The sequence below is a fragment of the Allofrancisella heilbronnii genome, from assembly GCF_000710735.2.
Classification (GTDB): Bacteria; Pseudomonadota; Gammaproteobacteria; order Francisellales; family Francisellaceae; genus Francisella; species Francisella frigidaquae.
Genome location: NZ_CP144673.1, coordinates 692,056 through 807,398, shown reverse-complemented (window position 1 = coordinate 807,398; position 115,343 = coordinate 692,056). Strand labels below are relative to the sequence as shown.

Below are 115,343 nucleotides of genomic sequence, written 5' to 3'. Positions count from 1 at the left end.
TAACTATTATTTCTAAATCTCCTGCTTGATTAAGTAAAATAAACTTAAGTTGTCCATTACTGTTTTTTTTATCAACCAGCATAGCATCTAGATACTCGTTTTTGTTTATATTTTTAGGAAATTCTATAGATATACCAAAACTGCTTATAAAACCTTTAGCTGCTTTAGCTTTTTGACAATCAATCATACCTAGATAATGTGAGAAATCTATAGCTTGTGCCATACCAACGCCAACTGCTTCACCGTGTTTTAAGCCTTGATAATTTTGACATTTTTCTATTGCATGACCAAAAGTATGACCAAAGTTTAGTATCGCTCTAGCTCCAGTTAATTCTTTTTCATCCTCAGCAACTACTTGAGCTTTTATTTGGCAACTCTTCTTTAGCATTTCTATAAGAGTCACCGTATCTTTTTGTAGTATTTTTTGTCTGTTAGTTTCTAACCAACTATAAAACTCTCTAGAAATAAAACCATATTTTACAACCTCAGCCATCCCTGAAATATATTCGCGTTCAGGTAAAGTTTTATAAAACTCTATCGAGGTATAAACTACTTTAGGTTGATAGAAAGCTCCTATCATGTTTTTACCCAATGGATGATTTATCGCAGTTTTACCTCCTACGGATGAATCAACTTGAGATAGTAAAGTAGTTGGAATTTGTAAAAAATCTACTCCTCTTTGATATATAGCTGCTGCAAAGCCTGTGATATCTCCTACCACACCTCCTCCTAATGCTATAAGAACTGTAGATGCTCGAGTAAATTTATACGTCAGTAGCGAACTTAAAATTTTATCTAAACTTTGCTGAGATTTATACTGCTCTCCATCCTCTAAAATACAAATTTTAATTTCCGTTGCTATAGTTTTTATGTCATCTAATAAAACATCAAGGTATAATTTCTGGAGCGTTGTATTTGTAACTACCAGGACTTGTTTATTAGTTATAAAAGAATGAATATTAGAAAAATCTAGCAAAGAATCTATTAGTATATTGTAACTATCACTAGATGTAGGATTTACTTGTAATTTATCAATCACAATATTGATTCTTCTACCAAAAATGTAGATATTTTGTTAACTATATTTTTAACTGTTGCACCATTTGTTTCAACTACAACGTCAGCTATACTTCTATATAACGGCTCTCTTTCTTCCATAAGCTTTTCTAAAACTGGCTTTTTATCATCTACTCTTAAAAGAGGTCTTTTAGTGTCTTTAGCTGTTCTTTCTAACTGTTGCTCTATAGTTGCTTCAAGGTAAACCACCTTTCCACGAGATGATAATAATGATCTAGTATCAGGGTCTAAAATAGCACCTCCACCTGTAGCTAAAACAATATTTTGCTTTTCTGATAAAATTTCTGCTATAACGTCTCTTTCACGATTACGAAAACCATCTTCACCTTCTAGATCAAATATCCAGTTGATATCTACTCCACACTTTCTTTCTATAGTTTCATCAGAATCAATAAACTCTAATTTTAATTCTTTTGCTAATTGTTTACCTATAGTAGATTTACCAGCACCGACTGGACCTATTAAGAATATATTTTTTGTTCTTATCATTTTTGACTCAAAATTATAAGTTAATTATACACTGTGATAGTTAGTACTAATCACCCCTTTAAATAATAAATTATAGGTAAATAAGATACCTAAAGCTTTTGTTTTTTTCAACCATTATCTTTACTATTAGCTTTATTATTAGCTTTATTATTATCTTTCTATTTTTGTTTCTAATATTTTTGGTGTTATAAAGATCAGAAGTTCTTTATCCTCATTCATTATCCTCGTGTAGCTAAATAAATACCCAAGATACGGAATATCCCCCAAAAGAGGTATTTTAGTACGAGTTTCTTCTTGCTTAGTTTCATAAATCCCCCCTATAACTATAGTTTGTCCATCTTTAGTCATGACCTTTGTGGTTATCTCCCTTGTAGCAATACTAGGCGGTAATGGAGTATCTCCTGAAGATCCTCCTGAATTAGGGATTACCGAGTTTTTTGTCACTAGAATTTCTAAAATAAGGTTGCCATCTGGTGCTATTTGTGGAGTTACTTGTAACTCTAAGACAGCCTCCTGAAATGCAATAGAAGCAGCACCTGAAGCTGTTGATTGATTATATGGCACCTGCTCACCTTGCTTAATAAATGCTGTTTCATTATTGGCAACTATCAAATGAGGAGAAGCCACTTGATTTAATAAAGCTTCAGTCTCTAATGCTTGAATCTCTATATTTAGTTTCATACCGCCAAAAATAGTGTATGCAAGTTCAGCAGTTGCTCCTAAAGCATTCTCTGGCATTTTGAAAGTATCTAAACCTATATTAACCACCTTACCAGTAGCATCAGTAAGACCATAGTTAAATCCAAGTTCTAATGATGTATTCCTATTAACTTCCACTATCCTTGACTCAATTAAAACCTGGTCGTTTGGAATATCTATCTCGTTAACAACTTTCTTAATCTGAGGAATTTTCTCTTCAGTATCAGTTACTATCAAAGTATTAGTACGTACGTCAGAGGTAATACTACCACGTGGTGACATAATACCACCATTTTGTTTAGCCATAGATGTTACAACTGTCTGAGCAGCTTGAGCTGTAGTATAGTTTAAAGGTATAAACTCAGTTACTAAAGTAGCATTATTCTCTAACGATCGTTTAGTTTGTAATTCAAGCTGCTCTTGAGCTGCTATCTCTGAAGCAGTAGCAACGTACAAGATGCTATCCATCTTTTTAGTAGCCAAACCTTTACTAACTAAAACTATGTTCATCACTTCGTTCCAAGGCACACTTTTTAAATCAATAGAGATATTTCCTCTTACACTACTACTTACTACAAGGTTTAAACCAGCAAATTCAGATAATACTTGAAGAACAGTTTGCACTGGAGCATCTTGAAATGAAAGTGATATAGACTCATTTATGTTAAAATTCTCAATTCTACTTTTACGTCTATCTATTTTAAAAGTAAAGTTATTACCTTCTTTAAAATCAGTAAGAGCTATTCTATCAAGCGAGTGAATTATAAAAACTACATCATTATTTTCATTACGTATCTTTATGATATCAACTATGGTATTAAAAACTCTTGTATCAATATTACTAACCCACTTATCAGAAATAGAAGTATTTTTAAAAGTTACTGTAAGAGTATACCCATCTCTAGAAAGCTCAGTTTTATAATCAGAGAAATTTCCCACATTCTCCTCAAAATCGACATTAAAAACTGCGCCTCCATTTAAACTTCTATGAAACTCAAGGTCTTTAATGTGGTGTCTAGTTAATGTTTGTTTACTTTCTTCTCTACCAACAATTTTTACATCATCTTCACTAGCTTTCACTGCTGCAGTTACTGTATCCTTTTTAGCAATATCAGTATCAGCAAATGCCGTACTAAATCCTACAACACTTACTAGTGTAATTAATAACGTCAGTAGCTTCTTTTTACCCAAAAACATCCTCTAACCTTAATTAAATTAATGTATAACTATTTGTGTTTTTTTCCAAACTCTATTTTGCATATCTTGATACCATTGGCTTATTAAAACACCTTCTTTTGTAATATCCTCAACCTCTCCGTAATCCGGACCTATTAGCTCACCTTTTTTGATGTATATAGGTTTTGCAGGTTCTCTAGTATTTTCAACCACACCCCATATGTTTTTATCTTGATAAACCATACCTTTAAAAGAAAAGGTATTTATAGGGTAAGTTTGTAGTTTTGTTTTTTTAGCGTTCATTACCTTCTCTAATTCTGGAGGCATGATTATAGGTTTTGGTCTAGCAACTTTTGATTCTTGTTGTGGTAAGGGTTCTCTTTTTTCAAAAGGAAGATAATGATTCATACTAAATATATTACGTATTTTAGATAACCTTTCGAAAGTTAAAATATCACCCTTATATTCAGGAACTTTAAGTTTCTCTGTGCTTTTAGTAGTTTGTATTTTATTTATTATCAAATTATCAATTTCTTTTGTTTTAGCGGCATAGTTAGCAAAAGCTATACCATACCCTTCCCCGATAAAAACTAAAATAAGCAAAAACCTTAACACGTAGATTTTAAAGTTAAAACACATGTGGTCTAAGCCCCCACTCCTTGACGAGAGTAAGTTTGTAGATTTAACTCTACAACTAGATTTTCATCAGCCTCTCTTTTAATAGCCATATTAGTGATTATAGCTATATCTTTCATATCAATCAAAGCTATAAACAACTTTATTAACTCTGGAAAACTACAACTTAATTTTGCTCTAAAGTTTATAGCGTATAAATCTAAATATTTATTTTTCTCTACTCCAGCTGGTGATAAATCAATAATTGTGACACCTGAACTACTTATAGCTTCGTTCAAAGATGATAAAAATATAGGCACAGAATGACTTTCTGGTATACTAAACTTTGTTTCACGGTTGCTTTGCTCTAAGATCTCAACCTGTTCTTTTAATTTTTCTAAATCTTTTTGTTTCTTTATTAATAAAGGAATTTGTTCCTTCATATAATTTATATGATTTTCAACAGAAGCATTATTTGTAAGCACTGGACTAACAAAAATACCATAGAAAATTAATGAAAATAACACTAATAAAACTAGCATTGCTACTAGTCTAAACTTTAAAGGAACATAAATAGCTTTGTTGATATATCTATTAGATAGGAGAGATTGTAACTTATCTATCATTTTACATAATCTCCTCTAAACGCATTCTCTTCACCAAATTTGAATTGTAAAGAGAAACTTCTTTGACCATTTTTTTCAGGACCAAGGCTTTTTAACTCAACTTTTTTTATTTTGAATTCAACCTCTAAGTTTTTCATAAACACAGAAAGTAGCTTCAGGTCTTTAGTCTCACCATTAAGCACGATCTCATCCTCAGACGCAATATAAGTTATACCTGAAACATCAAGCTTGTCTGTTATAGCTCTAGATATTTTTTCTATACCAAGTAGCATATAAAACTGACTTGCTTTAATATTTGCCAGGTTATCAACCACATCAATCAATTTATCACGTTGCTTTTTAATCTCTTGGTACTGTAAAGAATTTTTATTAAGCTCTGTAATTTTAGTTTGAATATACTGCTCAAGTCTCATATCTTCTCTACTTGACCAAGATAAGACGATAGATAAACTAAACATTGCAAAAAAAGCAACTAAAGCGGTAAATCCTATATCAATAGCGATATACGTTAGCTGCAATTTTTTATGACGATCTTGAATAAAATTTAATGGTTTCATCACAATGCCTCCATCATAGCTATTGCTACAGGCATTACATATCGATAAGGAGCTTTAATATCTACCTTGTAGTTTTGCTTTTGAATATTTACAAATGGATCTAAAATACGACAATCTTTTGTTGAAAGTTCTTTTATTAACGCAAAAATCTCTTCAAAATTTGCTTTAATCCCATAAATATATATAGCATTATCTTGAGATGAAAAATCAGAAAAATCTAAAGACATGAAATCTATAAATCTTAATAATAATTGAATAGCCTCATCGACATAAGTAGCATCTGTAATCTTAGTGTCAAATATTTTCACAGCTTCATAATTTCTAAGTTCACCACTAGGAGAAAAACTGTATATACATAATTTATCAGTGTATAGACCAAATAAAATACTATTAGTAGCATGTTGTGAAATTTCCGACAAAAACAGTTTCTGCACAAAGTTGCTAATAACGATATTATCAAGAGCGCATACAGAAACAGTTTTCTTAGATTTTTTAGCAATGTTATATAAACGCCCTGTAATCTTAGTATCTGCAATGTAATAAATAGTTATTATTCCTTTTTCCTCTAATTCATCATAAAAATCAAAAGCGATATCTGAGTAACTTTCTGGAAATTTCTTTTTTAAGAAATGTTCTTTTAGGTAAAATTCAACACCTTCTTTTATAATTATTTCAGAGTTTTTTTTATCACATACTATTTCTTCTTTTGATATATCTATGTCTTTATAGGTAACAAAACCCAATCTAGTAAAAAAACCAAGTTTATTTTCTAAAATAATATTGCTAATTACATTTCCTATGTAATCACAAATGAGTTCCCCCTCGAAATACGCTTGCTCAGAAAATATATCACTACTGCAACAAACTAACGAATACTCTTGGTTTTTTTTATCAAGCTTAACCGCTGCTAAGGAATTAAAGTCATACTCTATACCCAAAACAGTTTTTTGCGCTTTTTTTCTTTTTTTTTCAAGTAACAGTGATAGCATCTAAAATAGGCCTATTTTTTCCTTAACAAATTACCTAGCAGATTACATAATACATTAATTCTAGATATATTATTGTAATTATTTTATAATTAAAACCAAATTATGTAAACTATACTTTTAAAAGGTTATAAATAAATGCAAATAATTCTCTTAGGAGCTCCAGGAGCCGGTAAAGGTACTCAAGCAAAAATTATTGAGCAAAAGTATAATATCGCACACATTTCAACCGGTGATATGATTAGAGAAACTATAAAGTCAGGTAGTGAAACTGGTAATCAATTAAAAAAAATTTTAGACTCTGGACAGTTAGTATCCGATGAATTTATTATTAAGATAGTTAAGGATAGAATTTCAAAAAAAGATTGTGAAAATGGTTTTTTACTTGATGGTGTACCCAGAACTATTATACAAGCTGAACAATTAGATAAACTAGGTGTCAACATCGATTTTATAATCGAAATAGATGTTGACGATAAGTTACTAGTAGAAAGAATAACAGGTCGTAGAATTCATCCTGCTTCCGGTAGAGCTTATCATGTAAAATTTAACCCTTCCAAAGTTGAAGGTAAAGACGATGTAACAGGTGAAGACTTAATTATCCGTTCTGATGATAATGAAACAACAGTCAAAGAAAGACTTTCTGTATATCGTGAGCAAACATCCAAATTAGTAGAATTTTATAAAAACTTTAAGTCAAATAACACAAAAACACCGGAGTATATAAAAATCAACGGTGATCAACTAGTTGAGAAAGTATCTCAAGATATTTTTAATGCATTAGGTTGGATTAGTTCATAACTTCTCATATATCTAAACTGATACATTCCAAAATTAACTCAACGAAAGAAATATATTCCATATTAGAGTGGTAGCTAAGACCAATCTGGCAGCTACGATTGAAGCTTACGCCTATATCGCAACCTTTTATTTGGTCTGCTAATGAACTTAAGCTATTTGCATTTAACTCTGGGGTAGTAAAACCCTTATCGCCAGCAAAACCACAACAGTAAATTCTTTCTGGCAGTATAACTTCATTACAGCACAGCTTTAAAAGGTTGGTGTATTTTTCATCGAGATTTTGTTTTCTGGTTGAACAATCAATATGAAGAGCTATCTTATTAAACTTTTTGGTAAGTTTTGTAGTATTAATATTTTCTATAATAAAGCTATTTATATCAGTTAAAGCTATATTTTGTTGTTTTGCAAAACTAGCACAAGAGCTATTATCAATCACAACATAATCATATTGGTTCAAGTTTTGGCTACTAAGTAATTCTTGGGATTTATGTTGCTGAGCATAATTAGCTTTTGAATTATACATCTGACCACAACATATATCCTGAAGATCTTCTGGATAATGGACATCAAAACCTAGCTTTTCTAAGACTAATTGATTAGGATATTTAGAATATTTTTTATTACTAGCAAATATTTTATTAGGACATGATGGTATTAGTAATACCCTATTGTCATTATTGGTTACTGAGTTCTTAAAATGTACATCTTGAACTTTAGGCATAGTTTCTAAATATACCGGTATAGATTTAAAGTGATTATGTAAAATCTTAGTTACCTTTTGCAAATTTGTCTTTCCAATAATATTTCCAGCTAGGTTAGCTAATTTAACTTTTCGCTTAGCTTTATTAATTTCTTGAGAGTGATTAACTAACTTATTTACCAGCTTTTTCTGTTTTAAAATAAAAGCTCCTGTATCTATGTCAACGGGGCATCTAGTTTTACATAAACTTGTAGTTGCACATGTTTTTACACCATAATATTCAAAATCTTTTTGCCACTTTTGTTTATCACCATCTGGTAAAGTAGGTATTTTTCGTATAACAGCATTGCGTTGACGAGGAGTAAGGCTTAAATTACGTGAGGGGCATACTGGTTCGCAAAACCCACATTCCATACACTTATCTATTTCACTTCCAATTACATTAAGCTTTTTGAGGTTTTGAATATGTAAGTTTTTATTATGTGTTAACTTAACGTCAGGATTTAAAATGTTTTTAGGATCAAATAACTTTTTTATTTGCCACATGATATTCCAACACTTTTCTCCCCATTCTACTATTGCAAAAGGCGAAATATTTCTTCCACTGCCATGCTCAGCTTTTAGTGAACCATTAAAACCTTTAGTTACTATATCTGCTAACTCATGCATAAATTTGTCATATACCAATACTTCTTCATTATTATGAAAATCTGGTGTTATAACAAAATGTATGTTTCCTGCTAACACATGCCCAAAAATAGCGGCATTAACATAACGATACTTGTCAAAAAGCTTTCTTATCTGAGCTATAAGACTTGGTAAATCTAAAATATTTACAGCTATATCTTCTATAATAATACTAGAACCTGATGGTCTTAACCCAGCTATGGTCGGTACTATCCCATTGCGTATTTTCCATAGAATTTGTGCTTTAGCTTCATCTTTGATAAACCCAACTTGATGAATTATATTTGTTTTTTCTATGTAACTATTTATGAGTTTAAGCTTATCATCTAAATCTTTTGAGTTTGACTCTGCAAGCTCAATCATAATAGCAGCTATTTGAAAATCTTCTAAAGAAATTAAAAAAGGCTTTAGCTCAGCATTATTAACGACAGATTTGAGAGATGCGTAATCTAGCAATTCAACTGAAGATAAATTAAAAGCCTCAATTTGAGTTGTAAGTTTAACTAAGTCATCTAATTTACCATATACTAAATTTAAAGCTTTATACTTATAGTCTGGTACCGTATTTAAAGTTACATTACTAACAAACCCCAGTGTACCCTCTGAACCTACTATTAACCTCTCTACTACTTTAATTGGGTCTTTAAAATCTAAAAAGGCATTTAAGCTATAGCCGCTTGTGTTTTTAATTGAAAATTTCTTTTTTATGAAGTTTGTTAACTCATCATCTTGTAATATTTGAGTTTGAATCCTTGAAATCGTATTCAAAAAGCTTTTTTTAGTTTGCTTAAAATCTTCTATACTCTGATAGTCTGAAGTGTCTAAAATACTACCATCATTAAAAATAACTCGCATGGAATCTAGTGTTGCATAAGAATTCTTAGCTGTACCACAACACATGCCACTTGAGTTGTTGGCTATAATCCCACCAATTTTAGCTGTATTTATAGAGCCTGGATCTGGTCCAATTTTACGCTCATGTATTTTCAAATATTTATTAACTTCGCCACCGATGATACCTGGCTGTAGTTTTATTCTTTTACCATTCTCATAAATCTTATAGTCTAACCAAGAATCTGAAGCTAAGATTACTAAAATTTGATCTGTAACAGCCTGGCCAGATAAACTAGTACCTGCTGTTCTAAAAGTTAATTTTATATCATACTCATTTGCTAATTTAAGGATTTTTTGAACTTCTTGTTCCAGCTTAACCACTAAAACTAGCTTTGGAACCATTCTATAAAGACTAGCATCAGTTGAATAAGCATATCTTAACAATTCATTTTCAACAATTTGTTGTTTACTTAGGATTCCTAATAATTCTAACTTAAATTTTTCTAACACAACAAATCCACATACCACAAATCATATAAAAGTCTACTATATTATATATTTTCATTTTATTTTATTACATCAAAATGATTTTACTTTTGATTATATTTCAAAAGTTGTTTATGATGTTGTAATAATTAAAACTACATTGATATTATTAATATATGACTTTACTTGAAAAAATTTCTCGAACTGGTTATTGGAGTGATTTTTATATATATCCCATTACTACTATCTTTTTTTTAGTATTAAGCTTTAGATACTTCAAGGGTAATTTATTGTGGATACTTGCTTTTGTTTTGTTGGGAATTTTTATTTGGACTTTTATAGAATACATAGTTCATAGATTCTTATTTCATCATTTTTCATTTATCAAGGAATTACATGCTGTACATCATCAAAATCCTATAGATTTAGTAGGTAACCCAACGTATATTTCGTTACCAATCTACACTATTACACTGTTTTTACCTTTATATTTAGTATTTGGTTTAGGTATAGCAAGTGCAATTTATAGCGGGGCTTTACTAGGAGCTTTGTTTTACTTCTTCATACATCATAGTGCCCACCATATAAAAGCAAAAAAAGGCTCTATTCTATTTCTATACAAAAAACATCATGCTTTACATCATCATTATGAAAATACAAATTTTGCTGTAACCTTTCCATTATGGGATAGGATATTTAAAACAAAAAAATGATTCCTTTGTATCACAAATTTTCTAAAATAATTTTCTTAGCAAACAACCTAATATGATTTTTATCTTTAAAATTACTTTTATGTAGCCACATTTTAAGTGTCCTATTTGAACCCTCTTGGAAGATATAAAGATAAATCCAACCATTTATAATTATATATTTTTTTATTCTCCAAAAGTCACTTTCTTGATTATCTATAATTACTTTAAAGTACTTCTCATTTTCTTTAGGCAAAACAATTGCCTCTAGGACTGGTAAACTAAATAAACACTCATAAAAAATAGATAATATTATTAAAGCAAAACCAATATACAATAAATAGCTATTTCTAAAGTAAACTCCTATTACAAAGCTACTAAGCACAACTGTTAAAATATAAAATAATTTTCGGTATTTACGTGATTTATTTAGATAAATAACTTTTTGCATAGAGAAAATTTATATCAAATCGTATCCTAATGATTTTAACGCCCTATCATCATCAGACCAACCACTTTTAACTTTAACCCATATTTTTAAGTTGGCCTGCATACCTATCAGATGCTCAATATCTTTACGCGCATCTATGCCTATTTTTTTAAGTTTAGAGCCTTTTGCACCAATAACTATACCTTTTTGGCTGTCTCTTTCAACGAGGATACTCGCATAAATATCTGCGATATTTTTTTGTTCATCAATTTTATAGCTATCAATCTCTACAGCTATTTGGTATGGCACCTCACTACCTATAGTACGCATAATTTTTTCACGAATTATTTCTGAAACTAAAAACTTAATGCTTCTATCTGTAATTTGGTCATCACCATAAAAGAAATATTCAGATTCAGGAAGTAGCTTTTCTATTCTTGACTCAAGCTCATTAATATTATGCCCTTGCTTAGCTGAGACATAAATAACATCATAAAAAGTAAATTTGTCTTTAATAGACTCAATAAACACACTAGCTTCAAGTGATTTTTTCTTATCAACTTTGTTTACCACTAAAAATATTGGGATTTCTGAATTTTTAATTTTAGCTACTACATTATCCTCTAATTCTGTCCACTTACCCATCTCAACTATAAATAAAATCACATCAACATCCTTTATCATTGTTGTTGCTGCTTTATTCATAAATTTATTGATTGCTTTAGGCTCTTTAGTATGGATACCTGGAGTATCCACATAAACGAATTGAGTATCCTCAACTGTCTTTACTCCTATAATTTGGTGTCTTGTAGTTTGAGGTTTACGAGATGTTATACTAACTTTATACTTAAGAATATTATTTAACAGTGTTGACTTACCAACGTTTGGTCGACCTATTATAGAAATATAACCACATTTTTTCATAGTTTAAGTTTTAGATTGTAAGAGTATAATAATATTAAGATTGTAACACACTAGTTAACTCTCTCTGAAAAAGTTTTTTAATCTTAAATTGCCCACATTCTAAACCGAAGTGCGACACATATTTAATTCTTTTTCAAACACCTGGTTTGGTGTTAGCCATTGATGTCGTTTTCTTGGTCTATTATTAATTACCTTGCCATAACTTCACTCATGAAAAGATAGCCACTTCTTAGATGGATAGCCTGGAACTTCTTTGGTTAATATAGGAACCATAAACCCTGAAGAAATTTCTGAAAGTTTTTTCATAATATTTCTAGCGTTGTCAACATTATAATGCTTAGTACCTGAGACTGTATCTAACAAATGTATATAGTATGGAATTACTTTAGCTTTTATCAGTTTTGTACTTAAAGCATAAAGCACATCAGCATCATCATTTATATCTTTTAGCAGCGTACTTTGATTTAAAATAATTATGCCAAGTTTATGTATTTCACTTAAAACTCTAGTAACATTATCATCTATTTCATTAGGATGATTTACATGTATAACTAGTATCGTATCTAAGCTATGCTTTGAAAGAATTTCTAATAACTTAGTAGTTATCCTCTCTGGTAGCACCACAGGTATCCTTGAATGAATTCTAATCCTTTTGATATGGGCTATTTGCTGTATATTCTTTAAGAAAAATTCTAAGATTTCATCATTATTTAATAAAGGATCTCCACCACTTAGGATAACCTCTTCAATACTTTTATCATTTGTTATGTAGTCAAAAGTTTTCAACCAATCTTTTCTACCTGGAATATTATCTTTATAATTAAATTCTTTACGAAAACAGTATCTACAATGCACAGCACAGCTTGTTTGAGCAACCAATAAAACTCTACCGTGATATTTATGTAATAAGCCAGTAACTTTATTATAATTTTTTTCTTCTAATGGATCACTAGTATAGTTTTCAGCTATCACTTCCTCATCTACGATTGGTAATACTTGTTTTAATAGAGGATCATTAATATTACCTTTTTGCATTCTATTAGCAAAAGATCTAGGGACAATCATCTTAAACTTCTTTGTAATTTCTGATGAAATCCTAGCTTCTTTACTATCTATCTTCAAGAACTCTAATAATTCTAAAGGTGAATAAAAAGATTCTTTAAGTGCTTTTTTCCAATCATTAGTAAACATATATTTGTATTTGATTTTACAGAGTTGCTAGCAAACTTTATTCAAAACATCCGCCAATTTTCTCATATAGTATTAAATTGTCAATTTTTAACTAAAAAACAAGGTTCTCCATAAAGAAACAATAGATGATATAAAACATTGACTTATCGTAAAATTATAGCTATCTTAAATAAATATAAATGCTATTTTTGAAAGATGATTCTAAAATGATTAAATACAGATATAAAATAACTAGCTTTACAATCCTAATCGTATTGATAACAACCGGGGCATTCGTATATATAAAACATACAGCTAATAACCAATATCAAACACTTCCTAACAATAATGGATCTAATTTAACTGACACATCTTGGGTTAAAAATAAATACTTAAATATAGCATATGCTGCGGTATCTGATGCCCAGAAACTAGACATTTACTTACCTAACGATAAAAAATTTCCTAAACCATATCCAGTTATAATAGCTATACATGGTGGAGCATTCTTAGGTGGAGATAAGGCTGACTACCAACTAAAACCCATACTTGAAGGTATAAAATATGGCTATGCTGTAGTAGCCATTAATTACCGCCTATCAGGGGAGACAACATTCCCTGCAGCGATCCAAGATGTAAAAGCAGCTATAAGATTTATCAAAGCAAATGCTACTAAGTATAATCTAAACCCAAATGCTATAGCTGTTTGGGGCGATTCCGCTGGTGCAAATTTGGCTGCTCTTGCTGCAACCTCAGGAAATAAAATAACTCAACTAGACGATTTAAGTTTAGGTAATAAAAAGTACTCAGCAAACGTACAAGCTTGTGTTGATTGGTTTGGGCCTACGGATTTTAGCAAAATGGATGATCAGTTTAACCAATCAGGTTTAGGCAAAGCTAATCATTCCCAAGATGACTCTCCTGAAAGTTTATATATTGGTAGTAATGTTGGTAATAGTCCTGAAAAAACCAAGTTATCTAACCCAGAGACGTATATAAGTAAAGAAACCCCACCATTTCTTATAGAACATGGCGGTATTGATAATATGGTACCTACCCAACAAAGTATAAATTTCTATAATAAATTAGTTAAAGTGATTGGAAAAGACAAAGTTGAATTAGTGATTATTGAGGGTGCCAAGCATGGTGGTGAAAAATTCGAAACTAAAGATAATTTAGAGCTTGTATTTAACTTTCTTGATAGAATTCTTAAATAAGAAAAACTCTAATGAAAGTCACTTTTAGTAACTTTGAAGTATTTATTTTTTAGACCTGATCGTATTTTGTAAAGCTTTACGTATAACCTCTGAAACATCACTAGTATCTACTAGGGAACTTCTGACCATTTTTTCAGCATCCTTTTGTTTATATCCCAATGCTAATAAAGCATCTACAGCTTCATTAAATATAGAATTAGAAATAACTGTCGTGCTATTTTGAGCTGTTGGATTTTTTGATAGCTCAGTAGAGTTTTTAGTACCAGACTGACCATAAATTTCATTAGCTAATTTAAGTAATTTATCATATATTTCAACAACTAATCTTTCTGCTGTTTTTTTGCCAATCCCAGGCACAGTTGTTAATAAACCATAATCTTTATTTTCTATACAATGAAGTAACGTTTTACAATCCATACCAGAAAGTATTGCGATAGCGGTTCTGGCACCTATACCACTAACTTTTATTAATTCTTGAAAAACTTTTTTATCAACTTTAGTTTTAAAGCCATAAAGCTGTTGTACATCTTCTCTGACAACAAAATGTGTATACAAGCTTATCTCACTATTAGTCTCACCAAGAGTGTAAAAAGTAGTCATAGGTACGAAAACCTCATATCCAATACCGTTTACATCTACCAATAACGCGGTAGGATCTTTTTCTAGAAGAGTACCTCTTATAAAACTTATCATAATAATTTATTTTTGGTATTTTACTTTTAAGGATAAAGCTTATTTGATAATAATCAAGAAAACTTTATGTCTTTATCTCCGTAAATTTAGCTGTGAATAACTGGTATAAATTGTTGCTTTGATAAATATAGCTAACTATACCAAAAAGTAGTACGTCATTCCATCAGGCAGTCACTGAATGAAATCGAAGTGGTTGACCATGGAATTGTTTGTAATAATTTGTATTTTATATATAGGATCGGCAAAGACTATTTAAAAGTCTATTTATTCCAGTAGCTAGAAGATGTTGCCGGCCAGTTATCTTTATCAAACCCAGGAGCTTGCTCTAATTCTTCTTTTGATTTGTTGAGTTTAAACTGCGAATTTGCTGTATCAACTTCAAAAGTAGTCATCGGGATAGCAAATAGTTTATCTCCCATTCCAAGCAACCCTCCAAACGATACAACTACGTAAGCTACTTTACCTGAGCTAGGGTTAATCATAATTTCTTTTACTTTCCCTAAGTCTTCTCCTTTATAGTTGACTACCTTTTCACCTATTAGGGTACTTGCTGGTAAAGCTAAATTTGATATAGCTTGTTTATTTTTAACCGCAACTTTTGATACTACGGTGTCGCTGTTTTCATTTGAATAACCTAAACCTATACCACCAGCTAACAATATGGTTGTTATAATTAATTGTGTTTTTTTCATCGTAGACTCTCCTAATATTTTTTTTATTTTTATAGTATTACCTCTACTTAATCTTTGCTTTTGATACTTTCCCATATTATCTCCTCCTTTTTGTTTGTAGTCTCTTTAAATTAACATATAAGATTGCTTATATGAACTTTTATACAGCAGGTTTTCAACGTTAGCTATTTAAAAACTTTAATCTTTTGGCTTTCAAGACGGTAGATCACCACGTGAAGCACGAGGGTAACCAGTTATGTAATATTTAATAAGCTTTTAGTGTTAATGACATTTATTTAATTCTTTTTTGAGCCACTCGACTTGCTCCAACTATTTTGGCTAAGGATTTGCTACTATGGTAATGACATATAGCTATAGCTAAAGCATCTGCTGCATCTTCTGGTGGCTTTTTACTTAACCCTAATAAAGACTGTACCATATGTTGAACTTGGGACTTTGCTGCAGCTCCTGTTCCAACTACTGCTTGTTTTATTTGCTTAGCTGAATATTCACTAACGCCTAAGCCATTTATGGCTAAAGTACACATAGCGACACCTCTTGCCTGCCCTAACTTTAAAGCACCTGTTGGGTTCTGAAACATAAAAATCTGCTCAATAGCAGATTCTGTTGGAACGTATGTGTTTATAACTTCTGTGATACCATCTGCAATTTGTTTGAGTCTATTTGCTGTAGTTATTTCTGTAATGCGTATACACCCACTAGCAACATAATATAGTTTATTATCTTGAGCCTTAATAACCCCAAAACCCGTAATTCTTGAACCTGGATCTATACCTAAAATTACCATTTAGCTCCTAGACTTATTAAGAATGTAATATCTATCAAATATGGTTAACCAAGTTGTTCCATTAACTCTTGAGTAAAATTAGCGTTAGAGTATACATTTTGTACATCATCAAGGTCTTCTAATTTATCAATTAGATTCATAACCTTTTCTGCTATTTCCGAATCTAACTCGACTTTAGTTTCTGCATCGAAGGTAACTTCAGCACTATCTGGATTAAAACCTTTTTTTATAAGTGTTTCTTGCACATCAGAAAAATCTTGAGGGGCTGTTATTACATCTATACTACCATCTTCATGGTTAATTACATCATTAGCCCCTACTTCCAAGGCTAGTTCCATTAGAGTATCTTCATCTACTCCACTTGCAAATGAAATAATACCCTTCTTAGTAAACATATATGCCACTGAGCCATCTGTCCCAAGGTTTCCACCGCTTTTAGTAAAGGCATGGCGAACTTCTCCAACTGTACGATTACGATTATCTGTCATACAGTCTACCATAATAGCCACACCATTTGGTCCATAACCTTCATAGCGTACCTCTTCTACGTTGGCTCCTTCTTCACCACCAGCACCTTTTGTAATAGCTCTTTCTATAGTATCTTTACTCATATTATTAGAAAGTGCTGTAGCAATAGCGGCTCTTAGTCTTGGGTTAGCATCTTTATCTCCACCACCTAACCTAGCTGCTACTGTTATTTCTCTAATCAATTTAGTAAAAATTTTACCTCGTTTTGCATCTTCTTTTGCTTTTTTATGCTTGATATTAGCCCATTTACTATGACCTGCCATCTTTTATATCCTTAAATATAACTAACTACTTTTTCAACTAATTTTTCTATACCTTGTGATGCTTCTAAAATATTTTTAGCACACATATACGCTGGGGTAGAAACTACTTTTACTCCCTCATCAACACAAATATCTGTAGCATCCATCATTACAATTTCAGCACCCTTTTTCTCTAAAATTGCTGCTGTATTTTCATCGTTACCGACTGTTACCTTTGTGCCTTCTGGATAAACTAAAGGTATCATTAAAGGAGAAATACAAATATAACCAGCTGGCTTATCTGCAAGATAAAAAGCTCTTGCAAACTTTAGCACTTCTTCGTTCATTTGATAACTATCATCACCAACAAATGCAAAATCCATAATATTTTTAGCCGCACCAAAGCCACCTGGAAATATTACAGCATCATAGTTATCACTATCTGCTTCTGCAAGATCTATAACATTACCCCTAGTAATACGTGCTGACTCTTCTAATATATTTCTAGGAGAAGCTTTTGTATCGACAGATTGGTTTAAATGGTTTACTATATGCTTTTGATTTTCATTTAAAGCAACTCCCTGCCATTCTACACCTTGCTTTTCTAATGCTAGTATAGTTAGTATAGCTTCATGTATTTCTGTGCCATCAAGATGCCCGCAACCTGAAAATACTATTGCTACTTTTGCCATTTTTTCACCTTTTGTTTTGATTTTATTTTATAAATCTAAATTATTTTTCTTAAAAATTCTATCTGCTCTATAGCTAGAACGAACCATCGGACCAGATGCTACTTCTAAAAATCCTTTTGCTAAACCTACTTTACGGTACTCATCAAATTGTGCTGGCGTTACAAACCTTTGTACGCTTAAATGATGCTTAGTTGGTTGCATGTATTGACCTAATGTCAAAACATCAACTCCTACACTTCTAGCGTCATCCATAGTTTTATAGATTTCTTCTTCTGTTTCACCTAGACCCACCATGATACTAGTTTTAGTTAAAACGTCAGGGGATTTTTGCTTCACATACTTTAAAAAATTAAGAGTCTGCCAATACCCCGCTCTTGGGTCACGTACAGGATGAGTCAAACGCTCTACAGTTTCGATATTTTGTGCGATTACATCAACTTGCGTTCCTAAGATTTTATCTATACTTTGTTCTATACCACCAAAATCTGGTGTTAAAGCCTCGACTTTAATCTCAGCGTTAAGTTGTTTTATTGCTGTAATTGTACTAGCATAGTGCGCAGCTCCACCATCTTCTAAATCATCACGATCTACTGATGTCAAAACCACATATTCTAGATTCATAAGCCTTACACTTTCAGCTGCATTTTTAGGCTCATCTTTATCCAGCCAGCCTTTTGGATTTCCTGTGTCAACCGAACAAAACTTACATGCTCTAGTGCAAACACTCCCCATTAGCATGATGGTTGCTGTACCGTGAGACCAACACTCATTAATATTCGGACATTTCGCTTCTTCACAAACTGTGGAAAGCTTATACTTTTTTGTTATAGATTTAACTTTAAGATATTCACTTGAATCTTGTTTTTTAACCTTCAACCATTCAGGTTTGCGAATATGTACAGAATTTTCTTTTTTATTTCTAATACCATCTTTAACTGCATGAAAACCTTGCTCTGTAGTATATTTACCACCACTTTCAACCTTTACTTTTAAATTAGAAATTTCTCGCATAAATATATAACACTTAGATGTAAATTTAATAAGCTAGCCACTATTATAAGGAATAACCTAAATTTTATAAATACATCTAGTCAGATTTTACTTTAAAATAGTTGTTTTAAACCTTTAGAATGCTTTAGACAAGTACTTACTATCAGATCAGGTTTGAACTACTACACCTATAACTAGTAGGCTATACAGTTTCACAAAACTTGTAATGAAAGGGCTCAGGCTCCTCTTATCATCTATTGCTTTCATGCACTTTTCTATGTCTTTTCAAATCACTTGCTTTAGCATATCTTTTGTTACAGCCCGCAAAGTCACACACATATGGTTTTTCCTCTGTATGTCGTCTTTTTTTATGGGTTTCCAACTCTACTTTTGTAAGAAATTTTTTATCACAGTCTTCAAAGTCACACACATATGGTTTTTCCACTGTATGTCTTTTTTTATGGATTTCCAACTCTACTTTTGTAAGAAATTTTTTATCACAGCCTTCAAAGTCACACACATATAGTTTCTCCTCTGTATGTCTTTTTTTATGGGTTTCCAACTCTAATTTTGTAAGAAATTTTTTATCACAGTCTTCAAAGTCACACACATATGGTTTCTCCCCTGTATGTCTTTTTTTATGTCTTTTCAAATTACTTGATTTAGTAAAACTTTTACCACATCCTTCAAGGTCACACACATATGGTTTTTCCTTAGCATGTATTCGTTTATGGACTTTCAAATCACTTGCTCTAGCAAATCTTTTGTTACAGTTTGCAAGGTCACACACATATGGTTTTTCCCCTGTATGTGTTCGTATATGTGTTTTCAAAATATTTGCTCTAGCAAATCTTTTGTTACATCCTTCAGAGTCACATACATATGGTTTTTCCCCTGTATGTCTCCGCTGATGTTCTTTCAAATTCCCTGAATGAATGGCTTCATGATTACAGCCTGGGAAATCACATTTATATACTTTTTTTGTAGACATTTGCTCTTGCTTATTAAGACTATTTTTATTATTAACTACTCTTTCCACAGCAAAAATTTGCTTACTACTGTTTCTTTTTTGACTTAGTATATTATCAGAAGCTACTTGAGATAAATTTTGAGTGTGTCTAATGGGTTCACTAGTTTTAAAATTAGTTTGTTTGACAATATTTATAGGTGTGGCGCTAATAGTCTTATTATTCACTATTTTTTCCAACTCAGAAGTCGATATAGAAGCTTTTCTTTTCTTGATTTTATTAGAATTTTTGTTATCAGTTACTTCACAATCTTGGCACCATGAATTAATAAAATTAGTTACATAATCTTTAGTTTCATGGTTATTATCACACCTAATAGTAATCTCTGCAGTATAACTATCAATTTTATCTCCACCAGCTATTACTGCACTATTATTGTGACTTTTAATAAGGTTTTGGATTTCATTTTTAGCATTATGAGTATAAATTTCATCATGTAATCGCGCAAAACTAAATTTATCAAAAAAAGTATCGTTACTTTTAGGGCTCAATGGATTATTAACCATATCTGAACCTACGCTAGGGTGTCTAACATACTCAAAACTCTGATCATTATGAAAATTTTTATGCTCATCAAAAAAAACTCTATTTTGTGGGCTTAGTGGCTTGCCTGGACTATTTGAACCTATACTCAAACATCTAGTATTTGTATTTATTTTATCTCTTATAGTTTCATTGGTATTTGAATGCTGAGATTCTAAAAAAGAAGCTCTATTTGCTAAAATATAAGGGCTTTGGGTTTGTTTTTTGTAAAGTATGATATATGGTTGAGGGTTTTCGTCCCTTTTCATTTTATAATTATCAACTATACTATTTATATCTTTATAAGCTGTTTTAGTTACTTTAGTGTCATCATATATAACAAAATTATCTTGGCAAGTATTACGAGATACTGCTATATAATGACCCCTATTGATTTTTTGGCCAATATGTACAATACAAGCAATAGGTTTGTAACATAGCCCTTGGATTTCTATATCGTTAATATAAATGTTCCCTGTACGTTTATTTCCGAAATTATCAAATAATACCAAATGTACAAATATATAGTCTTGACTCATAAAGTCATAATATTCTTCGCTTATTGCATTTTGCTTAGTACCGCCACAAATTCGGCTAGAACATTGGTATTTATTTTCTCCTTTTAAACCTTCTATTGAGGGATTATTTTCAGTAATAATTTTATCAGAAATTACTAAATGGGGTTGATTACAATTAACTCCTATAAAAGTTTGGCGCTCATCTATCATGCTTTTCCCACCACAATTGGAGCATGTTATTCTCCTTTTATGTATTACACTCGGCTTATCTAGTACAGTTATATTTAAAAATTTTATTATAAACTCTTGTGCATCTTCTTGGGTATTCTTGAAAATAGGAGTATCCAGTGCACTATTTGCTACATTTTGTTGTTTAAAACAATCTAATAGTCTAACTATATCTATAGAAGTTTTTTGACCGCTAATTAACTGAGTCATTATTTCATTAATTACTTTAAAAAGATTAGTAGAAAGAATATAATTCTTATATTGCTGTTGAATAGCACCGTTTTCAGATAATCTTTGTGAAATTGCAAATGCTCTTTGATTTATATCGCTTATATCTGTTAGTTGGCGTAAGATAGGTTCCATACATGAGAGTAATTGTAAACTTGCATTAATATAGCAATTAACACCAAGATTATCTATACCTGCTCTTATACTTGCTTGTTGTTTAGCATAAAGTTGTGGTGCAGTACCTGGTTTATTAATAGATAAGCTAGGTTTTTTAGTAGTGAAATTATTTATTTGATTTTGAGCATTTAAGTTTAATGAATCAATTGACATATGCGAGTCTATACTTGAGCGTCTAATATGCTTAAAATTTGTATTATTATAAAACCTATTATTTTCACCAGATAAACTTCTATTTTGAGGACTTAATGGATTATCTGATATTTCTGCATCTATATTAAAAACTCTAAGATCTTTAAAACTTTTATAAGAATCATCATGTCTCTCAAATATGCTGTTGTTTTTCAATCTTAATTCACTATCTATACTAGATCGCCTAGAATCCTTAAAACTCAAGCTCTTATAACTATTATTCTCACCAAATAAACCTTTACTTTTTGAACTTATATTTGGACTGGGTAAATTGATTGGAGTGTATGAATTTAAACCAGAATTTCTAGAATTAGAATTTAAACTCATAGTAGCTCTTATAGATTCATTTGGGTTTAAATACAGCTGCGGTTTTAAAAAAGGAGTTTTGCTTGCTAAGTTACGTGTTTGAGCTTGTTGTTTACTATAAGGTGTTGGTGTAATACTTGGTTTATAAGTATCAAAGATAGGCGTTTGTAATTTTTGCGAATATAAACCAGTTTTTATTTCATCATCATTTGTCGCTAAAAGATGTATGAGATTTTCATCAACCTCTCCAGTATAATATGCTTTTTTATATAGATTTGTTCCGCCGGTGTTATTAGGAAATTTACGCATTATTCGCCCAAGTATTTGCTCACCTTTTGAGCCATACAAATCTCCTAACTTAATAATATACCCTAAATTAGGATCATCAAAACCTATCGTTAAGCTTCTATAGGTTATCAATACGGCATTATCTTGTTTGTTTTTAAAGTTTTCTAATTTATAAATATTCAGATTATCAGTATCATCTATATACTTTTTATTATATTTTTTACTATATATATAATTAATACTTACGTTTTGAAAACACTCTTGTAGATATGAGGTTAACAACTGTAAGCCGTGTTTTGCTGAGTTTGCCTTTTTAAAACTTTGAGGGATTGTTCTTATAAGCTCTTCTAATCTCCTTTGTCCACTCACATAAATTATCCCTTTAAGCGGTTTATTTTCTAGAATTTTGGATTTGATTTGATCAATAGTACAAGCTATTTTATAACTTCTTACTCTCCTTATCACATCAAGTTTAAATGCATTGCTATAGTCTAATTTATACGTGTAATTACTGCTAAATTCTGATCCAGACATTAGTAACTTATCGCTAGAGTTAGGTAATTTATTTAGTAACTCAAACGGAGCGGTTATCCAGGCTTCGTCAAAAATAAAACTAACGTTATTTAAGCTTTCGCTACCTACAGAATCAAATAAATTTATAAAACTAGAATAACTAACAATATATATTCTTTTTTCCCTTGAATGTTGCGGTTCTCTCATCCTCTCAGCAAAATATGCCAATGTAAGACACCTATTGTAACTTGTAGCAATCTTAAGGACAGGAAACTTATACTTAACATCCAAGTTGGGTCGAGGTATATTCTCTAAGATTTCTCTTTTAAAAAATGTAAACATTTGATCTACTAATGACAAAAAAGGTTCTATAATAATTACATCTTTGCCTTTAATATAGTCATTAAGCGCTTTATAAAAAATCACATACGTTTTACCAGTTCCAGTTGGCAAAAAAACTCTTTTAGTATTTTCTCGTGAAAATCCTATTTGTTTTATGGCTTCTTTTTGATAATCCCTGTAATTATTCGTAACATATGAATTAAGTGTATAACTATCTATAGCCGTAGCTAACTTAGAAATATTCTCTTCAGGTATATGATTTTGTAACATGAAAAGTTTTAAATAAGGTATATTTATCTTACATCTTGGATAACGTTTAATAATAGTTTCTTGGAGAGCCATTATGATAGAATCTTCTACATCACTTGCGCCTCGACTTACTGTTAAATATTCTTCAACCCCTTTTAGATCCAAGGATAAGGCGGATTTTCTATATCTAAAAACTTTGATATTGTCTATATCTATATCTATATCTATATCTATATCTATATCTATATAACCATTTTCATAATTATAAGCTGGATTTTGTTTATATAAAACTTCTAACGCTATTAATGTATATGCTGAATCAGCAGCATAATTATAATATTTTACCGGTATTAATTCCCAAAGGTTATCTTTTACATAACTAAGGAGCTTGTTAAAGATATAAGAACTATTATAGTAAATAATAGCTGTTATACCACTACGTGTTTTTTGTTTATATTCTTCCTGCCCAATTAAGCCAACAATATGACCATTACTGGTTACCATTTGTTTAGTATATTGATACAGTGATGACCAATCATGGACATATTCATTGGCACTTGCAACTATATTTATACTACCTTCTATAATAAGAAAGTCATCTATGCTCTGAGAATAGGCATAATGCCAAGCAACATATTTTTTTATTACTATATACCTGGCTAAGTCATGGCCTTTATCGTCACACTTTAATTTGATAAAACTTATATTATCTTGTAATCCTGTTATTTGATTATTATTGACTAATATTTTTTTATATTCAGCAGATGTACATATGACTATTATTTGAATGTCATTATTGCATATGTAAGGAAGCTTGATATTTTCAATATCGATGCTTATTACAAATATTACTGGCTTTCCCTTTAAATCGATATTTGCTTCTTTTGAAAGTATATAATAACTTAAATCTAATGAGTTTCCTGGAAACGTTATTTCGGGCGTAAAAAGTGCGCTTTTTATAAATACAGAACAATCAGAGTTTGACAAATCAAACAAAGGTAAAATATTTACTTCATTACTTTGCTTTTTGAATACACTACGTGAATCCGCTTTCGCACCTACAAGCATTTTATAGTGAATCCCAGTTTTATCAACAAATTCTCTTATACTTAAGAATTGTTTTCTCTTCGCTAAAAAATCCTTACTGTATTGAATGTGCATTCTACAAAGCTGCATAACCCTAACTTTGTCACAATATAACTTGTGAAGTTTTATTTGTACCTCATTAACATTAGATCTCAAATGGGGCTTATTTGCACATTTTTTACAATTATAATTCTCACCACTCATAAGGAGTTTTACAGGTTTAATGGAGAAATAACCACATAGTTTACACATACAGTAAATAATACTCTCATAAGTATCTATAAAACCAACAAAAGCAAGATTATGTTGTTGGTATTTAGACATTAGACCTTTATGTAGAGTTTTATTGCTATAATATAACCCAAAGTAGTCTGGGCTTGCTTTAAATTTATCTGCAAGTAGGGCATCAATTTGCTCTCCATAAACCTTCTCGAACAGTCCTTCATATTGCTTGCATATTTTTTTACATTGTTTGCATATTAAGTGAGAACTCTTATATCCTAATCCTAAAATATTTCTCTCTTTAACTAGCTCAAATGTTTGTTCTATATCATGAAAATTGCATTTAATAATAACCTTAATATGGGTATAGCTATTATTAGATAAAACTTCCACGTTATAGTTATAGTAATTAGTATATGCATAATGCTCTAAAGCGTATTTGAGTTTAACAAATGAATCATACGTGCCATCATATGTACGAGCTATATGATTGAGTGTAAAGCAATGAATATTTTGAAGTGACAGCATAAGTTATATTTCTATAAGTTAATGTTTATTTTAAAACAATAATAATAAATTTATTACACATAATAACATAATTATTGTTTAATTTATAACTTGTTATTAAATTAAAGAAATTTTATTATCTTGCTTTTGCTTACCCTGTTAAGAATATCGTGGTGCTTTGGTGAGTTGGCAGGTGCATACATTAGACCTCTTTCGAAACTATAATATAAAGTTTATACTGGGTTTCAGAGAAAGCTAATATTATGGTTTTGTATTGAAATACGCACAAGAGAAGTTTTTATCAGAGGAACAATTCAGAAGATTAACAGGAGTCAAGCGAAGTACGTTTATAAAAATGAAAAAGATACTCAAAATGACTGCTTAAATTTAAAAGTCCGTAACTCCAGTTAAAAGCTCTTTGAAAACCTTATCCTATATAGCTTTTATTCTCGAACCTAGATTATTTTTAATAGTAGCAGTTTTTTATTGATACAGTTTTTATGAAAAAATACTAATAAAATACCCGTATAAAGTTTTAGTAAAAAGGATGATTTATGAGTATTGAAAAACAAGCAAATTTAGAAAAAGCTGGTTTTATAGCAACAATAAGAGGTAAAAAATCTCTATACTTTTGTAAGCAGGATGCAAATGTATTGGCCATAGAATTTGATTACTATTATCTTTTTGTACACAGAAATTGGTTAAATGAATTTTTAAAAAATCCTGAACATAAATTTGACGTTTTTCTCAGCGCTTATGGACAGCCTAATGGAAAAACTATAACTATAAATATAAATTATCAAACTATATCCAGCTATACTCGACACAAAACGTCATCCTCAGGCGAATCGATAGCTGGATATTTGAATGGAGAATACAAACCGTTTGCTATAACATCAGGCAAATTTCCTTTAAACTCTCCTTTAGCAGAATTTTCAGATTATACTTTAAAAAAATATGAATATACTCATGAATATTTTCAGGAACTTATCTTAGAGTTGGGTAAAGGTAGTTCACATCAAGGAGTTATGATAGTCAGAAATCGTAGTATGGGAAATGGATCCTTAAGTGGAGCTATGAACATTTTATTAAAAGAACATGAGTTCAATGTACCTTCATGGCACTTATTGTTTTGTCTTGATAATAAGATTACAGATCATACTTACGTCAAACAAGGACATAACAATTATAACAATACAACTATAACTACAAATACTAATATAGAAAAAGAAGCTTTAATTAAACCTCATCAAATGAATGCTTCTTTATTTGGCAAAAGCTATGAAGCGTTCTCTCAATTTGGAGATTTGTTACAAGATCATATTATAGAACTTAAGGATCTTAAACACATAAAGGATTTAGGAGTCTCTGCACATGCTGTTGGAATGTATAAAAACCCTGCTGAAAATGATAAACTCTATTTTGTTAAACGATTTAACATTCACGACTCACCTAAATATGACGAAGCTATAGCAGATGCTATAGCAGAGATTATATATTGTAAAATTTGGAGATACTTTATTGGCAACCGTGCTAGTAAGTCAATGTTGGTTATAAATAACAACCGTATAGAGGGAATTGCATCGGAAGGGTTGAATGAATTCACAGAATTTGGCAAAATTGATGTAAAGGATAGGTTTCAATATCCTGGTTTAGCAACTATTTTATTTTATTCATATATATTATGTGAAGAAGATCTCCACATATATAATTATGGTGTATCTAAACAGTGTTTAACTAATAATGATAATAAAATCCCTGTTTATTGTAAGATTGATCACGATTATATTATAAGTCATCTTAATGATCTGGCAGATTCCATTAAGAAACCCTTGGACCCAAGAATATATTGCTTTACTGATATAAACAAAAGAATCTCTTTGTTTAAAGAGCTTATATCAAGCATGCGGTTTACCCCAGGAAAATCAGACTTAACACTAGTTTTTGGACATAGTATCCGTCAAATCTTTAAACCAAATGCTAAAGTAACAGCTACTACAAACGATATCCAAAAAGCATTTGAAGAAGCTATTTCTTTAAATCGTCATTTTCAGGAAGAAATTAACATTTGTTTTAACAACTTTACATATAAAATAAAAAATCAAAAAGTTGGTGAGTACTTCAATTCATTAAAAAATTTATTGAACAACTTTAATGATTTACAAAGTATATCCATTCAGCGTAAGCATATAGATAAATCATTGAAATTATTAAACTTACTTACCCAACGGTTTCAATGTCACACAATGGAATTACTGAGAATTCCTCAAAAATAAAAAAATCTACCTTGGGCCATAGGAAGCCGATGAACAGAGAATTATGGATTCTGTCACAAATTGTTAAATTTATATGTAAAAGTCTAAATCAGATATGACAGTTACCTGTTTTAGACAAGCCTTTATTATCAGATTAAATTTAAGCTTTTACAAACCCAATATTTTTAAAAATTTTTCTATAAACTCTATACGTTGTTCAGCTGTTTTAGTTGTTTTTGTTATCAATAAATCTTGATCTTTACTTAATCGAAAATCCATGGGACTAGACTGAATAATTTTTATTAACTTCTGTAGCTCAAACTTAGTAGAATCAGAAAATACTATTTTACCAGAACTAGCAAACATTTTGATTTGAGCTATACCTAAATCAATAGCATCTAATTTCAAATGCGCAACTTTAAGTAAATATAAAACCTCTAACGGTAACTTACCAAAACGGTCTATCAACTCTATTTTTATATTTATCAGCTGCTTATGATCAGCTTTAGATATACGTTTGTATATATTTAAACGGGTGTTAACATCATTTACATAATAATCAGGTATCAAAAGTGGGATATTTAACTCAATATCACAAGTGGTTGAATTTACTATCTCCTGTATATCAAGTTTTTTACCAGCTTTTAAATTATTTATAGTTTTATCAAGTAACTCCATATACAGATTTAGACCTATACCGTCAATATTACCACTTTGCTCTTTCCCAAGAATTTCACCGGCTCCACGAATTTCTAAATCATGATTTGCAAGTGTGAAACCTCCGCCTAATGATTCTGTGCTACTAATAGCCTCTAATCTTTTAGTAGCATCTTTTGTAATAGCTAGCTCATTTGGAATAAGTAAATAAGCATATGCTTGATGATGAGAACGCCCTACTCTTCCACGTAGCTGATGAAGCTGAGCAAGACCTAAATTATTTGCGTTTTCAATAATTAGAGTATTTGCATTTGAAATATCAATTCCCGTTTCAATAATAGTTGTGCACAGTAAAATATGGTATCTATTATGCTTAAAATCAAACATAACTTTTTGGATTTCTTTTTCACTCATTTGACCGTGTGCAATAGCTATTTTCAAGCGTGGGAAAATTTCTTGTAAAAACTCTTTTTTCTTTTGAATAGTTTCTACTTTATTATATAAATAAAATACTTGACCGCCCCGAATAGTTTCACGAGTTACAGCCTCACGAATTATACTGGTATCATATTCTTTAACAAATGTTTTTACTGACAGACGTTTAGCTGGGGGTGAGGCAATAATAGACAAATCACGCAAAGCTGAAAACGCCATACTCAAACTACGTGGAATAGGAGTAGCAGACATTGTTAAAATATCTATCTCTGCCTTTAATGATTTAAGTTTTTCTTTTTGAGCTACACCAAAACGGTGTTCCTCATCAATTATTAATAAACCTAAATTATTAAAATCGATTTTTGCAGAAATTAGTTTATGCGTACCTATGACAATATCAACTCTACCACTTTTAAGATCTTCAAAAAGCTTTTCTTGTGCTTTTGAAGTTTTAGATCGAGTAATCACTTCTATATTTACAGCTGTTCTGGCAAATCTATCTTTAAAACTATTATAGTGCTGTTGAGCTAATATAGTTGTAGGAACTAAGATAGCTACTTGCTTTTGATTTTGTACCGCTAAAAATGCTGCTCGCATAGCAATTTCTGTTTTACCAAAACCTACATCACCACAAATTAATCTATCCATGGGTTTACTAGAAATCATATCTTTAAAAACATCACTAATAGCTCTTAGCTGATCAGGGGTTTCTTCAAAAGGAAAATCTGCACAAAATTTTAAGTACTCTTTTTCATCTAACGAATTACTAAAACCCTGTCGCATTTCTCTCTTTGCATAAATCTCTAGCAAGTCCGCTGCTACATCGATAATTTTTCTAATAGTTTTTTCTTTCTGCTTTTTCCATTTATCCGATCCAAGCCTACTAAGAGCTATACTTTCAGTCACAGAAGAATTATAAATACTTATTAAGTTTAGTGATGTAATAGGGACATAAATTTTGGCATCAGCGGCATATCTTAATAAAATAAACTCATCTTTTTTGCCATTTAACTCAACGATTTCCAACCCCTCATATCTACCAATTCCATGGTCTATATGTACCACATGCATCCCAGGTTTTAGGTCCGTAAGGTCTTTAAGATCTGTCGTGTCATACTCGTTTTGTTGGAAGTTTTTTGATACAGTTTTTGTATGTTCAGGAAATAAATCTGCCTCTGTAATTAATACTAGCTGATCATCTAATATTATGCCTTCTTCAAAAGGTGAAACTATAAGAAAATATTGAGCTTGAGATGCTAAAGCTTGCTCAAAACTATCACAAACTTGTATATTTAAATCTATTTTAGTTAGATGCTCTAAAAGTATCTCTGCACGACCATTTGAATCTGTTGAAAAAATCACTTTCTCAAAATTATTTTTTGAAAGTAGATCTAATAAATGCTTAAAAGGATTAGAAAGCTTATAGTTTGCTGAAATTCCAGCTAGTGTTTTTAAATTTATTTTCTTTGATTTTGATATCGATTCTGATAACCACTTTATAGTTTTGTATTTTTCTATGAAATTAATAAATTCATTTTGTGAATAAAAAAGCTCTTCGTAATGTAATACAGGACGGCTTACATCAAATTTTAGCTCACTATACCTAAGTTTAACATCACTAAAAAAAGCTTCTATACTATTAGGAACGTTTCCATATAAATGTATATTTGTAGTCTTTGGTAAATAATCAAATAAACTGAATAACTTTTTATAAAATAATGGTAAATAAAACTCTACCCCGCTAAAGTATTCTTGATTTTGTATAAAACCTGCTATATCTGAATTAAGTGCAGTTCTTGAACAAAGATGTTCTAATTTATCAAAGGCTAGATTTGTTGTATTATCAGTATAAACAAACTCATGTGATGGCATTATATCAATGTGGTTCACATCTTTTTTTGAGCGTTGTGAGTCAATATCTAACTCTTTAATACTATCGACTTCATTGTCAAATAAATCTATTCTATAAGCTACTTTTGAACCTATTGGATAAATATCAATGATACTACCACGGATACTAAATTCGCCTTTAGCAAAAACATTATTAACTAGTGTATATCCAGCCTCAATAAATTGAGATTTACGTTTTGTAGTATCAAAAATGTCTCCTGCTTTTAAAATAAAACTATGCTCTTGTATAAAATCTACTGGAGCCAGCTTTCTAAGGGCATTCTCAATGCTTGTGACTAAAACTATATTTTTTGAGCTCTCATTCGCTAGCTTATAAAGGATTTTTTGACGTTGTGATATGATATCAACCGAAGCAGAAAATCTATCATAAGCTAAAATCTCTAAGCTTGGGAAAAACAAAACTTCTATATTAGAAGTTTTAGATAAGTATTTTAACTCTTTATAAAACCTATATGCTTGTTGTGGTTCTTCTGTAATTATAAGGTTAAAATCATCATTTCTTTTAATATATTCTTTGAGTAAAATACTAAACGATGCACCATAAACATTGGAAATTACATTATCTTTTGGAGTTACATGATTTAAAAGCATTTATAAAAATTTAGGAAATCAAAAGTTATAGCAGATGATAATATAAATTATTCTTTATCGCCAGCTGCAATCCCGAAAATTTGTAATAGAGTAACGAAAATATTGAATAAAGAAACATATATATTAACAGTTGCTAAAACATAATTATTCTCTTCACCTCTAACTATAGAGTTAGTTTGCCATAAGATAAAACCACCTGAGATAAATGCAAAAACTAGCGAAATCACAAACGCTAAGGCAGGTAACTGTAAGAAAATATTAATAACTAAAGCAACCAAAGCAACTATAGCACCAACAGCACAGAATGAACCTACCCTATTATAATTTCTAGAAGGGTTCATCGCTAAAGCAGATAGACCTAAAAATATTAGGCCAGTAGTACCAAATGCCATCATTATTAATTCAGCACCATTTTTAAACATAGTGATATACGCGTTTAATATAGGACCTAATGAGTACCCTAATAATCCCGTTAGAGCAAAAGTTAACACTATTCCCATAGGTGAATTTTTAGTAGCATTTATACCAAATAATAATCCTATGTATACCACTATCATAATTATAGGGTTCATAAAACCAGCATTAGTTTGCATAGCAATAAATGCAGTCAAAGCACTAAATAATAAAGTCATAGATAGTAGTAAATAAGTATTTCTCAGTACTTTATTTGCTCTTAAAGCTGACTCTTGTGTTAATGAGTCAATAACTCTAGTATTATTAAAATCGTTCATTTCTTCTCCTTAGAAGTTTTCTGAAATTATACATCATTTATTATAACATAGGTGTTATATACTTTGTTCTAAAATGTGAATTCATAGCTATTTTTCAAGTATTTTCTAGATATTAATAGAAATATCATACAAAAAAGATACAAACACCAATGATGAATATATTAAGTATAATAAAGTTGTCGTTATAGTTTCATTTTTACCACCTGCTAATATTTTTCCTAAAGAAAAATAAATAGGAACTATAAATATATTAAGAATAATAGACAATGTTATAGATATGATAAACATCATATTGCTCACTAGATTATTATCAATAAATACTGCTATTGCTAATATAAAAACTTTTGTTACTTCTAAGTAAAGCATCACTTTTATCAATTTAGAGTTTATTATTGACTCTATTTTTAAGCTTATAATCTTAAATTGCCAAGCGATATAAACAGCTATACAAAGACCATAATTAAACATAAGGAATATAAATGTACTAATTACTGAATTAATATATTTTGGATCTATACTATTATGGTCATACTTAAGAAAAGTAAGATAAATCATTTTATTTAAAACTATAAGTACTAAACTAAAATACACATATTTAAGAAGCTCTAAGCCAGTTTCTTTATTATTAGTCACAGTCAACACATGTAAATAGACTAAAGAAACGGGTAACACGATAAGATTAAGGCTGCTAAAGATTTTTAGATTAAGAAGTAAGTAAAACAATATTACTGAAAAAACAAAAAATATAATAAAAACACCATAAAAACTTATATCGACTCTTTCTGTTTGACTAGTTAAAGACGTGTTAAGCTTATAGCTATTTTTTAAGAAAAAAATTAGCAAGAATATAATAGTAAAAAGATAAAACAATTTAAATGAATACGCATCTTTAAGAACAATAAAGCAAATAAAAACACCTATAGCTATTCCCAACAAAGCACTCGAGTATACTCCAATAAAACCATATAAGCGACGGGAATCGGTCTTTAGGTAAAAAGAGCTTAAATTAAAAAGTAAATTAACTATAACGACAGAAACTCCTGTCCATAAAGCTGCTAAGCTAAAAAGATAGGTATTTTTTATAAAAGACAAAATAATAGCAATGATTACAAATTGTAAGCCATGAATTATCGATTTCGTTGAACCAAAAAAATAGTTACTTATACACCCAAAAACACCAGCAAAAAACATTACAAAAATATGGTCATTTCGGTTATAAAAGAAGTTAATATCGCCATAATGAGTTAAAAGTGTTACAAAAGGAGCTATACACAAGCATAGACAAAAAATCATTATTGCAATGATATGTAAACCCACTGGTTGCTTAAAATCAACGTTAGTTTTTGGAACGCTTCTACCTATAATTTTTTTCATTACTTACTCTTTATTTTCTACTCAGGCTTTATTTTTTTAGTAATAACTGATTTAATTTATCTAGATAAACTTTGTCCTCTGGAAGAGCATTGTATTTTTGTGATTTCCACATCTCTTCAGCTAGATAGTCTATCATAATATGCTGGACTTTATGCTCATCGAAATTATATTTAGCTAGTAACTTTGTATATATACTTGCTATACCTGCTGGACGATTAGTTTGAATTTGCTCAATAACAGCAAGATGTAAGCTAATATGTAAGAAAGGATTTATTTGCCCCATTTCAGGAGAATAATCTTTATCAATATTGTTTATATTTATTTGGTTATGATATTCTGGGTGTAGCTCTATGATCCTAGATATTTGCTCTTCTATAGCAGTTAAAGGCTGTCTATCTTGAAACTTTTGCCAACTATCTATAAAAAGTTTACGCAATTGATCTCTATCTTGGGAAAGAATCATACAAATTTTTCCTTATCTTTAAACTCACAATATTGATAAATTATACAATTTCTACATTTGGGTTTTTGAGCTGTACAAATGTATCTACCATGCAAAATTATCCAGTGGTGAGCATCTTTTAAATACTCTTTTGGAATTACCCTTAAAAGCTTTTTTTCAACCTCATTAACGTTTTTTCCCTTCGCTAAAGGAATACGATTAGCAAGTCTAAATATATGAGTATCCACAGCCATTGTTGGCTTACCAAAAGCTGTATTAAGTACTACATTAGCAGTCTTTCTGCCAACGCCTGCTAAAGAAATTAAATCATCAAAATTATCAGGTACTTCGCTATTAAACTTTTCTATTAAATCTTTACACGTCGCTATGACATTTTTTGCTTTTGTTTTATATAGCCCAATTGATTTTATATACTCAGCTAGTTTTTGTTCACCTAAAGCATATATTTGCTTAGGAGTATTAGCAACTTTGTATAAAACAGCTGTAGCTTTATTTACACTTATATCAGTTGCTTGTGCTGAGAGTATCACAGCTATTAGCAACTCAAAATTAGAAGTATATTCTAGCTCTGTAGTTGGAGTTGGGTCATTCTGTTTCCAAGTTTCAAAAATATTTATGCGCTTTTCTTTATTCATCAGCAGTAGAGACTTTTTTCTTATTTCTAAATTTCGCCAAAGAAGCTGCTATATATGCTTTTTTATCTATTTCTTGTGCTGTAGCTATATTTTTATAAATTTCTCGTTGTTTAGCTTTTGTTTGCTTAACTCGTTGCTTGTGAAATTCATACCTTTCACGATAATGATTTTTTTGTTGTATATATTCTTCTTCAGGTAGATTTTGAGGTTGTTTACTCTCTATAAGGTCAACCAAAGAAATACAATCCATAGGACAAGGTTCGATACAAAGCTCACAACCTGTACATTCTGACTCAATAATTGTATGCATAAGCTTTTTGGCACCAACTATAGCATCTACAGGACATGCCAATATACATTTTGTACAACCAATGCACATACTTTCATCTATCTTTGCTATAGCACGAGGCTTTACTATTTCTAAGCTTTCATCTAAAGGAATTTGTGGTTTACCCAAGAGTTTTGATAGTTCTTTTAGAGTTTTTTCCCCGCCTGTTATACATTTATTATATTTTTCGCCATTTGTAATGGCCTTAGCATAACTATAACAATCTTGGTAAGTACATTTCTGACATTGAGTTTGAGGTAAAATTTTATCTATACTTTCAATCGATACTATCATATTTAGTACAACTCTATATTTGTTTTATTTTCAACAGACTGGATATATTTTTTGATATTATTAGGGATTTCTAGCAAATCTTTTGCCATAGTTAAAATATAAAATATTGGAAAAATATTTATATCATCCCATGAAAACTTATCACCATTTATAAACGGGGTATTTATGTATGGGTCTATTTCTAAAAGAATCCTATTTATTTCATTGATAGAATCTTTAGGTGGATTTCTTAGGAAAACATCCATACCATCAATATACTGTGATTTTTTATTTATAAAATACTCTTTTGCGCTTTGAGTGGGGAAATCACACTCATTTTTAGGGTGATACGGTATCCTAGGGTAAACAACTCTACGATAATGCGGTGCTAACTCTGCTATTAAACCTTTTACAATAAGACTTATACTTGAGTTGGCTATTTCAAAAGATTGAATTTCTGCGATGTATTTGCATATCTCATCACTTTCTTTTAAAAACGTACCATCATTTTTTTCTAAAAAAGGTACTTGTTTAAAGCCAATTCTATCTATATGAGCTTTTTCATCATCATTTGCTAAGAATTCTAGCTGATAGTCTAATCCACTTAAGTCAGCAACTAGCCTAACTTTGATACAATAAGGACAATGGTTATATATGTATATATTCGCGTTTTTACTCTTATTCATAGATTAACAACATAAGCTATGTATTTATTTCTTAGGAACTATTATAGCATAAATTACTTTGTCGTACCGTGGCTTGACTATGGAATCTATCGTTAATTCTACTTTAAGGCCATAGCTTCAGCGACACGTGTGCTGAAACCTTCTGTATAACTAGGACATACTACAATATATAGATTCCTAATAACACTCAAATGCTTTTTTGAAAGCTATAAAATTAACAAATTAACGTTCTAAAGAACCACTAAGATTACCTTGTTTATTAAAAGCAGCTGCGATAATAACTACAAGAGCCAAAAACATAATCCCTTTACCATACGCCATCATAGAATCAAATAACGAATTAATAAAAAATGTTACAACTAGTAATATAGAAATGTTAAATGATAGTTTAATTCCAGTATTTTCTTCCCTTTGAAGAAGAAAAAATGCAAAAGTACTTACCCAAAAAACACACCAAAAAATAGCTCCAATAACCCCCATTTTTCCTAAACTATTAAAAAAATCGCTATGAAAGTGCTGATAGTCCATCGCAAGAAGTGATGCTTGATTTTTTTTCATAAGATCTTCTTTTATTGTATTTGCTTGCTCTATATTACACCCAACAAAAGGATGCTGTTTAGCACATATAAGTGATGCCCTATATAATTGAAGCCTTATTCCTGTAGAAGTTGAAAGAACTTGATTCTTTTCTGAAATTTCAATACTATGAAACATCTCTGAAAATCTTTCTACATAAGAAGAATTCTTAAACCCTGTAAACAAAATCCCCACTATAAATACACTACTAGTTACAAATAAAATAGTTTTCTTCCAACTTAAAAGAAAAAAAGGTATACAAAATATTGCAATTAACAGGCATATAATAGCCCCTTTACTTGCCATATATAAACATGCTACAGACATTACAACAAAAACGAAAAACATTAAAGTTGATAATAAGTATTTTTTGTTTTCTAAAAACAAAATCATGAAGTAAAAACAACAGGCCGCCTCTGTTGAAGAGAAAAGACCTGAGTAAATAGTATTATAATGTGTTGGATCAAACCTTACTGCGCCAATATGAACGGCCATGAACACTTCAATTAATGTAATTATAGCACCTATCAAAGTGCAAATTAGAAAAAGACCCTTTTGCAAAGTAATATAATTCAACGACATAATTAGAATAAACGGAATAAAAAAAACTAAAGGTATAGCCATTAACCGACCATCTAAATGAATAAGTGCCATAAATAAACTATATATTGGTAAAAGCAGTAGTAAAAAGATAAACCGTCTATTTTCTTTAAAAAGCTTATTACACTCTTTTACGTTCTTTATATAGAAAAAAATATTTAGTGATATCAAGCTTACAGCAAGAATTTCTATAGTTTTTAAAGGCGTTAATAAAAAAATCAAACCAAAAGCTAATAAATAATTAGTACACCTTGAATAAAAATTTACATTCATGATATATCTGGTATAAATTTAGACTGAATTAACAGTTATTATACTTAAATATTTATTGTATGCATAACCCTTTTTACTAAAAAAGTGATCTATCTCAGTATACAATGATTTGCAATAGCTTTGACTTAATCTGACATTGTGTATAAAATAAGATGTCAAATTAAGGAAGAATAAAATGAATGCATCTCAAAAGATAATCAAACCCAAATTAGGTCTGTTAGAATTAGCAAAACAATTAGGTAATGTCAAGCAAGCTTGTAAAGTGATGGGTTACTCAAGAGACAGCTACTATCGCTTTAAAGAGTTATACGATAATGGTGGAGAATTAGCTTTACAAGAAATATCCCGTAAGAAGCCATTAGAGAAAAATAGAGTTGAGGCACATATTGAGCAAGCAGTAGTTAATATGGCTTATGAATATCCGGCGTATGGACAACATAGAGTATCAAATGAATTAGCAAAGCAAGGAATATTAGTCTCAGGAAGTGGAGTTAGATCTATTTGGCTTAGACATGACTTAGAGAATTTTAAGAAGCGATTAACAGCACTAGAGACCAAAGTAGCTCAAGATGGCTTTATACTTACAGAAGCTCAATTACAAGCTTTAGAAAAAGAAAAAGCTAAAAAGGTTGCTACTGGTGAGATTGAAACGCATCATCCAGGTTACTTAGGATCTCAAGATAGCTATGTAGGGTATATAAAAGGTATAGGTAAGATATATCAACAGACATTTGTAGATACGTATACTAGAGTAGGATTTGCTAAGTTATATACAGAAAAAAATGCAATAGTAGCTGCTGATATGCTTAATGATAAGGTATTACCATTCTTTGAGGAACATGGAATAGATCTATTAAGAGTATTAACAGATAGAGGCACGGAATATTGTGGAAAGCTGGAGAATCATTCCTACCAGATGTACTTAAGCATAGAAGACATTGACCATACTAAAACAAAAGCTAACTCCCCTCAAACTAATGGTATCTGTGAAAGATTTCATAAAACTATGAAAAATGAATGTTATGAGACAATGTTTAGAAAAAAGGTTTATTCAACGATTGAGGAGATTCAGCAAGATGTTGATATATGGCTGGATTATTACAATAACGATAGACCACATTCTGGTAAGCACTGTTATGGAAAAACGCCTATGAAAACTTTTATTGACTCAAAACCTTTGGCAAAAGAGAAAAATTTAGGTAATATGTTTGATAAATCTGACACTAGTTTAGAAATAAATTCAGTCTCAAATTAATTGGTGACTGTCAGATCAAGTTTGAGCTACTACAAATGATTTTTATAATTTAATCTCAAATACTTTCGTGAGCATTTTCAGACATAAGGTATGACATAACTCTTTCATATTTATATTAGCTATAATTCCAGGACAATTCTAAGTCCCACAAAAAGTAGCTTTTACAATTTCATCTTCGTTAGGCTCTAACATATAGCTTTGATATTTTTTATCAAATTTGTATGGATCTTTTAGAGCCTTGTTTAAATTATAAAAATCTCCTAAATCACCACTTTCTGCTGATTTAATGGCTTTTTCAACTTGGTGATTACGTGGTATAACAAAAGGATTAATTTGTTTCATATCAGAAGTATCCACTTTTTGAGACCTAGAAACCCATTTATCTAACCAGTTAGCTAAAGCTTGCTTTCTTAAAATTTCAAAGTTTTGGTAAGATAAGTTATAAAATGTATTTGTATAGTCAAGGTTATTCTTATACATTTCTATCAACAGTTCTGAAATTAAACTTTCATCTTCGTTTTGGTAACTAGCCAGACCAAGCTTTGATAAAAACATCTTTTGCCACTTAGTTTTATAAATTTCAGAGTATTTTGCAAGCGCTTCTTCAACTAGGCTTATAGCTTCTTTTTCATCTTCAGATATCAAAACTAACAAGCTTTCCGCAAGTCTTACAATGTTCCATCCACCAATAGAAGCTTGGTTTGCAAATGCATAGCGCCGATTTCTATCAATAGAACTAAAAACAGTTTCTGGATCATATTTATCCATAAATGCACATGGTCCATAGTCTATTGTTTCACCTGAAATAGTCATATTATCAGTATTCATAACGCCATGAATAAACCCTACTCTCTCCCATTCAGTAATTAAGCTAGTTTGCTTATTTATTACATAATTTAACAAGCTTAAAGCCTTATTTTCGCCATAAGGAATATTATGCCTTTTTATAGTATAATCTAGTAAACTTTGACTATAATTCTTACCAAGCATTGCTGCGTATTGAAATGTCCCTACTCTTATATGGCTGCTAGCTACCCTTACAGCTATAGCACCTTGTTCAACTGATTGTCTTTGAACATTTTCACCTGTGGTTATTACCGCTAATATTCTGCTGGTTGGTATATTCAAATTATGCATAGCCTCACTGACTATATATTCTCTAAGCATTGGTCCTAAGACTGCTTTTCCATCACCTCCACGTGAAAATTTAGTAAGTCCAGCCCCCTTTAAATGGATGTCTACTACTGTACCATCTGGCTTTTTATATTCCCCAATAAGTATTGCTCGACCATCGCCAAGCATTGTGAAATGCCCAAATTGATGTCCAGCGTATGCTTGGGCTATTGAGTTTTCACTTTGGTAGCCTAGCAGAAAATTTAACAGCTCTGGTTCATCTAGTTGCTCTAACTTTAAACCAAGCTCTTTCGCTAATATGTTATTAAAAACTAATAGCTTTGCTTTTGGATATTTATAAACCGGTTGTTTAGAATAAAATTCTGCTGGTAAACTCAAATAACTATATTCTAACTGAATTAACATAATTTATAGAAATGTTTACTAATTTAGTAACATTTTAACAAAAGATAGCCAATAAAATAGCTTTTAGCTAAAATAATAATATAGACATGTTTTGGAAACTAATAAATGGAGTATCTTAGGTTAGCTATAGTTGATTCAGAAAATTACAATAATTTTGCTGGCGTAGCAGAAAGCAATTTTGATAGAGTGATAGTTTTCACTAATAGCCAAGAACTTGAATCTAATTTTAAAAAAACTCAAATTTACAGCAACTTTGAACTTGTTCCCATTATCTACGGTGAAGGAAATAAGGATAATATGGATGGCTATATTTGTGCTAAAGTTGGAGAATATGTGGAAAGATACCGTAACTATCGTACTTACCTTAGTATTACTATATTTAGCAATGATAAAATATTTAAAGGTATCGCTGCTTACTACACTCGTAAAGGGTTTAACATAGCAACAGCTGCACCAAATGGTTGCGTTACAGGCACCAGTAATACAGACCCAAAAGTTAGAATAAAAAATTTTCTAATGTGCTCAGAAGAGGTAAAAAGCCAAAGCTTTAAAAAAGGTTTTAGTGAAACCGCTAAAGATGCGTTTTATCGATTAATTAGTAAAAAATTAGATAAAGATATCCCTAAAGAAATTACAGATACATTTATTGATAGAAAAGCTGTGTTTTTTTCTAACCATTCACGTAAAATAGCCATTGATGAAGCGAAATTATAGTAGCTACCGGATAAAATTAAAGAGAGTAAATTTATGCAAAGAGTTAGCACTTCTTTTTTTAATCAAGATGCACTCGCTTTAGCACCTGATTTATTAGGAAAAGTCATTTGTAGATACTATAATGATCACTGGCTTTATGCTCAAATTATTGAAGCTGAAGCATATGAATTAACAGATAAAGGAAGTCATGCCTCTTTAGGCTTTACACTTAAACGTAAAGCCTTATTTATGCCAGCTGGAACAATCTACATGTATTACTCTCGCGGTAAAGATTCTTTAAATATTTCAGCTAATGGAGAAGGTTGCGCTGTTTTAATTAAATCAGCTATTCCCTACGGAGACCTTTCCGATAATCAAATGCTTGAGGTTATGCACCAACTTAACCCACTTCCAAATGGAGAAAAACGTTCAACTCATAGACTAATGTCGGGACAAACTCTACTTTGTCGTGCTTTAAATTTAAAAGTTCCTGACTGGGATCAACAACAGTTCTCACAACAGTTTTTTATAGCCGATACAGGTTATCAACCCCAAAAAATTATCCAAACGACACGTCTAGGCATTCCAAAGGGACGTGATGAACATTTACCATACCGTTTTATTGATGCTGACCATGTAAAATCATGTACAAAAAATCCACTAACAAGTCGTATTCCTATTGACTATAAAATTTTAAAGCCTGAATAATCTTTTCTCTCTGCACACAATAAAAGAATTTCCAAACTCTTTAGCTGTAATATACTATATACAAACTTTATATTTGAATAGGAATCTAAAACTACTATAAACCTAAATCATAAAACCATCACTATAGTTAATCTTCATATCTTTATAGATATACACTTCTTATAATGCTAAAATACGATCATATTTATTTTACACAGTTTTGAATAAAAGTTATGGAATACAGAAAATATATTTGCATTGTTTGTGGTTTTATCTACGATGAGGCTGAAGGTTGGCCAGAAGATGGTATTAAGCCAGGTACTAAATGGGAAGACATACCAGAAGACTGGGAATGTCCTGATTGTGGTGTAACAAAAGAAGAGTTTGAGCTTTTAGAAGAATAATACTTTCATTACTAATGCCATCTCTCTTCCAAGAAGTTACTTTTAATGATAAACACTTTATCATTATGAGAGATGATTTAAGCCACCCTATTTTCTCAGGGAATAAAGCTAGAAAATTAGCTTATATTTTAAAAAATCCACAAAAATACTCGCATGTCAAATCTATCGTTTCATTTGGTGGTAATCAGTCTAACTTTATGCTTGCATTATCACAACTAGCCAAGCTTAATAATTGGCAGTTTCATTACTGGATCAAGCCTCTACCAAAGTTTCTAAAGCAAAATCAAAATGGCAACCTTAAACTAGCTCTAAATAATGGTATGCAACTTTTTGAAACCCAACAACACTCCTTAAATCTAGAAAATATAAAACTAGAATATACAAATCCCAAAGATATTTGTTTTTTTGATCAAGGTGGTAGGAACCCTAATGCTGAAATAGGTATAGCAGAATGTGCTAACGAAATAGCAAAATATTGTAAAGAAAATAATTTTCAAGATTATAGTGTAATAGTAGCATCAGGCACAGGCACCACATCCTTATATTTGGAAAAATACCTACCTAATAAAGTTTATACTGTAGCTTGTGTTGGTGATGAAGATTATTTGAAAAAACAATTTTTTATGGTTGACCCCAAACAACCACCTCCTGCTGTGCTTGTAAAAAACTTCAAATCCACATTTGGTCAACTAGACATAAATAACTATAAATTATATGCGGAGCTACTAAAGCAAACCAACATCGAATTTGACTTATTATATGATCCTATCACATGGAAAGTATTATTAAAAAACTACGATCAATTGCCAAAACCTATAATATATATTCATTGTGGTGGCACGTCAGGTAATATTACTATGCTTAACAGATATAACAGACTAGTAGCTAATTAGTATTTGGCTTTTTAACTTTTTTGGCCACCCCTAAAATGGCTATTAAAAAAACTCTACTATATGGTATTATCCTTAACATTAATTACTAACATTTAAACTTATCGGTATGAAATTTTATTTTAAAAGAATCATAGCTATAACAATACTACCTTTAGCTTTGATTTCTCAATCAATCGCATGTACTGCTGTTACTCTTGTTGATGCAAAGCAGCATGTAGTCTCAGGACGAACTATGGAGTGGGGTTTAGACTGGGACTGGAGAGTTATTTATATCCCTAAAAACACTGAGCAATCCCTAGCAGCACCAGCTGATCTAGTATTACCCATACAAACTTATAAATCTAAATACTCCATTTTAGGTACTGGCATTAAAAATGATCATCAAACCATACTTATAGATGGCCAAAATGATCAAGGTCTTAGCGTTAGTGCTAATTATTTACCAAATTTTACTCAGTATCAAAAAGTTAGCAAAAATGATAATAAATATGTGTCTATTATCGAATTTACTACTTTTATCCTAAGTGAATTTGCAAATATTAATCAAGTAAGACAAGCTTTAAAAGAATATAAAGTATGGTCAGATAGCACAACTATGGTTGATGGTATATCTCCAGAATTACATTTTCTTATTACAGATAAGCAGGGAGAAGGTCTAGTTGTAGAATATGTAAATGGAGATGTAAAGCTTTATGATGTAAATTCTAACGTCAAAGTAATGACAAATGCTCCTACTTACGATTGGCATCTTATTAACCTAAAAAATTATTTAAACTTGAGTAATAAAACTATAGTTAAAGTAAAGATTAGTGATTTCGTTGAAGATAACAAAAACAAACAAAAAACTATTCAAGATATAAATGGATTAGGTGAAGGAAATGGCTTTTTAGGATTACCTGGAGACTATTCTCCGCCGTCTAGATTTGTTAAGGTTGCTATACTAGCGTACTATTCTAACAATGAAAGCCCTGCTCTAGAAAGCTTGGTAACGAAAATAGCTCATATATTACATAATGTTGATATTGCAAAAGGCACTGTTGTCGAGAAAATTAGTGACCAAACGATGTATGATCATACTGCTTATACTGTCATCAAAGATTTAGATAAAAATTTACTTTATTTGTCATCATATTCAAATCCAGCTAGTTCAGTAATGATAGATCTAAATAAGCTAGATAAAAATAATACGAAAGCATTTGATACTATAATTAAGGATATTAAAATTCCAAACACTGATATTACAGACAATTTCCTACAATCCAATATCTTAAAAGACTATTAACTTAATATCGCAATAAATCTGTATTCAAGGCAGAAAACACCTCTACAAATTGGTTAAACTGTTTCACATAAGTTTCCATAGTATGTTATCATCGTAGCGTAGTAGTACATAGTGCAATTTTAAACTTTGGAGAAACTCGTGCAATATAACTATGACATAATTATTATTGGTAGTGGCCCTGGAGGTGAAGGTGCAGCCATGAAAGCTACTAGAAATGGTAAAAAAGTAGCAATTATCGAAGGTGATGCGCTTGGTGGAGGCTGTACACACTGGGGAACAATTCCTAGTAAAACACTTAGGCAAATTGCCAGAGAAATTGGCATGAATGGACAAAAAGGTAACTATGATTTTCCAAAAATGTTAGAGGGCGCTTACCAAATAGCAGACCTTCAAACAGAGATCAAAAAAAATAGATTTATAAGCCATGAGATAGATATATACTATGGTTTTGCAAGTTTTAAAGATAATCATACTATAAGAATATCTAGAAAAAATGGCTCTACTGAAATAATTACAGCTGAAAATTTTATATTAGCTACTGGATCAAGACCATACCACCCTTCAGATATTGATTTTTCTCATCCAAGAATATTAGATAGCGATAAAATTCTTACCTTGCAAGATAAAAACATTAAATCAATTTCTATTTATGGTGCTGGTGTTATTGGTTGTGAATATGCTTCTATTTTGAGAGCCTTAGACATACATATTAACCTTATCAATACTAGAGACAAACTGATGTCTTTTTTAGATGATGAAATTGTTGAAAACCTCACTAACCACTTTTGTATAAATCAACATATCCATTTAATTAATAATGAAACATATAAATCAATACAAGCAAATGATGATTATGTAACTATTACTCTACAATCAGGAAGGATCATAGAGTCTGACTATGTGTTATTTGCTCTTGGTCGCTCTGGAAATATTGAAGGTTTAAACTTAGATAAAATAGGAGTTCAAATTAATCCAAGCAGAGGACAAATAACTGTAGATGATAGCTATCAAACATCTGTACCAAATATATATGCTGTAGGTGATGTTATAGGACCTCCGTCTTTAGCTTCAGCTGCTTTTAACCAAGGTAGATTTGCAGCAACTCATATTATAGATGGCTCATGTAATGATAAACTAGTAGAGGATATACCTACTGGTATATATACTAGACCAGAAATTAGCTCTATTGGCAAAACAGAACAGGAACTAATAGCTGAAGGTGTCCCATATGAAGTAGGTAGATCTTATTTTAAAGAGTTAGCTAGAGCACAAATATCAAAAAATAAAACTGGTATGCTTAAAATTTTATTTAACCCTGATAGCGGTGCTATACTTGGTATACACTGTTTCGGCCATAGAGCATCAGAAATTATTCATATTGGGCAAGCGATCAAAGCTATGCCAGCTGAACACAATACCATAAGATATTTCTTAAACACTACTTTTAACTATCCTACTATGGCCGAAGCTTATCGTATAGCTGCTATTGATGGTGTTAACAAAGCGAAATTAAAAAAAATAGCTGCAGAGAAAGCAAAAACCGCAAAAAATAATTAACCTCTATATTTTCAAGATTGTAAACTATAATATATAATCATCTTTATTTAAAGTTTTACTAACTACCTTAAATTAAATGTTTGATACATATGTAGTACTCTTTTTTACTTTTCTATTTGGTGCTGCCATAGGCAGTTTTTTAAATGTTCTAGCTTTTAGACTTCCAGAAATGATAGAGCAGCAAGATGAAAAAACTGCTAAAGAAATACTAAATATAATTGATAACAAAGCTGTTGATATAGATATAAAGCAACAAGAAAATATCCTACGACCCTCAAAATGTCCCAAATGTTCTAACAAATTAAAATATAGACATAACATACCTATATTAGGCTGGTTTTTGCTAAAAGGAAAATGCTATTTTTGTAAAGTCAAAATATCCATTCAATATCCTTTAGTTGAATTAGTAACAGCTATTAGTTTTTGTATCATAATTTATTTATATGGAGTAAGCTGGCAAGCTTTTGCACTTATTTTACTTTTTTGTTTTTTTATTCCTCTTTTTATAATCGACTTAAAACACTATATATTACCTGACGAACTAACTCTTCCTCTTATTTGGATAGGACTAATTATAAATAGTTATGAGGTATTTACCAGCTTAAATAGCGCAGTATGGGGTGCTATTTTAGGGTATTTATCATTGTGGAGCATATATTGGATATATAAAAGTTTTACTGCAAAAGAAGGCTTTGGCTACGGTGATTTTAAGCTTTTGGCTGCTATCGGTGCATGGTTTGGTTATCAGATGTTAATTTATGCTATCTTTGCTAGCTGCATAATTGGCTTAATAATAGCTGGCTTAATAAATTTATTTGGACGTAGAACAAATGTTATTGCCTTTGGTCCTTCTATAATTTTAGCTAGCATTTTTTATCTAGCTACTAAAGATAATCTTTATATATGGTATAATCACGTTATGCTAATTCAATCTCCACTATGAGATGTCAAAGAGAAATTTCATTATCCTAATATTAATAGTAGTAATATTAGTGTTGCTTTTATACATTTTTAGTACTTTTAGAATAAATACAAGTGTCTCAAGTAATAAACAAGGCTTATTTATTGTTCAACAAGCATTCCCACAATATAAGATCATAAAAACTTTCGATACAGGAATAAACTTACAAGGATATGTTCTTGAGGATAAAAAAGACCCTAAAAAGCGTACGATCACATTTACAAGCAATGATGGTAGCGTAATAGTAAATGGTGAGCTTCTAGCTTGGGATAGAAACGAAAATACACTGACTAATCTTAACCAAATTTATATAAGTTACTTTACTTCAGATGATACTGCAAACAAACTTTATTTGGAAATAAAGAAAAACGCTTCTTATATTCAACAAGGAAGTGATACTGCTCCTCATAAATTTTACGCCATTATAGATCCTAGTTGTAGCCATTGTAATACTCTCTTTGATGCTGCTCAACCAGCTATAAAAAAAGGGTTATTAGCTGTACGTTGGATACCAGTTGGTGCATTAAACAACAGCACAAATATCGTTAATAGTTTTTTTAACTCAGAAAATCCATTGAAAGCTCTTTTGCAATTCTATCAAGATAAAAAATATGACAAGAAACTCAGTGAAACTAATCAAAAAACCTCTGGTAACCTTAAGTTATCTAAACTCATAAGTGGTTTTCCAACTATTATTTACAAAACTTCTCAAGGGGCTCTTAAAATTTCTGGTGGCAATAAACTCCCACTTACCAATGCTACTGTAGCTAAAAAAGAAAATGTTAAAAAACTTAATGAGTTTTTACTTTTAACATCTGATCAATTTTAATAAAACGTAGTAACTAAAACTATACGTAAAATTTGAAATATAAAAACAATGACCAAAATTAAAATGATAGTTGGCCTAGGAAATATAGGCAAAGAATACGAAGATACCCGCCATAACGTTGGAGAGTGGTTTATCGCTAAAATTGCTCAAGATAAACAAGAAAGTTTTAGTGTAAATTCAAAACTTAACTCAAATATTGCTAAAGTAAATATTGCTTATAATAATGTAATTCTAGTATTCCCTACTACTTACATGAATAACAGTGGTTTAGCTGTTAGCAAAGTAGCTAATTTTTATAAAATAAAACCAGAAGAAATACTAGTTGCTCACGATGAGTTAGATATTGATTGTGGCCAAATTCGTCTTAAAAAAGGTGGTGGCCATGGAGGACATAATGGTCTTAGAAGTATTCATCAACATTTAGGTACAAATGAGTACCTGCGTTTAAGAATTGGTATAGGTCATCCTGGTCATAAAAATAAGGTTTCAAACTACGTGCTATCAAAACCATCTATAGAGCAAAAAAAGCAAATAGACATTAGCATTGATAATGCGATATGTTTTTTAGATGATATAATAAACTATCAATTAGAGCCTGTAATGCAAAGGCTACATACAAAGTAATTTTATTAAGGAATTTTTATGGGATTTAAATGTGGTATAGTTGGTCTACCTAATGTTGGTAAATCTACCCTTTTTAATGCACTTACAGAAGCTGGAATTCAAGCTGAGAACTACCCTTTTTGCACTATTGACCCAAATGTTGGGATTGTGTCTGTTCCTGATCAAAGGTTAAATGAGTTAGCTAAAATTGTTAATCCTGAAAGAATACTTCCAACTACTATGGAATTTGTTGATATAGCAGGATTAGTAGCAGGTGCTAGTAAAGGTGAAGGACTAGGTAATAAGTTTTTAGCTAATATTCGCGAAACAGATGCTATAGCTCATGTAGTTAGATGCTTTGAGGATGACAATGTAATTCATGTTAGTGGTAAAGTTGATCCTATAGATGATATCAACACCATCAATATAGAACTTATTTTAGCTGATATTGAATCTTGTGATAAAGCTGTTCAAAGGTTTGCTAAAATGAAAAAATCTGGTGATAAAGAAGCTCTAGCAAAAGCTGATTTTTATACTAAACTTAAAGAGCATTTAGAATCTGAAAAACCAGCTAGAACTTTTGAAATGACTGAAGATGAAATTAAATGGCTTAAACAAACTCCCCTACTAACAAGTAAACCTGTATTATATATTGCAAATGTTGATGAAAATGGTTTTGAAAATAATCCTCTTTTGGATAAAGTTATTGAGTATGCAAAAGCAGAAAACTCAAACGTAGTGCCAGTTTGTGCAGCTATGGAACAAGAAATAACTCTACTAGAACCAGAAGAAAAATTAGAATTTTTAGCTGATATGGGACTGACTGAAACTGGTCTTGATAGAGTTATTAAGGCTGGTTATTCTTTACTTAATTTACAGACTTATCTTACAGCTGGTGTCAAAGAAGTTAGAGCATGGACTATACCAGTTGGGGCAACAGCTCCTCAAGCAGCTGGAGTAATCCATACAGATTTTGAGCGTGGCTTTATTCGTGCTGAAGTTATAGCTTATGATGATTATATAAAATATAACGGTGAAAAAGGCGCCAAAGAAGCAGGTAAAGCTCGTCTAGAAGGAAAAGACTATATCATGAAAGACGGTGATGTGGTTAATTTTAGGTTTAATGTTTAACCAAAAATATCCCCATCTCTCTCAACAATAGCCTTTGCATTTTTAGTAATTTTTTCAAGTGACCAATCCCACCAAGCAAGTTTCAGTAACTTTTTAATAGTTTGCTCATCGAAGCGTTTACGTATTAGTTTAGCAGGGTTACCTCCCACAATTGAATAAGGCTCAACGTCTCTTGTAACAACTGATCCCGATGCAACTATAGCTCCATCCCCTATCTTAACACCTGGCATAATTAAAGCATCATAACCAATCCAGACATCATTACCTATAACAGTATCACCTTTACTAATTGAGCTAAGAGGTATATCTTTCCAACTATTCCCAAACGCAGCAAATGGAAAAGTAGAGAAACCTTTTATAGCATGGTTAGCTCCATTCATTATAAAACGAACATTTGCTGCAATTTGGCAAAACTTTCCTATAATTAACTTATCACCTATAAAATTAAAATGATACAAAACATTTTTATTAAAATTATTTACATCTTCCGGATCATCGTAGTAAGTATAATCACCAACAATAATATTAGGATTATCCACAATGTTCTTTAGGAAACAAAGACGCTTTACATTTTCTATAGGAAATTTAATATTAGCATCAACCATTTATTACCTCTTTAGATTCATATCTACAAAACTGTTAGCTTTATAGATACTATTTTATTATCTCTAATTTCTGTGATTTCCAACAGAACGTTATTGTCTTTTATAGAACATGGTCCTGATGGTAAATTCTCAATCTCCTCAATTATTAAACCAGAAAGGGTTTTAGCATCCTCACTTTCAAACTGAATACCAATATGGCGATTTATTTCCCTAAGTGTAGCGCTACCTCCAATTAAGTAACTACCATCATCAAGCTTACGAATATTATTATGGATATCAAACCTATCAGAAAACTCTCCTACTATTTCCTCCATAATATCTTCTATTGTAACCACCCCTGTAACATCTCCATACTCATCGACAACCACAGCAAAACGCTTCCCTTTTTTTTGGAAATTGATAAGTTGCGTCTGTAAAGATACAGTTTCTGGGATAAAATATGGTTGCTGGGCAATTTTACGCAACTTAGACTTGTTAATACTAGACTTAGATAGTATTAGCAAATTAATTATTTCTTTAAATCTAATGACACCTATTACATTATTTATGCCATTTTCACATACAATAATATTTGCTGATTTCATTTTAGAAATACGAGCAAGTATTTTTTCTGTAGGATTATTTAAGTCTATATACTCTATTTTATTAAAATGAGTCATTACCTCTTGAATCAAAATTTTATCAAGCTCAAGGACACCTAAAAGCATATTTTTATTTTTAGACCCTAGCTTTGCATTTGACTCATGAACAACGGTATGTATTTCGTCTTTATTTAAAGATTCATTATTTACTGATTCTATTTTAATACCAAATATCTTAAGCGCTACCCTAGATATTATCCCTAAAATTATAACTATAGGATATAAAATCAACATAATCAGTTTTAAAGGCAATGAAAATGGAAATGCTAGCTTCTGTGGATATACTGCTGCAAATGATTTTGGTATGATTTCTCCAAATATTAAAATAATCATAGTAACAGCTATAGTAGATACCATAAGACCTAAACTACCAAAATGAGTTTCTGAATATGACGAAATAACTGCTCCTGCAAAGATGTTTGCAAAAGTATTACCTATAAGTATAGTAATTAAAAGTTTTTCTGGTTTAGCTACTAATGATAAACTGCGCTTTGCAGCTTTATTATTTTTCTTAGCCAAATGCTTTAATTTATATTTATTAAGAGCCATCATGCACGTTTCTGAACTTGAGAAAAATGCCGATATGCCTACAAGGGAAAATAAAATTACTATTACGGTGTAAGTATCCATTATCTACTGAATGATTATAAAAACAAACTTGAAAGTAATTCTAACATATACAAGTTGCTAGGTAAAAATATATGATTTTATTTGCTAGATTGTATTTTCAAGATTAGCTAAGAAGTTAAAGCTAATAAATATAATAATTATTTATAAAAAATTTATATATTAAATTTAACAAAAATATATTATATTATTATAGTTGCTCATTAAGTGTTTTAGTTTAAAAAAACCTATGTATGTATAATTTAAATTTTAAAAAAAAAACGGTTACAAAAACTGTTATTAGCAATAATTTTAACCCTACCAACGTTAGGATACTGCGGATTTATAGATTGGATAAGTAACTATACAGAAGTTACAAATGAGATAGAGCAACGCCTTGAGCAAAAATATTATGGTGAGAAATTTGAAGTTTGGGATGTAAGTTACTCAAGCAATTTGGATGAATATAATTTTAAGTATAAGTTAGAAGACAGCGACGATGCTACTTATATAGGGTCGTATTCCCCTAAAGGAGATAGATTAGTAGCAAATGAATATATGTGGGAAAAAATCTCTAAAGAATGGAGATCAATATTTGAGCAATATGTTAAAGGAGCCAGTAATAATTATTTTTTAATTGGCGGTATTGCTACACAATACCATAAAAATTTCAAAAAATATAAAATCGGTTATAGAAGTAAAGCATTAGACGATTTATTTAGTGAAAGTTTAACAGCTCAAGAGTGGATTGATAAAGATCATAGTGTTATTGCTGGGAGTATATCCATATTTATAGAAATACCAAGAACAGCAGAAGGGATATACAAAACCTTGCAGATGGCTGAAAAAATACACACAAAGCTTAGATCCTTTGACTTGTCTAGCTATAAGTTAGAAATAATAACTTATGACTTACCTAACAAATTTGACATAGATAAATATTTTAATGAAGTTAAAGATAATTTTGTAACTTTAGTTGATTGGTGGTTTGAACCAGGAATTCAGAAATATGCATGGGGATATTTATATTTAGATTCATGTCAAAAGGTTGATACTTTTGAAGAGTCTTGTGATGGTTATAAGGAAAACAATACAAATAATGATAACTTAGCACTAATAAAAAATCATACACCTGAAAATAGAACGCTTAGCTTAAATTATTTAGCCAAAAAATTTCGTTTAATAGATTGGTTCGGCGCACCTAATAAATGTGATCCTATATTTGGATGTTCAGGTATATGGCTTGCAAAACTAAGAGCTAATAAATCATTAAAATCTAGTCAACATTATCCAACACTAGTAAAACTAATAAATGAGGAAGAATATAACTACAAACAACTAGGTAATTAGGCCTATAAATTATAAAAAAGTTTTTAAGAAAGATGATCTAGATGGATGTTTTAATTTTCTAAGAGCTTTTGCTTCGATTTGTCTAATACGCTCTCTGGTTACGTTGAATTGCTTACCTACTTCTTCTAAAGTATGGTCAGTATTCATACCTATACCAAAACGCATCATCAAAACTTTAGCTTCTCTTTCAGTTAACCCTGTCTCTATCAATTCTTTAATTGCTTCTCTTAGGTTTTCTAAATTTGCTGACTCTATTGGAGAATAGTTATTTTTATCTTCAATAAAATCACCTACTGTAGAATCTTCATCATCACCAATTGGGCTTTCCATTGAAATAGGCGTATGCGAAATATTAAGAATTTTCTTAAGCTTTTCTTTAGTCATATTTGGCGTATGTTCGATAATCTCCTCTTCTGTAGCTTCACGACCTTTTTCTTGCATAATCTGGCGCTTAACTCTATTTACCTTATTAATAGTCTCTATCATATGCACTGGCACACGAATAGTTCTAGCTTGGTCCGCAATAGAGCGTGTAATAGCTTGACGGATCCACCAAGTAGCATAAGTTGAAAATTTAAAACCTTTACGATAATCAAACTTATCTACAGCTTTCATCAAACCAATATTACCTTCTTGGATAATGTCTAAGAAATGTAAACCTCTATTTGTATATTTTTTAGCTTCAGAAACAACTAACCTTAAGTTTGCTTCTATCATTTCTTTCTTAGCTTGCGTGATTTTAGCTTCACTTTTTGAGATCTCTAAATTGACTTTTTTAAGCTCTTCAATATCCATCATCATTAAATTTTGGAATTGGTTTATCTGCTTAGTAAGTGTTTCTATCTCACGAATAACATTTTCAGTAAACTTATATTTTTTAGTAATGGGCGCAAGCCAGTCTATTTTGCCTATTTTGTATACTTTTAGGAATTCTTGTCGAGGAGTTTTGGCTCTCTCAACACTTAACCTTAAAATTTTTCTTTCCAATTCTCTAACTTTTACAAATGGTAATCTGATATAATCTACCAATTTTTGTAAATGTGATGTTGATAACCTTAAGTTATCAAATTCTTTAACTATTACTGTATAGAGCTTTTTGTTTGGATTTTCTTGATATTGCTCATACAGTTTCTCAAGGTTTATAAAAAATTCATATGCCCTTTGAGTATCTATTTTTTCCTCGTGATCGCTTTCAGCTAATTTCTCCTCAACATCTTGCTCATCACTAAAACCAGCCATTATTTCATTAAATCTAATATACTTAGTTACAGGTTCCTCTTCTATTTCCTGAGAAGCCATGTATTCAGCAGCCTTCTCTTCTAGCTCACGAAATCTTTCAATATATGTTTTAACAACTACTGGATAACTCAAAATAGTACTAAAAACTTCTGTTGTACCTTCCTCAATCCTTATTGCAATTTCTGTCTCACCTTTTTTATCTAAAAGGTCTACTATACCCATTTCTCGCATATACATACGGATAGGATCAGAAGTTTTTCCTTTCAAATCATCAAGGTTTGCTTCACTTACTTTACGTTCATCCTCTTCTTCTAACTCGGGAGTTCTATCGTAAACATCAATTCCAGCATCTACTAATATTGCCTCTATCTCTTCATACTTTTTAGGATCATCCGAAACATCACCGGGCAAAGCATCTAAAATATCAGCTCTCGTTAAGTAACCCCTTTCTTTACCATCGATGATTAAATCTTTTAGATCTGAGAGCAAATCTTCTTTTGTCATTTAACACTCCAATAGAATTTTATTTTTTATATTTATCATTTAATATTTAAACTAAACACCTAATTTTGCTACTAAATATTTACGTTCCATCTCTTGGATTTCTGTCCGAAGTGGCAACGATGCTAAATATTTAAGTTGCTGCTTTACGCTTAGATTCTCAACTCGTTTTAACATATCTACTATTTGCTTTTGGTAATCAGCTTCTTTTGCATGTTTTTTAAGTGTATTTTCAATACCATAACTCAAAATTTCAAAAAAATACTCTCGACACCCTGGATAGTCTTCCGCTAATAGTTGTATAAGTATAATAGCTTCAACTTCATTAGATGTGTCCTCTTTGAGAATTTTCAAGCTCTTTGCTAAAATATCTAGGTTTTGCGAGGCTGAAAATATCTCAAAAACAGTATTTTTTTGCAACTCTTTAAAATCTTCTATATTTACAAAAATTTCTGCCAATAATATCTGTTCTAAAAGCAAACTTTTGGAGATCTTTAGTTGCTTATTATAGCGCTTTACAGCTAAATTTTGACCTATAGTACTGTCTATTCTCTTGCGTATTTTTAAAATCTTCTTTACTTGATCTATTTTTATATTTACCTTATCAGATATTGTAGCTATTATGCTTTCTGAATAGATATTTTCCTCTACTTCAGTTAAAAATGCTTTTAAATTTTCTAACACTTCTACTTTTGCTTGTGCGGTATTAAGGTCTCGATTACCTACAAAATTTTTAATTAGAAACTCCGCTACTGGTAACGCTTTATCTAAAATATTTTGAAAAGCTTCTAAACCATATTCTTTTATATAATCATCTGGATCTTTATTATTTTCTAAAGTCAGTATCCTAAGTTTTTTATTAGCAGTTAAAGTTGGTAATACTATTTTTATAGTCCTGATAGCAGCTTTTTGTCCAGCTTGATCTCCATCAAAGCATAATACCACCGAATTAGTTTCTCTAAATAAAATTTTCGCATGATTTTGCGTAAATGCTGTCCCCAAAGTAGCAACTGCCCCATAAAAGCCATGCTGTGCTAATCCCACAACATCCATATAGCCCTCTACTACAACTAAACTTTCACTTACATTTTTCTGTTGTTTTTTAAATTGTCTATACTCATATAAACCGTAAAGTATATTATTTTTCTGGAAAATTAGGGTTTCAGGTGAGTTAATATATTTTACACCGTCCTTATCATCTAACACTCTACCACCATAAGCTATAACATTCCCTTGAATATTACGTATAGGGAACATTATCCTTTTACGAAAACGGTCATAAATATTACCGTTATCTTTTTGTACTACCAAACCTGTTTCAATCAAAATATCATCAGTAAGTTTTGCTTTTTTCGCCAATTGGATAATGTTATCCCACCCATCACAAGCATATCCGATACCAAAAAATTTAGCTAACTCGCTACTTATAGCACGTTTTTTTAAATAATCTATAGCCTTATCTTTCATACTGGAATTTCCTAGACTCCAACGATAATATTTTTGAGCTGTTTCCAGAAAACTTATACATTTATTATATAATTGTTCTTGCTGTATATCTTCTTGAGAATGATTTTCATATTCTATAGGCTTACCTATCATTTCTGCTAAATTTTTTACAGCATCAATAAAATCTAAATTATTAACTTTTTTTATAAAAGTAATAGTATCTCCTGACTCTTGACACCCAAAACAATGAAAAAAATTTTTATCCGGAGTTACAAAAAAAGAAGGAGTTTTTTCGTTATGAAATGGGCAACAACCTTTATAGTTTTTACCAGATTTTTTAAGCTTAACAAAACGTGAAATTACATCAACAATATCAACACTAGATATTAGATCTTTGATAAAAATATTGGAGACTCTTTTTGTCATATTTTAAAGCAGCAAAAACTAACCTAAATTTGATTTTACTATAGCACTAACTTTACTCATATCTGTTCTACCAGCTAACTCTTCCTTTACATATGCCATGATTTTTCCCATTTCTTTCATGGAAGTAGCACCTACAGACTCTATAGCTTTTTGCACTATTGCAACTACCTCTTCGTCACTTAGCTGCTTTGGCATATAATTTGTGAGAATTTCTATTTCCCTTTTTTCACCATCCGCCAACTCAACTCTATTAGCTTGAATATATTGATTATAAGAATCTTGCCTTTGTTTGATCATCTTATTAACGATAGCTATCACGATATCATCAGTTATAGCAATTTTTTCATCTATCTGCTTTTGTTTAATAGCAGCCATAGCCATACGAATAGTAGTTAGCCTATTTTTATCTTTATTTTTCATAGACTCTTTCATATCTTGAGTCAACTGATTAAAAATTTGTGACATTGTATAAATAAGATTTCCTAATAAAATAGATGAGAGTATTTAATTACTCTCAAGGTGAATTAAATTATCTTGCTACTATATTGCTTTTGAAAGCCCTTTTTACAGCAGCAGCTTTTTTTCTTTTACGTGCCCAAGTTGGTTTTTCATAGTATTCTCTACTGCGTAGCTCAGATACTATTCCAGCTTTCTCACAAGATCTTTTAAATCTTCTAAGAGCAACGTCAAAAGGTTCTCTTTCTTTAACTCTAACGCTTGGCATACTTCTCTCACCTCACTTAAAAATGCCAGTTAATTAAGTTTATAAAAGTTTAGGGTACACACCATTAAATAACAAATCAAGATTTTAGCATATATTCAATTAAATGCAAATTTTTAATAAAATTACTAGCTCTTAAAGTTAGTACTTTCAAAAATTTTATCAGCTGATTTAGCTACAAAACCTTGGTATAACTTACCATTTTTATCCTGATACCTTTTAGCAAATTCATAGTAACAGCATGGTATAGTTTGCTTACCTTCGATAAAATCCACCTCTACCAAACCAGACAGTGTACTTGACTGCTCTAACAAATCAGCTGAAGTGCCTTTTATTTCTCCACCTGAAGAGTTAAGCTTTATACTATTTTGTTTTAAGAAGTCATTTACTTGTGCTACTTCATCAAATTTTTTTAATTTATTGATAAATACTGTAAAATGATTTGCCCTAAAACCAAAGGCATAAAACCAAGCCGCATATTCAGATTCTTCTAAAAGTTTAGTATAAGTTTGATAACTTATTTTATCCCAACTAGTGCCTGAAATTAAAAGTTGCTCTTTATTGTCTAATAACTTTTGCGGAATAGCTTTGATACATTTTTTCATAGTTTCCTGAACAAAAGAGCTAAACTCTTTTGTCAATAACTGACTTATAAAAATTTTTGGCTGATTCTCATCTACATGTTCAAGGTGTATTGCTTTTAGTTTTTTAACGTTAAAATCATAATCTCCACAAATACTATACCCCTTATCTATAAAAACTTGAGCTAAAGTATTTATATCTATACTTGGATCATCTAATGTTCTTAATGCAATATGATCATTGACAGGATTTTCTCCTTGTTTCACAAACAAATCATAAATCTGGGTAACATGAGGATTAAAAGCAACATATTGATCCCATAGCTTATTTAAAATATCTATACTCATAACTTTTTAATCCTCCAAATTAAATTTAATACCTTGCGCTAATGGTAAATCTTTACCATAGTTTATAGTATTAGTTTGTCTACGCATATAAGCTTTCCATGCATCTGAACCAGCCTCACGGCCACCACCTGTATGCTTTTCTCCACCAAAAGCTCCACCAATTTCTGCTCCTGAAGTTCCAATGTTTACATTAGCAATACCACAATCACTACCTTGGCTTGAGAGGAACTTTTCAGCATTTTGTAAATTATTGGTAAAAATAGAACTTGATAGTCCATAATTAACCGAGTTATTTAATTTAATCGCTTCGTCTATATTTTCAAAAGGCATTATGTATAAAATAGGACAAAAGTTTTCTTCTGCTACTATATGCATATCTTTGTTAGCTTCTATAATAGTTGGCTCTACAAAAAATCCTTCTTTTTGTATTTGCTTACCGCCTATTAGAAGCTTACCACCTTGCTCTTTTGCTTTTGAAACTGTATTAATAAAATTCTCAACAGCAACTTGGTCTATAACTGGTCCCATTAGATTTTTTTGATCCAAGGGATCACCAACTTTGATTTGCTTGTAAGCATTAAGCATTTTTTCTTTGACCAAATCGTAGATAGACGTGTGCACTATAAGACGACGCAAGCTTGTACAACGTTGCCCAGCTGTACCAACAGCCCCAAAGACAGCTCCAGGTATTGCAAGCTTTAAATCAGCAGTTTCATCTATTATTGTTGCATTATTGCCACCTAACTCTAAAATACATTTACCAAAACGCTTTGCTACCTGTTGGCCAACATCTTGCCCTACTTTTGTTGAGCCAGTAAATGAAACTAAGTTTACCCTTTCATCGTTAACTAAAGCCTTTGAAACTTCTATATCCTTTGAAATAACAGTGTAAAAAATTTCTGGGTAGTTATTTTCTTTAATAACTTTTTGACAAATATTTTGTACAGCAATAGAGCACAAAGGAGTTTTTTCAGAAGGTTTCCATACTACTGTATTACCACATATTACCGCTAAAAATGCATTCCACGACCATACAGCAACAGGAAAATTAAATGCCGAAATAACTCCTACTACGCCCAAAGGATGCCACTGCTCATACATTCTATGTTCAGCTCTTTCAGAATGCATAGTTGCACCATAGAGCATACGTGATTGACCAACAGCAAAATCTGCCATGTCAATCATTTCCTGAACCTCACCGTCACCTTCTTGCTTAGACTTACCCATTTCTAATGATACTAAACTACCTAAAGAATCTTTATTTTCACGTAGCTCTTGAGCTATTAATCTAACCAACTCCCCTCTTTTTGGAGCTGGTATCTGACGCCACTGTAAAAAAGCTTCTTTAGCTTTTGCAATAGCATCTTGCATATCTTTAATACTGTGATTTAGAACTCTAGCGATAATTTGACCATTAGCTGGATTGAGGGTTTCAATAGTATTTCCTCTATCATTTACTATATAGTTTTCTAGACCTAAGTTAAATTTCTCTAACATATTAATAACCTCCTGCTATTCGGCTTGTATCAAAAAACCAGAGTTTTTATAGTAATCTCCAAACTTATTATTATAAAAATCTTTTAAGCAAATAGACTCTTGATTAATAAAACCAGAAGCTTTTTGCGGTTTATTTAGCATGATATCTATAGTCACGCAAAGGCTTGTTGCTGTAGTTAATTGTAAAGCTGAAAAACGCTTTTTAAATATAACTTTGGATGGATATTTTTGAGCAAAATGACGCTCAGATTTAAGACCTTTACGGATCCCGTCTACTGAAACGTATATTAATACTATGTCTTGGTTAATACGTGGGATAGCATTATCCATAATTTTAACCATTAGATCCAAATCATCACCAAGCTTCATATCTTGCATTAAAAATCTCATTTTTTCGCAATGCCCAGGGTGACGAATACTTTTATAATTCATATTTTTGACTTTATCTTTATAGGTCTCAATCATCGAGCCAACTCCACCTGAAGTATTAAAAGCTTCGTAAGTTAAGCCATCAATCTTAATCTCTTCAATATCAGCTAATGGCGCTAGAATCCTCTTTTGCCCTCCTACTACTGCTTCACAAGGCTTAGCGTACTCATTTACCAAACCTTCTGTAGACCACGTTAAACCATATTGAAGTGTGTTTGAGACATTAAGAGGTAAAGCTCCTACACGCATACGCACTGTGTCAACCTGCTCAAATTCACCCAAAAGATTATTAGTTACAATACTAATAAATCCTGGTGCTAAACCACATTGAGGGGCAAAAAAACTATTTGATGTAGCTGCTAATTCTTTAATATATTTTGTTGTTTCAACATCTTCTGTTAAATCAAAGTAGTTAAGGTCTAACTTAGCTGCTAAGCTTGCTATGCCTTTATTAAAATAAAACGGTAAACAAGAAACTATCGCATCAAAACTATTATCTTTAGCATAATTTTCTAATTTTTCTGTATTAGTTACATCTAGTTCAACGTATTTAAGATTTGTATTATTTTTTTCCAAAGTTGGGTTATCTTCAGGTATAACCTTATCAACTAAATGGACAATATATTCACCACTGTCTACAAGCAAGCATGACGCCAAAGAGCCTACACGGCCAGCTCCTAAAATTAAAACTTTTTCCATAAGATACTTCCTTGTGTATTATTATGAATATCCTAATTAAGTTATATCATTTAGCCCATAGGGAGTAAATATGATTACGGCTAGAAAATCAAACAATAAAATAAAAAACTTTTTTAAAGCTACCTATATCGACAACCCATAACAAAGTTGTTTTACCTTGCTGGACTGATATTTTTTGACGTATATTATTTATTTGGATAGTATAAGTTCCACTATCTATCTGTTGTTCAAACAAATCCACGCTATTTGGCAGCAGTAGCCAACTTCTTAAATCAGCTTCTTTTGGTTCTGTTTTTGATAAATCAAATTTCAACTTACTTCCTAGCAACCCACCTAAGGCAAAATTTTTATCATAATTGTACTTTAAAATCTCAATGACTGTATTTTGCATAATTATCTTAGGATATTCAGCCACTAAAGATTTTATAGCAAATAAAGTACCATCTAATAGTGTTTCGGTATAAGTATTGACTAATTCTCTATCATTATCTGAAATTATAACCTTTTTAGGCTCAAAAAATTGGTACTGTGTATTGTAAACAGGTAATTGAAATTTCCTAACTCCAATATTGCCAATATTTAAAGGTGCTTTTATGGAATCTCTAGTGTTTACTAACCCCTGCTCATAAAAAACAACTATCCGACCCATACCCATTGGAAATGGTGATGTTTGGCTTTCTATTGCAGAATAGAATTCTTGTACTGTTTGGTCAAGGTAATGATTTCCAACTGTATATTGTTGAGCTTTTATTAAACTTGTTAAAGCTGCATTATAATCTTTAGACATAGAACTTTCTAAGATAGCATTTAAGTAATATCCCATAGGATTGCCATATGAATTTGGAATCTTGTCAGAAAAATTAGTCATATTTTCTAAAGCTTCGAAATTTTTAACGCCTAAATTTTCCATATTAACAGCATCTGTTTTAAGCTGTTTTTGTGCTAGTTTAGCCATACCTTTAGCTATACCATCTTGTTGGAGAGTCCAAAATTTAGCATTATCCAACTGCTGTAATGATTTAAGAGCAGAAGTTGGATCACTTTGCTTTAAATAGTTTAAAGCTTGATATATATACAAGAAATTTATAGCGTAATCAGGAATTATATACGCATTATCAGTATCATAGTAATTATAGGTATTTTTATTTAACAATATTGCTCTTGCTTGTTTTATAGCCTCATCTTTAGATGTCGCCACAGTGCTTAAAGCTTTACTATACTCATCTATAGAAATTTGATACTGATCATTTAGTTGTAATAATCTTCCAGATTCTAAGCTATTTAAATTTTTAAGTTGCTCTATATTTCCAATATGATTATTACTCTCAATAGCTGAGCTTAAATTTACCTGTGCTAACTTCTCACGTACAGAAAAAAATAATTTAGGGTAGTTACCAGATTCAAATTCTACTTTGGTAAGGTCATCTTTAGCATCTTTATAAGCACTACTGCAGCTACCTAATAAACATAAACAGCAAATCAAAAATAATTTATTTAAATTTTTCATCTTTATAACACCAGTGCCATGGCTCATAAATAAAGCCGTATTTATTATCTCTAGGAAAACTCATTATAAAACCATATTTTGAAGCGTTTTCCTCTAGCCAATAAAAAGCTTCGGTATTTTCAAACTCCTCAGTTAAAACTTCTTTTTCACCTAAGGTTGTCAAATCTATAGCTTTACCTGTATGATGCTCACTTTCTCCCACTAAAGCATTTACTTTGCTAATTTGCTCCAATGTTTGACCATTGGCTAATTTTCTATCAATAATCTTTTGTTGATAATCATAACTTCTAAACCCAGATACAATAAAAAGTTCTATACTATCAGACTTAGCAGCAGCATATAAAGCTAACCAAGCTTTATAAGTATTTTTTTCTAAATATACATCTCTTTGAAAGAAGTCTTTTCCAACTAATACAAGAGTATTTTTATCAGCTTCTGTAAATTTAGGTCTTTTTACCATCTAATTTCTTCTTCTAGTTTGAGTATTTCCTGAAGATATTTATCATGTTCTGCAAGATTACTAACACTTGCTTGACGTAAATTTAGTCTTTCAAAATCTACATCTGCACTATCTTTAGTTACAGATTTAGAAGTTTGTAATGACAATTTAGTTTGCCCTCCTGTCATAGCAAGGTACACATCTGCTAAGAGCTCACTATCCAGTAAAGCTCCGTGAAATGTTCTATGATCATTTCTAATAGCATAACGTTTACATAAGGCATCTAGATTATTTTTTTGCAAAGGATGTTTTTTCCTAGCAACTTCTAAGCTATCTACAATGTTAGCAACATGATCCTCAAGTTTTCCATACTTGTTGTTTTTTAATAAATTAAGCTCCCAATTAATAAATGGTACGTCAAAAGCTGCATTGTGGATTATAATTTCAGCATCTCTAAGAAACTCTATCATATCATCAGCTTTTTCTTCAAAAGTTGGTTTATCTGCTAAAAATTCATTTGTTAAACCATGTATAGCTAACGCTCCTGCCTCAACTTCAAAATTTGGATTACAATAAAAGTGTAAAGTATTGCCAGTTATCTTTCTATCAATAACTTCTACAGCTCCAAACTCAACAATTCTATTACCAATTTTAAAATCAAAACCAGTAGTTTCAGTATCTATAAAGATTTGTCTAGACATTTGATAACAACAAAAATATAACTATAATGAAATTATATCAACAGATAGCTATAAATGTAGTATATAGTTCAAAGAAATTATTTAAATACATTGCAACTAATAGCTAAGTGGTTCTAAACTTTCTTAACAAACTGTGATTTTAGTTTCATAGCTCCAATACCCTCAACTTTACAATCAATATCATGATCACCCTCAACTAAGCGGATACCTTTGACTTTTGTACCAACTTTTATAACTTGCGAAGAACCTTTTAGCTTAAGGTCTTTAATAACTGTAACAGTATCACCATCTTGTAATAAATTACCATTTGAATCTTTGACTATAAGTTTATCATCCTCATTTTTAACTTCATCCAACTTCCACTCATGACCACACTCTGGACAAATTAATAGATCGTTATTTTGATAAACGTACTGTGACTGACATTTAGGACATTGCGATAAATCTTGCATATTTTTACAACCTTAATAATTTACATAAAAACTATTCTAACACAAAAGCAACTATATCTTTTTATATAAAAATCCTTAAATACAGTGAGAGTAAGTTATCTTGTTGAAAAGACTTATTTGCTTGGGCATTAATATAACTATAACTAAAACCAAGCCAAGCATCTGCAAAGGTATTATATCTAAATCCTGTATCTATAATAGCTGCATAGTTAGTACTAGATTGCTGTAGTTGAGAATAACTGACATATGGTACTAGGTCTTTATTGTAAAATCTTGTAGTGTAATTTAACTGTGATGACCATGAATATACTTGTCCACCAGATGATAAAAAGTTATTTGTATTTAAATTTGGAAATAATGAGGTATAAAATCCTTCTTTTAAGTTAAAAGATCCAGAAACATTAGTAGTTTTATCTACTCCTTTATCGGTAAAAATAAATTCACTCATAAATTCTAAGTCACTAACACTAACTCCAAAGTTAAAATCTACAACCCCAACGTTGTCATTGTTTTTATTTGTAAAACCTGAGACATTTGAGTAAGCTGAGCCAAAATACCAGTAATCACCTACTGTATTTAAGTCATATGTATATTTCATATTTACAGAAAAACCAAGTTTTGCATTACCATTATAGGCATTTGCAACTTGCAAAAATTGATTCTGAGAAGGCGCTAAAAACACTACGTTTGCCTGCAAACCATCATTATTATACGATAAGTTCACATTACCACCAGACTGCATAAAGTATATCCTAGTAAGTGTTGGTATAAAGTTAGTAGTTTCATCAAAATTACCAAAATTAACCGTAGAAAGTGCAGCATATGTAAATACTGGTAAACGCTTTAAATCTCCTAAAAGAAAATAAATGCCACCAGGATTTACATTCCAATCACCATTATCAGTATAAACGTTTACAGACGCAAAAACAGAAGTCCAATCACCTAGAGTACTTAACATATAATACTCAAAATTATAATTATTTATAGAAGTTGAATTTTGATTGCTAGTGTTATTTCTACCCCACATAGGCAAAAATGAAGCTGTTCCCCCAGCATAAAGATAATCATCTTTTAAAAGACCATTTTGGCGAGATAGCATTATAAACAAAGGATCAGCAGTTTCTTGCTGAGTATTCATCATTGCTTGTGAAAATATTACATTATTATCTATAGCTTGATAATATGGGAGCTTGATCGTATTAAGGCGTGTGTAATCTAATATAGTTTTACCTATATCAACGCTAGTAGTTGGAACAAAGGCTTCTCCCTCTTGCTGCTCGATTACATCTATTACAGATTTATTTTCGATTGATGACTGATCTTCTGTAAGTTGCGATTTTTGATTATTATCAGAAGGATTATTAGCTGCATAAACAAGGCTGCTAAATACTAGCATACCTATAATTAAAAATAATTTTTTCATCTATACAGCTTACTAGAATATTTTTAGCATTTTATTATTTAGAAATACAAATATAAATAAATTTTTTATAAAAAAATAGAATAAATATTTAGACTATAGATCATCAACATGATCTACTAAGTATTCAGCAACACCTTTTGGAGAAGCCTTCATGCCTTGGTCGCCCTTATTCCAACCAGCTGGACATACTTCACCATATTGCTCATGAAATTGCAAAGCTTCAACCATCCTTATAACCTCATCCATATTTCTACCTAATGGAAGGTCATTAACAACTTGATGACGTACTACACCTTGTTTATCAATCAAGAAAGTACCTCTAAAAGCCATACCACCTTCAGCTTGAACATCATAATCTTTTACGATTTTTTGATTAATATCAGCAACCATAGTATAACTAACTGGTCCAATACCACCCTCATTGATAGGTGTGTTTCTCCAAGCATTATGCGTAAAATGAGAGTCTATAGATACAGAAACAACTTCCACACCTAGCTCTTTTAGTTTAGCTGTTCTTTTATCTAAAGCTATTAACTCAGATGGGCAAACAAATGTAAAATCCAAAGGGTAAAATACCACTACAGCATATTTACCGTGGATCTCTTTTGCAAAATCATAGTTATCTACAATCTCACCGTTTCTTAATACTGCTGGTGCGTTAAAAACTGGTGCTTTTTTGCCTACTAATACCATAATTACATTCTCCATTTATTGGTTTATGTTTATTTTAAAAGGTTGTTGATTTAACGCTAATAATTTTGCTTATTAATTATTCTTATGTCAACTTTATTTACTCTAATATACTTAAAGATTTCTTTAAAACTTACTGCTAAAATGTAGACCATATAATATGATCGACAACTAACTTAATATGAATAAAAAAATAGTATTTTTTTTAAGTTTAGTATCCTCTTTTGGATACTCTGAAATAGTTAAGTCTGAAATTTGGAAAGTTGATGATGTAAGTAACACTTATAAAACAAAATATTTCTGCAATAAAGATTTATCCAAACAAGATTGTGATAAAAATATAAAAAATATGCAGGAATTAGATGTGGATATAGATCATCTTAACTCGCAAGATATAAAAACTCTTCAGCTTAATAAAATTTCGTATAAAACTACAAACACCTTTCCAGCTAGTGGAAAAATTACTTCTAAAGTTTCTGGATTACTCATACTACCAGATACAGAAAAACCGAAAGGTGTAGTTCTATACTATCACCCTACTGTATTTGATAATAGTGGAGTTCCATCAAACTTAGATAAAAATAATAAAACTAGCCTAATGCTTAATACTATTTATGCTGCTCTTTACGCTGCTAATGGCTATATAGTTGTAGCTCCTGATTATATAGGTCAAGGAGATGATTATAAAAATTATCATCCATATGTTCTATACCCTCAGCAAACTGTAAATACAGCTATAGATCTACTTAATGATATCTCTAATGTAATTAAGGAAAAATACAAACTAAGTAATACAAAAAGATTAAATCTATTTTCTGTTGGCTACTCTGAAGGCGCTCCATATTCCATCTGGACAGCAAAATGCTTCGAATCTACATATAATTGCGATGGTGTTAGCAAACTTGAGAAGTTATACAGGTATAGAGCTGCGGTTGGTTTAAGTGGAGCATATGATATCAGTAATACTACCCTACGTTTTATGGTAGATAACAATGATTCAAAAGCATACAAACTCTATAGTAAAATCATAACCTCTATGCTAAAACCAGCATTAGTAGCAAATACTTTAATGAGCTATTTAAATTATAGTAACACTGATAAAACTATTAACATTAAAGACATTGACAAAGAATTTTTTAACATGAAATGTTCAACATTTGCTCAATCTAAATGTGATATAGACGGTAAGCACTACACACTTGCAAATGTATTTAACCAAAAAGATCTACCAAATACAGTCTTAGCTGAAGCTGTTTTTAGTAGTTCTGTATATAAAAAATTTCCGAATCAAGAGTCTGCTTCACATTATAGTATACCAACAGGCAATAACTCCATGCTTAATCTGTTAAGTGAAAAAATTTTTCATGACCGTGAATTTTTACAAACATTACAGAATGCTGACATAGTTGATTTTGGAACCAGGACTAGAACACCAATCTTCATATTTAGCTTAAAAGAAGATTCTATTGTGACGCCTCTTAACTACGACAGTTTCATGGCAAAATCTAACGCTATAGTGGATGGCTTTGTCCTAGATAATGATAAAATAGTAACCAAAAGTATAGATTGGCTACCTGATGCCTTAAGCATGGGTAAGGTTGATCACATAACTGGTGAGGTTTATGCCAATCTTTTTGCATACAAATATATAGATGACTTAAATAAGGTTTACATATAATTATGATACAAGCAATTACAGAAAGAACTGGAATATTAGTTAACTCGAAAGGTTTAGAAAAACTAGAAACTGCAAATATCTTTGTAGCAGGATGTGGTGGCGTAGGATCTTTTGTTATTGAAGCACTCGCTAGAGCCGGTGTCGGAAAATTAACAATAATTGATATGGATATAGTAGACCCATCTAATATCAATCGCCAACTTATTGCTTTACATAGTACAGTTGGTAAGCCTAAAGTTGAGGTTATGAATGACAGAATTTTAGATATAAATCCTAAATGTCAAGTCAACGCCATGCAGACTTTTATTAATTCTGAAAATACATATAGTCTACTTACTGCTGAAAAATATGATTATGTAATAGATGCAATAGATACTCTAAATGCTAAAGTTAATTTAGTAAAAGCATCACATGAATTAGGAATAAAAACGATCTCAAGCATGGGTGCTGGGGGCAAAACAGACCCTACGCAAATAAAGGTTGCTGATGTTTATAAAACTGATGTTTGTGCTCTGGCTCGTGCCATGAGAACACGTCTAAAAAAACAAAAAGTCAAAAAAGGTATAAAGACTATATATTCTACTGAAAAAGGTATAGCTCCACTACCTCCTAAAGAACCTCAACCAAACCAACAAGGTCGATCTAGAGCGACTAATGGAACTCTTAGTTATATGCCATCTTTATTTGGACTAACTATAGCTGGTATTGTAATTAAGGAGATAGTTGGTGATGATTTTAATAGTTACACCTCATAAATCCCAATTTTAAAATATTAACTTTAAAACCTATAAGCCAAGGTTGTCATAACTTTTGACTGGAGTTTCATTATAATTCTGACAGGTTTAGGAAGTTTCTTTCCCCCTGCTTTCTCCGCCTCTACAGCATGTTGTGCCTCGTCAAGATACATCTGTTTTAAGATCTCTCTAGAACGATTATCATTTACGGGTAAATTTTTTAGATGTGAATCTAAATGTTTCATTACTTGTTTTTCTGTTTCTACTACAAAACCATAGCTTAAACTATCACTTATAGCTCCAGCTGTAGCTCCTATACCAAATGATGCCCAATACCAAAAAGGATTTAATAAACTTGGTTTTGCATCTAACTCCTGTAATCTCTCGCCACACCAAGCTAAATGATCATACTCTTCATCAGCAGCTTGATATAAATAGGTCTTTGTTTCTACTGATTTAGCTACTGCAGCTTGCCCACGATATAAGCCTTGAGCACATATCTCTCCGGTGTAGTCAACTCTCATTAGACCTGCTGAATGTTTTTTTTCTGCTTGGGTTAACTGTTGATCATATATGTTTTTACTAGGAGACTTCCTAGTAGGGCTAACTTTAGCCTTTGTAAATTTTGCGTAGCTATCAAGCTCTTCTATAACCCTATCTAAAAACGATAATTTTCTCATAAAATATAAATTCCTTTTGAAATTATATTTTGCTAATAAAGTCCATACAAAGAAATTATTGCAACTAAGGCAAATAATATGTTTAGTGCTAAAAAAATCCAGCTCACAGTAAAACCTTGTCGTATAGAAAAAACTGCATAAACAGACAAGAATATACCGCAAATTACCATAAATTCATTTCTGGCTAGTACGATCCCCAAACATAAGCAAACTAAACCAATAAATGCACAAATTCTAGCAAAATTTAGTTTATGCCTAGCAAAATACCAAATAGCAAACACAAAAATCAAACCAACAAAAACAGTTAAATTATAAACCTGTGGAGCTTGATAAAAAACCACTATTGCACTTATTACAAGTGCGATACCTTCCAAACCTGTAAAAAACTGCTCCTTTTGAATCAACGCTGCCACAAACAACAAAAGTGTGGCATACAGTATCACCACATTTTTCTCAAAAATACCTTTCTCAGCTAGCCCAAACACAAACAGTGCTAAGCCGATTAGACCCAGACAAAACCCTATATTATTTATGTATTTTTTTAACATGCTTTAGTAAGATCACTCTTTACTCTAAGGTACACATTATATGCCTATAATTATACTTGTAAATACGAATTTTAGCAAAACTTTAATTTGTTAACTTAACAACGTATTATGTTATAATCTGTTTGTTTTATTTAACTAAAATATATAAAGGAGATTTAATGTCTAGAAAGAAAATTGCTCTTATTGGTGCAGGTCATATTGGTGGAACTTTAGCTCACTTGGCACTTATCAAACAACTTGGTGATGTTGTTTTATTTGATATTGCTGAAGGTATGCCTCAAGGTAAAGCTCTAGATCTAGCACAAACGTGCCCCATTGAGGGAGTAGACTTTAAGGTTAAAGGAACAAATGATTATAGAGATTTAGAAAACTCTGATGTAGTTATAGTAACTGCAGGCGTGCCAAGAAAGCCTGGTATGTCTCGTGATGATCTTCTTGGCATAAACATAAAAGTTATGCAAGCTGTTGGCGAAGGTATCAAACATAACTGTCCTAACGCGTTTGTGATCTGTATTACAAATCCTTTAGATATTATGGTTAATATGCTACAAAAATTTTCTGGTATTCCAGATAACAAAATAGTAGGCATGGCTGGCGTACTAGACTCTGCTAGATTTAGAACTTTCTTAGCAGAAGAGCTAAATGTATCTGTTCAACAAGTTCAAGCTTACGTAATGGGTGGGCATGGCGATACTATGGTTCCTCTTACAAAGATGTCTAATGTAGCTGGTGTTTCACTTGAGCGTCTAGTACAAGAAGGTAAACTTACCCAAGAAAGACTAGATGCTATAGTTGCAAGAACTAGAAATGGCGGTGGTGAAATTGTTGCTTTACTAAAAACAGGTTCAGCATACTACGCTCCAGCTGCTGCTGGCATCCAAATGGCAGAAAGCTACTTAAGAGATAAAAAAATGATTCTACCATGTGCAACTAAAGTAAAAGCTGGTATGTATGGTCTTAAAGAAGACTTATTTGTGGGTGTTCCCACTGAAATTTCAGCAAATGGTGTTAGAGCTATAGAAGTAGAAATTTCAGATGAAGAAAGAAAAAATTTACAAGTTTCAATAGATGCTGTTAAAGATTTAAATAAAGCAGCAACAACTATTCTAGCTAAATAATTTTTTACTAATCTTCTTAACCCTTTATATTATCTAGCTCTTAAAACACCTCTAGTAATGTCAAGGATAATATTTCCTTTTTTGCTATTTTAAAATCCTAAAAAGTTGGTAGAATTCTAATAATAAAATATCAATTATACTTATTTAGTATAGTTTTAATTTATTTGTTAGTTTATTAATAAGGTTTATTATGGCTAAAGAAAATTATCTAGGCATACATATAGATGTCTCAAAAGACCAAGAGCTTTCTCTACAAGCTCAACAGCTACTTACTAATTATTATTGCTTAGAGAATGAACCATCTCCCCAGTATGCTTTTGCTAGGGCTGCTATAGCGTACTCTTTTGGTGATACCAACTTAGCACAACGTATATATAATGCTGCATCCAACGGTTGGTTTATGTTTGCTTCCCCTGTATTATCAAATGCTCCACTTCCTGGGGCTAAAGTCAAATCTTTACCTATTAGTTGTTTTTTATCTTATGTGCCAGATTCCTTAGAAGGGTTAATAGAGCATTCATCTGAATTAAGATGGTTATCTGTAAAAGGTGGTGGCGTTGGCGGTCACTGGTCAAGAGTTAGGTCAGTTTCTGATAAGGCTCCTGGACCTATTCCTTTCATGCATACTGTAGATGCTGATATGGTTGCATATCGTCAAGGTAAAACTCGTAAAGGTTCCTATGCAGCATATATGGATATATCTCACCCTGATATAATTGAGTTCTTAAGTATTCGTGTACCTACCGGTGACGTAAATAGAAAGTGTCTAAACTTACACCATGCTGTAAACCTAACTGATGAATTTATGCAAGCAGTTGCTAATAATGATAACTGGAAACTAGTTGACCCTGATGATAGATCAGTTAGAGATATAATCAAAGCCCGCAAGCTTTGGGAAACTATATTAGAAACTCGTTACCGTACTGGTGAACCGTATTTAAACTTTATTGATACTGCTAATAGAGCATTACCAAAAGCTCAAAAAGAGCTTGGACTAACTATTAAAGGTTCAAACTTATGTAATGAAATTCACCTTGTAACAGACGAAAAACGTACAGCAGTTTGTTGTCTATCTTCTGTGAATTTGGAAAAATATGATGAATGGAAAGACACTACTCTAATCAAAGATCTAATTAGATTTTTAGATAATGTTTTACAGTTTTTCATAGATCACGCTGGTGATGAAATAGCTAAAGCTAGATATAGCGCTTCTCGTGAAAGAAGTCTAGGGCTTGGAGCTATGGGCTTTCACTCTTATTTACAACTGCATAGAGTACCATTTGAATCCAAAGAAGCTGAAAAAATAAATGAAGAAATTTTTAAAAGGATAAAACAACAAGCTATTGAGGAAACTTTAGAGTTAGGTAGAGAAAAAGGTGAAGCTCCTGACATGATAGGAACTGAGCGTAGAAACGCTCATTTACTTGCTATTGCTCCTAATGCTAATAGCTCCTTAATACTAAATACTTCCCCTAGTATAGAACCTTGGAAAGCTAATGCTTTTACATCTAGAACAAGAGTAGGCTCCCATTTAAATAAAAATAAATATTTGGAGCAAGAACTAGAGAAACTAAACAAAAATACAGAAGAAGTTTGGTCAGAAATTATAACTAATGGCGGTTCTGTGCAACAACTAGATTTCTTAAGCAAAGAAATAAAAGAGGTATTTAAAACTGCTATCGAGATGGATCAAGACTGGCTAGTGTACTTAGGTGGTGCACGTCAAAAATATCTATGTCAAGGTCAATCTTTAAATGTGTTTTTTCCTGCTGGAGCATCTCGGGCATATTTACATAAAGTGCACTTTAATGCTTGGAAATATGGTTGTAAAGGTTTATATTATTTAAGAACAGAGACATCAAATAGAGCTGAAAATATTTCTAAAAAAGTAGAAAAACAAAGGCTTGTAGAGTTTTCAGAAGTAAAACAGTCTGAAAGTGAATGTATCGCATGTGAAGGATAAAACTATGAAAGTTAAAATATATACTAAAACTGGTTGTCCATTTTGTACTGGAGCAAAACAATGGTTTGATCAAAATGGTATTAGTTATGAAGAAACTGTTCTTGATAATAACCAAGAACGTAATAATTTTTATGATAAAATGAATCAAAGCGGTAAGGTAAAATCACATGTTAGAACAGTGCCCCAGATTTTTATAGATAATGAGCATATTGGTGGTTTTACGGATTTACAGGCTAATGAAAGTAAGATTCTAGGTAAAAAATAGGTAATAACGTGGAAGTAAAAATATATACAAAAACTAATTGTCCTTTCTGTGATTTAGCAAAAAGCTGGCTTGGTGCTAATGATATTCCATTTACACAAATTACCCTTGACAATGATAATGAAAGAGCCAAATTCTATGATGAAGTAAATAAGAATATCTTATTAGTAGAAGAGCATGTTAGAACTGTTCCACAAATTTTTGTAGGTGATGTCCACATTGGTGGTTATGATAATCTAATGACTCGAGCTGGCGAGGTAATCGCAAGGGTTAAAGGATCTTCGCTTACAACTTTCTCAAAGACATACAAACCTTTTAGCTACCCTTGGGCTGTTGATCTAACAGTTAAACACGAGAAAGCTCACTGGATCGAAGATGAAATTGACTTGTCAGAGGATGTTACAGACTGGAAAAATGGCAAAATCTCAAAAGTAGAAAAAGAATATATTACAAATATTCTAAGACTTTTCACTCAGTCAGACGTTGCAGTTGGTCAAAACTATTATGATCAGTTTATACCAGCATTTAAAAATAATGAGGTTAGAAATATGCTAGGCTCCTTTGCGGCTAGAGAAGGTATCCACCAAAGAGCATATGCCTTACTTAATGATACTTTAGGGTTACCTGATTCAGAGTATCATGCTTTTTTAGAGTATAAAGCAATGACAGATAAAATTGACTTTATGATGGATGCTAATCCCTCTACCCGTCGCGGTTTAGGATTATGTTTAGCTAAAACCGTGTTTAATGAAGGGGTTGCTTTGTTTGCTTCTTTTGCTATGCTACTAAATTTCCAGCGCTTTGGGAAAATGAAAGGTATGGGTAAAGTAGTTGAATGGTCGATACGCGATGAGTCTATGCATGTAGAGGGTAATGCCGCTTTATTTAGAATTTATTGCCAAGAAAATCCTTATATTGTTGATAACGACTTTAAAAAAGAAATCTACCTAATGGCTAGTAAAGCCGTAGAGTTAGAAGATAAATTTATTGACTTAGCATATGAGTTAGGAACTATTGAAGGACTAAATGCCGAAGAGGTAAAAATGTATATCCGCCATATTACAGATAGACGCCTTACGCAATTAGGACTTAAAGAAATATATAATATAGAAAAAAATCCTCTAACTTGGTTAGAGTGGATTCTAAATGGTGCTGATCATACCAATTTCTTTGAAAATCGTGTAACAGAATATGAAGTAGCTGGTTTAACCGGTAATTGGGATGAAGCATATAGAAGTTAGTGAAAAATCATAACGTAAGTTTTGTCAAAAACCACTATATTTTACCAATTATGCTTACAATTAATTTTCCAAATAAATGAAAAATTATTATTTAACTAAATAAGTGACTGTTGTCGATGATGGTTTCTATTTACAAACTGAAACTATAGTTTAGCAAAATTAGGCTTTGTACTCTACTAGAATTCGGCCAACATGCCTCTACCCAGATGATACTTCTTAAAAATACTATTCTTTATATCCTCTTTTTTTAGTTGATTTAAACTACTTAAATAATTCTCACATTCAATTAAATTGCTTTCATATAAAAATCGAAGGCTATTTTTACACTTTAAGTCTTTTGGATATGTGTTATTTTTTATTTTATACCATTCAGAAAGCCTATCAATATCATCTGCTGTTACTACAAAAAGGTGTTTTTTTACTCTTGTGATAGCTACATAAAAAAGCCTGCGTTCTTCTTCTAAAATCTCTTCTGATATTTTTGAATTATTTTCACCAAAAAAACTCCCTTCTGTAGCATCATGGATAACTACGTAATCCCACTCTAAACCCTTTGCTTTATGCATAGACATTATTTGAACCTGATTAGGATTAGTAACATTAAGTCCTTGTTGAGTAGATTTTAGATATAGTTCATATAAAAGGTCTATAAATACATTAAGAGTTTCTTTGTTACTTTTAGCAAAGCTAGATATTCCTTCAATTATCTGAAGTTTTGACCTACTAGAATATGTCTCTGCCGAGACTTTAGATATAAGCTTTTCTATTTCTAACGTTTCAAATATGAAGTCTATGGCTTTACCTGGTCTTTTTGCACGTGTATTATTGAAAATAGTTCGCCAACAGTGTGCCACAGCAAGGATATTTTTTTCTTTAAAAGGTTTATCAACATTTTTACTTAACTCTATAATTAAACTTGTAGCTTGATCGATATTTTTAGCAATTTTTACAGCTAAAGCTTGTTTTTGCTCTTTTTTAAGGTATAAAGATGGATAGTCAAGCATAGCCTTTATAAATTCTATACGTTGATCTATAGTATGTTTTTCAAAGCCATAGCCTTTGCTTAAAAGCATTAGATAGCCATAAATAGCTTTAAATATATTTTCGCTAAAAATGTCCTTATCAGCAACCACATGATATGGCAAATCATTATATAAACAACTTAATTCAAAAACGGTTGTTGAATTATATTTTCTAACTAATATAGCGATGTCACTTGCGTTGATTCCTAGTTCAATTAGAGCTTTTAGTTTTAACACAGCTTTATCACTATTATCTAGAATACTAATATTTGTAGTTCTATCTAACTTTGGATAAGTAATACATAGGTTATCGTGACGTTTTTTATTATTCGCTATAATGTTATTAGCCATAAGTGATATTAAATCACCATAGCGAAACGTATATGAAAGTTGATATTGTTTGACTTTTTTAAAGTCCTTTTTGAAGCCCTCTAACATATAATATGGAGTTGATCCACGCCATTGATATATAGTTTGATCCACATCCCCTACTGCCATGATGTAGGTATTATCGCCTACTAGACACTTTAAAAAAAATTGCTGTATTGGGTTTATATCTTGGTATTCATCTATAATGATATGTGAATATAAATTATTAGCTCGTGAGATATTTGCTTTATCTTTCTCAAAAAATTTTGCTGGAAGGTAAATCATATCGTCGTATGTAATAGCTTTTAACTTTTCACATTGCTTGTTAAATTCAACAAATATTTTATCCAAAAGTTTCTTTTCTTTAGAGTTTAAACTTTTTAGTTTTTTATTATCTAAGCAAAGATCAGATTTTAAAATAGAAATATATTCTTTAAAAGCTTCTACCCTATCACTATCTATCTCTTTAATAATTTTAAATTCCTTCTGGTAGGTTTTAATTAAATTTAATAAAATACTGTCAACCTCATAATCTTTGAGAATTTTATTAAATTCAATATATCCTGCTTTAGCAAAAGCTTGTAAAAAGCTATTACCTAAAGAATGCATAGTACGTACATTTATATACTTTGATTTCTCAGCTGATAAAACTTTTTTTAATCTGTTTGCAAAATCTAATTGTGCTGATTTATTATACATAAGAACAAGTATTTTATTTGCTGGAATGCCCTTAGCTAATAAATACTCTATTCTTGCTATAAGTGTTTGAGTCTTACCACTTCCTGCTACTGCTGAAACTAATGCATGACTAACTATGTCATGCTGTATAATTTTTTGTTGCTCAGATGTATATTGCATTTAAAGTTTTTTTAAGAAGGTTCTTTATTTTTTGTAGAGAAAAGTTTAGAAACTATATATAAAACAGTGAGTACTATTTGTTTTACAATACTAGCTATAAATTTAGCTATATACAAAAGTGTGTACCCAAGGTATTTAATATAGCTGCTAACACTAATATTAGCTTTATTATCTTTAATAAACCTAAATGGACTAAAAATAAGTAAAACAAAACTGACCATAACTATATACGAGAAGATAGATCCTAATGCTTGCTCATACCAAATAGAAAATTTGTAGAATAATAATAAGGCTACAGCGATCAATATTACTAATGAAAAAAATACAAATAAGCTTTTTTTATTCATTTGAGTCTCTCCTATTGTTTAGTACTGTCATGATACCACTATTTACAGTAAGTTATGTTATAATCTTAGCTTTAAATTATACAATATTATTTTTTATGACTACAAACCAAAGACTAGATATAACTATAGAAGCTTTAGATGATTTAAAAGGCATAAATATCCAAACTATAGATGTTGAGCATTTAACTGATATAATGGATAAAATTGTTATCTGTACTGCCTCGTCAACTACACATGCCAGAGCATTAGCTAAACACTTAGAGCAAGAGCTTAAAGAAAACTCGATTTCTATACTAGGCATAGAAGGTAATAATAAAGCTGACTGGGTATTAGTTGATATTGGCGATATAGTTACTCATATAATGCTTGAGGAAACAAGAGAGCTTTATGCTTTAGAAAAACTTTGGGATATTAAACGCAAAGATAGCTAATTATGTAATTATGAAACTAGAACTAACTTTAAAGCAATGGCAAAAAGTTAAAAATTATGCTGTAAATGAGTTAGGCTTATCATCATTATCAAAAGCTGATTGTGATTTATCAGAATACATCCCTTACTATAATAAATGGATAGAAAATGGCTACCATGCTGAGCTTGATTATATGGTTAAGCATGGTCAAAAACGTTTTGTTCCTGATCAACTAGTTCCTGGTACAAATAGTGTTATAGTAGCTACCCTTAATTATCTTAATCGCCCTATTTCCACAAAGACTGAAGTAAAGCGTCTAAGAGCACCTTCCGAAATAGCTGAAGTTTCTATATATGCTCATGGTAGAGATTACCATAAGGTAATGAAAAAAAAGCTACAAAAACTAGGAGAATATATAGATAAAATTACAAGCGATCACCAATTTAGAGTATTTACAGATAGTGCACCAGTATTAGAAAAGCCATTAGCTGAAAAAGCAGGTCTTGGCTGGATTGGTAAAAACTCAATGCTGATGAACAAAGAACAAGGATCTTTTTTCTTTATTGGAGTTATATATAGTAATTTAGATTTATCCAAGTTACCAAATACAGATCTTAAATTAAATGAATGTGGAAAGTGTCAAGCATGCATTAAGCTTTGTCCGACTGGCGCAATTTTGCCCAATAAAATGATCGACTCACGTAAATGTATATCTTATCTAACTATAGAAAATAAGGAGGCTATACCTCTAGAGTTTAGAGATAAAATAGGTACTAGAATTTATGGTTGTGATGATTGTCAGTTAGTCTGTCCTTTTAATAATCAAGCACCTGTGACGACTGAACAAGATTTTCAACAAAGAGATTTTTTAGTAAATAGACCTTTACTAGAGCTTTTTTCATGGTCTAAAGAAGACTTTGATAAATATACACAAGGTTCAGCTATTCGTAGAATTGGTTATGATGCTTGGATAAGAAATGTTTCTATAGCCATAGGTAATTCACCATATAAACACGAAAATTTATTAGCTTTAGAAAATAAAAGAGCCGAATATTTAGATAATTTTCTAATATTGGAGCATATCGATTGGGCTATAAATAAGCAAAGAGCCTGCCTTATATTGGTCAAATAATCGTTAACTTAAGTTTCGCTATTATGCTGATTTTGTACCTGAAAACTTTGCCATATTAGTATTATTTTCTCTAATGATCTGAGACTGTCCTTGATCGCACGAATTACATTGTATCCCATTATTAAAATCTAGAGTTTCATTATAATCACCAACTCCAGCTCTTCCCATTTTACCAGCAAATGAGGCTTTACCTTTTAATATAGCAATTTCAGCACCGGCGTTAAATGCAGAATAACCTTTCATATTTCGACCAAGATATATCCCTAATAGTTTAATTTTTTCTGGGTAATCACTAGGATTCTCAATTACTTCTTTAGGTGGAGGAGTTTTATTCTTATCTAATTCGTATAAATATAAACCAACGCCGTCAAACTCTTTATTTACAGTTTTTATAGTTTCGTTATGGAACATTAAAAGGTAACCACCTATGTTTGTTTTTGTAGCATAACATAAATCTATACTAACGTTAGGAGTAACATCTTTGTTTATAATAAACCCACCATACTCATTGTAATAATCACTACCATCCTCATCATTGTAATCATCGGTTGTGGAGAATGTAAAAAAATGCCAAGGACATTCATTAGAAAAAAACTTAATTATACCTGTTTCAAATGATTTTGTTATTTCAGGCCACTGGGTTGTCAACCATAATTGGTTTAAACTATGTCCAGACTTGTCGGTATTTACTAATTTTGGATTAAATTCTAAAAGATCAAAAAAAGTAGCATATACATAATCAAAATCAAACCAAATGTTTTCTCGCCAGTAACCTTGTAAATAACCATAATAAGCATTAGTATTACCATAACCAGCATTTTGTTTGGTATATAAATTGAAATCCTGCTCTATACTTTTAACAGTGGGACGTTTTTTTATATATAAACCTTCACATTGACGGAGTAAAGATTCACTCAAAGGAGGTAAATTATCGAAGCTATCGCTATCTTTAACTGTATGCGCTTTAAAATAATCTAGAACCCCTTTTACTTTATCATTGCTAAGGCCAATTAAAGCAGGCTGTTGTTCAGGAGCAAAGCAATCGTATATATTTTCTTTATCTTTAATGATGGTCTTTAATGGTTTTGCTATTTCATAATACTTGACCAATTTATCTTTAAATTTTTTTTTGGACTCATTAACAGGACTATAGCTGCTCAATGAACTTATATAATTTCTCATGTTCTGCTGTATATCATCAGTATGTGTAATAGTTTTTAATTTCACACTAATTTCTGTAGAAATATCTTTAAAATCACTAGAAAACCCAAGTGCTGGTAGTAGTAACAGTACTGTTCTTAAATATCTTTTATACATATGTTTAACCTTCTAAATTATATTGTTTAATTAATTTTAATTATATAAGCTAGTATTTAAATACATTTCAATATTAAATACGAAACTAAATATATACTATAATATATAATAAATTTAATTATTTTAAAATAAAATATAGAAAAATTAATATAATAAAACCATTGTTTCATAAATAAACAAAATAAAAATTTAATGACCGCGAATGTTTTTTAATACTATTACTCTAGATTAACTATTGTGATTTATATATTCTTTGTTAGAATTATTTAAGATGATACTTTCAAACAATAGGAGAAAATAAATAATGAAATTAACTAAAGCTCTAATTATAGCTCCACTATTAGCAGGTGCCCTAGTAGGTAGTAGTTTTGCTGCAGACAGCAAAGATGATATTAGTTATTCTGTAGGTTACTCTATGGGTAAAACTCTTCAAACACAAATGGCTCAAAGTAATATCGCCGCTGATAACGAACAGATAGTAAATGGTCTAAAAGATGGTATTCTAGGTAAGGATGCTAGATTAACTCCTGAACAAATGCAAAATGCAATGGTTGAATTTCAAAAACAAGCTATAGCTAAACAAAAGGCAGCTGTTGAAACCCAAAAGCAAGAAGTAACTAATGATAAACCTACTCAAGCAAGTAATAATGTAGTACAAGCACAATCTGGGAAAACACAATTAGCAGGTACAGCTTCAGCTGAACAAGTAGCAAGTCAAACTAAGTAACCATTTTGGTTAAGGAGTAAAAATATAATGACTAAGAAAAAACTTTTAAAAGCGTTAGCAATTGCAATCATAACTACTAGTCTAGTAGCATGCTCTGGAAGTAGCGATAATAATGATGAAACTACATCTTCTGTAGCTATAAGTACACCTACTGCAAATGAATCTAACGTGGATAACGTTAAATCAGATGCTAGCTACACAATTGGGTACGGTATGGGTTCGCACATTACTCAAGATCCTAATCTAAAAGATTACGGCTTTAATTCTGATAAAGTTATAGCTGGCTTTGAAGATGCTATTAATGGTAAGAAGCCTGCCATTTCTCAAGAAACTATTGATAAGAGCATGAAAGAGCTACGTGATAGTTTAATGCAAAAAATGAGTGCTGAACAAGTTACTAACTTCTTAAAGGTCAAAGATAGTATATACAACTCGGATTTAACACCTAAAACAGATATAAAAGATCCTGCTGTAGTTATCTATGAGTTCTTTGATTATCAATGTATGTATTGTTCGAAGGTTGCACCAGAAATTGAAAAAGCAATAGTAAATCATAAAGATGTACAAGTTGCATTTGTAGAATTTCCTATCTTTGGCCAAAGAGCCCCTGCTTCTGAATATGCTGCTGAAGTAGGCACTGCTATATACAAAATTTATGGTGCTAAGGCTTACGTTAAGTACCATAATGGTATATTTGCTACTGGTGAAGATGAAGGTAAACTTAAAAATTCAACTATTGATAATGTAGCAAAAAGTGCTGGTGCTGATATAACTAAAGTTAAACAAGTAATTAAAAATAATAAAATTTCTGAGCATCTACAAGATACTTTGGAAATGGGCTTTAAAGACTTAGAAATCCAAGGCACACCTTTCCTAGTTATTGCACCTGCTGAAAAAGCTGATGGTAGCAATACTACTATAATCGGTGGTTACACTGAATATCCTAATATTGAAGCAGCTATCGCAAAAGCTAAAGCTTAACTTTTCTTTATTTCCTATAATTTTTAATTTTGATAAGTATTATCTGTTAAAATAGTTTATCGAAATTACAATAATTCCCCCTATCAGTATGAAACTTAGAAAAGGTAGTAAATATTTAATATTTTTTATAGTTATCTTCGTTGCTTTGCCTCCTTTTGCTATTGACACCTATATTCCTGCTTTTGGTAACATAAGTGAATTCTTAAATGTAGATGTAAGCAAGATGACTATTACAGTATCTACATATCTTGTAGGTTTTGGTATAGGTATGTTGATATGGGGAGCATTATCAGACAGATATGGCCGCAAAAAAATACTTATTTTAGGTATGTTAATATATACAATTAGTACTATCTTATGTTCATTAAGCTCAGACTTTGAAACTTTAACTTTTATGAGATTTATCCAAGGTCTTGGTGACTCCCCTGCTGCTGTAGCTTCTATGGCTATATTAAAAGACTGCTACCGCGGGCAAAAATTAATCAAAATGATGGCAACTATGATTATGGTATTTATGATTGCCCCTATAATATCACCAATAATTGGTAGTTTAATAATTTATACAACTGGTCGATGGCAAAATATATTTCATTTTTTAACCCTATATGGGATAGTATTATTAATATTAACATTTATAATGCCAGAGACTCACAAGTTACATAAAAGATCATCAAGTTTATTACAAAGCTTTTACGTGTATATAAAGCATACTAAAAATGTTCCTTTTATTTTAGGCGCTATTGGTGCTGGACTATGCTTTGGAGCACTATTTAGCTTTATAAATGCTTCATCAAACCTTATTATAGAATATTTTAATTTAGGATATTTGCAATACTGCATTTTATTTGCGACTAATATTTTGGGTATAGTCTTTGCAAGCTACTATATAAAGAAAAATATAACTCCATATAATCAAAATAACATTATTTTTTCAGGTTATGTTATATCTACAGTTGTTATAATAATTAATCTAATATGCTCTTATATATTTAATAACATCTACGTTTTTGTATTATTAAATACTCTTGCTACAGCTTGCTTTGCTTTGGTAAATATTACATTGACTTCAAAAATTATAGACTTACTCAAAGAAGGCTTTGCTGCTGGTAACGCTATAAATAGATTAACCAAATTCGCTATAGCTGGTATTGGTGGGTTTATACTTAGTTTTTACTCCATCTCAGAGCTTATGGTAGAGATACCAGTCCAACAATTAGGATTTATAATCCTATCTTTAGTTCTATTTTTAGGAATAAAAAATAGATTGTTTCCAAAAGGTTAAAATATTTTCTTATGAGTATGACAATACGGTAAAGAGCCTTTTTTAAAGTAATAATCCAGATGGTAATCTTCAGCAATATAAAAAGGTTTTGCTTCTATAACTTCAGTAGCTACATTGTAGCCTTTATCATTTAGCGTTTTCTTTAGGTTTGTGGCTAGTTGTCTTTGTTCATCAGTATAATAGAAAATTGCAGATTTGTATTGCTGTCCTATATCTGGACCTTGGCCATCTACTTGTTCAAAATCATGTATTTCAAAGAAATATTTTAAAACATCCTCTAGAGACAATTTATCCTTATCAAATATAACTCTGACTACTTCTAGATATCCTGTATCACCATCACAAACTCTTTTATAATTAGGATATGGCTGATCACCACCACAATAGCCAGATTCCGCAAGGAGTATTCCATCTAATTTTTTTAAGTAATATTCCACACCCCAAAAGCACCCTGCTGCTAATATGATTTCTTCTGTTTCACCAAAACCTCTAAACGGTATAAAATCCACAGACGCTGAGTTTACACAGTATCGAGTATTTAGTTGAGTATAGCCTTCACCATGGAAAATATGTCCTAAATGTCCGTCACAACTATTACATAAGATCTCTATTCTACGACCATCTCTATCGGGTAGTTGCTTTACATTATCAGCGATATGAATATCATAACTAGGCCAGCCACAACTTGATATAAACTTACTATCTGATTTAAACAATGGTGTAGCACAATTCCTACAAATATAAGTTCCTTCACAATCTAGTTCATTATACCTACCAGTAAAAGGCTTTTCTGTAGCTTTATTTATGATAATATCGTTTTGTAACGGAGTTAAGCTTTTAGTTTTTAGCATATAGAGTCCTAATTTCTTCAAAATAAACTTGCCTAAGAGAATTATCATATAAACTTCCACAAATGTATATTCTTCAACTATAATTTTAGCCAATAACAGTGTTACAGTAGCTATGTTTAAGCCTTGAAAGGGGCTGTTGCAAGCTGGAATTAGATGGGTGGTAACAAGACAGACGTATTCGAAAAGCGCAGTTTACATGTAGTAAATGAGCATTTTGAGAATGTTTTTAACACAGTGAGAAACATATAATTTTAGTTTGCAACAGTACCTGAAAGTTCTCACGACTTTTAATTTTAACTTTTTGCTAGAAAATGTATTTATAAATCTTTTATTTTAGTCAATAATTCCATCTAATAATCGACTATTTACTAACGTATAAAACTAATTTCTATAAAAACAAACATGCACTATAAGAGAAAAATTCATGATTCAAAACTTGCTTTTAAGAGTTGATTAAATTGAAATACCAAAATAAATTTAGCATGAAAATTTTATAGTGAATTACTACTCTATAGCAAAAAGGATAAAATTGCACACTTTTATATTTGATAACTATATGGGGGAGAAGATGGTTATGCAGATAAGTTTTTTAAAGACTATTGAGCTATTCTCTCAAGCATCAAATACTACACTTGAGAAGCTTTCAGAAATTTCAACGAGTTTTTTTTATAGGAAAAATACTTTAGTTATGGATTATGACCAGAGTTTACAAACTTTTCTGTATGTAACTAATGGCTGGTTAAAACTTTTTAGAGTAAGTGTTGATGGTGAAGAAATTATTATTGATATCCTTTCACAGGATCATTATTACGGTGAATCACTTATTACAACCTCATCTAGAGAAGAAGCTTATATGGCACATGCCATTTCTGATCTTAAGGGTTTTACTTTGCCTCTTGATAAATTAAAACTATTGTTAACGTTAGATAGCAATTTATCATTTAGCTTTTTACAAAAAATGTCGCAAAAGCAACTTTTATTGAATGCACATATTGAACATCTATCTATCCAGAACGCTATGCAGCGTGTAGGGTGTTTTTTATTAAGATTAAATAACAATGTTAATACTAATTATCAGAAAAGCTCTACTATACATTTACCCTATCCAAAAAACATATTAGCCTTAAAACTTGGTATGAGACCAGAGACTTTTTCAAGAGCAATTAGCAAACTTTATACTCGTTGTAATGTTCAAATTAAGGGGGAATATGTTAATATCCCCCAACCTAAAAAGTTAATCTCTTATGTCTGCCAACATTGCTCAAAAACATTTCCTTGTAACTTACCAATTGATTAGTATTTATAATTATAAACTATGATTCTGCATTAGCATCTTTAAATAAGTCGGCTAATGAAGTCTTATCTTTTACACGATGAATAACATCTATAAGAGATAAAATACCACAGAAAGCCCCATTTTTATTTTTTATCAATACGCGGCGTATATTGTGGCGAGTCATTTGAGAAACAGCATGCTGTAATGAATCCTCTTCTTCACAAAAGACTGGATTCTTACTCATAACTTCTGTGATACAGGTTTTCTCTAGGTTTTTATTTTTTGCTATCGCTCTGACTATAATGTCTCTATCAGTGATAACACCTTTAATATCCTTATCGTCATCGACTATCGGCAAAATACCACAGTTAGATTCTTCCATTTCCTTAACAGCCTCTAATACAGTTGCGCTTTCATTTAAAGTTATAGGCTCCTTTGTCATCAAATTTGCTATTTTCATAATTACCTTCTCCTTACGTTAAATTAGTAACTTAAAATTTAACTAACTTTTTGTGTACCTTCCTTGATTTTAATCAATGACGCCCTTGGGAAAAATAGAGAATAATAGTAGTTGCTTTTCTAACACTACCAATAGGAGGTAATTATGAATTTGCTAGCTACTAAGAAAAATGTTCCTATTAATTTAGGTCAGCGTAAGAATACACCATTCTGGTCAACAGCACAAAACGAGTTTAATAAGGCATTTAATAATATCTATGAATGGTTTGAACCATTTAGCTCCTCTATTGAACGTTTTGAAGACTTATCTCTTTGCCCTGCTGTAGATGTTGTTGATGAAAAAAATCAACTTAAAATTGAAATTGAAATGCCAGGATTAGGAGAGGATGACATTAAAGTTTCCATAGACAACGGAATTTTAACAGTTAAAGGAGAAAAAACCACCTCTAGGCAAGATAAAGATAAAAACTATATGATGCGTGAAATTAATTATGGTAGTTATGAACGTAGTCTATCTTTACCTGATACAGTAGATGTTGATAAAGCTAAAGCATCATTTAAAAAAGGGATGCTTTGGGTAGTACTGCCTAAGAAACCTGAATGTACTAAAGAATCTAAAACTATTGAAGTTGAAAAAGTATTGTAACTTGATAAGCCCTTAACACCTGGATACACTTTTGTACCCTGAAATTAACGCTCTAGCAACTATTATGATAGCAATTATTATAACTGGAGTATTAGCAGGTATGTGTGTATCTACAAAATTTCAAAATAAAAGGAATAAGTAACTAAATATTCTTACAAACGTAACTAAACTTTTATACACTGTTTATTAAAAAAAAATAGTGTAACGTACTTTTATACTTAATCAGAGCTCTTAATTTAAAAATAGCTATATAAAAGACACTAATGTTATGTTTACATTAAACAATTTTATAAAATTTTAACTATTTGATTGTATTTTATTTTATTTTATTTATTTTTAAATAATGTATAATAATATAATTATTTTAATATTGTATATAAATTGCGAATATGATTAGTATTTTTTTAATGAAACGCCTTGGATACACTGCTGAGGAAGGTGGAATGTGTTATGGTATAGCTTTTATGGCAATACAAGCTATTATTAGAAACGATATTAATACGTATGTTAATAGATTAAGGTTTATTAATGGATATGATGCTAAGTTAATAAGTTATAATATTATAATCGTTGATTCACCTCCTAATAGCTATAAACTAAAGACTATATATATCAACAGTAAAACTAAAGAGTATAGTTTTCACTATAGTGAAGGTATTATTGATGAATTTATATCAGGCAAAATACCAGCTGAAATTGCAAATGAAATTAATTCAATTTCACCACCTTTAATAATACCTAGCAAAGAAGGATTAAAAAAGTTAAAAGAGTTTTTTACCATCGAGCTATTAGTTCGTGATATTAACAAAGCAGAGATAATCAGAAGAGCTAATAAAGTCAACCTACAACCTCAACAAAGTCTTATTGCAATAGATAAGTTATTAAGCATAAGACCTTGGCTTGAGGGGATAGCAATATATTTTGGCTTAGAAAGCCCACAAAACCTTAGTACAGAAGAAGAGGCGGTATGGAATAAAAACTTTAATACCTGGGATGGAGATAATAAACCATTTACACACCAAGATTATAATCGTGGTAGGGAGTTGTTTAAACAACCAAAACACTCGCAAGAAAACAGGCCAAACCTTCGTCGTACCATGTCAAACATAGGTAACCGTGGAAGTATACAAGAAAATAAAGTGCTAAAGCGTAGTAATAGTGCAACAAACTTTAACTTAACTTTATTCGGTGAACAAGTAAAAGAAAGACAGAAAGATAATTCTATTTGTTTAATAAAGAAACACTTAGGTCTCTATACTAAAAATAATGCATGGGGTTTAATAAAAAAATTCTTAATTAATGAAAAACCTACTGCATGTTTACTTTCCAGAGCTGGTCATAGTATTGCAATTGGCGGTTCAAATGAAATGGGTTACCATTTAATTAACCATGACACATATAAGCGACTTACCTTTTCTGACCTTCGTTTGCAAAATGCAAATAATATATTAGAATCCTTATTTAGGGAAACAATTTCAGACGCTAATCAAGAGTATGCCATTTCTATTTTAGTATTTGGAATAGAACAATCTGGTGATAACCTGGTTGTTCCAGAGGAGGGTTTTGACGAATCTAAAAAAGATTATTGGAAAAATTTATTACCAATCACCAAAAGTAACGATGCTGGATTATTATATTTAGCTTTACGAAAGGGTCATGCATCAGCTGTTACAGCTTATATTAACGTCATAAATAGTATTAATGATATTAGCGTTGATAAGAAAATAGAACTATTGGCTGCTAGCAAAGATGAGTTCCCTGGGCTTTACATCGCTTTAAATAATGGGCATACAGCAGCTGTTACAGCTTATATTAACGCTATAAATAGTATTAGTGGTATTAACACCGCTAAGAAAATAGAGTTATTGGCTGCTAAAAACAAAGATAAGTTCCCTGGGCTTTACGCGGCTTTACGAAAGGGTCATGCATCAGCTGTTACAGCTTATATTAACGTCATAAATAGTATTAATGATATTAGCGTTGATAAGAAAATAGAACTATTGGCTGCTAGCAAAGATGAGTTCCCTGGGCTTTACATAGCTTTACAACAACATGGTCATGCAACAGCTATTACAGCTTATATTAACGCTATAAATAGTATTAGTGGTATTAACACCGCTAAGAAAATAGAGTTATTGGCTGCTAAAAACAAAGATAAGTTCCCTGGGCTTTACGCGGCTTTACGAGAGGGCCATGCAGCAGCTGTTACAGCTTATATTAAAGCCATAAATAGTATTAGTGGTATTAACACCGCTAAGAAAATAGAGTTATTGGCTGCTAAAAACAAAGATAAGTTCCCTGGGCTTTACGCGGCTTTACGAGAGGGCCATGCAGCAGCTGTTACAGCTTATATTAAAGCCATAAATAGTATTAGTGGTATTAACACCGCTAAGAAAATAGAGTTATTGGCTGCTAAAAACAAAGATAAGTTCCCTGGGCTTTACGCGGCTTTACGAGAGGGCCATGCAGCAGCTGTTACAGCTTATATTAACGCTATAAATAGTATTAGTGGTATTAACACCGCTAAGAAAATAGAGTTATTGGCTGCTAAAAACAAAGATAAGTTCCCTGGGCTTTACGCGGCTTTACGAAAGGGTCATGCAGCAGCTGTTACAGCTTATATTAAAGCCATAAATAGTATTAGTGATATTAGCCTTGCTAAAAAAATAAAGTTATTGGCTGCTAAAGACAAAGATAAATTCCCTGGACTTTACATCGCTTTACAAAATGGTCATGCAGATACAGTTGCTGTCTATTTAAAGATTAATGACCATGATAATAGTTATGCAAATTATATAATGCAAGAATATAAAGGTAGTCGCAAAATTTTTAAAAACCAACTATTAAAATGGGCGCAAAACTACAAACCTGAGAAAATGAAAAAAAAAGAAGATTATAGTTTGCTTATTAGTCTTCTTTCTTTTAATAGAAATTTTATAAGCAATAATCTCACAAAATCAATGAAAGTTCTTAACAACATACCTCATTGGCAATAAGTTTAGCTATAAATTCAAAAGATTTGATTTTGGTAAAACATTAAACCTTATAAAGAAAAGTTATTTACAAGTGTCCATAATGGAACTGTTGAAAGCTGAAATTAGGCAAATAATAATAAGGCAAAAATATTTGAAAAAGCGCAGTTTACATCTCCATATACTAAATATTTAATTACCGGCTTCAAATAGTAATCCGTTTATAACAATCCTATGATTAATATTGCTATTTAAACTAATAAGTAAAAAACATACAATAACTGTAAAAGTAAAAAACATACTGTCTCAAATGCAAACTCTGACTCAAAAGCTCCAAAAAGAAATAAAGAAATTACACTCAAACCAAGGTAGAAAAAAATCGCAATTCTATATTATTGAAGGGCTTAGGTGTTGCCAAGAAGCATTAGTTAGGCTCGATAAAACCCAAATTGCAGCACTTATATTGACCAGAGAAAGTGATAATGAAAGCTACGATATAGAGCAAAAATTTATCGTTTCTGAAAAAGAGTTTACTGAGCTTTCTCAAACACATAACTCCCAGGGAATCATGCTACTTGCATATAAACCAGAGGTTAAGGATCTAAAATTTAATGATGATTTTTTATTAGTCTTAGATCGTATCCAAGATCCTGGCAATATGGGGACAATATTACGCACTGCTATTGCTGTTGGGCTAACCGAAGTTGCTCTTATAAATGGTACTGTAGATCCCTTTAATCCTAAAGCAATACGCGCTGGCATGGGCGCTCAATTTAGTTTAACTTTCGGCTACTTTGAAAGTTTAAAAGAACTTTGTAATCATCCACAAATAAAACAACGTCAAATATGGCTAACAACTCCACATGAGGGAATATCATGTTATGACCAAAGTTTTAAGCTTAATAATAGTATTTTAGTTTTTGGTGAAGAAGCTAATGGAATAGTAGATTTCTCACTTGGACAAAAAACTATGATTCCAACACTTAGTAATATAGAATCATTAAATGTGGCTCAAGCTGCTACGATATATTTGTTTGAGAGCTTAAGGCAGAAATTAATAATTTCGTGATACTATTTTAAAAAATTTTAAAGAAAATTAGTTAACAATATCCTTATCTGCTACGGCTAGGTGTAAATAATGAAGATGCTTATCATATTGATTAATAATATCAGCTATAACCTGCTCTTTTGAGTAACCCATAATGTCATAATACTGACCACCATGGCTTAGAAAAACTTCCACTCTAGTATATTTATCAATATCATCATCTCTATAACTAGGGGAGTCATAAACTCTAAGCATAACTGTATATACAAAATTATCTGAATTTATCTTAGAAATTACCAAATGAATTTGCTCTTTTCCTAAGTCTACTTTTGTATCTAACCCAGTTTGTTGCATTTTATTAGCTACTTCTAGTATAGCTGGTTTTACAATTTCTTTTAGAAACTCTCGGGCTTGGTTTTTTGTTGGTTTGTTAACTATAGCTGCTAACCTGTCTTGCCAAGATGTATTTGCCTTAACATACTGAACAACTGTTGAGTGAGTTTCGATACTCTTTATACGTAAAAAATCTAACCTTAAACTCTTTATAAGAGATATACACATAAAAAAAAGTATAAATAATAATGGAAAAGCACTGATTATAGTTGCAGCTTGCAGTGCTTGCAAACCTCCTGCTAAGAGTAAAGATATAGCTAGCAAACCACTTAGTATGGACCAAGAAACACGGTGAGCTGTAATTGATTCTTTAGCATTACCTGTTGCTAGTATATCTATCACTAAAGAGCCACTATCTGCTGAAGTTACAAAAAATGTTATAACCAAAAATACAGCTAAAATAGACGCAAAAGTAGAAAATGGAAAAAATCTTAAAAACTCAAATAAAGCTACAGGAATATTATTTTGAGAAGCATTTATTAGCTCTGAGCCTGCCCCACTCATAACTATATTAATAGCTGAATTACCGAAAATAGTCATCCATAAAAATGTAAAACCAACCGGAATAAATAAAACGCCTACGACAAATTCTCTAATAGTTCTACCTTTTGAAACTTTAGCAATAAATATCCCAACAAACGGCGACCAAGCTATCCACCAACCCCAATAAAATAAAGTCCAACTTTTTAACCAAGTCTGATTGTTTTTATTGTAAGCATATAAATTAAAAGTTTTATTAACAATAGTGCTTAAGTAATAACCTATGTTTTGGAAATAATCTTTTATAAGGTCTGTAGTGTGGCCAAAAAACAATACAAAAGCTAGTAACGCTAATGCTAAGATAATATTAAAATTACTAAGAAGTTTGATTCCTTTATCTAGCCCTAAGGCTACTGAAACTGTAGCTAGAAAAACAATAAATATTATGTAGATAATCTGCATGTTTACATTATCTGGAAGTCCCACTAAAAAACTCATTCCGGCACTAACTTGCATAGCACCAAAGCCTAAGGATGTAGCAACTCCAAAAAGTGTACCTAGTATAGCAAATACATCTACAGCATGGCCTATAGGGCCATAAATATGCTTGCCTAATATTGGGTATAGTATAGACCTAGGCAATAATGGCAAGTCATGACGATATGCAAAGTAGGCCAATGATAACCCAACTATAGCATAGACAGACCAAGCCTCTACTCCCCAGTGAAAGAAAGTAATATTCATAGCTTCTTGTGCTAAATAAAATTGGTCTAGTGACTGATCAGGTGGAGCTAGATAGTGTTGCAAAGGTTCTGCAACACCGTAAAACATAAGTCCAATACCCATACCCGCAGCAAAAAGCATAGCAAACCAAGAAATATTACCGTATTGAGGTAAGTCATGTTCTTGACCTAATTTTATATCCCCAAATCTGCTAAACATTAGAAATATGCATAAACAAACAAATATACTCATCCCTAGTATATATAGCCACCCTAGGTTACTTAAAATTAAATTTTGTACTACTCCCATATATTTTGAGAATACAGTTGGGGCAAATATACCCATTAAGGAAAAGGTTATTGCTAAAATAATAGCAGGATAAAATACTGGCGCATATGCGCCTTTATTACGTTCTATCATTTTTTTAGTTTTTTATATTAAGGGTACTTATTAACTTAACATAATAAAAACTAATAATCAAAGTGGTTAAAAATAGTAACTAGGTTTTGGTTTAACTATTATTCCCTTGTGGATTCTAACTCTTCTAAAGCCTTAAACCATTGTAACTCTGTTTCCTCTAATAGCTCTTTTAGGTTTACATGCTCTATAAGAGTTTCCTGTAATTTTTCTTTATTACCATATAAATTTTGGTTTTGTAATTGTTTCTCTATAACTAGATTTTGTTGTTGTAGCTTATCTAAACTTTTTTCTAATTTTTTAACTTTGTCTTGGAGAGGTTTAACCTGTTTTCTTTTATCTGCTGAAAACTTACAATTTTCCTTTTTAACATCTACACTTTGGGATTTTGCGGAGACATTATTCTCAAGCTTTTTAATTTCTAAAATATACTTGTAATAATCATGCATATCACCGTCAAAAACTTTAACTTCACCCTGCCCAACCAGCATATACTCATCAACCGTAGACTCTAACAAAAACCTATCATGCGAGACAAGAATAATAGCTCCTTGGAAGCTTTGCAACGCTACTGTCAAAGCTTCACGTACGCCAATATCTAAATGGTTTGTAGGTTCATCAAGTAGCAAAAAGTTTGGTTCTTGATAGACTATCATCGCCAAAGCTAACCTTGCTTTTTCACCACCAGAAAAACTGTCTACTTTAGCTAAAGCTTTATCTCCCGTAAAGTTAAAACTCCCCAGAAATGTTCTAAGTTTTTCTTGGGTAGCTTTCGTATCTAGCCTTTGCATATGTAACAAAGGACTAGCTTGCATATCTAACATATCCAAAGAATGCTGTGAAAAATAGCCTACTCTAAGGTTTGGATGCTTTTCAATCTTACCTGAAAGTATATCTATTTCACCAATTAGAGATTTAATCAGTGTTGATTTACCAGCACCATTTAGACCCAAAAGCCCTATACGCATTTCATTATAAATAACCAAATTTATATTATTTAAAACCTTATTTTGAAAGTATCCCAAATCTGCATTTTGTAAACTGACAAGTGTGCCATTTAAACGCTCTTTTGGTTGCTTAAACTCAAAACTAAATTCTGACTCAGTTTTTACAGCTTCTATGCGTTGGATTTTATCAAGCATTTTGACTCGGCTTTGAGCTTGCTTGGCTTTTGAAGCTTTAGCCTTAAAGCGATTAATAAAACTCTCTAAGTGCTCTATATGCTTTTGTTGTTTTTCAAATTGCTTTTGTTGAAGTACTTTTTGTTCATACGATTGTTTTTCAAAAGATGAATAATTACCAGTATATGCAACTATCTTTTTTTCATCTATGTGAAAAACCTGCTTAACAACATTGTCTAAAAAAATCCTATCATGCGAAATAAGCAACAAAGAACCTTTATATTCTTGCAAATATTGCTCTAACCATAAAACTGCATCTAAGTCTAAATGGTTTGTAGGTTCATCAAGTAGCAAAATATCTGACTCTTGTAAAAGTGCTTGAGCAAGGTTTAACCTTATCTGCCAACCACCAGATAGCTCTTTTACTTTTTGTTCTAATTGACTAATACTAAACCCTAAGCCTGCTAAAAGCTTACTAGCTTGAGACTCTATAGAATAGCCTCCTAACGATTCATATTCCTCATGGCACGTAGAATACTCAACAAAATCTTCTTTATCTAAAGCTTCTGCCATCTTATGTTTTAAAGATCTTAGAGATTCAACACCATTAATCACATAGTCTATAACTGTAGCTTCAAAATCATCAACTTCCTGTTTAACAGTAACTATACGCGTATTTTTAGCTAGCTCTATATCACCTTTATCAGGTGAAATATTTGCTTGTATCAAGTTGAAAAGTGTAGTTTTACCGGTACCATTCTTACCAACTAAACCTATTTTTTGATTTTGGAAAATAGAAAAGTTAATATCATTAAATAACTCTTTTATCTCAACTTGATAAGATACATTTTTAAAAAAAATCATTTATTTGTACTTTTTATATTTATTAGAAACAATTATATATAGTTAATCCCTTATAAAAAAGTCACGCTGGATTAATTTTAGTATCTCACTGTAGGCAATGTTTTTATTGATATTTTAAACTAAAAAAGACGATATAAAAACTGCTTACTTTACTGTACTATTTATAAATAAAAAATAAATAAAAAGTTTAATAAAAAAGTATGTTAGAGATAGTAACTATCTTATATGATGATTTTGAAACCTTAGATGTATTTGGTCCAATTGAGGTCTTAGGAAGCTTCAAAGGCGATTTTGGACCAAACTATTATTCAATTAATGGTGGTATAGTCACTAGTAGTCAAGCAGTAGAAATAAACACTAAAGATTTCTCTAAGATAACTTCTAAAAATTATATTTTATTTATACCGGGTGGTATGGGTACTCGTCAGCTAATTCATAATAAAAAGTTGATAGCTGAACTTACTAGGCTAGCAAATAATGCTAAATATATTTTTACGGTCTGTACTGGTTCTTCTTTATTTTCCCAAACAAAGTTACTTGATGGTAAAAAAGCCACCTCAAATAAGAAAGCTCTAAACTGGACAAAATCTATAGCTGCTGATGTTATATGGATAGATAAGGCAAGATGGGTTAAAGACGGTAATATCTATACAAGCTCAGGAGTTAGTGCAGGCATAGATATGAGTTTGGGATTTGTTGCAGATTTACTAGGTTATGAGGCAGCAAAACAAAAAAGTATAGAAATAGAATATAACTGGTATGAAGACTCTAGCATAGATCCTTTTGCAGGTATTTATAAATAAAAAACCATGAGTAGGGTAAGAAAAATTATACATATTGATATGGATTATTTCTTCGCTCAAGTAGAAGAAAAAGCAAATCCAAACTTAAAAGATAAGCCTTTTGCTGTTGGTGGCACAAATCCCAAACGTGGTGTAATATCAACTTGCAACTATATCGCACGTAAATACGGTGTACATTCAGCTATGCCGACGTCTATAGCTATGCAAAAATGTCCTAACCTTATACTTTTAAATACAGATTTCGCAAAATATAAAGCAGCTTCCGCTACTATTAGAAAAATATTTTATTCTTTTACAGATAAAGTTGAGCCATTATCTCTTGATGAAGCGTATCTTGATGTTACAGATGTTGTAGAATATAAAAATAGTGCCACTCTAATTGCTCAAGCAATAAAAAAACAAATATTTGAAAAAACTGGCTTAACTGGCTCTGCTGGAATAGCCCCAAATAAACTTTTAGCAAAAATAGCTAGTGATATTAATAAGCCAAATGGTCTATATGTAATAACGCCAGAACAAGTTGACGATTTTATAAAAGACTTACCTGTTAAGAAACTTTTCGGAGTTGGTAAAGTATCTCAAGAAAAGCTAAAAAGCATGAACGTTGAGACTTGCTCACAGTTACAGCAACTTAGCTTAAACATACTTACAGAAAAATTTGGTAAATTTGGTAGTAGTCTATATAACTATGCTAGAGGTATTGATAATCGTATAGTTAACACTATTCGTATCCGTAAATCCATAAGTGTTGAAAATACTTATCAAAATGATTTAAACACACTAGATGAATGCTTAGAGAAATTACCTGGTTTATATAAAAAATTAACTAGTCGTATATCTAATGCATACTACCGTCGCATAATTGGTGTATTTATAAAATTTACCGATACTCAATTTAATAAAAGAAGTATGGCGAGAATCTCTAAGATTATAGATAAAAAACTTTTTTTAGACCTAATAATAGAATTATATAAAAAGCAAAAAAACCCTATCCGTCTAATAGGAATTGGTATTAGACTCGGTGAAATTGATGATAAGCAGATGGATTTATTTTGAAAAGCTCAATTATATAATGCTTTTGGTTGGTATAAAAACTAAACAACTACTAAGCCAATCTATCTGTCGCAATATGGTAATCTTCATCTTCTAAAATGTTTAATTCCACTAGATCACCCGCTTTACCTAGTAAAATTTTACATTCTTGATTTAAATGGCGTAAGTGTAATTTTTTACCAAGCTTAGTATATTCATCAGCAACCCACTGAATAGTATCTATAGCAGACTGGTCAGCTACACGTGAGTATTTAAAGTCGATTATTACTTTTTCTGGGTCTTTAGCAAATTTAAATAAACCTTTAAAACCAGTTGTAGAACTAAAGAACAAAGGCCCGTGAACAATGTATTCCTTCTCACCATTTTCATTAGTTTTCTCTTCTGCCCAAATATTCTTAGCTGTTTCCCATGAAAACACTAATGAAGCTATAATGATACCAATCACAACTGCTATTGCTAAATCAAACATTACTGTAGTAATTGTCACGACTATAATCAACAGCACATCTTTTTTAGGCACACGACGCATCATTTTAAAAGATGCCCATTCAAAAGTTTCTATCACAACCATCATCATCACACCAATTAATGCTGCTAAAGGTATTATTTTGATCAAGGGCATAGCCAATAAGATAAATATAAGTAAAAATACCCCTGCTGTGATTCCTGATAAACGCCCTCGCCCACCAGAAGATATATTGATCATACTTTGACCAATCATAGCACAACCACCCATACCCTTAAAAAAGCTAGATACGATATTTCCAACCCCTTGAGCGATACATTCTTTATTACCTCTACCACGGGTTTGCGTACGCTCATCGATAAAAACTAAAGTCATCAAAGATTCTGATAAACCGATAATAGCTAATATAAAAGCATACGGCACAATGATTTTAAATGTCTCTAAAGATAAAGGAATATGAGGAATACTAAAGCTATGTGATATACTTCCCCCACTCATTGCCATTAGACTACCTACTGTTGGCATACTAACACCTGCTGGCATTGGTATAAATATCACAATTAATGTAACTACTATAATAGCTGTAAGTGCTGAAGGCAAAAGTTTTGTAAAACGAGGTAAGTAATGAGTAATCGCCATAGCTAAAAGTACTAAACTAACCATAATCCAAAGACTAATTCCACTAATCCATACAGAAGGCTCAACTCCTGGCGGTGAAATTTTGAATGATTCAATTTGTGATAGAAAGATCACTATTGCTAAACCATTAACAAAACCTATCATCACAGATTTAGGCATCATACGTATAAACTTACCCAAACCTAAAACCCCTATTACAACCTCTATAACACCAGTAAGTAAAACTGTTGCCATTAGATAACTCAAACCAGTTACAGGATCGCCCGGAAATAGTAACATGATAGATACCATAACAACGGCCATAGAACCAGTAGCTCCAGATATCATACCAGGACGACCGCCTATAATAGCTGTTATTAGACACATAAAGAAAGCTCCCCACAGTCCTACTGTTGGATTAACTCCTGCTACTAAAGAAAAAGCTACTGCTTCTGGAACTAAAGCTAAAGCTACGGTTAAACCAGATAAAAAATCCACTCTATAACTGCCACCAAATGGCATCAAAAAATTAGTAATACCTTGTTTCATTTCTATTTATTACCTCAAAATATTTTAAAATTTAAAAGCTTGCTTTTACGTATAATTATATACTGATTACGGATACAAACTTAATGAATAAGAAAATTAGAACTAAGGTGGAGTGATAAGTTTCATTATAATTGAATCTATTAATTTTAATAATTTGATAGTAAATAATAATAACAAAAAAATACCTAGTATAAAACCCTAAATCCAATCAACCCACTCTTTTGCAATAAATACTACCTCTAACAAAACATACAAGTTAAACTAACCATATATAGTTCAAGGAGTTTTTAATATGCCTGTTATGTCTGATAGTCTAGGTGAGGTTTTTGTAAAAGATGGAGCATTATATGGAGCTCAAACCCAAAGAGCTATAGATAATTTTAAAATTAGCAATCTAGAAATGCCTAAAGATTTTATAAATGCTATCTTATATATAAAAGAAGCTGCTGCTATAGTTAACTATAACTCAAACAAGCTACCTTTTGAAAAGTCTCAAGCAATACAAAAATCCTGCCAAGAGCTAAGAAGTGATGATTATTGTGATCAATTTCCTTTAGATATATTCCAAACAGGCTCAGGCACTAGTACTAATATGAATGTTAATGAAGTCATTTCTGGATTTGCAAAAGAAAAGTTTGGAATAACTTTAGACCCAAATGATGATGTCAATATGAGCCAAAGCAGTAATGATGTAATTCCTTCAGCTATAACAGTATCTTCACTTTTATTAGTCAAAAAAAACTTAATACCCAAGCTAGAAAAGCTTATCAAGGTATGTAAAACTAAAGAAAAAGAATTAAAAGGATATGTTAAAACTGGTAGAACTCATCTAATGGATGCAATGCCCATAGATTTCTCTCAAGAAATATCGGGCTGGAGATTTCAGTTTGAAGAAAATTTGCAAAGAATACAAAACTGTATTCCTAGATTTTGTAGATTAGCTCAAGGCGGGACAGCTGTTGGTACAGGAATTAACACACCAAAACATTTTGCTAAAGAAATAGCAAAGGTCATTTCTGAAATTACAGGTGTTAGCTTTGAACCCAGTCAAAATTATTTTGCTTTAATGAGTGGTCAAGAAAACAGCTTAGAGCTTTCTTCATGCTTAAAAAGTACTGCCTCAACGCTTATGAAAGTTTCAAATGACCTAAGGATAATGAATAGTGGTCCACTCTCTGGATTCAATGAAATAGAACTACAAACTCTACAACCTGGAAGTAGCATAATGCCAGGCAAAGTAAACCCAGTAATACCAGAAGCTGTATGCATGGCTTGTGCTCAGGTTATTGGTAATGATACTTGTATTACAATTGGTGCTCAAAGTGGGTTATTTCAATTAAATGTTATGTTGCCTGTTATAGCTTACAATTTACTTCAAAGTATATCTTTAATAGCAAATTCAGCAGAACACTTAGCTGAAAAAGCTATAGCTACTTTTAAAGTTAGAGAAGACAACATACAAAAAACCCTCTCCAGAAACCCTATACTAGCTACGGCTCTTAATGAGCATATTGGATATAAAAAAGCCGCTGAAATAGCTAAAAAAGCTTATAAAGAAAATAAATCTATACTAGAAGTTGCTTTAACTGAAACAGATATAAAAGAGACAGAATTAAAAGAAATATTAGATCCTAATAAGCTTACTTGTAAAAGTCTAGACTAATTCATACCTGTATAAGTACTTGTGTTTTAAATACATTGTTTAATCAAGTTGTACTAGCTCAATTTTAACGTTACAATCCATGGAGTGATTCCCTATGATGTTTCAAAGCGTCACTTCGAGTAAATGTAAGATTGCACACTTCACATACATATGGCCGCTCTCCTGTATGTTTTCGTTTATGTTTAGTTAAATCACCTAGTCGAGTAGCGTAATAATCACATCCTTTAAAGTCACACTCATATTTCTTTTTTGTATGTCTTCGCTTATGTCTAATTAAATCACTTGATCGAATAGTATAATAATCGCAGCCTTCAAAGTCACACTCATATTTCTCCCCTGTATGTGTCCGCATATGTATCTTTAGTTCAGTTGAGGTACTAAAGCTTGTACCACAATCCTCAGAGTTACACACATATGGTCTTTCTCCTGTATGTTTTCGTTTATGTTTAGTTAAATCACTTGGTCGAATAGTATAATAATCACAGCCTTTAAAGTCACACTCGTATTTCTCCCCTGTATGTGTCCGCATATGTATCTTTAGTTCATTTGAGGTACTAAAGCTTGTACCACAATCCTCAGAGTTACATACATATAGTCTTGCTCCTGTATGTGCTCGCATATGAACATTTAAAATCGATGGATAGGGAAAACTTCTACCGCAGCCTGGAAAAGCACCATCATGTAGCTCGCTTGTGTGGGCTTGATTCTGCTGACTAAGGTCTATTCTGATTTTCTGTTCTAGAGTATAAGGTGATAAATCATAACCCTTCCTTTTTTGACCTACTACATTGTAAGAAGATTGCTTTGATAAGTTTTCAACAGGTGAGCTAAGTTTTTGAGGTTTATTAACCTTTAAACTACTTTGTTGTATTTTATTCACATTGGGCACACTAACATTATTTTCTACTAGCTGGCCCGCAAAATAATGATCGCCAGTATAACCTAATGTGATTGTATGGTTACCGTTACCAATAGTTTGCATATTGTTACCACCTTGATACACTGAGATGATTCTGATAGTCAACTCAGGGTAAGATAATGAAAGTAGTTGTGGAGATAAATCACCAGCAGAATTATTCCAATTACCCATCTGAATCAGTCTATTCCTAATATTAGCTAAGTTACCTGCATTATATCCAGAATTCCTTAAAGCTTGCTGAAAAGCGTAACTATCAAAAACTCGTACTAAATCATATCGCATTGCTTGGATTATTACTTCATCACCACCTCTATTGGTAGGTAATAAATGAACACAATTATTATCTCTTGCTGCTCTTAATACTGCTCTATAGAAACAATTTCCATCAGATTTTACATCTTTACAATTAATTATTTCATACCACTGGTTATCAGGTGGTTTTCTTGGTATCTTAGAAGGTGATTCATATTGTAAAGCTTTAATTAGTAAGTCAATTACTTCCTTGCTAAGGTTTATATTAGATCGGTCTGAAAAAACTTGAGTTTGTTTAAATTTATAAAATTTATCTATTTCTGGTAAAATATCTTTACTAAATTTAAGCTTATTTTCCCCATTAAACTTACTTCTTACAATCCTGCTTATAATTATAATTTTTGATATATAATTTGTGATGCTCTTTATCTTTTTCTTAAAATATGGACTACTTCTATTAATAATGTTTTTTGATAAAAGAAAATTTACTTCTCTAGTTATCAATAAATCTTTCTTAAGTTGCTTCACTATATTTAATAGATTTTGATTCTCGATCTTTACAGCCATTAGATGTAAACGCTCTATAAATTTAGTTAATTCATTAAAATCCTGTTTTTCCCAAAATGTTTTGAACAAATTATCAAAAATTTCCTTACCATTATTGTGATTATATTCTATTATTGTGAGACCACTTTTTGCTCTGGGGTTTTGAGAATATTTGTTTGGATTGTTAAACATAATTCCATAATATTCTAAAGCCTTATCTGTACTTTCAAGTTCAGTTTTATAATTATAGCAAAATACAGATAGAAGAACTCTCGCGTAACCATTAGCAAAAAATCCTGATTTTTTCCCTTCAAATTCTTGTTTCTCTTTATATACTGCATTACTTGAGTAAAGGTATGATATATGAACAAAATTTTGTTTAGGATATTTAGGCTTATTATTACCAGAATTGCCCCAATTATAGTAACAGTGTAACCCATGATCTATCGGAGTATCATAAACCAATACTGCTAAAATTAATTTAGTTACTTTACAAACTAATAATAATGCACCTCCATCGATATCAGGTAAAAATGGTCTTAATAGATTATCTTTTGGATTATCTATTAGATTAACTAACTCTTCAGGTTGTAATTGTTGTTTACAAGCATCTACACTCAACTTAGGAATTATATACTTATTGTCTCGAAGCAGTTGGTTTTTAGCTGCTATTGCTTTAGCTTCTTTTACTACAGTTGGTTTTATTTTACCAAACTTAAGATATCCATACTCTGTATAACCAAAGGCAATTTTAAAACCTGTGCTTTCATAAACTAAAGAAACTAGCTTCTCTGACCATGGTATAACGTAAATATCTGCTGCAATTGTATTTAAAAAATCTTTAAATCCTTCAGGAACATGTAAATTATATAACATTAGTAATATCCTCCAAATCAGTTATGATGCATTCTATTGACTTATAATTAATATGTTTATCAGTATGACATAAAAAATATTATATTATAACTAGTTTTAATATAATGTAATTATAACTCAATTTAAACATGCGGTAATTATGCTGCTTTTTTTGATAACACCTCGATTATATTGGCCCATTTTATTTAACAAAGCTCGTATCTACGCTAATTGATTTTCACCAGTTAGAGCCTTAATTATATTTAGTAGAAGCTTCACATTTATTACTAAATTTGGTTCATGAATCGTGTTTATTAGCGTTATCATGTATAATTAAATTTTTATTTCCAAAAACTCATAAACACAAATTCGACAAGGAAAACTATGGAACAAATAGTTGTATGTGCAATGTATAAGTTTGTCACTCTTGAAAATTACAAACAAATGCAGAAACCTATTTTAGATGTGATGGTAAAAAATAATGTCAAGGGAACCCTTTTGTTAGCAAATGAAGGAATAAATGGCACTGTAGCAGGAACACGCGAAGGAGTAACTGCTCTACTTGATTACTTAAAAACTGATAAACGCTTAGAAGATATCGACTATAAAGAGTCTTATCATGATAGGATGCCATTTTATCGCTCTAAAGTAAAACTCAAGAAAGAAATTGTAACTTTAGGAGTAAACGATATAGACCCTAATAAAGTCTGTGGAAAACACGTAAAACCTAAAGATTGGAATAAATTAATTTCTGATCCAGATGTAATGTTAGTGGATACTCGTAATGAATACGAAATTGAAATAGGAACTTTTAAAAATGCGATAAATCCTCATACGGATAATTTTAGAGAATTCCCAGAATATGTTGATAAAAGTTTAGACCCTAAAAAACACAAAAAAGTAGCTATGTTTTGCACCGGAGGTATTCGTTGCGAAAAATCTACGGCTCTTATGAAAGCCAAAGGTTTTGAAGAGGTTTACCATCTACAAGGTGGTATTCTAAAATATTTAGAAGAAGTACCTCAAGAAGAATCTCTATGGCAAGGTGAATGTTTTGTTTTTGACTCAAGAGTTGCAGTAAATCACAATCTTGAAAAAGGTAGTTATGACCAATGCTATGCTTGTCGCATGCCTATAACAGAAGAAGATAAAAAAAGGTCTGAGTATGAAAAAGGTATAAGCTGTCACCACTGTTATAATAAATTAACTGAAAAACAAAAATTACGCTTTATAGAGCGTCAAAAACAATCTCAGCTAGCAGCAGAACATGGTTTTTCTCATGTGGGAGACGAGGCTAAAAAATTAGCAGAATTAAATAAAGATAAAAAACTAAAAGCAAAAGAGAAGGCTCGTCAGCAAAGTAAATAAATTTATAGCTACTAGCTCCTATTCTTTACCTAAATCTCTAAGTTTAGAGCCAGAAACTAAGTTACTTTCTATTTTTTCTAAGCTAATTCCTTTTGTCTCAGGTACGAAAAACTTAAGAAATATAATAGAAAGTAAACAAAACCCAGCATACACCACAAACAATAATGGTTTACCCCATTCACCTGCACTCATTATTACATTTGAATTACTTACAACTACATATACAAAAGTCCAGTTTACAATGGTTGTTACAGTTAGACCTACTTCACGAACTCTCTGTGGAAAAATCTCAGAACATAAAGTCCAAGCAACAGGTCCCCAAGAACATGCAAAGCCAAATATATAAACCAAACAAAATACCAGTAGCACATATTTTGGAGCGTTAGAAGTAGTATGACTTATATCAATTAGATAAAAACTATATGCTGCTATCAATAAAGAGACCATCATAATTATAGCTCCTACTGTTAATAGCTTTTTTCTACCCCATTTTTCTACCCATTTTATCGCTGGAAAAGTAGATAAGAAATTAACAAAGAAAACCATTAACCCAGCTAATATAATATTTAAACCAGCACCTTCTAAAAACTTAGGTGCATAATAAATCATCATATTGATACCAACAAGTTGTTGAAACATCTGGATAACTACACCCACAAATAAGATTTTCCAAAAATATTTTTTAGCAACTGCCTCTATTATCGAAACCTTTTTCTCTCCAAGCTTTTGCTTGATTTCACTAATTTCTAGCTCAACCTCATCTTTTTTTCTGGTTTTAGCTAAAATAACTCTTGCTTCTTCTTCTCTATTTTTCAACATCAACCATCTAGGGCTTTTTGGTAAAAAGAAACAACCAACAAGCATTAAAAATGCAAACAGTGTTATTACACTAAACATTAGGGTAAGAGAGATTTTCGTATGACCTACAAACTCTACTATAATCACGTTTGTAAGGCATATTAAAAATATCCCAAAAGTGATCATAAGTTGAAATAACGTAGACATTGCTCCTCTTACATTGGTTGGAGCTGTCTCTGCCAAATAAAGAGGGGTTGCAAAAGAAGCTAATCCCACACCAAAACCTAAAGTAAATCTACATGCTGTTAGAATTTCGATAGGTGGCAATAAAGAAGAAACAAGAGCCCCTATCAGAAAAGAAAAACCAGCAACTAGTAAAGTATTTTTCCTTCCTAAATAACGAGTAAAAAAGCCACTGCATAGAGTTCCAGCTATCCCACCAAAAGCTAAAATAGCATTAAAATTACCCTCTTGTATACTCCCATCTGCAATACCATATATATGATTAAGAGTTTTGCCAGCATTAGCAATAAACCCCTGATCTAAACCAAATAGCAAACCACCAAGAGCTGCTACTATGCATATGAAAATAACGATTTTTCTGAATTCTTTTTGACTTTCCATTAGTTAAAGCATTTTTAACACACTGTTACTATAAAATAGATTATTTAGTAAACTAATGCAATTACAATTTACACCTAACTTAGAATAAACTCGTATAAATAATAGAAAGTACAAAACTGCTCTGGGTCCTCAGATATTTAAGTAAAATATATTAAACAAATTTAAAATGCATCTACCTTTTTTATGATACAATTTAATTGGTTATTGCAATACGTATGATTTTAAAGTAAGATGCAAAAAACTTATTTATTTGGGAAAAATATGTTTACTTGTCAAATTTGTCAAAAATCTTTTACAGATAAAAATGAATTTCGTATTCATACGAAAATTAAACATGGAACAAATTTTTTTTTGAGGATGATGAATTAGAAAGTATTAAATTATATTCTGGAATTTTGTACCAAGAAATTAACAACTATATAAGAGGTATTAAAGAATTTCTTGATTTTCATATTAACGACCAGAAAAAATTAAAATTATATAATAGTATAAGAGCTTTAACTCTAAAGGAATTGCCTAAGCCAATTAGAGTATATAGAGGGGTCGATTTTAATTACCCAACCAACTTAAAAAAAATCAATTTAAAGGGATTTTCTAGTACAAGTTTAGAGAAAGATATTGCTTTGAGGTTTGTAAAAGGATTAAATCCAACTTTATTAATTATAAATAGAGTTGTACAAGGAATTGATATGAGCCTTGACTATAGGCTTAATAATGTTGAAAAAGAAGTGATTTTACCAGATGATACTGAAATATTAATTACTTTTGATAAATATGAAACTCAATATAGAGTAATTGAAGGAACTTTTATTAAAAAACTTAATTTATTTCCTACTTTTAATACAAATATGTACCCTAAAAAACCAATTTTAAAAGATGTACCAGTATTGGAAAAAAGACGATCTTTTTTTGATTCTCACTGTGACAGTGACGACTCTTACTTTGATAATAACGAACCTATAGAAAAAAAGAAAAGCAAACTATTTAGCGACTTTGATGATAGATTAGCAGATTTCGAAGATTTTATAGATAAAATATAGTAGTTAATTAATAACTCACCTTACGCAAGTTAGTCATGAATTTCTAATTTCATATAGTTGCTTAAGAGCAATAGCATTAGATCTAACCAAGAGCTTATATTTCAGAGCGAAGTGGTTTAGTGAAGTTTTTATCTTGAGCATTTCTAGTTTACAAAAAGCCGCTAATGAGCAAAAAATATGATTTCTTTGAGTTTTCTCAACTTTAGTTGGTGATGCTGATAAAGAAGTATTTTGCTTAATTGATTTGTGATAAACCTCTATTTGCCATCTTTTTTGATTTATTATAACATATTAGCGAAAATATTTCGGATTAACTATAGAAGCTCATTTAAGCGATCTGGATTGTGTTGAGTATAACATGTGTTTACAACCTGAGGCTTTAAATCACATTTGAAAGATAATGAAGGTTTAATTGGCTTTTTGTAGTCTCCTTTCAATAAAAAAATAATGTTTTCAGGAGAGCGTCCTTCCATATGTATATGATGCTGCCAAGTATGGCAGCGAGGAGTCCATAGCTCACCAATAGCCAAATTTTTTTCCCAATAATCAAATCTCTTACCAAGCATTATCTGTCGTTCTGTAGTTGTCATAGTATACATATGATGAGGTTTGACCAAGACTTCATGACCATCGATGCTTATCCATGGGAGTTCTTTATCACCTCGAACGTCTGTTAATAAGGAATTCTTCCGTAACTGATTAGCAATATTATGTTCTTTATTTAGTGGCAAGTAAGCTACAAGATGATGTTCATAGTCGAATAATTCACCTAAATATGGATATTTATTATCCTTGCCTAATAATCTTGTATATCTATCATCTATCATATAATGTGGGTTTGTTTGTTCGTTGTGCCATACATTATTTTCCATATCTTTACTAGTAACGAATTTACGGACAGGCAATCCTTCCAACATACTTAGGAGGTGGTGGCCAAAGCAAGTGCCGAATATGGGTTTACCATTTTTAATAAAATAATCTAAGAATTTTGGAAAGACGAACTCAGCCGTGTCATTTTTTACTGTTTCGAAATAATCAAATCCTGTAGTTTGTTGGGGGTATTTAATTTCAGAGATATTATTTTCTGAAGGCGAATTTTTTAAAGCTGAGTTTGGGATAAACCCAAGACGAAGGTTGCGAGAAGTTGGTTCGATAATGAGTACATCATGTAAATCTAAGATGCAAGTAATAGCATCCATTTTTTTAAGTTTAGTAACTTCTTCCCAAGTATAAGAAGAGCTGAATCTTCGACGATACTTGACACATGTTTCGATATGTTTTAGAAAATTTCCCCAAAGACTCAATATTCGGCTTTCTGTATGCATATCTATAAGCCTATTTCTAAGGCCTGCAAACTTAAAAGAAACTTCCATTGTAACCTCATCGAAATTCATAACGGTAATATGGTAATCTTTTGCTAAGGCTGGATACCAAAGTTCAGGATGTCCACATTGATCATAGTTGATTATTAATACACGTTTATTCATTTTTATAATTCTCCTTATAATGTTTGATTATTATGGTCTTTGTCAATTATCTAGGTTCCATGAACAAAAAAATTGAATAAATCATTTAAGTATATTTAAATAGTTTTGCGAACAAATATACTTATTGCAAATGGAATATTATATATCAGAGTCAAATTGGTCAACTATTTTAACTTTTCTTACAACTCAAAAATGCTTGCACATAAAAGATACAGTTAAGCTTAGAAGATTCATGTAAGTATATTCCTAATTATTATGGTAATAGCAGAGCTCTACATAAGCGTTATAAATATTGGGCTGATAAATGTATTTGGAATGATCTAATAACTTATGTATCTAATGCAGATACACAGCAGTTTATGTTAGATTCATTATCAGTAAAAGCACTTTAGTAAGTACATTTATTTGGCTGAAGTGATTTTTTTTACATTGAACCTAATCTTGGATCTAGCTGATGTAGTTTCAAAGGTTAAACCTTCAGACTCTTTTATCGATAATACTTTCTTACGAAAATCTAGTGAATACGTCATAGCTACAAATAATGAATAATTATAACTGAAATATCTCGATTTAGCTATATAACAACACTTACAGCTATACTCGCTGAAGCCCCACACTTTCTTAAATAAAACCTCTTATTAGAAATCATTATGTATTAAAAATTAATATCTCACATTAAAAAACACATATATGAAATTAAATACTTGTAAGCAATACTATAAAACGGAATTACCAGCTTAAATGTTTAAATTAATAATGATTGTAATTAAATAAATAATAACAAAATAGAGGAGAATTAACAAAATGAATAAACGTGTATTAATAATCAACTATGATAAATATGGACATCCTGAACTTTGGTATCCAGCCTTAGCAAAAGATTACCATATTACTGTCATGAATTTCGATGAGTATACAATGGAAGTTTCTTTTAAGTTTCCAGGCCTTAGTGATAAGCTTACAGAATTTAAAATATCGAGTCTTTGGGGAAATTTTCTAAAACATATCGAAACGTGTGTTCAGCATGGACGAACATTCCGATTTTCTTATAACTGGAAACAAGTTACTAAACTTAAAAAAATGGATGCTATTACTTGCATCTTAAATTTACATGATGTACTCATTATCGAACCAACTTCTCGCAACCTTCGTCTTGGGTTTGTCCCAAACCCAGCTTTAACAAATAAAAATATTCCTGAAGTTAAATATACCAAAAAAAATACACAATTTAATGACCTTGATTCATTAAAAGAAGATATGGTTGAGTTCATCTTTCCAAAATTCTTAGATCATTTTATTAAAAAAGGTAAACCCATATTTGGCACTTGCTTTGGTCACCAAATGATGAGCATGTTAGAGGGGTTACCTGTCCGTAAACTCGTTACTACTAAAGATATGGAAGATAATGTATGGCATACCGAACGACAAAAACCACATTATATGACAGATAATAAAAGTATGACAAAGCTATTGGGCAACGATAAAAAATATCAGTACCTAGGCGAATCTTTCGACTATGAACATCACCTTGTAGCTTACTTGCCACTAAATAAAGAACATAATATTGCTAATCAGTTACGGAAGAATTCCTTATTAACAGACGTTCGAGGTGATAAAGAACTCCCATGGATAAGCATCGATGGTCATGAAGTCTTGGTCAAACCTCATCATATGTATACTATGACAACTACAGAACGACAGATAATGCTTGGTAAGAGATTTGATTATTGGGAAAAAAATTTGGCTATTGGTGAGCTATGGACTCCTCGCTGCCATACTTGGCAGCATCATATACATATGGAAGGACGCTCTCCTGAAAACATTATTTTTTTATTGAAAGGAGACTACAAAAAGCCAATTAAACCTTCATTATCTTTCAAATGTGATTTAAAGCCTCAGGTTTCATATGACCTCCAGAATCAAAATATCCCATATTTCTTCATTAAAACCTTATGTAGTTTGTAATATTCTAACGACTCTATTACGGATTAAAATCGCCTAACGCTAGTGGGAAAGATATCTGTTTTAGATAAGCATGGGTCTGTTGCAAGCATAGTCGATTTGGATGATTTAACTGGAGTTACGGACTTTTGCAAAATAGATAAAGCGAAAAAGTTTTCTATGTGTTAATTTATAGTTACATCAACTATGTTACGTTCTAAAAATGAAACAACGTGAATTAGCAAATCTATATACTGAATATTTACTCTGCCAAATGTCTCAAGCTAGTGCTACGATGTGTTCAAGTATGTTAGATAACACAATTAAACACGATAGTTTTACAAGAATGCTTCAAGTTGGTAATTACGAAAGTCAATATGTTTGGTACAAAGGTAAAAGTATTTTAAGTAATTTTAGAGAGGCTTTTAAGATTTTCTCATTAGACAACACTATAGTTCATAAGCCAGATAGCAAGATAAATGAAGTTGTAAACTGGTTTTATGATCATTCTGTAGGCAAAGCAGTAAAAAGCATAAATCTTATTAGTGCTTTAATCCATACAGAATGTGCTGATATTCCTGTTGGCTTTGAAGTGCAAACTAAGGATCAGCTAGTAGTAGAGAAAGATAAGCATGGTAAAGATAGATTAAAACGTAAAGCCCGTTATACGATAAATGAATTAGCTAGGAAGCTTGTAATTAAGACATTAAAGAATGTTACAAAGTTTAACTATCTTGTAGCCGACAGCTATTTTGCTTCTAAAGCTAACTTAAATTTTTTTAACAAACATAAACTCAAGTATGTAATAGGTATAGCGAATAATCGTTTGGTTGCTAAGAGTAAAACTAACGCTCTTGCTGGTAACTACTGTAGGTTAGATGAATTAGGATTGCTAGAAAATGAGGCTATGAAAATTTATTTAAAAGATATAAAATATAGTCTTGTGGTTACTCGCCAAGTCTTCAAAAACGGGGACAATTCAACAGGTGAGATTTATTTAATTACTAATGATCTAAACCTAGAGAGTAGCCACATAGAAGATATCTATCAAAAAAGATGGAACATAGAAGTTTATCATCGAAGTATAAAACAAAACGCTAGCCTTGCTAAATCACCTACATATGTAATTACTACTCAGCTTAACCATATAGGTTTATCTATAGGGGCATTTATTGAACTTGAAAAACTAAAACTTGCTTCAAATAAAAATCACTATGCTTTGAAAAGAAAAATTTTAATTGCCGCCAATCAAGCTAGTCATAGGGAAATTATAAAAATGAAAAAGATACTTAAAATGACTGCTTGAATCTAAAAAGTGTAATAGCTTTGACTTAATCTGACATTGTGTATAAAATAAGATGTCAAATTAAGGAAGAATAAAATGAATGCATCTCAAAAGATAATCAAACCCAAATTAGGTCTGTTAGAATTAGCAAAACAATTAGGTAATGTCAAGCAAGCTTGTAAAGTGATGGGTTACTCAAGAGACAGCTACTATCGCTTTAAAGAGTTATACGATAATGGTGGAGAATTAGCTTTACAAGAAATATCCCGTAAGAAGCCATTAGAGAAAAATAGAGTTGAGGCACATATTGAGCAAGCAGTAGTTAATATGGCTTATGAATATCCGGCGTATGGACAACATAGAGTATCAAATGAATTAGCAAAGCAAGGAATATTAGTCTCAGGAAGTGGAGTTAGATCTATTTGGCTTAGACATGACTTAGAGAATTTTAAGAAGCGATTAACAGCACTAGAGACCAAAGTAGCTCAAGATGGCTTTATACTTACAGAAGCTCAATTACAAGCTTTAGAAAAAGAAAAAGCTAAAAAGGTTGCTACTGGTGAGATTGAAACGCATCATCCAGGTTACTTAGGATCTCAAGATAGCTATGTAGGGTATATAAAAGGTATAGGTAAGATATATCAACAGACATTTGTAGATACGTATACTAGAGTAGGATTTGCTAAGTTATATACAGAAAAAAATGCAATAGTAGCTGCTGATATGCTTAATGATAAGGTATTACCATTCTTTGAGGAACATGGAATAGATCTATTAAGAGTATTAACAGATAGAGGCACGGAATATTGTGGAAAGCTGGAGAATCATTCCTACCAGATGTACTTAAGCATAGAAGACATTGACCATACTAAAACAAAAGCTAACTCCCCTCAAACTAATGGTATCTGTGAAAGATTTCATAAAACTATGAAAAATGAATGTTATGAGACAATGTTTAGAAAAAAGGTTTATTCAACGATTGAGGAGATTCAGCAAGATGTTGATATATGGCTGGATTATTACAATAACGATAGACCACATTCTGGTAAGCACTGTTATGGAAAACGCCTATGAAAACTTTTATTGACTCAAAACCTTTGGCAAAAGAGAAAAATTTAGGTAATATGTTTGATAAATCTGACACTAGTTTAGAAATAAATTCAGTCTCAAATTAATTGGTGACTGTCAGATCAAGTTTGAGCTACTACACCTTAGCCGTTTTATTGGCGTATTTTGTACAGTAACCTTTATCAGCATAAATAGCACCACCATCAGGGCAAACATATTTTATACCCTTTGCATCTGTAACATTTGCAGGTGTCACAGCTACTTTATTAATCAGACCACTTTGCATATCTACACTAACATGTTTCTTATAGCCATACCAAAATTTATCTTTACCTTTACATCCTATACGTGCTTGCTTATCTGTAGCTACTTTGGGAAGTATTTCATTATTTAACTTTTCATATTTCTCTTTGATAGCTTTATCTCTTTCTTTCCAAAGATTGGCTTTAGCTATTAGATGACTAGCATCAACAAAACTAAAAACTTCATTGATAAACCCTTGTTGTTTTAATTGATTTCTTAAATCATTAAAAATTTCTGATATAAAACGGGTACCTATATTCTTTCTTAGTTTACAAAATACACTATGATCGGGTGTTTTTTCTGATAACGTAAATTCACAAAACCATTTAGCCGCATTATTTTCTTGTAGATATTTCTCTAATTCTCTATCGCTAAGATCTTCCATAAACTGTAATAGCAAACATTTAAATAAACGTAGCATTCCATAACCTTTATAGGGGTTATCTTTTTCAAACTTCTTTAATTTCTTAGCAACATTTTTAAAGTTCCAAATCGATATAAACTTACGATAGGTATGATTTCTCGGTATTAAATCATTAAGACTTATCATTTCTATTTGATTCATAGATAAATAAATTTCAAATAACTTTTACTGTACATATTTTAACAAAATTTGGACTTGGCAGCATTAGATTTCAACACGCCCAAGCATATACTGTTCGTTGAGATTTAATCTAAAAGTCTAGATTTTTACAAAAAGCTATCCAAACATATTTTTTAATGCTGAAATGTTTTGCTTTGAATTCTCTTTGCGAGTTTCTGGACATTCTTTTTCACTACCAACCCAATATAAATCAGTCTCAGGTAGCTCTTCTATAAACCTACTTGGAACAGTGACTATTTTTTCACCAAATTTTTTACGATGTTTTGTAAGTGTTATCGTTAAATTTTCTTTTGCTCTAGTTATAGCTACATAAGCTAGGCGTCTTTCATCTTCTATAGATTCTTCTTCTATACTTTGCTGGTGAGGTAATATACCCTCTTCCATTCCCATTATATAGACTTTTTTAAATTCTAAACCTTTTGAAGCATGCATCGTTATAATCTGAACTTGATCATCATTTTTTTCTTCGTTATCTCTATCTAAAATGTCTATAAGCAACATCTTATTCAAAACCAAAGATAAAGAATCAAGCCCATTATACGCTTCATCCTCTAACTGATTAACTATCCATCTTATAACTTCTAATACATTAGCGTACCTAAATTCAGCTTGTTTTTCTGATGAGCTTGAGTCTATTAACCACTGTCTATACGAAATTTTTTCAACAAATTCTCCTAAAATCTTTTTAAGCTCTACTGTAGAAATACTAGCTACAATCTCTTGTTGAGTAAAAATTATTAAATCTTTAAATTTGTTAAGATTTGCTTTAGCATACTCGCGCAATTCTACTTTATCTAGGTTATAGAGAGTATGAAAAAAACTACAATGATAAAAGCTAGCATACTCACCAAGTTTATGAATAGTTGCGCTACCTACTTCTCTTTTTGGAGTATTAATAACACGTAAAAACGCTCTGTCATCATCAGGGTTTACAATAAGACGTAGATAAGAAACAATATCTTTAATTTCAGATTTTGAAAAAAATGAAGTACCTCCACTTATAGCGTACGGAATTTTATGCATTTGCATATACCTTTCTAATACAAAAGCTTGATAGTTACTACGAATTAATATCGCATAATCAGAATTTTTTGAATTTGTTTTTATTCTATCAAAAAAAATATCACTAGCGATGAATTGTGACTCATCTTCATCATTTAGCAAACTTATAACTTTAACCTGATCACCATATCCTTTAGCTGACCAAAGTTTCTTTTCAAAAATATGGCTATTATTTTCTATAAGTTTGTTTGCGACATTTAAAATTCTACCTGTAGAACGATAGTTTTGTTCTAGTTTTATAACTTTTAAATCAGGAAAATCCTCTTGTAAATGGCGTAAATTTTCTGGTCGTGAACCTCGCCAGGCATATATAGACTGATCATCATCACCTACTACTGTAAATTTATTTTTACCTTGCGTGAGATACTTTAATAGTTGGTATTGTGATTCATTAGTATCTTGATATTCATCTATTAGTATATATCTAAATTTATCTGACCATAGTTTTTGTATATTTGGATTAGTTCTAAAAAGCTGAATTGGTTGAAATATTAAATCATCAAAATCAAATGAGTTATATGACTTTAAATATTTTTGATACTCTTGGTAGATAAACATTGCTTGATGCTCTAGTTCATCTTTAGGCTCAACTTGCTCTGGCATTAAAAGTGCTGATTTCCAAAATGAAATTTTAGATTGTATTGCTCCAGCATTTTGCTTTGGTAGTTGATACTCTTCATATGCTATATCGTAAATAAGAGCTAAAGAATCAGCACTATCAAAAAGTGTAAAGCTTTTTTTATACCCTAGATCAGCATAGTGTTTCTTTAAAACCGATAATCCTAATGAGTGAAAAGTAGTTATCATCAATCCTTTAGATACATCTTTATCAAGCCTAGCTCTGACTCTTTCTTGCATTTCTTTGGCTGCTTTGTTGGTAAAGGTAACAGCTAAGATACTTTTACCAGGATATAATAACTGCTCTATAAGGTAAGAAATTTTCTCAATAATAACGCTAGTTTTACCACTGCCAGCACCGGCTAATACTAATAAAGGTGATCCTATATACTTTACAGCCTGTTGCTGTTGGGGGTTAAGATTATCTAGCATTTTATGATTTTATGGCCATCTTCTAGCTGGTATTCTGACTCTGTAGATTCTTTATGGAAAACTACTAACATATAACACTGGTTATCTAAAAAGATTTTATTTACTACGTTTGCTAATGGTTTACTGTTTTGATCTTTCAAATCTAGTTCTTGAATATCAAAACTAGATTTTACAACTGCCAATTCTTTTTTCAACTTAGCTTTATAATGCATTCTAGCTATAACTTCTTGCCCCATATAGCAACCTTTCTTGTAGGATACTACATTTTCTAGACTATCTAACTCTAGTTCTGCTGGAAGAAATCTTTCAGTATTTTTTGCATCAATAATAGCTAGTTTATTTAGGATATTTTGTTTTTGGGCTGCTTCAAAACTGATATCAGACTCTAAACTACCTGTAGGTAAAATATCGTGCTTTAAAAATTCATTATCAGTAAGAAATAAAGCATATTGACCATTTATAGAAAAGCTAACTTTAGAAAACATACCATACTTTTTAAGCCAAGATTGCAGTATTTCTAAAACACCATCTTCTACAGAAAGCAAGAATTTATCATCAGCTATATATTTGATAAAACTTAACGAAATTATTCTACCCTTGAGGTTTGCAAACGCTGTAAGCAAAAGGTTGTTATTTGATGATAATAGATTTAAATCAGCAGTTGCAAGACCTTGGAGAAACTTTTTAGTATCTACACCTTGCACTTCTAATATTTTGAAATTTTGGTATTGATAAACACTCATAAGTATATGTAACCTTTATTAGTCTAGATTTAACAATTTTCTTAACCGTAGCTAATCAATTAATAATTTATCACAATGAATAATGTTTAAAATATCAATAATATGTCATCATGCTCGTGAAGACAGGCTTCGCTTTGTGTGACATATTAGTTTTATGGTAAATTAGCTATAACAAATTTTATATATTTAAGATAAACATGTAAAGCTTAGTTAAACCAATTAACAAAGCATATTTTAAATGATTTCAGATAATAATTTTTATGCTTTTAAACGTCTAATTCGATAGTTAGCTATTATTATAGAAGAAATAATCACCAGCATACCTACCATCTGTACAATGGTAATTTTTTCATTAAGAAATAATACTGCTAAAATTAAAGTAAATATAGGCATCAATGCAGTTAACATCCCTGTAGTTGGTGCTTGAAGATATTCACTCCCTTTACTCCAACATAAATAAAAAAGTCCTGATGCAACACCTAAAATCAATAGCATAACCCAATCAAACATACTTAACATTTCAATAAACCCAAAATCCACCCATAGCAACATCGGTAGTACAAAGATTGCATTTATGACATTAATAATAATCGAGCCTATTAATGGATTAATAGGAATTTTCATAACTTTAATCAATACATAATAGCCAGCCTCTGGTAACATAGCAATAAGAATAAGTAAGTTACCCAACCAGCTTATACTATTAACGCTTGTACTATCGTGAGAATACTGTAAATTAACCATGATTAAACCTATAATTGCCGTTAGAACACATATCCACTGTTTCAATGTTATAGATATTTTTAGTAGTAACCACATAGCTAAAATCACCATTGCAGGCAAAGTACTTGTGATAATGCCTGCCATAGTTGCAGAAGTATAATGAATCCCTGAAAGCATTAACAAATTAAATAATGCTCCACCACATAAACCTTGAGCAACTAATACCCACCATGCTTTTCGAGGCATTGACTTAAGAGCCAAGACTTGTGTGGTTTTACCACTAATGATTAAAATTATTAGAAGTGACATAGCACCGATAATGAAACGCATCTCTAGCAAAAAAATCAAAGGAACATGTTCTACTAAATATTTTGATCCAGTGATATTTATGCCCGTAACAAACTGAGCTACTAAAATACAACATAAACCAAATATAACTAATGCTCTGGAGTCTTGTTCCATGTTAATAACCTGAAAATTTTAAGCTC

95 protein-coding genes and 6 pseudogenes (1 of these 101 running past the window's edge) are annotated in these 115,343 nt (G+C 31.1%); 41 read left to right on the top strand and 60 right to left on the bottom strand.

Annotated elements, in window-relative coordinates; all coding sequences use genetic code 11:
* The 7 genes from aroB to FRA_RS03720 all read right to left on the bottom strand — a co-directional run.
* On the bottom strand, positions 1–1,039 hold the 5' portion of the coding sequence (aroB, locus tag FRA_RS03750) for a 3-dehydroquinate synthase (RefSeq protein WP_035719022.1). It extends 35 nt beyond the left edge of the window; the window shows 1,039 of its 1,074 coding nt (coding positions 1–1,039); the start codon lies at positions 1,037–1,039; the stop codon falls past the left edge of the window.
* Positions 1,036–1,566, bottom strand: a complete 531-nt coding sequence (gene aroK, locus FRA_RS03745) for a shikimate kinase AroK (protein ID WP_035719018.1) — start codon at positions 1,564–1,566, stop codon at positions 1,036–1,038. The genes aroB and aroK overlap by 4 nt, the downstream gene beginning before the upstream one ends.
* A gap of 150 nt (positions 1,567–1,716) precedes the next feature.
* On the bottom strand, positions 1,717–3,462 hold the full coding sequence (locus FRA_RS03740; RefSeq protein WP_035719016.1) for a type IV pilus secretin PilQ: 1,746 nt from the start codon (positions 3,460–3,462) through the stop codon (positions 1,717–1,719).
* Positions 3,463–3,480: 18 nt separating this feature from the next.
* The gene (locus FRA_RS03735; protein WP_035719015.1) at positions 3,481–4,080 is read right to left on the bottom strand and encodes a pilus assembly protein PilP; all 600 of its coding nucleotides are present in this window, start codon (positions 4,078–4,080) and stop codon (positions 3,481–3,483) included.
* Between the two features lie 5 nt (positions 4,081–4,085).
* Positions 4,086–4,682, bottom strand: coding sequence for a type 4a pilus biogenesis protein PilO (gene pilO / locus FRA_RS03730; RefSeq protein ID WP_035719013.1), 597 nt, complete (start codon positions 4,680–4,682; stop codon positions 4,086–4,088).
* On the bottom strand, positions 4,679–5,239 hold the full coding sequence (locus FRA_RS03725) for a PilN domain-containing protein (protein ID WP_035719011.1): 561 nt from the start codon (positions 5,237–5,239) through the stop codon (positions 4,679–4,681). The genes pilO and FRA_RS03725 overlap by 4 nt, the downstream gene beginning before the upstream one ends.
* On the bottom strand, positions 5,239–6,228 hold the full coding sequence (locus FRA_RS03720) for a hypothetical protein (protein ID WP_035719010.1): 990 nt from the start codon (positions 6,226–6,228) through the stop codon (positions 5,239–5,241). Before FRA_RS03720 ends, FRA_RS03725 begins: the two co-directional genes overlap by 1 nt.
* 135 nt (positions 6,229–6,363) lie before the next feature.
* Between FRA_RS03720 and adk the strand changes: the two genes are divergently transcribed.
* Positions 6,364–7,026, top strand: a complete 663-nt coding sequence (gene adk, locus FRA_RS03715; RefSeq protein WP_035719008.1) for an adenylate kinase — start codon at positions 6,364–6,366, stop codon at positions 7,024–7,026.
* 4 nt (positions 7,027–7,030) lie between these two features.
* Here the strand turns inward: adk and FRA_RS03710 are convergent, their stop codons facing one another.
* Positions 7,031–9,757 (bottom strand): FAD-binding and (Fe-S)-binding domain-containing protein, encoded by a 2,727-nt coding sequence (locus FRA_RS03710; protein ID WP_035719005.1) that lies wholly within the window; start codon positions 9,755–9,757, stop codon positions 7,031–7,033.
* Positions 9,758–9,909: 152 nt separating this feature from the next.
* Here FRA_RS03710 and FRA_RS03705 point away from each other — a divergent pair, with 152 nt between their 5' ends.
* Complete coding sequence (locus tag FRA_RS03705) at positions 9,910–10,446, top strand: sterol desaturase family protein (protein ID WP_035719003.1); 537 nt, start codon at positions 9,910–9,912, stop codon at positions 10,444–10,446.
* Between the two features lie 10 nt (positions 10,447–10,456).
* On the opposite strand, the gene FRA_RS03700 is transcribed toward FRA_RS03705, so the two are convergent.
* The 3 genes from FRA_RS03700 to epmB all read right to left on the bottom strand — a co-directional run bounded on the left by FRA_RS03700 (position 10,457) and on the right by epmB (position 12,967).
* Positions 10,457–10,873: a hypothetical protein gene (locus FRA_RS03700; protein WP_035719000.1), complete on the bottom strand. Its 417-nt coding sequence runs from the start codon at positions 10,871–10,873 to the stop codon at positions 10,457–10,459.
* A gap of 9 nt (positions 10,874–10,882) precedes the next feature.
* Positions 10,883–11,776, bottom strand: a complete 894-nt coding sequence (gene era / locus FRA_RS03695) for a GTPase Era (protein ID WP_035718998.1) — start codon at positions 11,774–11,776, stop codon at positions 10,883–10,885.
* 204 nt (positions 11,777–11,980) lie between these two features.
* A complete protein-coding gene (gene epmB, locus FRA_RS03690; RefSeq protein WP_035718996.1) occupies positions 11,981–12,967 on the bottom strand; it encodes an EF-P beta-lysylation protein EpmB in 987 nt (328 codons plus the stop codon).
* A 206-nt stretch (positions 12,968–13,173) separates the two neighbouring features.
* Here epmB and FRA_RS03685 point away from each other — a divergent pair, with 206 nt between their 5' ends.
* Positions 13,174–14,163, top strand: a complete 990-nt coding sequence (locus FRA_RS03685; protein WP_035719062.1) for an alpha/beta hydrolase — start codon at positions 13,174–13,176, stop codon at positions 14,161–14,163.
* Positions 14,164–14,205: 42 nt separating this feature from the next.
* On the opposite strand, the gene ruvA is transcribed toward FRA_RS03685, so the two are convergent.
* From ruvA to FRA_RS03650, 7 genes are all read right to left on the bottom strand, one after another.
* Complete coding sequence (gene ruvA / locus FRA_RS03680) at positions 14,206–14,856, bottom strand: Holliday junction branch migration protein RuvA (protein ID WP_035718993.1); 651 nt, start codon at positions 14,854–14,856, stop codon at positions 14,206–14,208.
* A 260-nt stretch (positions 14,857–15,116) separates the two neighbouring features.
* On the bottom strand, positions 15,117–15,623 hold the full coding sequence (locus tag FRA_RS03675) for a PRC-barrel domain-containing protein (protein ID WP_321174093.1): 507 nt from the start codon (positions 15,621–15,623) through the stop codon (positions 15,117–15,119).
* Between the two features lie 196 nt (positions 15,624–15,819).
* The gene (gene ruvC, locus FRA_RS03670; protein ID WP_035718992.1) at positions 15,820–16,335 is read right to left on the bottom strand and encodes a crossover junction endodeoxyribonuclease RuvC; all 516 of its coding nucleotides are present in this window, start codon (positions 16,333–16,335) and stop codon (positions 15,820–15,822) included.
* 44 nt (positions 16,336–16,379) lie between these two features.
* The gene (locus FRA_RS03665; protein ID WP_035718990.1) at positions 16,380–17,126 is read right to left on the bottom strand and encodes a YebC/PmpR family DNA-binding transcriptional regulator; all 747 of its coding nucleotides are present in this window, start codon (positions 17,124–17,126) and stop codon (positions 16,380–16,382) included.
* Between the two features lie 11 nt (positions 17,127–17,137).
* A complete protein-coding gene (gene elbB / locus FRA_RS03660; protein WP_035718988.1) occupies positions 17,138–17,797 on the bottom strand; it encodes an isoprenoid biosynthesis glyoxalase ElbB in 660 nt (219 codons plus the stop codon).
* A 27-nt stretch (positions 17,798–17,824) separates the two neighbouring features.
* On the bottom strand, positions 17,825–18,808 hold the full coding sequence (lipA, locus tag FRA_RS03655) for a lipoyl synthase (RefSeq protein WP_035718986.1): 984 nt from the start codon (positions 18,806–18,808) through the stop codon (positions 17,825–17,827).
* A 229-nt stretch (positions 18,809–19,037) separates the two neighbouring features.
* Positions 19,038–25,214, bottom strand: coding sequence for a C2H2-type zinc finger protein (locus FRA_RS03650; RefSeq protein WP_035718984.1), 6,177 nt, complete (start codon positions 25,212–25,214; stop codon positions 19,038–19,040).
* Positions 25,215–25,467: 253 nt separating this feature from the next.
* On the opposite strand from FRA_RS03650, the pseudogene FRA_RS03645 reads away from it, so the two are divergent.
* Both FRA_RS03645 and FRA_RS03640 read left to right on the top strand, forming a co-directional pair.
* Positions 25,468–25,563: pseudogene (locus FRA_RS03645) on the top strand (IS5/IS1182 family transposase); the annotation flags it as partial.
* Between the two features lie 184 nt (positions 25,564–25,747).
* Positions 25,748–27,469, top strand: coding sequence for a hypothetical protein (locus tag FRA_RS03640; RefSeq protein ID WP_051686747.1), 1,722 nt, complete (start codon positions 25,748–25,750; stop codon positions 27,467–27,469).
* Between the two features lie 147 nt (positions 27,470–27,616).
* Here the strand turns inward: FRA_RS03640 and mfd are convergent, their stop codons facing one another.
* From mfd to FRA_RS03600, 8 genes are all read right to left on the bottom strand, one after another.
* Positions 27,617–31,042 carry a transcription-repair coupling factor gene (mfd, locus tag FRA_RS03635; RefSeq protein WP_035718982.1) on the bottom strand — a complete coding sequence of 1,142 codons (3,426 nt, stop codon included), beginning with the start codon at positions 31,040–31,042 and terminating at the stop codon, positions 27,617–27,619.
* A 47-nt stretch (positions 31,043–31,089) separates the two neighbouring features.
* Positions 31,090–31,773, bottom strand: a complete 684-nt coding sequence (locus FRA_RS03630) for a Bax inhibitor-1/YccA family protein (RefSeq protein ID WP_035718980.1) — start codon at positions 31,771–31,773, stop codon at positions 31,090–31,092.
* Positions 31,774–31,878: 105 nt separating this feature from the next.
* Positions 31,879–33,147, bottom strand: a complete 1,269-nt coding sequence (locus tag FRA_RS03625; protein ID WP_035718978.1) for a hypothetical protein — start codon at positions 33,145–33,147, stop codon at positions 31,879–31,881.
* Positions 33,148–33,175: 28 nt separating this feature from the next.
* Positions 33,176–33,610, bottom strand: coding sequence for a DUF1841 family protein (locus FRA_RS03620; RefSeq protein ID WP_035718975.1), 435 nt, complete (start codon positions 33,608–33,610; stop codon positions 33,176–33,178).
* The gene (nth, locus tag FRA_RS03615) at positions 33,607–34,245 is read right to left on the bottom strand and encodes an endonuclease III (RefSeq protein WP_035718974.1); all 639 of its coding nucleotides are present in this window, start codon (positions 34,243–34,245) and stop codon (positions 33,607–33,609) included. Before nth ends, FRA_RS03620 begins: the two co-directional genes overlap by 4 nt.
* Positions 34,238–34,867, bottom strand: a complete 630-nt coding sequence (locus FRA_RS03610; RefSeq protein WP_035718972.1) for an RnfABCDGE type electron transport complex subunit B — start codon at positions 34,865–34,867, stop codon at positions 34,238–34,240. The genes nth and FRA_RS03610 overlap by 8 nt, the downstream gene beginning before the upstream one ends.
* Positions 34,868–34,869: 2 nt before the next feature.
* Entirely contained in the window at positions 34,870–35,532 is a 663-nt protein-coding gene (gene grxB, locus FRA_RS03605) for a glutaredoxin 2 (RefSeq protein ID WP_035718970.1), read from the bottom strand.
* A 222-nt stretch (positions 35,533–35,754) separates the two neighbouring features.
* On the bottom strand, positions 35,755–36,981 hold the full coding sequence (locus FRA_RS03600; RefSeq protein WP_035718969.1) for an O-antigen ligase family protein: 1,227 nt from the start codon (positions 36,979–36,981) through the stop codon (positions 35,755–35,757).
* Between the two features lie 175 nt (positions 36,982–37,156).
* Between FRA_RS03600 and FRA_RS03595 the strand changes: the two genes are divergently transcribed.
* The gene (locus FRA_RS03595) at positions 37,157–38,236 is read left to right on the top strand and encodes an IS481-like element ISFw3 family transposase (RefSeq protein ID WP_035718769.1); all 1,080 of its coding nucleotides are present in this window, start codon (positions 37,157–37,159) and stop codon (positions 38,234–38,236) included.
* A 138-nt stretch (positions 38,237–38,374) separates the two neighbouring features.
* Here FRA_RS03595 and FRA_RS03590 read toward each other — a convergent pair whose 3' ends face one another.
* Positions 38,375–39,775 (bottom strand): protein adenylyltransferase SelO, encoded by a 1,401-nt coding sequence (locus FRA_RS03590; protein ID WP_035718967.1) that lies wholly within the window; start codon positions 39,773–39,775, stop codon positions 38,375–38,377.
* 105 nt (positions 39,776–39,880) lie between these two features.
* On the opposite strand from FRA_RS03590, the gene FRA_RS03585 reads away from it, so the two are divergent.
* The 10 genes from FRA_RS03585 to ychF all read left to right on the top strand — a co-directional run bounded on the left by FRA_RS03585 (position 39,881) and on the right by ychF (position 48,815).
* Positions 39,881–40,489, top strand: a complete 609-nt coding sequence (locus tag FRA_RS03585) for a PIN domain-containing protein (RefSeq protein ID WP_035718964.1) — start codon at positions 39,881–39,883, stop codon at positions 40,487–40,489.
* A gap of 33 nt (positions 40,490–40,522) precedes the next feature.
* Entirely contained in the window at positions 40,523–41,176 is a 654-nt protein-coding gene (locus tag FRA_RS03580) for a DNA-3-methyladenine glycosylase (protein ID WP_035718962.1), read from the top strand.
* A gap of 212 nt (positions 41,177–41,388) precedes the next feature.
* Positions 41,389–41,559, top strand: a complete 171-nt coding sequence (locus FRA_RS03575; protein ID WP_035718960.1) for a rubredoxin — start codon at positions 41,389–41,391, stop codon at positions 41,557–41,559.
* A 14-nt stretch (positions 41,560–41,573) separates the two neighbouring features.
* Complete coding sequence (locus FRA_RS03570; RefSeq protein WP_035718957.1) at positions 41,574–42,452, top strand: 1-aminocyclopropane-1-carboxylate deaminase; 879 nt, start codon at positions 41,574–41,576, stop codon at positions 42,450–42,452.
* A gap of 106 nt (positions 42,453–42,558) precedes the next feature.
* Positions 42,559–43,734 carry a choloylglycine hydrolase family protein gene (locus FRA_RS03565; protein ID WP_035718955.1) on the top strand — a complete coding sequence of 392 codons (1,176 nt, stop codon included), beginning with the start codon at positions 42,559–42,561 and terminating at the stop codon, positions 43,732–43,734.
* Between the two features lie 138 nt (positions 43,735–43,872).
* Positions 43,873–45,291 (top strand): Si-specific NAD(P)(+) transhydrogenase, encoded by a 1,419-nt coding sequence (sthA, locus tag FRA_RS03560; protein WP_051686746.1) that lies wholly within the window; start codon positions 43,873–43,875, stop codon positions 45,289–45,291.
* Positions 45,292–45,367: 76 nt separating this feature from the next.
* Positions 45,368–46,234, top strand: coding sequence for a prepilin peptidase (locus FRA_RS03555; RefSeq protein ID WP_035718953.1), 867 nt, complete (start codon positions 45,368–45,370; stop codon positions 46,232–46,234).
* A gap of 1 nt (position 46,235) precedes the next feature.
* Positions 46,236–47,081 carry a thioredoxin domain-containing protein gene (locus FRA_RS03550; protein ID WP_035718950.1) on the top strand — a complete coding sequence of 282 codons (846 nt, stop codon included), beginning with the start codon at positions 46,236–46,238 and terminating at the stop codon, positions 47,079–47,081.
* A 48-nt stretch (positions 47,082–47,129) separates the two neighbouring features.
* Positions 47,130–47,705, top strand: coding sequence for an aminoacyl-tRNA hydrolase (pth, locus tag FRA_RS03545; RefSeq protein WP_035718947.1), 576 nt, complete (start codon positions 47,130–47,132; stop codon positions 47,703–47,705).
* A gap of 18 nt (positions 47,706–47,723) precedes the next feature.
* Positions 47,724–48,815, top strand: coding sequence for a redox-regulated ATPase YchF (ychF, locus tag FRA_RS03540; RefSeq protein ID WP_035718945.1), 1,092 nt, complete (start codon positions 47,724–47,726; stop codon positions 48,813–48,815).
* On the opposite strand, the gene FRA_RS03535 is transcribed toward ychF, so the two are convergent.
* Together FRA_RS03535 and FRA_RS03530 are read right to left on the bottom strand one after the other, a co-directional pair.
* Positions 48,812–49,420, bottom strand: coding sequence for a CatB-related O-acetyltransferase (locus FRA_RS03535; RefSeq protein ID WP_035718942.1), 609 nt, complete (start codon positions 49,418–49,420; stop codon positions 48,812–48,814). The genes ychF and FRA_RS03535 overlap by 4 nt on opposite strands.
* Positions 49,421–49,443: 23 nt before the next feature.
* Positions 49,444–50,691, bottom strand: coding sequence for an HlyC/CorC family transporter (locus FRA_RS03530; protein ID WP_035718939.1), 1,248 nt, complete (start codon positions 50,689–50,691; stop codon positions 49,444–49,446).
* Between the two features lie 432 nt (positions 50,692–51,123).
* Between FRA_RS03530 and FRA_RS03525 the strand changes: the two genes are divergently transcribed.
* The gene (locus FRA_RS03525; RefSeq protein WP_035718937.1) at positions 51,124–52,017 is read left to right on the top strand and encodes a hypothetical protein; all 894 of its coding nucleotides are present in this window, start codon (positions 51,124–51,126) and stop codon (positions 52,015–52,017) included.
* A gap of 9 nt (positions 52,018–52,026) precedes the next feature.
* On the opposite strand, the gene rpoD is transcribed toward FRA_RS03525, so the two are convergent.
* The 13 genes from rpoD to FRA_RS03460 form a co-directional block, all read right to left on the bottom strand.
* Positions 52,027–53,760: an RNA polymerase sigma factor RpoD gene (gene rpoD / locus FRA_RS03520; RefSeq protein ID WP_035718935.1), complete on the bottom strand. Its 1,734-nt coding sequence runs from the start codon at positions 53,758–53,760 to the stop codon at positions 52,027–52,029.
* A gap of 51 nt (positions 53,761–53,811) precedes the next feature.
* A complete protein-coding gene (dnaG, locus tag FRA_RS03515) occupies positions 53,812–55,629 on the bottom strand; it encodes a DNA primase (protein WP_035718932.1) in 1,818 nt (605 codons plus the stop codon).
* Positions 55,630–55,647: 18 nt separating this feature from the next.
* Positions 55,648–56,094 (bottom strand): GatB/YqeY domain-containing protein, encoded by a 447-nt coding sequence (locus FRA_RS03510; RefSeq protein ID WP_035718929.1) that lies wholly within the window; start codon positions 56,092–56,094, stop codon positions 55,648–55,650.
* Between the two features lie 64 nt (positions 56,095–56,158).
* Entirely contained in the window at positions 56,159–56,353 is a 195-nt protein-coding gene (gene rpsU / locus FRA_RS03505) for a 30S ribosomal protein S21 (protein WP_035718927.1), read from the bottom strand.
* Between the two features lie 125 nt (positions 56,354–56,478).
* Entirely contained in the window at positions 56,479–57,279 is an 801-nt protein-coding gene (locus FRA_RS03500) for a DUF1338 domain-containing protein (protein WP_035718926.1), read from the bottom strand.
* Between the two features lie 6 nt (positions 57,280–57,285).
* Positions 57,286–58,776 carry an L-piperidine-6-carboxylate dehydrogenase gene (gene amaB / locus FRA_RS03495; protein ID WP_459382047.1) on the bottom strand — a complete coding sequence of 497 codons (1,491 nt, stop codon included), beginning with the start codon at positions 58,774–58,776 and terminating at the stop codon, positions 57,286–57,288.
* Between the two features lie 15 nt (positions 58,777–58,791).
* A complete protein-coding gene (locus FRA_RS03490; protein WP_035718921.1) occupies positions 58,792–59,904 on the bottom strand; it encodes a saccharopine dehydrogenase family protein in 1,113 nt (370 codons plus the stop codon).
* Positions 59,905–59,992: 88 nt separating this feature from the next.
* On the bottom strand, positions 59,993–61,411 hold the full coding sequence (locus FRA_RS03485; protein ID WP_081835914.1) for a COG3014 family protein: 1,419 nt from the start codon (positions 61,409–61,411) through the stop codon (positions 59,993–59,995).
* Positions 61,395–61,871, bottom strand: coding sequence for a M15 family metallopeptidase (locus tag FRA_RS03480; RefSeq protein WP_035718919.1), 477 nt, complete (start codon positions 61,869–61,871; stop codon positions 61,395–61,397). The genes FRA_RS03485 and FRA_RS03480 overlap by 17 nt, the downstream gene beginning before the upstream one ends.
* Entirely contained in the window at positions 61,865–62,551 is a 687-nt protein-coding gene (dnaQ, locus tag FRA_RS03475; RefSeq protein ID WP_035718916.1) for a DNA polymerase III subunit epsilon, read from the bottom strand. Before dnaQ ends, FRA_RS03480 begins: the two co-directional genes overlap by 7 nt.
* 113 nt (positions 62,552–62,664) lie before the next feature.
* Positions 62,665–63,003, bottom strand: a complete 339-nt coding sequence (locus tag FRA_RS03470) for a zinc ribbon domain-containing protein YjdM (protein WP_035718914.1) — start codon at positions 63,001–63,003, stop codon at positions 62,665–62,667.
* 61 nt (positions 63,004–63,064) lie between these two features.
* Entirely contained in the window at positions 63,065–64,426 is a 1,362-nt protein-coding gene (locus FRA_RS03465) for a hypothetical protein (protein ID WP_035718912.1), read from the bottom strand.
* A gap of 93 nt (positions 64,427–64,519) precedes the next feature.
* The gene (locus FRA_RS03460; protein ID WP_035718910.1) at positions 64,520–65,119 is read right to left on the bottom strand and encodes a peroxiredoxin; all 600 of its coding nucleotides are present in this window, start codon (positions 65,117–65,119) and stop codon (positions 64,520–64,522) included.
* 178 nt (positions 65,120–65,297) lie between these two features.
* On the opposite strand from FRA_RS03460, the gene FRA_RS03455 reads away from it, so the two are divergent.
* A complete protein-coding gene (locus tag FRA_RS03455) occupies positions 65,298–66,794 on the top strand; it encodes an alpha/beta hydrolase family protein (RefSeq protein ID WP_035718908.1) in 1,497 nt (498 codons plus the stop codon).
* 2 nt (positions 66,795–66,796) lie between these two features.
* Positions 66,797–67,549: a tRNA threonylcarbamoyladenosine dehydratase gene (locus FRA_RS03450; RefSeq protein ID WP_035718904.1), complete on the top strand. Its 753-nt coding sequence runs from the start codon at positions 66,797–66,799 to the stop codon at positions 67,547–67,549.
* Positions 67,550–67,572: 23 nt separating this feature from the next.
* On the opposite strand, the gene coq7 is transcribed toward FRA_RS03450, so the two are convergent.
* Together coq7 and FRA_RS03440 are read right to left on the bottom strand one after the other, a co-directional pair.
* Entirely contained in the window at positions 67,573–68,208 is a 636-nt protein-coding gene (coq7, locus tag FRA_RS03445) for a 2-polyprenyl-3-methyl-6-methoxy-1,4-benzoquinone monooxygenase (RefSeq protein ID WP_035718901.1), read from the bottom strand.
* A 32-nt stretch (positions 68,209–68,240) separates the two neighbouring features.
* A complete protein-coding gene (locus FRA_RS03440; protein ID WP_035718899.1) occupies positions 68,241–68,756 on the bottom strand; it encodes a hypothetical protein in 516 nt (171 codons plus the stop codon).
* Positions 68,757–68,914: 158 nt separating this feature from the next.
* Here FRA_RS03440 and mdh point away from each other — a divergent pair, with 158 nt between their 5' ends.
* The 4 genes from mdh to FRA_RS03420 all read left to right on the top strand — a co-directional run bounded on the left by mdh (position 68,915) and on the right by FRA_RS03420 (position 73,340).
* Positions 68,915–69,874 carry a malate dehydrogenase gene (gene mdh / locus FRA_RS03435; RefSeq protein WP_035718897.1) on the top strand — a complete coding sequence of 320 codons (960 nt, stop codon included), beginning with the start codon at positions 68,915–68,917 and terminating at the stop codon, positions 69,872–69,874.
* A gap of 190 nt (positions 69,875–70,064) precedes the next feature.
* Complete coding sequence (locus tag FRA_RS03430; RefSeq protein ID WP_035718895.1) at positions 70,065–71,837, top strand: ribonucleoside-diphosphate reductase subunit alpha; 1,773 nt, start codon at positions 70,065–70,067, stop codon at positions 71,835–71,837.
* Positions 71,838–71,841: 4 nt separating this feature from the next.
* Positions 71,842–72,102: a glutaredoxin gene (locus FRA_RS03425; RefSeq protein ID WP_035718894.1), complete on the top strand. Its 261-nt coding sequence runs from the start codon at positions 71,842–71,844 to the stop codon at positions 72,100–72,102.
* Between the two features lie 8 nt (positions 72,103–72,110).
* Positions 72,111–73,340, top strand: a complete 1,230-nt coding sequence (locus FRA_RS03420; protein WP_035718892.1) for a ribonucleotide-diphosphate reductase subunit beta — start codon at positions 72,111–72,113, stop codon at positions 73,338–73,340.
* A 176-nt stretch (positions 73,341–73,516) separates the two neighbouring features.
* Here FRA_RS03420 and FRA_RS03415 read toward each other — a convergent pair whose 3' ends face one another.
* Entirely contained in the window at positions 73,517–75,589 is a 2,073-nt protein-coding gene (locus FRA_RS03415) for an ATP-dependent helicase (RefSeq protein ID WP_035718890.1), read from the bottom strand.
* An 11-nt stretch (positions 75,590–75,600) separates the two neighbouring features.
* The gene (locus tag FRA_RS03410) at positions 75,601–75,936 is read right to left on the bottom strand and encodes a hypothetical protein (protein WP_035718888.1); all 336 of its coding nucleotides are present in this window, start codon (positions 75,934–75,936) and stop codon (positions 75,601–75,603) included.
* A gap of 95 nt (positions 75,937–76,031) precedes the next feature.
* On the opposite strand from FRA_RS03410, the gene rsfS reads away from it, so the two are divergent.
* Both rsfS and queG read left to right on the top strand, forming a co-directional pair.
* Entirely contained in the window at positions 76,032–76,367 is a 336-nt protein-coding gene (gene rsfS / locus FRA_RS03405; protein WP_035719055.1) for a ribosome silencing factor, read from the top strand.
* A gap of 10 nt (positions 76,368–76,377) precedes the next feature.
* Positions 76,378–77,478: a tRNA epoxyqueuosine(34) reductase QueG gene (queG, locus tag FRA_RS03400; RefSeq protein ID WP_035718886.1), complete on the top strand. Its 1,101-nt coding sequence runs from the start codon at positions 76,378–76,380 to the stop codon at positions 77,476–77,478.
* A 21-nt stretch (positions 77,479–77,499) separates the two neighbouring features.
* On the opposite strand, the gene FRA_RS03395 is transcribed toward queG, so the two are convergent.
* On the bottom strand, positions 77,500–78,795 hold the full coding sequence (locus FRA_RS03395; protein WP_035718884.1) for a hypothetical protein: 1,296 nt from the start codon (positions 78,793–78,795) through the stop codon (positions 77,500–77,502).
* A 304-nt stretch (positions 78,796–79,099) separates the two neighbouring features.
* Between FRA_RS03395 and FRA_RS03390 the strand changes: the two genes are divergently transcribed.
* From FRA_RS03390 to FRA_RS03380, 3 genes and pseudogenes are all read left to right on the top strand, one after another.
* Positions 79,100–79,522, top strand: coding sequence for an FKBP-type peptidyl-prolyl cis-trans isomerase N-terminal domain-containing protein (locus tag FRA_RS03390; protein WP_081835913.1), 423 nt, complete (start codon positions 79,100–79,102; stop codon positions 79,520–79,522).
* Positions 79,523–79,549: 27 nt separating this feature from the next.
* Positions 79,550–80,500: pseudogene (locus tag FRA_RS03385) on the top strand (DsbA family protein); the annotation flags it as partial.
* A 91-nt stretch (positions 80,501–80,591) separates the two neighbouring features.
* Positions 80,592–81,785 (top strand): multidrug effflux MFS transporter, encoded by a 1,194-nt coding sequence (locus FRA_RS03380; RefSeq protein WP_035718883.1) that lies wholly within the window; start codon positions 80,592–80,594, stop codon positions 81,783–81,785.
* On the opposite strand, the gene FRA_RS03375 is transcribed toward FRA_RS03380, so the two are convergent.
* Positions 81,782–82,636: a bifunctional methionine sulfoxide reductase B/A protein gene (locus FRA_RS03375; protein ID WP_035719050.1), complete on the bottom strand. Its 855-nt coding sequence runs from the start codon at positions 82,634–82,636 to the stop codon at positions 81,782–81,784. The two genes, FRA_RS03380 and FRA_RS03375, sit on opposite strands and share 4 nt — an antisense overlap.
* A gap of 529 nt (positions 82,637–83,165) precedes the next feature.
* On the opposite strand from FRA_RS03375, the gene FRA_RS03370 reads away from it, so the two are divergent.
* On the top strand, positions 83,166–83,933 hold the full coding sequence (locus tag FRA_RS03370) for a Crp/Fnr family transcriptional regulator (protein ID WP_155960862.1): 768 nt from the start codon (positions 83,166–83,168) through the stop codon (positions 83,931–83,933).
* Between the two features lie 16 nt (positions 83,934–83,949).
* Here FRA_RS03370 and FRA_RS03365 read toward each other — a convergent pair whose 3' ends face one another.
* The gene (locus FRA_RS03365; RefSeq protein WP_035718878.1) at positions 83,950–84,372 is read right to left on the bottom strand and encodes a CBS domain-containing protein; all 423 of its coding nucleotides are present in this window, start codon (positions 84,370–84,372) and stop codon (positions 83,950–83,952) included.
* Between the two features lie 144 nt (positions 84,373–84,516).
* Here FRA_RS03365 and FRA_RS03360 point away from each other — a divergent pair, with 144 nt between their 5' ends.
* From FRA_RS03360 to FRA_RS03345, 4 genes and pseudogenes are all read left to right on the top strand, one after another.
* Positions 84,517–85,017 carry an Hsp20/alpha crystallin family protein gene (locus FRA_RS03360; RefSeq protein WP_035718875.1) on the top strand — a complete coding sequence of 167 codons (501 nt, stop codon included), beginning with the start codon at positions 84,517–84,519 and terminating at the stop codon, positions 85,015–85,017.
* 37 nt (positions 85,018–85,054) lie between these two features.
* A pseudogene (locus FRA_RS03355) lies at positions 85,055–85,159 on the top strand (putrescine ABC transporter permease PotI); the annotation flags it as partial.
* Positions 85,160–85,424: 265 nt separating this feature from the next.
* Complete coding sequence (locus FRA_RS03350; RefSeq protein ID WP_464110839.1) at positions 85,425–88,013, top strand: hypothetical protein; 2,589 nt, start codon at positions 85,425–85,427, stop codon at positions 88,011–88,013.
* A 286-nt stretch (positions 88,014–88,299) separates the two neighbouring features.
* Entirely contained in the window at positions 88,300–89,058 is a 759-nt protein-coding gene (locus FRA_RS03345) for a TrmH family RNA methyltransferase (protein ID WP_035718864.1), read from the top strand.
* Positions 89,059–89,085: 27 nt separating this feature from the next.
* On the opposite strand, the gene FRA_RS03340 is transcribed toward FRA_RS03345, so the two are convergent.
* Positions 89,086–91,050, bottom strand: coding sequence for a BCCT family transporter (locus FRA_RS03340; RefSeq protein ID WP_035718869.1), 1,965 nt, complete (start codon positions 91,048–91,050; stop codon positions 89,086–89,088).
* 101 nt (positions 91,051–91,151) lie between these two features.
* Positions 91,152–93,035 (bottom strand): ABC-F family ATP-binding cassette domain-containing protein, encoded by a 1,884-nt coding sequence (locus FRA_RS03335; protein WP_035718862.1) that lies wholly within the window; start codon positions 93,033–93,035, stop codon positions 91,152–91,154.
* A gap of 200 nt (positions 93,036–93,235) precedes the next feature.
* On the opposite strand from FRA_RS03335, the gene FRA_RS03330 reads away from it, so the two are divergent.
* Positions 93,236–93,838, top strand: a complete 603-nt coding sequence (locus tag FRA_RS03330) for a DJ-1/PfpI family protein (protein ID WP_035718859.1) — start codon at positions 93,236–93,238, stop codon at positions 93,836–93,838.
* 6 nt (positions 93,839–93,844) lie between these two features.
* Complete coding sequence (gene dinB, locus FRA_RS03325; protein WP_035718857.1) at positions 93,845–94,894, top strand: DNA polymerase IV; 1,050 nt, start codon at positions 93,845–93,847, stop codon at positions 94,892–94,894.
* Between the two features lie 49 nt (positions 94,895–94,943).
* Here the strand turns inward: dinB and FRA_RS03320 are convergent, their stop codons facing one another.
* Positions 94,944–96,524, bottom strand: a complete 1,581-nt coding sequence (locus FRA_RS03320; RefSeq protein WP_081835912.1) for a SulP family inorganic anion transporter — start codon at positions 96,522–96,524, stop codon at positions 94,944–94,946.
* 292 nt (positions 96,525–96,816) lie between these two features.
* Between FRA_RS03320 and FRA_RS03315 the strand changes: the two genes are divergently transcribed.
* Complete coding sequence (locus FRA_RS03315) at positions 96,817–98,187, top strand: class II fumarate hydratase (protein WP_035718856.1); 1,371 nt, start codon at positions 96,817–96,819, stop codon at positions 98,185–98,187.
* 70 nt (positions 98,188–98,257) lie between these two features.
* Here FRA_RS03315 and FRA_RS03310 read toward each other — a convergent pair whose 3' ends face one another.
* Positions 98,258–100,780: a C2H2-type zinc finger protein gene (locus tag FRA_RS03310; protein WP_035718855.1), complete on the bottom strand. Its 2,523-nt coding sequence runs from the start codon at positions 100,778–100,780 to the stop codon at positions 98,258–98,260.
* Between the two features lie 363 nt (positions 100,781–101,143).
* On the opposite strand from FRA_RS03310, the gene trhO reads away from it, so the two are divergent.
* Positions 101,144–102,127, top strand: coding sequence for an oxygen-dependent tRNA uridine(34) hydroxylase TrhO (gene trhO / locus FRA_RS03305; RefSeq protein ID WP_035718853.1), 984 nt, complete (start codon positions 101,144–101,146; stop codon positions 102,125–102,127).
* 18 nt (positions 102,128–102,145) lie between these two features.
* Here trhO and FRA_RS03300 read toward each other — a convergent pair whose 3' ends face one another.
* Positions 102,146–103,549 carry a sugar porter family MFS transporter gene (locus tag FRA_RS03300; RefSeq protein ID WP_035718851.1) on the bottom strand — a complete coding sequence of 468 codons (1,404 nt, stop codon included), beginning with the start codon at positions 103,547–103,549 and terminating at the stop codon, positions 102,146–102,148.
* A 362-nt stretch (positions 103,550–103,911) separates the two neighbouring features.
* Between FRA_RS03300 and FRA_RS03295 the strand changes: the two are divergent.
* Positions 103,912–104,589 (top strand): annotated as a pseudogene (locus tag FRA_RS03295) (ADP-ribosyltransferase); the annotation flags it as partial.
* Positions 104,590–104,622: 33 nt separating this feature from the next.
* On the opposite strand, the pseudogene FRA_RS03290 reads toward FRA_RS03295, so the two are convergent.
* A pseudogene (locus FRA_RS03290) lies at positions 104,623–104,865 on the bottom strand (IS701 family transposase); the annotation flags it as partial.
* A 38-nt stretch (positions 104,866–104,903) separates the two neighbouring features.
* The gene (locus FRA_RS03285; RefSeq protein WP_035718830.1) at positions 104,904–106,076 is read right to left on the bottom strand and encodes a hypothetical protein; all 1,173 of its coding nucleotides are present in this window, start codon (positions 106,074–106,076) and stop codon (positions 104,904–104,906) included.
* An 804-nt stretch (positions 106,077–106,880) separates the two neighbouring features.
* On the opposite strand from FRA_RS03285, the gene FRA_RS03280 reads away from it, so the two are divergent.
* The 3 genes and pseudogenes from FRA_RS03280 to FRA_RS03270 all read left to right on the top strand — a co-directional run bounded on the left by FRA_RS03280 (position 106,881) and on the right by FRA_RS03270 (position 110,477).
* On the top strand, positions 106,881–108,041 hold the full coding sequence (locus FRA_RS03280; protein WP_035718827.1) for a hypothetical protein: 1,161 nt from the start codon (positions 106,881–106,883) through the stop codon (positions 108,039–108,041).
* A 199-nt stretch (positions 108,042–108,240) separates the two neighbouring features.
* Positions 108,241–109,323 (top strand): transposase, encoded by a 1,083-nt coding sequence (locus FRA_RS03275; protein ID WP_081835909.1) that lies wholly within the window; start codon positions 108,241–108,243, stop codon positions 109,321–109,323.
* Between the two features lie 75 nt (positions 109,324–109,398).
* A pseudogene (locus FRA_RS03270) lies at positions 109,399–110,477 on the top strand (IS481-like element ISFw3 family transposase).
* A 29-nt stretch (positions 110,478–110,506) separates the two neighbouring features.
* Here the strand turns inward: FRA_RS03270 and FRA_RS03265 are convergent.
* The 4 genes from FRA_RS03265 to FRA_RS03250 form a co-directional block, all read right to left on the bottom strand.
* Positions 110,507–111,238 carry a transposase gene (locus FRA_RS03265; protein WP_035718823.1) on the bottom strand — a complete coding sequence of 244 codons (732 nt, stop codon included), beginning with the start codon at positions 111,236–111,238 and terminating at the stop codon, positions 110,507–110,509.
* Positions 111,239–111,373: 135 nt separating this feature from the next.
* Positions 111,374–113,389, bottom strand: coding sequence for a UvrD-helicase domain-containing protein (locus FRA_RS03260; protein WP_035718821.1), 2,016 nt, complete (start codon positions 113,387–113,389; stop codon positions 111,374–111,376).
* Entirely contained in the window at positions 113,383–114,132 is a 750-nt protein-coding gene (gene ygfZ / locus FRA_RS03255) for a CAF17-like 4Fe-4S cluster assembly/insertion protein YgfZ (RefSeq protein ID WP_035718818.1), read from the bottom strand. The genes FRA_RS03260 and ygfZ overlap by 7 nt, the downstream gene beginning before the upstream one ends.
* Before the next feature lie 258 nt (positions 114,133–114,390).
* Positions 114,391–115,317, bottom strand: a complete 927-nt coding sequence (locus FRA_RS03250; RefSeq protein ID WP_035718817.1) for a DMT family transporter — start codon at positions 115,315–115,317, stop codon at positions 114,391–114,393.
* Positions 115,318–115,343: the final 26 nt, after the last annotated feature.

Coding starts and splice junctions, on each gene's coding strand:
- aroK (WP_035719018.1), bottom strand. CDS start 1,566: ATGATAAGAACAAAAAATATATTCTTAATAGGTCCAGTCGGTGCTGGT.
- FRA_RS03740 (WP_035719016.1), bottom strand. CDS start 3,462: ATGTTTTTGGGTAAAAAGAAGCTACTGACGTTATTAATTACACTAGTA.
- FRA_RS03735 (WP_035719015.1), bottom strand. CDS start 4,080: ATGTGTTTTAACTTTAAAATCTACGTGTTAAGGTTTTTGCTTATTTTA.
- pilO (WP_035719013.1), bottom strand. CDS start 4,682: ATGATAGATAAGTTACAATCTCTCCTATCTAATAGATATATCAACAAA.
- FRA_RS03725 (WP_035719011.1), bottom strand. CDS start 5,239: ATGAAACCATTAAATTTTATTCAAGATCGTCATAAAAAATTGCAGCTA.
- FRA_RS03720 (WP_035719010.1), bottom strand. CDS start 6,228: ATGCTATCACTGTTACTTGAAAAAAAAAGAAAAAAAGCGCAAAAAACT.
- adk (WP_035719008.1), top strand. CDS start 6,364: ATGCAAATAATTCTCTTAGGAGCTCCAGGAGCCGGTAAAGGTACTCAA.
- FRA_RS03705 (WP_035719003.1), top strand. CDS start 9,910: ATGACTTTACTTGAAAAAATTTCTCGAACTGGTTATTGGAGTGATTTT.
- FRA_RS03700 (WP_035719000.1), bottom strand. CDS start 10,873: ATGCAAAAAGTTATTTATCTAAATAAATCACGTAAATACCGAAAATTA.
- era (WP_035718998.1), bottom strand. CDS start 11,776: ATGAAAAAATGTGGTTATATTTCTATAATAGGTCGACCAAACGTTGGT.
- epmB (WP_035718996.1), bottom strand. CDS start 12,967: ATGTTTACTAATGATTGGAAAAAAGCACTTAAAGAATCTTTTTATTCA.
- FRA_RS03685 (WP_035719062.1), top strand. CDS start 13,174: ATGATTAAATACAGATATAAAATAACTAGCTTTACAATCCTAATCGTA.
- ruvA (WP_035718993.1), bottom strand. CDS start 14,856: ATGATAAGTTTTATAAGAGGTACTCTTCTAGAAAAAGATCCTACCGCG.
- FRA_RS03675 (WP_321174093.1), bottom strand. CDS start 15,623: ATGGGAAAGTATCAAAAGCAAAGATTAAGTAGAGGTAATACTATAAAA.
- ruvC (WP_035718992.1), bottom strand. CDS start 16,335: ATGGTAATTTTAGGTATAGATCCAGGTTCAAGAATTACGGGTTTTGGG.
- FRA_RS03665 (WP_035718990.1), bottom strand. CDS start 17,126: ATGGCAGGTCATAGTAAATGGGCTAATATCAAGCATAAAAAAGCAAAA.
- elbB (WP_035718988.1), bottom strand. CDS start 17,797: ATGGCAAAAGTAGCAATAGTATTTTCAGGTTGCGGGCATCTTGATGGC.
- lipA (WP_035718986.1), bottom strand. CDS start 18,808: ATGCGAGAAATTTCTAATTTAAAAGTAAAGGTTGAAAGTGGTGGTAAA.
- FRA_RS03650 (WP_035718984.1), bottom strand. CDS start 25,214: ATGCTGTCACTTCAAAATATTCATTGCTTTACACTCAATCATATAGCT.
- FRA_RS03640 (WP_051686747.1), top strand. CDS start 25,748: ATGAGTATTGAAAAACAAGCAAATTTAGAAAAAGCTGGTTTTATAGCA.
- mfd (WP_035718982.1), bottom strand. CDS start 31,042: ATGCTTTTAAATCATGTAACTCCAAAAGATAATGTAATTTCCAATGTT.
- FRA_RS03630 (WP_035718980.1), bottom strand. CDS start 31,773: ATGAACGATTTTAATAATACTAGAGTTATTGACTCATTAACACAAGAG.
- FRA_RS03625 (WP_035718978.1), bottom strand. CDS start 33,147: ATGAAAAAAATTATAGGTAGAAGCGTTCCAAAAACTAACGTTGATTTT.
- FRA_RS03620 (WP_035718975.1), bottom strand. CDS start 33,610: ATGATTCTTTCCCAAGATAGAGATCAATTGCGTAAACTTTTTATAGAT.
- nth (WP_035718974.1), bottom strand. CDS start 34,245: ATGAATAAAGAAAAGCGCATAAATATTTTTGAAACTTGGAAACAGAAT.
- FRA_RS03610 (WP_035718972.1), bottom strand. CDS start 34,867: ATGATAGTATCGATTGAAAGTATAGATAAAATTTTACCTCAAACTCAA.
- grxB (WP_035718970.1), bottom strand. CDS start 35,532: ATGAATAAGAGTAAAAACGCGAATATATACATATATAACCATTGTCCT.
- FRA_RS03600 (WP_035718969.1), bottom strand. CDS start 36,981: ATGAATGTAAATTTTTATTCAAGGTGTACTAATTATTTATTAGCTTTT.
- FRA_RS03595 (WP_035718769.1), top strand. CDS start 37,157: ATGAATGCATCTCAAAAGATAATCAAACCCAAATTAGGTCTGTTAGAA.
- FRA_RS03590 (WP_035718967.1), bottom strand. CDS start 39,775: ATGTTAATTCAGTTAGAATATAGTTATTTGAGTTTACCAGCAGAATTT.
- FRA_RS03585 (WP_035718964.1), top strand. CDS start 39,881: ATGGAGTATCTTAGGTTAGCTATAGTTGATTCAGAAAATTACAATAAT.
- FRA_RS03580 (WP_035718962.1), top strand. CDS start 40,523: ATGCAAAGAGTTAGCACTTCTTTTTTTAATCAAGATGCACTCGCTTTA.
- FRA_RS03575 (WP_035718960.1), top strand. CDS start 41,389: ATGGAATACAGAAAATATATTTGCATTGTTTGTGGTTTTATCTACGAT.
- FRA_RS03570 (WP_035718957.1), top strand. CDS start 41,574: ATGCCATCTCTCTTCCAAGAAGTTACTTTTAATGATAAACACTTTATC.
- FRA_RS03565 (WP_035718955.1), top strand. CDS start 42,559: ATGAAATTTTATTTTAAAAGAATCATAGCTATAACAATACTACCTTTA.
- FRA_RS03555 (WP_035718953.1), top strand. CDS start 45,368: ATGTTTGATACATATGTAGTACTCTTTTTTACTTTTCTATTTGGTGCT.
- FRA_RS03550 (WP_035718950.1), top strand. CDS start 46,236: ATGTCAAAGAGAAATTTCATTATCCTAATATTAATAGTAGTAATATTA.
- pth (WP_035718947.1), top strand. CDS start 47,130: ATGACCAAAATTAAAATGATAGTTGGCCTAGGAAATATAGGCAAAGAA.
- ychF (WP_035718945.1), top strand. CDS start 47,724: ATGGGATTTAAATGTGGTATAGTTGGTCTACCTAATGTTGGTAAATCT.
- FRA_RS03535 (WP_035718942.1), bottom strand. CDS start 49,420: ATGGTTGATGCTAATATTAAATTTCCTATAGAAAATGTAAAGCGTCTT.
- FRA_RS03530 (WP_035718939.1), bottom strand. CDS start 50,691: ATGGATACTTACACCGTAATAGTAATTTTATTTTCCCTTGTAGGCATA.
- rpoD (WP_035718935.1), bottom strand. CDS start 53,760: ATGACAAAAGAAGATTTGCTCTCAGATCTAAAAGATTTAATCATCGAT.
- dnaG (WP_035718932.1), bottom strand. CDS start 55,629: ATGACAAAAAGAGTCTCCAATATTTTTATCAAAGATCTAATATCTAGT.
- FRA_RS03510 (WP_035718929.1), bottom strand. CDS start 56,094: ATGTCACAAATTTTTAATCAGTTGACTCAAGATATGAAAGAGTCTATG.
- rpsU (WP_035718927.1), bottom strand. CDS start 56,353: ATGCCAAGCGTTAGAGTTAAAGAAAGAGAACCTTTTGACGTTGCTCTT.
- FRA_RS03500 (WP_035718926.1), bottom strand. CDS start 57,279: ATGAGTATAGATATTTTAAATAAGCTATGGGATCAATATGTTGCTTTT.
- amaB (WP_459382047.1), bottom strand. CDS start 58,776: ATGTTAGAGAAATTTAACTTAGGTCTAGAAAACTATATAGTAAATGAT.
- FRA_RS03490 (WP_035718921.1), bottom strand. CDS start 59,904: ATGGAAAAAGTTTTAATTTTAGGAGCTGGCCGTGTAGGCTCTTTGGCG.
- FRA_RS03485 (WP_081835914.1), bottom strand. CDS start 61,411: ATGAAAAATTTAAATAAATTATTTTTGATTTGCTGTTTATGTTTATTA.
- FRA_RS03480 (WP_035718919.1), bottom strand. CDS start 61,871: ATGGTAAAAAGACCTAAATTTACAGAAGCTGATAAAAATACTCTTGTA.
- dnaQ (WP_035718916.1), bottom strand. CDS start 62,551: ATGTCTAGACAAATCTTTATAGATACTGAAACTACTGGTTTTGATTTT.
- FRA_RS03470 (WP_035718914.1), bottom strand. CDS start 63,003: ATGCAAGATTTATCGCAATGTCCTAAATGTCAGTCACAGTACGTTTAT.
- FRA_RS03465 (WP_035718912.1), bottom strand. CDS start 64,426: ATGAAAAAATTATTTTTAATTATAGGTATGCTAGTATTTAGCAGCCTT.
- FRA_RS03460 (WP_035718910.1), bottom strand. CDS start 65,119: ATGGTATTAGTAGGCAAAAAAGCACCAGTTTTTAACGCACCAGCAGTA.
- FRA_RS03455 (WP_035718908.1), top strand. CDS start 65,298: ATGAATAAAAAAATAGTATTTTTTTTAAGTTTAGTATCCTCTTTTGGA.
- FRA_RS03450 (WP_035718904.1), top strand. CDS start 66,797: ATGATACAAGCAATTACAGAAAGAACTGGAATATTAGTTAACTCGAAA.
- coq7 (WP_035718901.1), bottom strand. CDS start 68,208: ATGAGAAAATTATCGTTTTTAGATAGGGTTATAGAAGAGCTTGATAGC.
- FRA_RS03440 (WP_035718899.1), bottom strand. CDS start 68,756: ATGTTAAAAAAATACATAAATAATATAGGGTTTTGTCTGGGTCTAATC.
- mdh (WP_035718897.1), top strand. CDS start 68,915: ATGTCTAGAAAGAAAATTGCTCTTATTGGTGCAGGTCATATTGGTGGA.
- FRA_RS03430 (WP_035718895.1), top strand. CDS start 70,065: ATGGCTAAAGAAAATTATCTAGGCATACATATAGATGTCTCAAAAGAC.
- FRA_RS03425 (WP_035718894.1), top strand. CDS start 71,842: ATGAAAGTTAAAATATATACTAAAACTGGTTGTCCATTTTGTACTGGA.
- FRA_RS03415 (WP_035718890.1), bottom strand. CDS start 75,589: ATGCAATATACATCTGAGCAACAAAAAATTATACAGCATGACATAGTT.
- FRA_RS03410 (WP_035718888.1), bottom strand. CDS start 75,936: ATGAATAAAAAAAGCTTATTTGTATTTTTTTCATTAGTAATATTGATC.
- rsfS (WP_035719055.1), top strand. CDS start 76,032: ATGACTACAAACCAAAGACTAGATATAACTATAGAAGCTTTAGATGAT.
- queG (WP_035718886.1), top strand. CDS start 76,378: ATGAAACTAGAACTAACTTTAAAGCAATGGCAAAAAGTTAAAAATTAT.
- FRA_RS03395 (WP_035718884.1), bottom strand. CDS start 78,795: ATGTATAAAAGATATTTAAGAACAGTACTGTTACTACTACCAGCACTT.
- FRA_RS03390 (WP_081835913.1), top strand. CDS start 79,100: ATGAAATTAACTAAAGCTCTAATTATAGCTCCACTATTAGCAGGTGCC.
- FRA_RS03380 (WP_035718883.1), top strand. CDS start 80,592: ATGAAACTTAGAAAAGGTAGTAAATATTTAATATTTTTTATAGTTATC.
- FRA_RS03375 (WP_035719050.1), bottom strand. CDS start 82,636: ATGCTAAAAACTAAAAGCTTAACTCCGTTACAAAACGATATTATCATA.
- FRA_RS03365 (WP_035718878.1), bottom strand. CDS start 84,372: ATGAAAATAGCAAATTTGATGACAAAGGAGCCTATAACTTTAAATGAA.
- FRA_RS03360 (WP_035718875.1), top strand. CDS start 84,517: ATGAATTTGCTAGCTACTAAGAAAAATGTTCCTATTAATTTAGGTCAG.
- FRA_RS03350 (WP_464110839.1), top strand. CDS start 85,425: ATGAAACGCCTTGGATACACTGCTGAGGAAGGTGGAATGTGTTATGGT.
- FRA_RS03345 (WP_035718864.1), top strand. CDS start 88,300: ATGCAAACTCTGACTCAAAAGCTCCAAAAAGAAATAAAGAAATTACAC.
- FRA_RS03335 (WP_035718862.1), bottom strand. CDS start 93,035: ATGATTTTTTTTAAAAATGTATCTTATCAAGTTGAGATAAAAGAGTTA.
- FRA_RS03330 (WP_035718859.1), top strand. CDS start 93,236: ATGTTAGAGATAGTAACTATCTTATATGATGATTTTGAAACCTTAGAT.
- dinB (WP_035718857.1), top strand. CDS start 93,845: ATGAGTAGGGTAAGAAAAATTATACATATTGATATGGATTATTTCTTC.
- FRA_RS03320 (WP_081835912.1), bottom strand. CDS start 96,524: ATGAAACAAGGTATTACTAATTTTTTGATGCCATTTGGTGGCAGTTAT.
- FRA_RS03315 (WP_035718856.1), top strand. CDS start 96,817: ATGCCTGTTATGTCTGATAGTCTAGGTGAGGTTTTTGTAAAAGATGGA.
- FRA_RS03310 (WP_035718855.1), bottom strand. CDS start 100,780: ATGTTATATAATTTACATGTTCCTGAAGGATTTAAAGATTTTTTAAAT.
- trhO (WP_035718853.1), top strand. CDS start 101,144: ATGGAACAAATAGTTGTATGTGCAATGTATAAGTTTGTCACTCTTGAA.
- FRA_RS03300 (WP_035718851.1), bottom strand. CDS start 103,549: ATGGAAAGTCAAAAAGAATTCAGAAAAATCGTTATTTTCATATGCATA.
- FRA_RS03285 (WP_035718830.1), bottom strand. CDS start 106,076: ATGAATAAACGTGTATTAATAATCAACTATGATCAATGTGGACATCCT.
- FRA_RS03280 (WP_035718827.1), top strand. CDS start 106,881: ATGAATAAACGTGTATTAATAATCAACTATGATAAATATGGACATCCT.
- FRA_RS03275 (WP_081835909.1), top strand. CDS start 108,241: ATGAAACAACGTGAATTAGCAAATCTATATACTGAATATTTACTCTGC.
- FRA_RS03265 (WP_035718823.1), bottom strand. CDS start 111,238: ATGAATCAAATAGAAATGATAAGTCTTAATGATTTAATACCGAGAAAT.
- FRA_RS03260 (WP_035718821.1), bottom strand. CDS start 113,389: ATGCTAGATAATCTTAACCCCCAACAGCAACAGGCTGTAAAGTATATA.
- ygfZ (WP_035718818.1), bottom strand. CDS start 114,132: ATGAGTGTTTATCAATACCAAAATTTCAAAATATTAGAAGTGCAAGGT.
- FRA_RS03250 (WP_035718817.1), bottom strand. CDS start 115,317: ATGGAACAAGACTCCAGAGCATTAGTTATATTTGGTTTATGTTGTATT.